Annotated in this window: 87 protein-coding genes (1 of these 87 only partly in view); 30 read left to right on the forward strand and 57 right to left on the reverse strand. The window is 64.9% G+C overall.

Annotated features, from left to right (window positions below):
- From AC3WRR_RS10845 to tssB, 13 genes are all read right to left on the reverse strand, one after another.
- A protein-coding gene (locus tag AC3WRR_RS10845; RefSeq protein ID WP_492296980.1) for a dicarboxylate/amino acid:cation symporter crosses the window boundary here: on the reverse strand, positions 1–905 show its 5' portion. Its footprint begins 376 nt before the window's first position; the window shows 905 of its 1,281 coding nt (coding positions 1–905); the start codon lies at positions 903–905; its stop codon lies off the left edge, out of view.
- Between the two features lie 50 nt (positions 906–955).
- On the reverse strand, positions 956–1,927 hold the full coding sequence (locus AC3WRR_RS10850; RefSeq protein ID WP_010810725.1) for a substrate-binding periplasmic protein: 972 nt from the start codon (positions 1,925–1,927) through the stop codon (positions 956–958).
- A gap of 20 nt (positions 1,928–1,947) precedes the next feature.
- Positions 1,948–2,208: a hypothetical protein gene (locus AC3WRR_RS10855; protein ID WP_011617860.1), complete on the reverse strand. Its 261-nt coding sequence runs from the start codon at positions 2,206–2,208 to the stop codon at positions 1,948–1,950.
- A 17-nt stretch (positions 2,209–2,225) separates the two neighbouring features.
- A complete protein-coding gene (locus AC3WRR_RS10860; protein WP_011617861.1) occupies positions 2,226–2,612 on the reverse strand; it encodes a DUF4280 domain-containing protein in 387 nt (128 codons plus the stop codon).
- 2 nt (positions 2,613–2,614) lie between these two features.
- Positions 2,615–3,277 (reverse strand): toxin-antitoxin system YwqK family antitoxin, encoded by a 663-nt coding sequence (locus tag AC3WRR_RS10865; RefSeq protein ID WP_011617862.1) that lies wholly within the window; start codon positions 3,275–3,277, stop codon positions 2,615–2,617.
- Between the two features lie 58 nt (positions 3,278–3,335).
- A complete protein-coding gene (gene tssI, locus AC3WRR_RS10870; protein ID WP_492296935.1) occupies positions 3,336–5,237 on the reverse strand; it encodes a type VI secretion system tip protein TssI/VgrG in 1,902 nt (633 codons plus the stop codon).
- A 3-nt stretch (positions 5,238–5,240) separates the two neighbouring features.
- On the reverse strand, positions 5,241–7,961 hold the full coding sequence (gene tssH, locus AC3WRR_RS10875; RefSeq protein WP_011617864.1) for a type VI secretion system ATPase TssH: 2,721 nt from the start codon (positions 7,959–7,961) through the stop codon (positions 5,241–5,243).
- An 11-nt stretch (positions 7,962–7,972) separates the two neighbouring features.
- Positions 7,973–9,019, reverse strand: coding sequence for a type VI secretion system baseplate subunit TssG (tssG, locus tag AC3WRR_RS10880; RefSeq protein ID WP_010810731.1), 1,047 nt, complete (start codon positions 9,017–9,019; stop codon positions 7,973–7,975).
- Positions 8,974–10,749, reverse strand: coding sequence for a type VI secretion system baseplate subunit TssF (tssF, locus tag AC3WRR_RS10885; RefSeq protein ID WP_492296938.1), 1,776 nt, complete (start codon positions 10,747–10,749; stop codon positions 8,974–8,976). Before tssF ends, tssG begins: the two co-directional genes overlap by 46 nt.
- Positions 10,742–11,197, reverse strand: a complete 456-nt coding sequence (gene tssE / locus AC3WRR_RS10890) for a type VI secretion system baseplate subunit TssE (protein ID WP_011617866.1) — start codon at positions 11,195–11,197, stop codon at positions 10,742–10,744. Before tssE ends, tssF begins: the two co-directional genes overlap by 8 nt.
- Positions 11,198–11,209: 12 nt before the next feature.
- Complete coding sequence (locus tag AC3WRR_RS10895) at positions 11,210–11,734, reverse strand: Hcp family type VI secretion system effector (RefSeq protein WP_010810734.1); 525 nt, start codon at positions 11,732–11,734, stop codon at positions 11,210–11,212.
- Positions 11,735–11,794: 60 nt separating this feature from the next.
- Positions 11,795–13,306, reverse strand: coding sequence for a type VI secretion system contractile sheath large subunit (gene tssC, locus AC3WRR_RS10900; RefSeq protein ID WP_010810735.1), 1,512 nt, complete (start codon positions 13,304–13,306; stop codon positions 11,795–11,797).
- Positions 13,307–13,369: 63 nt separating this feature from the next.
- Positions 13,370–13,906 carry a type VI secretion system contractile sheath small subunit gene (gene tssB, locus AC3WRR_RS10905; protein ID WP_492296941.1) on the reverse strand — a complete coding sequence of 179 codons (537 nt, stop codon included), beginning with the start codon at positions 13,904–13,906 and terminating at the stop codon, positions 13,370–13,372.
- Between the two features lie 844 nt (positions 13,907–14,750).
- On the opposite strand from tssB, the gene AC3WRR_RS10910 reads away from it, so the two are divergent.
- The 7 genes from AC3WRR_RS10910 to AC3WRR_RS10940 all read left to right on the forward strand — a co-directional run bounded on the left by AC3WRR_RS10910 (position 14,751) and on the right by AC3WRR_RS10940 (position 25,058).
- On the forward strand, positions 14,751–15,416 hold the full coding sequence (locus AC3WRR_RS10910) for a LuxR C-terminal-related transcriptional regulator (protein ID WP_231881469.1): 666 nt from the start codon (positions 14,751–14,753) through the stop codon (positions 15,414–15,416).
- A 285-nt stretch (positions 15,417–15,701) separates the two neighbouring features.
- Positions 15,702–16,058 (forward strand): hypothetical protein, encoded by a 357-nt coding sequence (locus AC3WRR_RS10915; RefSeq protein WP_492296943.1) that lies wholly within the window; start codon positions 15,702–15,704, stop codon positions 16,056–16,058.
- A 261-nt stretch (positions 16,059–16,319) separates the two neighbouring features.
- Positions 16,320–17,213 (forward strand): LysR family transcriptional regulator, encoded by an 894-nt coding sequence (locus AC3WRR_RS10920; RefSeq protein WP_439669440.1) that lies wholly within the window; start codon positions 16,320–16,322, stop codon positions 17,211–17,213.
- Positions 17,214–17,417: 204 nt separating this feature from the next.
- The gene (locus tag AC3WRR_RS10925; protein ID WP_439669442.1) at positions 17,418–18,650 is read left to right on the forward strand and encodes a CaiB/BaiF CoA transferase family protein; all 1,233 of its coding nucleotides are present in this window, start codon (positions 17,418–17,420) and stop codon (positions 18,648–18,650) included.
- A gap of 105 nt (positions 18,651–18,755) precedes the next feature.
- Positions 18,756–19,733 carry a Bug family tripartite tricarboxylate transporter substrate binding protein gene (locus tag AC3WRR_RS10930; RefSeq protein WP_492296945.1) on the forward strand — a complete coding sequence of 326 codons (978 nt, stop codon included), beginning with the start codon at positions 18,756–18,758 and terminating at the stop codon, positions 19,731–19,733.
- 421 nt (positions 19,734–20,154) lie between these two features.
- Complete coding sequence (locus tag AC3WRR_RS10935) at positions 20,155–23,883, forward strand: hydantoinase B/oxoprolinase family protein (protein ID WP_492296947.1); 3,729 nt, start codon at positions 20,155–20,157, stop codon at positions 23,881–23,883.
- A 197-nt stretch (positions 23,884–24,080) separates the two neighbouring features.
- Positions 24,081–25,058 carry a Bug family tripartite tricarboxylate transporter substrate binding protein gene (locus tag AC3WRR_RS10940; protein ID WP_136227889.1) on the forward strand — a complete coding sequence of 326 codons (978 nt, stop codon included), beginning with the start codon at positions 24,081–24,083 and terminating at the stop codon, positions 25,056–25,058.
- A 62-nt stretch (positions 25,059–25,120) separates the two neighbouring features.
- Here AC3WRR_RS10940 and AC3WRR_RS10945 read toward each other — a convergent pair whose 3' ends face one another.
- The 4 genes from AC3WRR_RS10945 to AC3WRR_RS10960 all read right to left on the reverse strand — a co-directional run bounded on the left by AC3WRR_RS10945 (position 25,121) and on the right by AC3WRR_RS10960 (position 29,609).
- Positions 25,121–25,846, reverse strand: a complete 726-nt coding sequence (locus tag AC3WRR_RS10945) for an aspartate/glutamate racemase family protein (protein ID WP_041688238.1) — start codon at positions 25,844–25,846, stop codon at positions 25,121–25,123.
- A gap of 2 nt (positions 25,847–25,848) precedes the next feature.
- Positions 25,849–26,868, reverse strand: a complete 1,020-nt coding sequence (locus AC3WRR_RS10950) for an ABC transporter substrate-binding protein (protein ID WP_058697387.1) — start codon at positions 26,866–26,868, stop codon at positions 25,849–25,851.
- 43 nt (positions 26,869–26,911) lie between these two features.
- On the reverse strand, positions 26,912–28,336 hold the full coding sequence (locus AC3WRR_RS10955; RefSeq protein WP_492296949.1) for an aldehyde dehydrogenase family protein: 1,425 nt from the start codon (positions 28,334–28,336) through the stop codon (positions 26,912–26,914).
- Between the two features lie 145 nt (positions 28,337–28,481).
- Positions 28,482–29,609, reverse strand: coding sequence for a helix-turn-helix domain-containing protein (locus tag AC3WRR_RS10960; protein WP_439669450.1), 1,128 nt, complete (start codon positions 29,607–29,609; stop codon positions 28,482–28,484).
- A gap of 291 nt (positions 29,610–29,900) precedes the next feature.
- Here AC3WRR_RS10960 and AC3WRR_RS10965 point away from each other — a divergent pair, with 291 nt between their 5' ends.
- Both AC3WRR_RS10965 and AC3WRR_RS10970 read left to right on the forward strand, forming a co-directional pair.
- The gene (locus AC3WRR_RS10965) at positions 29,901–31,226 is read left to right on the forward strand and encodes a UbiD family decarboxylase (RefSeq protein ID WP_492296950.1); all 1,326 of its coding nucleotides are present in this window, start codon (positions 29,901–29,903) and stop codon (positions 31,224–31,226) included.
- A gap of 1 nt (position 31,227) precedes the next feature.
- Positions 31,228–31,860: a UbiX family flavin prenyltransferase gene (locus tag AC3WRR_RS10970; RefSeq protein WP_439669453.1), complete on the forward strand. Its 633-nt coding sequence runs from the start codon at positions 31,228–31,230 to the stop codon at positions 31,858–31,860.
- A 270-nt stretch (positions 31,861–32,130) separates the two neighbouring features.
- Here AC3WRR_RS10970 and AC3WRR_RS10975 read toward each other — a convergent pair whose 3' ends face one another.
- The 3 genes from AC3WRR_RS10975 to AC3WRR_RS10985 are packed head-to-tail and all read right to left on the reverse strand — an operon-like array spanning position 32,131 to position 34,870.
- Positions 32,131–33,048, reverse strand: coding sequence for an ABC transporter permease (locus AC3WRR_RS10975; protein WP_492296951.1), 918 nt, complete (start codon positions 33,046–33,048; stop codon positions 32,131–32,133).
- A complete protein-coding gene (locus tag AC3WRR_RS10980) occupies positions 33,045–33,827 on the reverse strand; it encodes an ABC transporter ATP-binding protein (RefSeq protein WP_041688240.1) in 783 nt (260 codons plus the stop codon). Before AC3WRR_RS10980 ends, AC3WRR_RS10975 begins: the two co-directional genes overlap by 4 nt.
- Positions 33,828–33,880: 53 nt before the next feature.
- Positions 33,881–34,870 (reverse strand): ABC transporter substrate-binding protein, encoded by a 990-nt coding sequence (locus AC3WRR_RS10985; protein WP_041688242.1) that lies wholly within the window; start codon positions 34,868–34,870, stop codon positions 33,881–33,883.
- Between the two features lie 473 nt (positions 34,871–35,343).
- On the opposite strand from AC3WRR_RS10985, the gene AC3WRR_RS10990 reads away from it, so the two are divergent.
- The 3 genes from AC3WRR_RS10990 to AC3WRR_RS11000 all read left to right on the forward strand — a co-directional run bounded on the left by AC3WRR_RS10990 (position 35,344) and on the right by AC3WRR_RS11000 (position 39,530).
- Entirely contained in the window at positions 35,344–36,462 is a 1,119-nt protein-coding gene (locus AC3WRR_RS10990; protein WP_157886312.1) for a porin, read from the forward strand.
- 81 nt (positions 36,463–36,543) lie between these two features.
- Positions 36,544–38,208, forward strand: a complete 1,665-nt coding sequence (locus tag AC3WRR_RS10995; protein WP_041688245.1) for a thiamine pyrophosphate-dependent enzyme — start codon at positions 36,544–36,546, stop codon at positions 38,206–38,208.
- The gene (locus tag AC3WRR_RS11000) at positions 38,205–39,530 is read left to right on the forward strand and encodes a protoporphyrinogen/coproporphyrinogen oxidase (protein ID WP_011617886.1); all 1,326 of its coding nucleotides are present in this window, start codon (positions 38,205–38,207) and stop codon (positions 39,528–39,530) included. The genes AC3WRR_RS10995 and AC3WRR_RS11000 overlap by 4 nt, the downstream gene beginning before the upstream one ends.
- A gap of 209 nt (positions 39,531–39,739) precedes the next feature.
- On the opposite strand, the gene dctA is transcribed toward AC3WRR_RS11000, so the two are convergent.
- Together dctA and AC3WRR_RS11010 are read right to left on the reverse strand one after the other, a co-directional pair.
- On the reverse strand, positions 39,740–41,047 hold the full coding sequence (dctA, locus tag AC3WRR_RS11005; protein WP_011617887.1) for a C4-dicarboxylate transporter DctA: 1,308 nt from the start codon (positions 41,045–41,047) through the stop codon (positions 39,740–39,742).
- 62 nt (positions 41,048–41,109) lie between these two features.
- Entirely contained in the window at positions 41,110–41,658 is a 549-nt protein-coding gene (locus AC3WRR_RS11010) for an ureidoglycolate lyase (RefSeq protein WP_492293430.1), read from the reverse strand.
- Between the two features lie 142 nt (positions 41,659–41,800).
- Between AC3WRR_RS11010 and AC3WRR_RS11015 the strand changes: the two genes are divergently transcribed.
- On the forward strand, positions 41,801–42,580 hold the full coding sequence (locus tag AC3WRR_RS11015) for a FadR/GntR family transcriptional regulator (RefSeq protein ID WP_081050205.1): 780 nt from the start codon (positions 41,801–41,803) through the stop codon (positions 42,578–42,580).
- A 58-nt stretch (positions 42,581–42,638) separates the two neighbouring features.
- Here the strand turns inward: AC3WRR_RS11015 and allE are convergent, their stop codons facing one another.
- Positions 42,639–43,412: a (S)-ureidoglycine aminohydrolase gene (gene allE, locus AC3WRR_RS11020; protein ID WP_011617890.1), complete on the reverse strand. Its 774-nt coding sequence runs from the start codon at positions 43,410–43,412 to the stop codon at positions 42,639–42,641.
- Between the two features lie 53 nt (positions 43,413–43,465).
- Positions 43,466–44,593, reverse strand: a complete 1,128-nt coding sequence (locus AC3WRR_RS11025; protein ID WP_492296954.1) for a porin — start codon at positions 44,591–44,593, stop codon at positions 43,466–43,468.
- A 97-nt stretch (positions 44,594–44,690) separates the two neighbouring features.
- On the opposite strand from AC3WRR_RS11025, the gene AC3WRR_RS11030 reads away from it, so the two are divergent.
- Entirely contained in the window at positions 44,691–45,674 is a 984-nt protein-coding gene (locus AC3WRR_RS11030; RefSeq protein ID WP_011617892.1) for a formamidase, read from the forward strand.
- A 53-nt stretch (positions 45,675–45,727) separates the two neighbouring features.
- Here the strand turns inward: AC3WRR_RS11030 and alc are convergent, their stop codons facing one another.
- The 7 genes from alc to AC3WRR_RS11065 form a co-directional block, all read right to left on the reverse strand.
- Complete coding sequence (alc, locus tag AC3WRR_RS11035) at positions 45,728–46,753, reverse strand: allantoicase (protein WP_041688591.1); 1,026 nt, start codon at positions 46,751–46,753, stop codon at positions 45,728–45,730.
- A gap of 115 nt (positions 46,754–46,868) precedes the next feature.
- Complete coding sequence (locus AC3WRR_RS11040; protein WP_011617894.1) at positions 46,869–47,294, reverse strand: DUF3830 family protein; 426 nt, start codon at positions 47,292–47,294, stop codon at positions 46,869–46,871.
- A 63-nt stretch (positions 47,295–47,357) separates the two neighbouring features.
- On the reverse strand, positions 47,358–48,560 hold the full coding sequence (locus tag AC3WRR_RS11045; protein WP_011617895.1) for an MFS transporter: 1,203 nt from the start codon (positions 48,558–48,560) through the stop codon (positions 47,358–47,360).
- Positions 48,557–50,611 carry a dipeptide ABC transporter ATP-binding protein gene (locus AC3WRR_RS11050; RefSeq protein WP_492296956.1) on the reverse strand — a complete coding sequence of 685 codons (2,055 nt, stop codon included), beginning with the start codon at positions 50,609–50,611 and terminating at the stop codon, positions 48,557–48,559. Before AC3WRR_RS11050 ends, AC3WRR_RS11045 begins: the two co-directional genes overlap by 4 nt.
- Before the next feature lie 5 nt (positions 50,612–50,616).
- Complete coding sequence (locus AC3WRR_RS11055; RefSeq protein ID WP_492296958.1) at positions 50,617–51,519, reverse strand: ABC transporter permease; 903 nt, start codon at positions 51,517–51,519, stop codon at positions 50,617–50,619.
- 1 nt (position 51,520) lies between these two features.
- Positions 51,521–52,438, reverse strand: coding sequence for an ABC transporter permease (locus AC3WRR_RS11060; protein ID WP_011617898.1), 918 nt, complete (start codon positions 52,436–52,438; stop codon positions 51,521–51,523).
- 21 nt (positions 52,439–52,459) lie between these two features.
- On the reverse strand, positions 52,460–54,019 hold the full coding sequence (locus AC3WRR_RS11065; RefSeq protein WP_058697399.1) for an ABC transporter substrate-binding protein: 1,560 nt from the start codon (positions 54,017–54,019) through the stop codon (positions 52,460–52,462).
- Between the two features lie 193 nt (positions 54,020–54,212).
- Between AC3WRR_RS11065 and AC3WRR_RS11070 the strand changes: the two genes are divergently transcribed.
- Entirely contained in the window at positions 54,213–54,902 is a 690-nt protein-coding gene (locus AC3WRR_RS11070; RefSeq protein ID WP_011617900.1) for an ArsR/SmtB family transcription factor, read from the forward strand.
- Positions 54,903–54,933: 31 nt separating this feature from the next.
- Positions 54,934–55,440 carry a DUF6630 family protein gene (locus tag AC3WRR_RS11075; protein WP_010810742.1) on the forward strand — a complete coding sequence of 169 codons (507 nt, stop codon included), beginning with the start codon at positions 54,934–54,936 and terminating at the stop codon, positions 55,438–55,440.
- Positions 55,441–55,469: 29 nt separating this feature from the next.
- Here AC3WRR_RS11075 and AC3WRR_RS11080 read toward each other — a convergent pair whose 3' ends face one another.
- The 3 genes from AC3WRR_RS11080 to AC3WRR_RS11090 form a co-directional block, all read right to left on the reverse strand.
- Positions 55,470–56,402: a LysR family transcriptional regulator gene (locus AC3WRR_RS11080; RefSeq protein WP_011617901.1), complete on the reverse strand. Its 933-nt coding sequence runs from the start codon at positions 56,400–56,402 to the stop codon at positions 55,470–55,472.
- A 71-nt stretch (positions 56,403–56,473) separates the two neighbouring features.
- Complete coding sequence (locus AC3WRR_RS11085) at positions 56,474–57,559, reverse strand: Zn-dependent alcohol dehydrogenase (protein WP_010810744.1); 1,086 nt, start codon at positions 57,557–57,559, stop codon at positions 56,474–56,476.
- Between the two features lie 88 nt (positions 57,560–57,647).
- Complete coding sequence (locus AC3WRR_RS11090; protein WP_010810745.1) at positions 57,648–59,318, reverse strand: phospholipase D family protein; 1,671 nt, start codon at positions 59,316–59,318, stop codon at positions 57,648–57,650.
- 410 nt (positions 59,319–59,728) lie between these two features.
- Between AC3WRR_RS11090 and AC3WRR_RS11095 the strand changes: the two genes are divergently transcribed.
- Together AC3WRR_RS11095 and AC3WRR_RS11100 are read left to right on the forward strand one after the other, a co-directional pair.
- Positions 59,729–61,264: an amino acid permease gene (locus tag AC3WRR_RS11095; RefSeq protein WP_492296960.1), complete on the forward strand. Its 1,536-nt coding sequence runs from the start codon at positions 59,729–59,731 to the stop codon at positions 61,262–61,264.
- Between the two features lie 80 nt (positions 61,265–61,344).
- Positions 61,345–63,021 carry an amidohydrolase gene (locus AC3WRR_RS11100; RefSeq protein ID WP_492296962.1) on the forward strand — a complete coding sequence of 559 codons (1,677 nt, stop codon included), beginning with the start codon at positions 61,345–61,347 and terminating at the stop codon, positions 63,019–63,021.
- Positions 63,022–63,132: 111 nt separating this feature from the next.
- On the opposite strand, the gene AC3WRR_RS11105 is transcribed toward AC3WRR_RS11100, so the two are convergent.
- Both AC3WRR_RS11105 and AC3WRR_RS11110 read right to left on the reverse strand, forming a co-directional pair.
- Positions 63,133–63,423 (reverse strand): type II toxin-antitoxin system YafQ family toxin, encoded by a 291-nt coding sequence (locus AC3WRR_RS11105; protein ID WP_011617903.1) that lies wholly within the window; start codon positions 63,421–63,423, stop codon positions 63,133–63,135.
- Positions 63,410–63,676 (reverse strand): type II toxin-antitoxin system RelB/DinJ family antitoxin, encoded by a 267-nt coding sequence (locus AC3WRR_RS11110; protein WP_010810750.1) that lies wholly within the window; start codon positions 63,674–63,676, stop codon positions 63,410–63,412. The genes AC3WRR_RS11105 and AC3WRR_RS11110 overlap by 14 nt, the downstream gene beginning before the upstream one ends.
- 280 nt (positions 63,677–63,956) lie before the next feature.
- Here AC3WRR_RS11110 and AC3WRR_RS11115 point away from each other — a divergent pair, with 280 nt between their 5' ends.
- Positions 63,957–66,119 (forward strand): TonB-dependent siderophore receptor, encoded by a 2,163-nt coding sequence (locus AC3WRR_RS11115; protein ID WP_492296964.1) that lies wholly within the window; start codon positions 63,957–63,959, stop codon positions 66,117–66,119.
- Positions 66,120–66,175: 56 nt separating this feature from the next.
- On the opposite strand, the gene AC3WRR_RS11120 is transcribed toward AC3WRR_RS11115, so the two are convergent.
- The 4 genes from AC3WRR_RS11120 to AC3WRR_RS11135 form a co-directional block, all read right to left on the reverse strand.
- Complete coding sequence (locus tag AC3WRR_RS11120; RefSeq protein WP_010810752.1) at positions 66,176–67,153, reverse strand: Bug family tripartite tricarboxylate transporter substrate binding protein; 978 nt, start codon at positions 67,151–67,153, stop codon at positions 66,176–66,178.
- Positions 67,154–67,236: 83 nt separating this feature from the next.
- Positions 67,237–68,052 carry an enoyl-CoA hydratase gene (locus AC3WRR_RS11125; RefSeq protein WP_010810753.1) on the reverse strand — a complete coding sequence of 272 codons (816 nt, stop codon included), beginning with the start codon at positions 68,050–68,052 and terminating at the stop codon, positions 67,237–67,239.
- Complete coding sequence (locus tag AC3WRR_RS11130) at positions 68,049–68,792, reverse strand: FadR/GntR family transcriptional regulator (RefSeq protein ID WP_010810754.1); 744 nt, start codon at positions 68,790–68,792, stop codon at positions 68,049–68,051. Before AC3WRR_RS11130 ends, AC3WRR_RS11125 begins: the two co-directional genes overlap by 4 nt.
- Positions 68,793–68,857: 65 nt before the next feature.
- Positions 68,858–70,039, reverse strand: coding sequence for a CaiB/BaiF CoA transferase family protein (locus tag AC3WRR_RS11135; protein ID WP_010810755.1), 1,182 nt, complete (start codon positions 70,037–70,039; stop codon positions 68,858–68,860).
- 307 nt (positions 70,040–70,346) lie between these two features.
- On the opposite strand from AC3WRR_RS11135, the gene AC3WRR_RS11140 reads away from it, so the two are divergent.
- The 6 genes from AC3WRR_RS11140 (at position 70,347) to AC3WRR_RS11165 (ending at position 75,541) form a co-directional block, all read left to right on the forward strand.
- Positions 70,347–71,870 (forward strand): NCS1 family nucleobase:cation symporter-1, encoded by a 1,524-nt coding sequence (locus AC3WRR_RS11140; RefSeq protein ID WP_439669466.1) that lies wholly within the window; start codon positions 70,347–70,349, stop codon positions 71,868–71,870.
- 58 nt (positions 71,871–71,928) lie between these two features.
- On the forward strand, positions 71,929–72,663 hold the full coding sequence (locus tag AC3WRR_RS11145; RefSeq protein WP_010810757.1) for an aspartate/glutamate racemase family protein: 735 nt from the start codon (positions 71,929–71,931) through the stop codon (positions 72,661–72,663).
- A gap of 38 nt (positions 72,664–72,701) precedes the next feature.
- On the forward strand, positions 72,702–73,691 hold the full coding sequence (puuE, locus tag AC3WRR_RS11150) for an allantoinase PuuE (protein WP_051398616.1): 990 nt from the start codon (positions 72,702–72,704) through the stop codon (positions 73,689–73,691).
- Between the two features lie 90 nt (positions 73,692–73,781).
- The gene (locus AC3WRR_RS11155; RefSeq protein ID WP_010810760.1) at positions 73,782–74,600 is read left to right on the forward strand and encodes a GntR family transcriptional regulator; all 819 of its coding nucleotides are present in this window, start codon (positions 73,782–73,784) and stop codon (positions 74,598–74,600) included.
- 115 nt (positions 74,601–74,715) lie between these two features.
- Complete coding sequence (locus AC3WRR_RS11160) at positions 74,716–75,135, forward strand: cupin domain-containing protein (protein ID WP_010810761.1); 420 nt, start codon at positions 74,716–74,718, stop codon at positions 75,133–75,135.
- 55 nt (positions 75,136–75,190) lie between these two features.
- Positions 75,191–75,541 (forward strand): hypothetical protein, encoded by a 351-nt coding sequence (locus AC3WRR_RS11165; RefSeq protein ID WP_037024831.1) that lies wholly within the window; start codon positions 75,191–75,193, stop codon positions 75,539–75,541.
- Positions 75,542–75,553: 12 nt separating this feature from the next.
- On the opposite strand, the gene AC3WRR_RS11170 is transcribed toward AC3WRR_RS11165, so the two are convergent.
- The 8 genes from AC3WRR_RS11170 to AC3WRR_RS11205 all read right to left on the reverse strand — a co-directional run bounded on the left by AC3WRR_RS11170 (position 75,554) and on the right by AC3WRR_RS11205 (position 82,385).
- A complete protein-coding gene (locus AC3WRR_RS11170) occupies positions 75,554–76,069 on the reverse strand; it encodes a DUF2306 domain-containing protein (protein ID WP_010810763.1) in 516 nt (171 codons plus the stop codon).
- 171 nt (positions 76,070–76,240) lie between these two features.
- Positions 76,241–77,026 (reverse strand): amino acid ABC transporter permease, encoded by a 786-nt coding sequence (locus tag AC3WRR_RS11175; protein WP_136227892.1) that lies wholly within the window; start codon positions 77,024–77,026, stop codon positions 76,241–76,243.
- Positions 77,019–77,759 carry an ABC transporter permease subunit gene (locus tag AC3WRR_RS11180; protein WP_011617911.1) on the reverse strand — a complete coding sequence of 247 codons (741 nt, stop codon included), beginning with the start codon at positions 77,757–77,759 and terminating at the stop codon, positions 77,019–77,021. Before AC3WRR_RS11180 ends, AC3WRR_RS11175 begins: the two co-directional genes overlap by 8 nt.
- Positions 77,760–77,788: 29 nt before the next feature.
- Positions 77,789–78,613 (reverse strand): ABC transporter substrate-binding protein, encoded by an 825-nt coding sequence (locus AC3WRR_RS11185; RefSeq protein ID WP_010810766.1) that lies wholly within the window; start codon positions 78,611–78,613, stop codon positions 77,789–77,791.
- Between the two features lie 107 nt (positions 78,614–78,720).
- Positions 78,721–79,101, reverse strand: coding sequence for a DUF427 domain-containing protein (locus AC3WRR_RS11190; protein WP_011617912.1), 381 nt, complete (start codon positions 79,099–79,101; stop codon positions 78,721–78,723).
- Between the two features lie 101 nt (positions 79,102–79,202).
- On the reverse strand, positions 79,203–80,195 hold the full coding sequence (locus tag AC3WRR_RS11195) for a tripartite tricarboxylate transporter substrate binding protein (RefSeq protein WP_011617913.1): 993 nt from the start codon (positions 80,193–80,195) through the stop codon (positions 79,203–79,205).
- 76 nt (positions 80,196–80,271) lie between these two features.
- Positions 80,272–81,429 carry a CaiB/BaiF CoA transferase family protein gene (locus AC3WRR_RS11200; protein ID WP_492296968.1) on the reverse strand — a complete coding sequence of 386 codons (1,158 nt, stop codon included), beginning with the start codon at positions 81,427–81,429 and terminating at the stop codon, positions 80,272–80,274.
- Between the two features lie 8 nt (positions 81,430–81,437).
- On the reverse strand, positions 81,438–82,385 hold the full coding sequence (locus tag AC3WRR_RS11205; protein ID WP_011617915.1) for a hydroxymethylglutaryl-CoA lyase: 948 nt from the start codon (positions 82,383–82,385) through the stop codon (positions 81,438–81,440).
- A 217-nt stretch (positions 82,386–82,602) separates the two neighbouring features.
- On the opposite strand from AC3WRR_RS11205, the gene AC3WRR_RS11210 reads away from it, so the two are divergent.
- Both AC3WRR_RS11210 and AC3WRR_RS11215 read left to right on the forward strand, forming a co-directional pair.
- On the forward strand, positions 82,603–83,565 hold the full coding sequence (locus AC3WRR_RS11210; protein WP_010810771.1) for a LysR family transcriptional regulator: 963 nt from the start codon (positions 82,603–82,605) through the stop codon (positions 83,563–83,565).
- Between the two features lie 183 nt (positions 83,566–83,748).
- Positions 83,749–84,441, forward strand: coding sequence for an SDR family NAD(P)-dependent oxidoreductase (locus AC3WRR_RS11215; protein ID WP_011617917.1), 693 nt, complete (start codon positions 83,749–83,751; stop codon positions 84,439–84,441).
- Here the strand turns inward: AC3WRR_RS11215 and AC3WRR_RS11220 are convergent.
- A complete protein-coding gene (locus AC3WRR_RS11220) occupies positions 84,428–85,384 on the reverse strand; it encodes a LysR family transcriptional regulator (RefSeq protein WP_058698780.1) in 957 nt (318 codons plus the stop codon). The genes AC3WRR_RS11215 and AC3WRR_RS11220 overlap by 14 nt on opposite strands.
- A 119-nt stretch (positions 85,385–85,503) precedes the next feature.
- Between AC3WRR_RS11220 and AC3WRR_RS11225 the strand changes: the two genes are divergently transcribed.
- Positions 85,504–86,181, forward strand: a complete 678-nt coding sequence (locus tag AC3WRR_RS11225; protein ID WP_010810774.1) for a type 1 glutamine amidotransferase domain-containing protein — start codon at positions 85,504–85,506, stop codon at positions 86,179–86,181.
- A gap of 108 nt (positions 86,182–86,289) precedes the next feature.
- Here the strand turns inward: AC3WRR_RS11225 and AC3WRR_RS11230 are convergent, their stop codons facing one another.
- From AC3WRR_RS11230 to AC3WRR_RS11255, 6 genes are all read right to left on the reverse strand, one after another.
- Complete coding sequence (locus AC3WRR_RS11230) at positions 86,290–88,722, reverse strand: penicillin acylase family protein (RefSeq protein WP_492296971.1); 2,433 nt, start codon at positions 88,720–88,722, stop codon at positions 86,290–86,292.
- Between the two features lie 125 nt (positions 88,723–88,847).
- Positions 88,848–90,431, reverse strand: coding sequence for a sulfite reductase subunit alpha (locus AC3WRR_RS11235; protein WP_492296981.1), 1,584 nt, complete (start codon positions 90,429–90,431; stop codon positions 88,848–88,850).
- An 11-nt stretch (positions 90,432–90,442) separates the two neighbouring features.
- Positions 90,443–91,450 (reverse strand): FAD:protein FMN transferase, encoded by a 1,008-nt coding sequence (locus AC3WRR_RS11240; RefSeq protein WP_174549445.1) that lies wholly within the window; start codon positions 91,448–91,450, stop codon positions 90,443–90,445.
- 14 nt (positions 91,451–91,464) lie between these two features.
- A complete protein-coding gene (locus AC3WRR_RS11245) occupies positions 91,465–92,304 on the reverse strand; it encodes a DUF4198 domain-containing protein (RefSeq protein ID WP_037024746.1) in 840 nt (279 codons plus the stop codon).
- 18 nt (positions 92,305–92,322) lie between these two features.
- Entirely contained in the window at positions 92,323–92,847 is a 525-nt protein-coding gene (locus AC3WRR_RS11250; RefSeq protein ID WP_492296974.1) for a DUF2271 domain-containing protein, read from the reverse strand.
- 55 nt (positions 92,848–92,902) lie between these two features.
- Positions 92,903–93,559 (reverse strand): PepSY-associated TM helix domain-containing protein, encoded by a 657-nt coding sequence (locus tag AC3WRR_RS11255; protein ID WP_492296976.1) that lies wholly within the window; start codon positions 93,557–93,559, stop codon positions 92,903–92,905.
- A gap of 458 nt (positions 93,560–94,017) precedes the next feature.
- Between AC3WRR_RS11255 and AC3WRR_RS11260 the strand changes: the two genes are divergently transcribed.
- Complete coding sequence (locus tag AC3WRR_RS11260; protein ID WP_011617923.1) at positions 94,018–95,574, forward strand: methyl-accepting chemotaxis protein; 1,557 nt, start codon at positions 94,018–94,020, stop codon at positions 95,572–95,574.
- Positions 95,575–95,696: 122 nt separating this feature from the next.
- A complete protein-coding gene (locus AC3WRR_RS11265; RefSeq protein WP_011617924.1) occupies positions 95,697–95,948 on the forward strand; it encodes a GlsB/YeaQ/YmgE family stress response membrane protein in 252 nt (83 codons plus the stop codon).
- On the opposite strand, the gene AC3WRR_RS11270 is transcribed toward AC3WRR_RS11265, so the two are convergent.
- Both AC3WRR_RS11270 and AC3WRR_RS11275 read right to left on the reverse strand, forming a co-directional pair.
- Entirely contained in the window at positions 95,921–99,187 is a 3,267-nt protein-coding gene (locus AC3WRR_RS11270; protein ID WP_492296978.1) for a transglycosylase domain-containing protein, read from the reverse strand. The genes AC3WRR_RS11265 and AC3WRR_RS11270 overlap by 28 nt on opposite strands.
- A 223-nt stretch (positions 99,188–99,410) precedes the next feature.
- Positions 99,411–100,445 (reverse strand): aldo/keto reductase, encoded by a 1,035-nt coding sequence (locus AC3WRR_RS11275; protein WP_439669481.1) that lies wholly within the window; start codon positions 100,443–100,445, stop codon positions 99,411–99,413.
- Between the last annotated feature and the right edge of the window lie 21 nt (positions 100,446–100,466).

The following is a 100,466-nucleotide window of genomic DNA, read 5'->3' on the forward strand; positions in this document are numbered from 1 at the left end:
CGGTCGACCAGGCACTCGATCATGCTGGGCATGCAGGCCGCGCTGTTGCGCGTGGCCAGCGCCAGCGCAAATGGTGAGCGCAGCGCGTCCAGCGTGGCGCCCAGGCTCTGGCTGGAGCGCTTCCAGATGATCCCGACGGCCAGTGCCAGCAGCAGCACCGACGCGATAGAGAACGCCAGCACGAACTGCATCATCGCCTGCAGCGGCTCCAGTCCGGACTTGCCCAGCTGCGCCGCGCTCATGCAGAACAGGATCACGGGCAGCGGATAGCTGAGCCAGTGCATCAGCTTCTGGCAGGCGTGGTAGACCGTTTCCAGCGACAGGCTCAGCCCGATGGAAATGCGCTCGGGCACGCGCCCCACGGCCAGGCCGAACATCAGCGCGAACACCAGGGCCTTGAGGGCGTCGCCGTTGGCGAGCGCGGCAAAGATATTGGTCGGGATCAGGCTGGTCAGGACTTCGGACAGGCTCGGCGACTTCTCCTGGATATCCTCGCCGTAGAGGTTCATCACCGTATCGCTGGACGTGGCATCGCTGCCCACCATCGCGCCGAAGGTCTCCATGGTGGCGCTCGACAGGTTGCTGCCCGGGCGCATCACGATCAGCACCAGTGCCGACACCAGCGCCACCAACAGCGACGCGCCGACAAACACCGTCACCACGCGGATCATCAGCCGCGAGGCCCCACCATCGCGGAACAGCCGCTGCAGGCTGAAGATCACCGCCGACACCATGAACGGCAGCGTGGTCATCTTGAGCAGGTCCACGTAGACATCGCCCACCACGCCCAGGTGCCGGGCCAGCGCGGGCCAGAGCAGCCCGGTGGCGCCGCCCAGCGCCAGGCTGCCGATCACCACCCACGGATTGAGGGCAATGGCGTAGAGCTTGCCGGCATCCAGCTTCATGGACGCGGCGCGCTGTGCCTGGGCCGCGCCCGGCTTCATGGCGGGCGCGCTCATCGCGTGGCCGCCTGCAGCACGTCCGCCACCTCGAGCCGCTTGGGCCGCTCGGCGAGGAACTGGTTGACAAAGCCCAGCAGCGCCGGCGCCGACACGTTGACGGCGATGCCCAGCGTGTCCTCAAGATCCTGCAGCGTCACCACGCGCAGGCGCAGCGCAGCGGTCGGATCCGCCTTGAGCACGCGCTTGACCTCGAACTCGTCGCGGTACACCGCGGCGACGCGGCCGTCGTTCAGCGCCTTCAGGGCTTCATCCCAGGTTGGATAAGCCGTGACGTAGGCCTTGGGGAAATTGTTCACCACATACTCCGAGTACGACGAATTTCCGACCACGCCAATCGAGCTGTCATAGGCGCGGATCACCTCCGGCACCGGCCGGCCGCGTGCCATCTGAGCGAACTTGACGCGATTGAGCAGCAGCGCGCGGTTCAGCCGCAGGTAAGGTGTGCTGAAGCTGATGATCTGCATGCGCGGCAGCGTGCGCGACAGCTTGCTGATGGCCACGTCGGCCTGTCCCTGCGCCAGCAGCTTGACCACCCCGTCGAAGGTGGTGGCGTCGCGGTTGAAGCGCACCCGCACGTTGAGCTTGCGCGCAAGCTCGCGCGCGAGGTCGATATCGAGCCCGCTCAGCTCGCCGTTGCGCTCCTGGAAGAACGGGGGCTGGTCCACCTTCAGCACCGCGACCACCAGTTCGCCGCGGCTGGCGATGCGGGCGAACTCCGGCGCCATCAGGCGTCCGTCAGGCATCAACACCAGTCCGTTCGGTGTGGAGACTGGCGCAGGGGCGCCTTCCGGCAACCCGCCCTGCGCGGCAAACGATGCCGCCGGGTGGGCCGGTGCCGGCGTGTAGGTGGCCTGCGCATGGCCAGCGGCCGGCAGGGCAAGCGCGGCGCCCGCGAGGGCGCGCGCCAGCCAGCGCCACGCGCGTGTTGCCGCGCGGCGGGAATCAGGGACGGGAGTCAGCGACATGGCGTCAAACGGTTCATGTTTCAGGGAGTCGAGGGCGCGCCTGGAGCCGCGGCAAGGCCAACGGCAATGGCGGGCGCCTGGGTGGCGGCGGGCAGCGTGGCAGTGGCCGGGGCCGCGGGCGCCACGGCCATGGGTGCGGTGTCCGCACGCTGGAGTACGCCAGGCCGTCCCAGGCGGGCGCCGATCTCCACGCCCATCAGGAACAACAGCGCACACAGCAGCACCGCGCAGGTCACGGCGATTGTCACCATGCGCGAGCTCATCGAGAATACGTAGGTCATGCTTGCCTCGGCGGTCATCAGGGGGTCATCACGGTGGCCTGCGCCGGCGCGACGATCTGGATCACGCCGCCCCATGCGCACATCAGTTTCGAGCTGTCCTGCAGCGCCGGCGCGCCGCCGATCTGCACGGTCGGCGCGCCCGGCAGCCACGGCGCCGACGTCGCCGGCACGCAGGGCATCGGTGTCAGCACGCCCTGCGCCGCGGCGGTGGCCGCGGCCACCTGCGGGTTGCCCAGGCAGTTGCACATGCCGAAGGGCGGGATGTTCACCATCGGCAGGTGGTCCATCACGCTGGCCGCACCGGTGCCGGCCAGCACGCGGCCCAGCGGCAGCACGACCAGGCTGGACGGCGCCAGCCCGAAGCTGCACTGCATGGTCGCGCCCATGGTGACCTGCAAGGCCATGGCTAACCCCTCAGCCAGCGTTCGAGACGCTGTGCAAAGCCGGCGGGCACTGCCGCGCCCTCCTCGCCATCGGCGGGTGCGATCGCCTGCCAGTCGCCGCGGGGATTGCCGTCGGCGTAGCTGCGCACGGCGATGACCTCGCCTTCCGGGTCGAACCTGCGCGCCATGCCGTGCAGCAGGTCGTTGCGGTACGGCAGCGACTGCGCCAGCGTGCCGCCGGCGCCGTACTCACGGGTCTCGCCCTCGAGCCTGCCGGCGCGGTAGCGGCTGCGGCGCACCACCGCGCCCTCATGCGCATAGACGGCCTCGTCCTCGAGCCGGCCCTGCCGGTAGACGCAGCGCGCGGTCACCTCGCCGGACGGCGCGTAGCACACGCTCTCTCCCGCGAGCTGCCCGTCGGCGTACAGCTGGCGCGTCTCCAGCCGGCCGTTGCGGTAGGTGGCGCTGGTGCCGTGCAGGCGGCCGCCGGCATAATGCGCTTCGTATTCGAGGCTGCCATCGGCGGCATAGGCACGCAGCAGCCCCGCCAGTTCGCCATGTTCGTATTCGGCATCCAGGCGCAGCGAGCCATCCGGATGGAAGCACTCGAACCTGCCGTGGGGGCGCCCGCCGGCCAGCGGCACGCGCGACACCAGGCGGCCATCGCCGTCATAAGCTTCGGCCATGGCGGGTCCTGGATCGGGCGGCGTCGGGGCAGCTAAAGTCATGGCTCTGTTCCGCGGCTCAGTTCAGTTTCACCAGGGCGCCCTTGAGCTCGAGCATGCCGCCGCTTTCCACCGTCTGCGCGGCCGACGCATTCTGCCGGACCATCATGGCTTCGTTGCTCAGGGTGGTACCGGCCTTGCTGCTCAACGTGGTGCCGGCCTCGCACTGCAGCGAGGTTCCCGCCTTGAACGCGATCGATCCACCGACCTCGATCACCAGGTTGCCGGCCACCGTGAGCTTGTAGTTGCCGCCAACGTCGTGCGCAAACGCCGCGCCGCTGGTGTGGGTCTCGTCGCCGTCCGCCTTGACCTGGCGCGTGCCGCTCACCTTGTGTGTTTCATTGCCGGACCGCACTTCGAGCGCAAGGTCGCCGGCCTTGACCAGGTGCGATTCGCCGCCCGCCTCCACCATGGTGGACAAGGTGTCTGCCACCGAAACCGTCATGGCGCGCTGGGCGCGCAGGAACAGCTCCTCGGCACCAGCCTTGTCTTCCATGCGCAGCTCATTGCCGGCCGACCCGCCCTTCGATGCGCGCGAACGGATCACGCTCTGCGTCTGCATGGCGGGCAGCGGCACCGGTACGCCGGACTGGCCGTTGTAGACGCTGCCGGTCACCAGCGGCCGGTCCGGGTCGCCATCGACATAGCTGACCACCACCTCCTGCCCCATGCGCGGCAGGAACAGGTGGCCCCAGCCGGCGCCGGCCCAGGCCTGCGCCACGCGGACCCAGCATGAGCTGTCCTGGTTGGCGCCGGGCGCACGGTCCCAGTGGAACTTCAGCTTGATACGGCCATGCGCATCGGTCCAGATCTCTTCGCCCTGGGACCCGGCCACGGTCGCGGTGTGCGTGCCGGCGACCAGCGGCCGCGGCGTGCTGAGCGGCGCGCGGAATGGCACCGACAGCGGCAACACCGACACGGTATTGCCATAGGCATCACCGCTCCAGGCATGCTCCACCGCGCGCACCACGTAGGCGATATCGAGCGCGGGATCGACGTGGCCGTGCAGCGTGAAGCGGATGCCCGCGGCCAGGTGGTGGCACGCGCTCTCGCCCATGCCCGTCTGCGCCTGGGCCTGCTGCGCGCCGGCCCGGATCGCGGCCTTGCGGCTGGCGTCGGCGGCATCCTTGTGCCGGCCGGGAAACACGTACTGCTGCGCCACCGGCGCCGCGCCGGCCTGGGCGGTGCCCTGCGAGGTCCGGGCCTGCAGGTAGTCGTAGTCGGCCAGAACCTGCGTCGCGGCGCCAAGCTGGCGCGCCATGCCGAAGGCGAGCATCCGTGCCGCGCCGGCCTGCGGGCGCTCCATGTCGTGCATCGCCAGGTCGGCGCAGTGCGCGCCGGGCGGGTGGGCCGACGGGCTGTCGGCCAGCACCATGGTGTGCGCGCCGTCCGCGAACGTGAAGAAGTAGAAGATGCCTTCCTCCTCCATCAGCCGCGAGATGAAGTCGAACGGGCTTTCGTCGTACTGCACGCAGTACTCGCGCACCGGGTAGCGCGTTTCCGTGATGCGGGCCTCGAACGCCACGTCGAAGGACTGCAGCACGCGGCGGATGATCTGCGGCGCGGACAGGTTCTGGTAGATGGCGCGGTCGCGCCCGAGGGTCAGCAGCCACAGCCGCGGCGCCAGTTCCGCGGTGTAGAAGCCATGGTTGTGGTCGGCGCCGGCGTGGGCAAAGCGCGTGACGATGCCGTTCAGGTAGCGGGGCGCGCCGCCCGGGTGCTGCAGCGTGACGGTGAGGCGCTGGCCCACGATGCGGCCCGCGTCGAGCGCCTTGTCCGCCGAGCGCATGCGCAGGCTGAAGCGGAACAGCTCGGACAGCGCCTCGCGCCCGGCAAAGCCGTCGAGCAGCAGCACGTCGCCGCCAAACGGCGTGGCCAGGGTCGCGAAGCTGCCGGCCTGGGTGGCCTGTGTCGGGATCATGCGTCAGCACCCCGCTTGCGGCAGGAAGCGGAACGCCACCCCGCCGCCGGTGTCGAGCGAGAGATGCACGCCGCCGAACGGCTCCGAGATCGACAGCTGCTCCAGCACGCGCCGCGCCAGTTCCGGCAGCACCGACTGGGTCAGGATATGGTCGACATTGCGCGCGCCGCTGTCGACCTCGGTGCAGCGCTGCGTGATCGCCTGCGCCAGCGCCTCGTCCCAGCTCAGGCGCGCGTTGTGGTTGCGCGCAAAGCGCTGCGCCAGCCGCGCCAGCTTGAGGTCGACGATATTGCGGATCTGCGCATCGCCCAGGTGGTAGTACGGCACCAGCACCAGGCGCGCCAGGAACGCCGGGCTGAACTGCCTGAGCAGCGCCGGGCGCAGCTTCTCGACCAGTTCCTGCGGCGGCGGGCGCCGGCCGCCGCGCGAGGCCTCGGTGATCACGTCCTGCGCCGCGTTCGAGGTCAGCAGGATCACCGTGTTGCGGAAATCGATCGGCACGCCTTCGCCGTCTTCCATCACGCCCTTGTCGAAGACCTGGAAGAACAGCTCCAGCACGTCGGGATGCGCCTTCTCCATCTCGTCGAGCAGCACCACGCTGTACGGGCGGCGGCGCACCGCCTCGGTCAGCACGCCACCCCGGCCGTAACCGACATAGCCCGGCGGCGCGCCCTTCAGGCCCGACACGCTGTGGGCCTCCTGGAACTCCGACATGTTGACCGTGATCATGTTGCGTTCGCCGCCGTAGAGCAGGTCGGCCAGCGCATGCGCGGTCTCGGTCTTGCCGACGCCGCTCGGGCCGACCAGCAGGAACACGCCGACCGGCTTGCCCGGGTCATCGAGATCGGCGCGGAACGTGCGGATGCGGCGCGCGATCGCGTCGAGGGCCTCGTCCTGGCCCACCACGCGCTCGCCGAGCTTGTCCTGGAGGTACAGCACCGTGTGCAGTTCGTCGGCCAGCATGCGGCCGACCGGGACACCGGTCCATCCCGAAATGACCTCGGCCACTGCGGCCGAGTCCACGCATACCGGCACCATCGGCTCATCGTTCTGCACCGCCTCCAGGCCTTTTTCCAGGCGCGCGAGACTGGCGCCAAGCGACTCCGCGCTGTCGGCGTTGTCGTCGTCCTCATGCCTCGCCACACCGTCGGCACCGGCCTCGGCCTGGCTCTCCTTCTCGAGGAACGCCGCGATCCGGCGGCGCCAGGCCAGGATTTCCTCGACGGCCAGCTTCTCGGTGGCGAGCTTGTCGCTGAGCCGCGCGTGCTGCGCCCGGGCTTCGTCGCGCTGGCGCGTGACGGCAGCGATTTCGTCGGCGCGCCCGGTGCCGGTGGCCGCCTCATGGCGCAGGATGCGCAGCTGGTTCTCGGCGCTTTCGATCGAGCGCCCAAGCGCTTCGATCGCCTCGGGCACGCCGCTCTGCGCCGCCGCCACGCGGGCGCAGGCGGTGTCGAGCACGCTGATGGCCTTGTCGGGCAACTGCCGGCCCGAGACATAGCGGTGCGAAAGCTTGACCGCGTCGCGCACGGCGTCGTCGAGGATCTCCACGCCGTGGTGCGCTTCAAGCTTGCGCACCATGCCGCGCAGCATGTCCACGGCCGCGGCCTCGGCCGGCTCGTCCACCTTGACGATCTGGAAGCGGCGCGCGAGCGCTGGGTCGCGCTCGATGTACTTCTTGTACTCGGCCCAGGTGGTCGCGGCAATGGTGCGCAACTCGCCGCGCGCCAGCGCGGGCTTGAGCAGGTTGGCGGCATCGCCCTGCCCTTCGCTGCCGCCGGCGCCAATCAGCTGGTGCGCTTCGTCGATAAACAGGATCACCGGCACCGGCGAGGCCGCCACCTCGGCGATCACGGACTTGAGCCGGTTCTCGAACTCGCCCTTGACGCCGGCGCCGGCCTGCAGCAACGCCAGGTCCAGCGAGCGCACCGACACTTGGCGCAGCGCCGGCGGCACGTCGCCGGAGACGATGCGCTGGGCAAAGCCTTCGACCACCGCGGTCTTGCCCACGCCGGCCTCGCCGGTCAGGATCGGGTTGTTCTGGCGGCGGCGCAGCAGCACATCGATCAGTTGCCGGATTTCACTGTCGCGCCCGCGCACCGGATCGATCGCTCCCGCTCGCGCCAGCGCCGTCAGGTCGACAGTGAACTGCTCCAGCGCCGATGCCTGCCCGCTGCCGGGTCCGCGCTGCGGCATGCCGAACGCTGGCGTGGCCGCCGCTGCCGGGATTGCATCGGTTCCGGGCCCGCCGCCAACGGCGGATGCCCCCAGCAGCGCGGGCAGGGCCTCGCGCAGCGCCGCACGCGGAATCCGCAGCAGCGCCGGCGCCGATTCCAGCAGCATGCCGCGCAGGCTTTCCACCTCCAGCAGTGCCAGCAGCAGCGTGCCGGCGCGCACTTGCTGCTCGCCGAGCAGCATCGAACTGAGCAGCCAGGCCTCCTGGAACAGCGGCGAGAAGTTAGGCGACAGCGCCGGCGTGCGGCCGTTGCCGCGCTTGAAGCCGTCGATCGCCTTCTGCAGCTGCGACACCACCTGCGCGGGCGCCAGGTCGAAGTGCGCGAGGATCGCCTGCAGGTCCGTGGCGCCGCCTTCCAGCAATTGCAGCAGCAGGTGCTCGACGTCGACGCTGTAGTGCGTCTGCCGGACGCAAAGCTGGGCGGCCTGCTCCATCGCGTGCCGGCACTCGGGATTGAGGCGGCTGAGCAGCGTGCGGATATCGATGTCCATGTTTGTGCCGGTCAGGATGCGTGCGCTCGCAACGCCAGTTGCACCGGCGCGGGCCGTGCCTGGGCGCCGCCGGCCAGCCAGGCGGTCCAGCCCAGGCGCGCACCGAGCCCCAGCCCCGCGGGCTGGCGCGTGCCGAGATGGAGCGCGAGCCGCACATCGAGCGGTTGCGGCACATAGGCGCGCACCAGCGCCGCGACCAGCGCGTGGTCGCGCCCGCCGGGCAGCAAGGCCCGCAGGCGCTCGGCTCCGGGCACCTGCACATCAAGCCGGATGCCGGCGGCCTGGTCCCAGGTGCGCCGCCCCAGCACCGCACCGCCGCCGAGCGTGATACCCCCGGCTGCACCGCGTCCGCCGAGCCGCACGGCATCGCTGGCTTCAACCGGCAGCCAGCCGCCGAGACACTGCGTCCCGCTCACGCCCAGGCCGAGACGGTCCCCCAGCATGGCCAGCAACCCCGCCATCGAACGCGGCGCCGCGCCCAGCAGCCCGGCATGGCGCAGCCACGGTGCCGCGCCGGCGGGTGCATTGGCGGTTGAGGGCCCACGCTGCAAGCCGAGGTTGCTGAGCGCATCCAGGCACGCCGCCAGCGTGCCGCCGGTCGGGCGCTGGCCGCCCAGTGCGGGCGAGTGCTTGCGCCGGCCGCGATACAGGAAGGACAGGAAGCGGTGATTGAAGCTGTCGAGCAGGTCGCCCATCGCGGGGTCGCGCGCGGCGCGGCGTTCGAGCAGCATCTCGGTGTATGCGAGCGGCAGCGGCCCGCCTGCCCCCGCCAGCGACATCACGGGCGTCGTCAGCGTGAACGGGCGCCCGCCCCGGCCAGCGCCTTCAGCGGACGCGTGCACCGCGCCGATGTCGCGCGGCTGGAAGGCCAGCGAGACCAGTCCGCGCAGGCGCACCGCCTCCCCGGCGCCGTTGCCGCGGCCGACCGGCTGAGCCCCCGGCACCGCGCGTTCGATCAGGCTGATGGCCTGGAACAGGTCGAAGCCGGCCGGGTTGGACGCCAGGCGGTCGATCAAAGCAGCTGCTGGCTGCCCGTCATCGCGGGCCATTGCTTCCATATCTCGTCTCCGCGGCGCACGACCAGCCGCACGAAGGAATTGACTGAGGCATACAGCGCAAGGAAGCGCGCCAGCACCGCTCCCAGCAGCAGCGGCGAGCCGCCGACAAAGGCATCGGGATCGAACTCGATCGAGACCTCGGTGCCACGGCAGTAGCCGCGCCAGGCCTCGGTGCCCACGTGCGCGGCCGCGCCGCGCGCGCGCACGCTGCGGATGCCCCGCACCTGGTCCTGCTGGCGGTGGCCTTCGCCCGCGAACAGCCGCAGCATCTGCTGCACCTCATGGCGCCCGGTGCCACCGCCGGCCAGGGTGCCGTGGTGCAGCGTCAGCAGCGAGATCAGCGGCCACAAGGTCTCGCTGCCCATGGGCGGATTGCGCTGCACGGTCGGCTCATAGAGGCAGCGCACCTGCGCGTACTGCGACACATCCTCCAGCACCATGCGCGCGCCCACCGGCACCTGCTCCGCGAGCCGGCGATTGGTGCACAGCACGTTGGCGTACGCCACGGGTGCCGCCGGCAGGCGCTGCACGTTGCCCGCATCGATGAAGCTGAGATACATGTCGGTGCCGGACAGGTTGGCCCGCAAGGTCGGCTCGCGGCGCGCGTGCCAGAACAGCTCGCCTTCGGCCGGGTCGTCGGTGGCCGCCGCGAACGGCGGCACCGCCAGCGAGCGGTCGCTGGCCGGATCCGACAGCACCACCGACCGGATCGAATGGATCTCGGTCATCGCCTCGCGGCGCTGGTCTGCCACCAGCCGGTACTCATAGTGCCGGTGGTCAATCATGATGGGCTCGCTGGTCTGCGAGAACAGGTTGATCGCCGGCACGCAGCCAAGCCGGAACATGCCGGCATGCAGCCGGCCCAGCCCGGGTGCGCTGCGCTGCAGGCGCAGCACCACGTCGCAGCTGCGGCCCTTGCCGAGCCGGCCGGCGGGCAGGTCCAGGTCGAAGAAGTGAAACTTGCGCGCGAAGGCGAAGTACTCCTGCATCAGCCCGTAGGCCGGCTGCGCATGCGGCGGCTGCGGCAGCACGTTCTCGCCGGGGCCGTAGCCGGCCTCGCGCCACGCGCTGGCGGGCAGCCACGCCGGCGGGCCATCTGGCGGCTCGACGCTGACGCCGGCCACGCTGGTGACCAGCAGTTCATACAACGGCACGGTCACCATCCAGTCGCCGTGCAGATGGATGCGCAGCGTTCCCAGTTCGAGCTCGGAGAAATCGACGCCGTCGGCGCATTCAAGCGTCAGCCGCAGGCCGTTGTCATCGGTCATGCGCGCGTGCGTGACCGCCAGCGGCCACAGCGTCGTGTCCCACGCCGTGCGAAAGCGGCACATCTCGCCGCCCTCGGTGCATGCATGCAGGCCGGTGTGGCGCGGCACGGCGTAGCCGGCGGTCACCTTGCCCTGGGCCGCGTCGAGATCGAACTGCACCACCGTCATCGACGGCACCGGCTGCACCAGCGACGGGCACACGTTCTCCAGCAGCGCCGCGGCAACTTGCGGGAACATCTGGTCCAGGTCGCGATGCACGCGCGCCGCCAGGAAGGCGGTGGCTTCGATCAGGCGCTCGGTATGCGGGTCGAGCGATTCGGTGCCATGCAGCGCAATGCGCGCGGCCACGTTGGGATAGCGCTCGGCAAACGCGGCGCCTTCCGTGCGCAGGTAGGCAAGCTCGCGCTTGTAGTACGGCAGAATGCCGCCGTCGCCGGCACCGTCTGCGATGCCCTCAGCCATGATCGCCCCAGCGCGGGTCAGCGGCCTGGCCTGCCGCGGCGAGCTCGAATGCCACGCGCACCGGCGCGGCGCCCAGCGGCAACTCGCCGTCGATCACCAGGACCGGGCGCGGGGTGTCGCGCTCGGCAAAGCGTACGCGCGCCTGGCGCAGGCGCGGCTCGAACATCGCGATCGCATGCGCAACCAGCGCCGCAATCGCGTCGCAGTCCGGCACCGACTGGAACGAGCGGAAGGAGAAGTCCGGCACACCGTAGTCGAGCACGGTCCCGTCCGACTCCAGGAACTGCGCCGCCGTCAGCCGCGAGCGCGTATTGAGCAGCCGGGCAAGCTCGCGCGCCACCGACTGGCGCAGTGGCTCGCCCTGGAGCAACTGCGCCGAGGGGGCGTTCGCACCCGCCGACAGCCGCTCGAACAGCGGCATCGGCGACCCGGTGACGATGACGGACATGTGCAGCCCCGCTTACGCCGCCTTCTTCTGCGGCTCCGGCGGCGCGGACACCGCGCAGGCCATGTTCTCCACCAGGTCCCAGCCGAACGCCGCCGTGCCTTCCTTCTGCGCGTCGCCCTTCTGTTGCGTGAAGAACGCGGTGATGCGGGTGAAGTCGAGCGTGAACGTGTCGGAGGAATCGCCCATGCCGCCAGCGGTCTGGATGGACTCGACGATCGCGTCGCTCAGCGTGTAGGTCATCTCCGAGCGGAACGCACCGTCTTCGGTTCGTCCGATCTCGAGTTTCACATCGCCGAGCGACTTGCCGGCGGCGCACGCGGCGTACAGGCCGGGCGTGGCCTGGTCGGTCTTCTTTGACATCGTCATGCTCTGGAACTGCGCCTTGCCCGAGGTGCGCTTCGAGTTGGCCGGGTCATTGGTCACGGCCATCGCCACGCCGTGCGAGAACGAATAGATCTGGATGCGCTCGGCGGCACGGCCAGTCTGCTGCTTGTTGCTGCCCTTGATCTCGGGGATGTCGAGAATGATGGTGTCCATGGTGTCTGTGCTCTCTCAGTTCCGTTATGTCCGGGGATGCCGGGATGCGAGTCTGCCGGTCTACGCTGCCGCTGCCGGCAGGTCTGCAACCAGGCGGATCGATGCGGTCAGTTCTTCCATCTGGAAGTGCGGCTTCAGGAAACACGTGGCACGGTAGGCGCCGGGCTTGCCCGGCACCTCGGTCACGTCGACGCGCGCGGCGCTCAGCGGAAAGCGCGACTTGGCCTCCGGCGTCGCGGAGGGATTGAGCAGCACGTAGTCGGCGATCCAGTTGTTCAGGTAGCGCTCCACGTCCCCGCGCGTCTGGAAGCTGCCCACCTTGTCGCGCATGATCACCTTCAGGTAGTGCGCAAAGCGCGAAGCCGCCAGCACATACGGCAGTCGGGCAGACAACTGCGCGTTGGCGTTGGCCTGGTCCTTGTTGTAGACCTTGGGCTTGTTTGCCGTCTGGCTGCCAAAGAAGGTGGCGCTGTTCGAGCCCTTGGCGTTGACGATGGCGATGAAGCCCAGGTCGTTGAGCTCCTTCTCGCGGCGGTCGGTGATGGTGACCTCGGTCGGGCACTTGAGCGCGACGTCGCCTTCATCCGTCTTGTAGGTATGCGCAACCAGGCCGTCGACCTTGCCGCCGCCTTCAACGCCGCGGATGGCGGTCGACCAGTTGTACTTGGCATGCGCGTCGGTGATGCGCAGGCCCAGCTGGTAGGCCGAGTTGGCCCACAGGTACTTGCTGTGGTCGGTGCCGTCGACGTCTTCTTCGAAATTGAAGCTCTCGACCGGATTGGTCCTGGCGCCGTAAGGCAGGCGCGCCGCGTAGGACGGCAGCACCAGCGACACATAGCGCGAATCCTCGGTTTCGCGGAAGCCGCGCCACTGCGCCAGCTCCGCGCTCTCGAAGATCTTGGCCAGGTCGCGCGTCACGCCCAGCTCGGTGAAAGCGCGCAGGTCGAACAGGCTCGGCGCCGCGCTGGTGATGAACGGTGCATGGGCGGCGGCTGCCACCTTCGATATCCGCTCAAGCAGCGCCACGTCCTGCGGATGGCGGCCGAAGCTGTAGTCGCCGATCAGCAGCGTGTAGGGATGGCCGCCGAAGGTGCCGTACTCTTCTTCGTAGATCTTCTTGAACAGCACGCTCATGTCGTGGTCGACTGCGGTTTCAAGATCCTTCAGCAGCTCGGCCTTGGTCACGTTGAGCAGGCGCAGCTTCAGGCTGGTGCCGGTCTCGGTGCCGTAGACCATGTCGTGCAGGCCGGTCCACGCGCCTTCCAGCGCCTGGAACGCGGGGTCGTGCATGATCGCGTTGAGCTGGTCGCTCAGCAGGCGGTCGATCTCGGCCACGCGCTCGTTGATGGTTGCCACCAGGCTCTTGTCCGGGCTGGTGCGCATGCCCTCGTCAAGGATCTGCGAGGCCAGCTGGCCGATCAGCTTCCTGGCATAGCCGCTCTGCGACGGCTCCACCGCCATATTGCCTTCCTGCACGATACGGTCGAGCAGCGTCAGTTCACGCTCGGCTGCGGCCGTGGTGCTCCCCTTTGATTCGGCGCTCGCGTTGTCCGCTGCGGAGTTCTTTGCCATCTGGTTCACCCTTTGTGAATTCGTTGCGTCCTGCGGGCCTCGATGCCCGCGCCCGCCGCCGCGTCATGCCGGCGTGGCGTCTCCGGTTTCCGGCTGTGCCGCCGCGGCGCCGGAGTCGGCTTCGCTGCGCACCAGCTTGAGCTCATCGGCGTTGTTGACGATGCGCTCGAGCAGCACGTCGAGTTCGTCGTTGCCATCGAGCTTGCCGAGCAGGTCGCGCAGTTGCTGGCGTGCTTCCAGCAGCTTGGCCAGGCGCGGCACCTGCGCCACCAGGCTTTCGGGATGGAAGTCGCTGAACTTGTCGAAGCGCAGTTCGAGCTTGAGATTGGTGTCGCCCTTCATGGTGTCGGGCACGGACAACTCCAGGCGCGGCGCGATCTTGCCCATGATCCCGTCGAAGTTGTCGCGGTCGATCTCAATGAAGCGCCGTTCCTTGAGCTTGGGCGGCGGCACTGCCGGTTGCCCGGACAGGTCCGCCAGCAGGCCGACCACCATGGGCAGCTCGCGCTTCTCGACCGCGTCACCGACCTCTACGTCATATGAAATCTGGACCCGAGGCGGGCGATTTCGCCCTACCCACTTCTGCAGACTATTGGACATGGAACTCTCCGGAAGGACTCGAATGTGTCCGGTCAAATCATCGGTTTCGCACGGCAGCCCGTGCTGAAGGCAAAACCAGTCCCCCGGGCCGGCGCAACCGGTCCGAAAAAGGTCGAAGCGCATCGCGCCGCAGGGCCGGCATGGCGGCTGCGGAAGACGGATGCCCTCGCTGGCAAACCCACTTCTTGTTACCCGTTCCTACCTGGCGCAGTGCGCAGGCAGCAGGCTGCACGCGCTCGACCCCGCTGGTGGCTCTGCGCCAGCCGGCTCGCGCATGGCGTGCTGCGGCACGACGAAGGCACCTTGTCTTTGCGCGCCGTTCCATCGTTGACCCTTGCTGTGTTTCTAGTTGCGGCGCGCAAATTCAAGCGGAATTTAAGGTGACGGTGAGGTCGGGCACAATCCCTGAGAATTGGTATTTTGATCAGCAGGGCTACCGCCCGAGGTTGCGCCGCGCGGTATCGCAAACCTGCCTGGCTGGCCCCCAGCCTCATTCGGGGGAGATGGCTTGCCCCAACGCGGCAGCAGCCTCTGCCTGATTTCAGGTATAGGAAAAACCGCCTGATTGGGCTTTACTTCTACCCAAGGCCCAGCTGCATGCCATGTAATACCGTGGCATGCGCCGCTACCAAGGGTCAAACCAGAACGAGAAAGGGGTCAGCCATGTCAATCGCATACGACAGTTGCCGTATTGCATCACTGCGGGTCCGATGGTGAAATCAGCGCCGCTGATCATCTGAACTGCACCCGACCGGGCATGCAGCTCGCATCCCTGGTCGCACCAGCCCCCATGCCTTTCTCCATGCCAACGAACGCGACGCTCTCCGATAGCCGCCGAAACGTCATGCGTGGCCAACTGCTGCTGGTCGGGCACGAGAGCCCGATGCTGACGCGCCTTTGCGGGATCCTCACCGTGCTCGACTACGCGGCCGGCGCGCTCTCGTTCGCGGGCACCATCGCGCAGGCCTGCGCGCTGGTGGATCAGGGTCCGTTCGACATGGCGCTGGTCGACACCAGCCTGCCCGATGGCAGTGGCATCGAGCTGATCCGGTGCCTGCGCGAGCGTGCCCCGGATCTGCCCATCGTCGTGATTGCATCACCGGGCACGGACACGGAAATCGTCGGCGCGCTGATCGCCGGCGCCACCGGCTACCTGCTCAAGGAGCGCGACGACATCGAGCTGACGGTGTGCCTGCGGGGCGCGCTGCGCGGTGGCACGCCGATCGATCCGTCCATTGCCAAGCGGCTACTCACGACATTGGTACCCAAGGCCGCACCCGCCGAGACCAGGCTTTCACCGACGGGAAGCGTAAAGCCGCTGCTCAGCGCACGCGAGACCGAGATCCTCGTCTTCATCAACAAGGGGTCGACCAACCGCGAGATCGCCGACGCACTGTCACTGTCGCGGCTGACCATCGAGTCGCACGTCAAGAACATCTATAAGAAGCTGGCGGTCAAGACGCGCACGCAGGCTATCTTTGAAGCGCGTGCGTACGGCGTGCTGAACTGAGGCGCTAGCCCATCCCTGAGTTGGCGGCGCCGAAGCGGAGCGCCGTTCCTCGCTGCGCATGCTCGTGCCAACGGCATCTGGTTCGATCGCGCCATGCTATGACACATAATCTTGAATGTGCGCCAGCTAATGGCACAAATTGGATATTTGTGCCATGGCATGAGAAAATGACCACGGGGCCGTTTCCCTGGACAGGACAAGAGATCCGGCCTCGGATCTCACGAGGGTGCACATGAGCCGACAGTTGCGGTTATCAGCGCCGAGAACGCTGCGTTCTTCGAAGAGATGCGACGCAGCCTGGGCGCGTTCGAGGATAACTTCGAGACCTACCTCGAGGAATGCGTATGCTTCTCCGTGCGCTACCTCGACCGGCACAACGGTGGCTTCCACCACACCTATCTGGCGAAGGGCGCAACGTCGGAAGTCTTCACCTACATCCTCGAGAACATCGCGCCGATGTGGCGCGACTTGCTGGCAGAGCCGTATCAGCGCTATGCCGAGTGCCACGGCCCCTCCGTCGCTTCCCTGGACAGCGTCATCGCCCTGATCAGTCGGATCGGGCTTGCGTACTGCCTCGTCCCCACTGATGAGCGCGCGATTCGGGAGCAGTTGGCGACCCTCCGGCCAAACCATCGGCGATGACGGAAAGCGTCCGACGCCGCCGCGGCGGGCCCGGGGTGTTTCGTCGTTAGACGCGTCATCCGGCCTCGCACGCCGTCACTTCCCTGAACGCAGCTGCGCGAGGATCTTTCCTGCATGCCGACACGCTCTGATAGTCCGTTGTACCGGAGGGCCAACGCTACCGCCGCGCAAGATGTGCAATGATTCGCCAGACAGCCAGCGGCAAGCACATCCCTGAGGCTTCCGTTTTCTCATTCACCTGACGCTCAGGATTCTTCAATAATGTGGCAACCGGATCCCGTCACTCTTCGGCTCTTCATCGCGGTCTGTGAGGAAGGCAGCATCGCCCGTGCCAGCGAGCGAGAGGGCATGGCTGCGGCAGCAGTGAGCAAGCGTGTGGCCGATATTGAGCGCGCACTCGGCACGCAACTACTGATCCGCAGCTCACGTGGCGTGAACCCCACGCCGGCGGGAGACATCCTTCTTCGGCATGCCAGGCACCTGATGCAGGGTGTTGAACAAATGCAATCCGACCTGAGCGAGTTCTCCTCTGGAGTCCGGGGCCTGGTCCGGGTTCTTGCGAACATTTCCTCCATCGTTGAGTTTCTGCCTGAAGAGATCGCGTCCTTTCTGCAGACCCACGAGAACATTCACGTAGTTCTTGAGGAACGCGCAAGTTCGGAGATCGTCAGAGGCATTGCCGAGGGCAGCGCAGACATTGGCATCTGTCGTGACTTTGTGGCGGAACGGGAAGTAGAAATGCTGCCATTCCGCGCGGATCACTTCTGTGTCGTCGTGCATCGCAGCCACCCTCTGGCGAGCCGGAGCGAGGTATCTTTTGCGGACACGCTCGGCTACGAGCATATTGGCTTCGCACCCAACGTCGCCCTGCATGCGCTTACCCGCAGAGTTGCATATGAGAACAGGCGAACCATCAGGTATCGGGCCAATGTCACTACGTTCGACGCGGCGTGTCGGCTGATTCACCTAAATCTAGGCCTTGCCGTGCTGCCTGCAGAAGCGGTAGAAAAGTACCAGCCGCTCTACGATCTCTGCGTAATCAAGTTGATCGATGCGTGGGCGACACGAAAATTCGTCATTTGTGTTCGCCACGCCGACCAACTCTCTTCCGCTGCGAACCGATTTCTTGCGCATTTGACGCGAACACTGTCCTAGGGAAATCCCGGCAAGGTTACGGCAAGCGGGCCGCCGCCGGTTCGACCATCGCGTAGGACGATGGCTGCCATCGTCGGAATGGGATTGCTGCAGGCCCCCCGTGGAGGCAAGCTCTGACCCCTGAGCGTTTGTGGGAATTTGAGCTTGCCCCGGGCGGCGGCAGGGAGCAGTTCCCCAAAAGCTCGGCGCATTCGGAGCACATAAATGAGTAGCGCAAGCACTTCGGCAGCGCAACGTCTACCGCTGAGCGGAATTCGAGTCATTGAAATGACTCACATGGTCATGGGTCCGGCATGCGGACTGATCCTTGCTGATCTAGGGGCGGAGGTAATCAAGGTCGAACCACCCAAGGGTGACAGCACTCGCCGGTTACTGGGGGCAGGCGCAGGGTTCTTTCGGGCATTCAACCGAAACAAGAAGAGCATCGCAGTCGAGGTGAGCGAAAACAAGGACATGGAAGCCTTGCTGAAGCTGATTGACGGCGCCGACGTCTTTCTTGAGAACTTCAAGCCCGGGCGGATGAAGGCTCTCGGCCTGGACTATGAAACGCTTCGCAAGCGCAACCCGAAGCTGATCTATGTCTCGCACAAAGGCTTTCTTAGCGGACCATACGAGAAACGTCTCGCTCTCGACGAAGTTGTACAGATGATGGCGGGGCTAGCCTACATGACGGGCCCGGTCGGACGCCCTTTACGAGCTGGCAGTTCAGTCAATGACATTATGGGTGGCATGTTCGGCGCAATCGGCGTCCTGGCTGCCCTGTACGAACGCAACGCCACCGGCACAGGCAAGGAGGTTCAGTCCGGCCTGTTCGAGAACTGCGTCCTCCTGTCTGCGCAGCATATGCAGCAGTACGCCGTGACCGGACAACCTGCGGCCCCGATGCCGGCACGGATCAGTGCCTGGGCAGTCTACGATGTGTTCCAGCTGGCGGACGGTCACCAGATGTTTATTGCCGCCACGGGAGACGCCCAGTGGCGGACGCTTTGCCACATCATCGGCAGGAACGATCTCCTTGAGGACCAGCGCCTGCTTTCCAACAACGACAGGGTACTGGCAAGAGATTGGCTGTTGCCGACGCTTGGAGAAACGCTGAAGGCCTTCCGTGCCGAAATGCTGACGGCTGCTTTTGAAGCAGGCAACGTACCGTTTGCTGAGATCACCCGTCCCGAAGAGCTCTTCGACGACCCGCATCTCAAAGAGAGTGGCGGGCTGGCGAAGCTTCAGGTCGATGACGGCAGCACCACCGAAGTTCCCCTGCTGCCGTTCTCGCTGGATGGCGCACGGCTACAGCCTCGCATGCCAATCGCGCGCATTGGCGAGCACACCCGTGAGGTTCTGGAATCTGCCGGTTGTGCCGCAAGCGACGTGGATGCCATCGTGGCCAAGCACCGCGGGCCCGGGCTCGCCCAACCGGCAGCTGCCCATATGGATTGACCCTGCCGCCACGTGATACCCAGCGTGGTGACGCAATCCATTCGTGACCGTAGAAGTCTGGCGACGTTCAGGCTGGTTCAGAGATATCGAGAACAGGAGACAAGGATGAAGAAGGGAATGACTGCAGCGTTTCTGCTCATGTGTGGCGTGATGGCGGGAACTTCCGCGGCCCATGCAGAAACAACATGGCCAACCAAGCCAATCCGGTTGGTTATCCCTTTTCCGCCTGGTGGCGGCACGGACATCCTGTCTCGCATCGTCGCAAACGAGGTGTCTCAGAACACCAAGTGGACGTTCGTCCCAGACAACAAGCCTGGTGCCGGCGGGACAATCGGTATATCCGATGTGGTCAAGGCCGCCCCGACTGGATACGACATCGTGATGGGGCAGAAGGACAATGTCGTGGTCGCGCCATGGGTGAACAAAGCCGTGACCTACGACCCGCGCAAGGATCTCGTGGCGATCGCTCATGTCGCCTACGTCCCCCTGGTTATCGTCACGCCTAAGAATTCGCCTTACAAATCGTTCCAGGATCTGGTGACGGCCGCCCGGAAATCACCTGGCACGGTCACATACGCGTCGCCGGGCAACGGCACCACAGCCCATCTTGCCGCCGAGATCATTGGCCATGCCGCCGGCATCAAGCTCTTGCATGTCCCCTACAAAGGCTCCAACGCTGCGCTGGTCGACACCATGGCCGGGAATGTGAACATCATGATCTCGTCAGTCCCATCGGCCCTGGCGCAGATCAAGTCGGGCAAGGTGCGGGCCATGGCCGTCACCTCAGCGACGCGTAGTTCCGCCTTGCCCGAAGTACCCACCGTCGCCGAGAGCGGGTACAAGCAGGTTGACGTCAGTTCCTGGTATGGACTCTTCGCCCCTGCGAAGACACCGAAGGACGTTGTGGAACGCATTGGCGTGGAAGTGAACAAGGCAATGGCCAAGCCAGCCGTCATCCATAACATCAACGAACAGGGCGCGGAAGCGAAGTCCATGTCCGCAGCAGAATTCTCCCAGCTTGTGCAAAGCGACTATCTGAAGTGGAAGGACATCGTAAAGGCGTCCGGAGCCACTGTCGAATGAGCAGGATCGGCCAAGCCGTACGCATGCCATAGCAGATCTTCACGGGAAACCGGCACGGTCGAAAGAACTCGCGCGCTCCAGCCGCGCTGAGGGGCACCTGGTTGCGCGCAGCCCTCTGCAGCGAGCGATGAAAGACCGTCCAAGGGCTCACTTCCGCCTTTGGCATGGCTGGCCGGTACCCGGCCCTGAGCAGAGCAGCCATGATATGGCTCCACCGGGCAGACATGCTGGATACGGCACTCCCAGTACGTTAGTTCCGCAATCCTCAATGTTCCGCCGAATCAATACTCCTCCGGCAAACCTCGGTTCATACAATGATCGGCAATGCATTGTATTGATCAAGTAACGGTACGCCGAGGCTATATCTCCCGTCTCAATCGAGAAATACCTCCGTACGTCACGGCGAGGAGTATTTCAAGAAATGGCCAGGCTGGGTATAGACATTGGCGGTACGTTCACCGATTTCGCACTTGAGGTTTTTCACGATGGTGCCGTGCGTCACCACTTCCTCAAGGTACTTACAACGCCCCACGCACCAGAAGTTGCAGTTGTGGAAGGCACCCGCCAGATACTGGCTGCAGCGGGCCTTCAGCCGGCTGATGTCAAGACCCTCGTGCACGGCACCACATTGGCGACCAATGCGGTTATCGAGCGTCGTGGCGCACGCATCGCGTTCCTTACCACAGAGGGATTCCGCGACACCCTGGAAATGGGCAACGAAAGCCGGTACGACCATTATGACCTCTATGTGGAAAAGCCAGAGCCGCTCGTCCCACGTTGCCTGCGGCTGACGGTGCGGGAGCGCCTGGCGTCAGATGGCAAGATCCTGCTTCCCCTGGATGAGGAGGGCTTGCGAGAACTATTGCCGACGCTTGATGCAGCAAAGGTGGAAGCTGTCGCGATTGGGTTCATGCATAGCTTTGCCAATCCGGAACACGAACGTCGGGCCGCGGAACTACTGCGCGCATGGCGTCCCGGGATACGCGTTTCCCTCTCCTGCGAAGTCGCGCCTGAAATCCGCGAGTACGAACGCTTTGCCACGGTTTGCGCGAACGCCTACGTCCAGCCCGTCATGGCGGGATACCTGGAGCGCCTTGAGCGCGAAATGGAGACTCTTGGCATCGCCGCGCCATTGATGCTGATGCTCTCCAATGGCGGCTTGTGTGAAGCCGAAGTAGCGCGACGCTTTCCGGTGCGCTTGCTCGAATCAGGGCCGGCAGGCGGAGCCATTCTCGCCGCCCATGTTGCGCGAACGCTCAAGCTGGATCGTGCGCTGCTCGTCGACATTGGCGGGACGACAGCGAAGCTCTGCTTTATCGATAATGGCGTGCCCCAGACTGCGCGCTCAATGGAAGTCGCGCGTATCGCCCGTTTCAAGGCCGGAAGCGGCATTCCGCTGCGCTTCCCGGTCATCGAACTGGCTGAAATCGGCGCCGGTGGCGGCTCCATTGCACACCGGGACACGCTCGGTCGGCTGCAGGTGGGACCTGAAAGTGCCAGTTCGGTGCCAGGGCCGGCTTGCTATGGCCGAGGCGGCACAGCACCCACGGTCACGGACGCGCACCTGCTGCTGGGCAGAATCGACCCCGACGAATTCGGCGGCGGCAAGATGAAGCTCGATCGAGGCGCGGCCCAGCGTGCGTATGAACGGCTGGGCGACGCGCTCGGCATGTCGGCCCAGGATGCCGCCTGGAGCGTCTGTGAAATTGTCGATGAGAACATGGCGAGCGCAGTGCGCGAACACGCGGTGGAAGTCGGCAAAGGGCTGGATGGCCGAACGCTGATCGCTATTGGCGGCATGGCCCCGCTCCATGGGGCTCGACTCGCCGCCAAACTCGGGCTGGACCATGTGATCGTCCCTGTCGGGGCAGGTGTGGGCTCGGCCTTGGGCTTTCTCCGGGCGCCTGTCTCTTTCGAAGCCACCCGCAGCGTCCTTCTTTGCACGGCGCAGTTCGATCCCGATTCGGCCAATGCCATCGCCGATGCCCTCATCGCAGACCTGCGCCAGCTGGTTCGCCGAGCTGCCTCGACGCAACCCATGACAGAGCAGCGCATGGCCTGGATGCGCTACCATGGCCAGGGCCACGAGATTCGTGTCCAGTTGCCGTCCCGGCGGTTCCAGGCTGGTGACGGCGAATCCCTGAGGCAGGCCTTTGAGGCGGCCTACCACGCATCCTACGGCCGCACGGTCGAAGCGGGGCAGGTCGAGATCCTCGGCTGGACCATCCGCGTTGAAGCCTCGGAGGTCCAGGCGACCCCCGCTCCGATGCCTGGGCACCCACCCGCCGCCAGGTCGATGGGAGCGGCGTCTCCCGGATTCCGCGATGCCTTCGACCAGGGCGCGAGAACCTGGGAAAGCTACGCGGTTCATCGCATCGCGGAACTCGAGCGGACGGATCCCCTACCGGCGCCGGCTCTGCTTGCGACAAACGAAACAACGGTCGTGGTCCCGCTGGGCTTTACCTTTGCATTGGGGTCGACTGGCGAACTCCAGCTCCTGCGCAATCAGGATCTGGGTGCCCAGGGCACTACTGTCGCCTCGGCCGCAATGCCTGCCAGTATCCGCCTGCAAGTCCTGTGGGACCGACTCAATGCCCTGGTTGAAGAGCAGGCACGCACCATGATGCGGACCGCATTCTCGCCGACCGTACGGGAAGCCGGCGACCTGGCAGCCGGACTCTTCGATTTGCAGGGACGCCTTGTCGTTCAGGCGGTTACCGGAACACCAGGCCACGTGAACTCCCTTGCCGCATGCACGGTGCACTTCCTGAAGAAGTACCCGCTCGCGGAGATGAGCGAAGGCGACCATTTCATTACCAATGACCCGTGGCTTGCCTCGGGGCACCTGCACGACATTACTGTGTTGTCTCCGGTATTTCAGGCTGGCCGGCCCATCGGCTTCTTTGCCTGCACCTGCCATCAGGTCGACATCGGCGGCCTTGGCATGGGGCCGGATGCAAAATCGGTATATGAAGAAGGCCTTCAGATTCCAATGCTCAAGCTGGCGCGAAAAGGCCAGCTGAATGAAGACCTTCTGGAGATGGTGCGAGTCAATGTGCGTCAACCCGAGGCAGTGATTGGCGACATCCTTTCCTACGTCACCGCCAACGAGAGCAGCGGCAGGCGATTGGTGGCAACGCTGGATGAGCTGGGTGAAGCGGGACTGGAAAGGATAAGCGCCTTTGTTTGCGAGCGCTCCGCCGCCGGCATGCGCGCAGCGATAGAGAAACTGCCGCGTGGTACGTTTCACCACAGCATGGAGCTCGATGGCTACGATACTCCAGTGCATATCGAGTGCCAGGTCACAATTGCCGAGGATGGCGTTTCAGTGACCTTCGATGGCACTTCCGGCGCCAGTCAGCGTGGCATCAATCTGGTTCTGAATTACACGCGGGCCTATGCCTCCTTTGGGGTCCGGGCGGCGGTCGCGCCTTCCGTTCCCAACAATGCCGGTTCGCTTGCGCTGGTCGAGGTCAATGCCCCGGTGGGCTCGATTCTCAATGTGGAGCGCCCGGCCCCGGTCTGCGCACGACATATCATCGGGCAGTTCCTGCCGGAAGTCGTTCTGGGCGCGCTTGCCGCTGCGATGCCTGACCGCGTGCCGGCAGAGGGTGCGGCATGCAACTGGGGCCTCCAGTTGCGTGGGCAGGGTACCAGCGAGCAACCGCAGGGATTCGAAATCCTGTTCTTCAACTCCGGCGGATCAGGTGCGCGTCCGAACAGCGACGGGCTCTCCGCAACTTGCTTCCCAAGCGGCATCCGTTCCATCCCAGTGGAAATCTGCGAAAGCGTTGCTCCCATCGTCATATGGAAAAAGGAATTGCTGCCCGGATCGGGAGGCGCCGGCAAATGGCGAGGCGGCCTGGGTCAGCGCGTGGAAGTGTCCACCCGTGACGGCACTTCATTCCAGTTCTTCGGTCTCTTTGACCGTGTGCGCAACCCCGCGAGAGGCCGCAATGGCGGCATGGACGGGGCACCGGGATGGGTTGGCCTCACCACCGGCGAGACCCTCAAGTCGTTAGGCTTGCAGACGGTTCCCTCCGGCGAAGTGTTGCGCATCGACGTTCCCGGCGGGGCGGGCTTTGGCTGCGCCGAAGCGCGCGACAGCGACGCGCGCCACCGCGACTCGGAAATGGGGTACGTGGCATGAAAAGCGGCGCGGTGATAAGCACCCGAGGCGGCTGGCAAAGGCTTGCGCCGGCAACAGCGCCGCGCCCGACCAGCCCGTCCTTCAAGCGCCTTTTCGCAATCTGAACCCGTTTCCTCATGAAACGGGTTCCAAATCAACTTTGCCTCCATTGGAGGCAAAGTGCAGCCTGAGACTAATTCCTAACCACATCAACTCCCATGAAACCATTCATCGCTTCGTTGGCACGCTGTCTTGTGGTGTTACCCATGGCGCTCGCTGCACAGACCGGTATGGCGCAGGAGGGTCCTGTCAGGATCCTCGTCGGTTTCCCGCCGGGCGGCGTGACCGACGTCGTTGCTCGCCTGCTGGCCAAAGGCATGCAGGCAGAAATCGCGAGACCAGTCATTGTGGAAAATCGTCCAGGAGCCGGCGGTCAAATCGCGGCACAAGTCCTCAAATCCGCCCGCCCCGACGGCAATACACTGTTCCTGACCAACAGTCATACCACTGCCATGATTCCCTTTACGAATCTCCATCCGGGATTTGACCCCCAGAAGGACTTCGTTCCAGTTGGCCTGGTAGGGACGATGCCGAACTTCTTCGTCGTGAATCCGGAAATGGTAGGGCCCGAAGTCGACAGCCTGAAGGCCTTTTCTCAATGGGCAAGAGCAAAGGCCGGCCGGGGCAACGTCGGCGTTCCCGCACCGGCGAGCGCGCCGGAGTTTTCCATCTCGCTGCTGAACAAGGCCTTCGACGCGGACCTCAAGGCCGTTGCCTACAAGGGAGATGCGCCGATGGTGCAGGACCTGCTGGCAGGACAGATTCCCGCGGGGATCTGCGCAATGGCCGCCGCGCTGCCTCACGTCCGCGCCGGCAAGCTCAAGCTTCTGGCTGTCGATGGACCGGAACGGCTGCCTGGCTTTGACGTCCCCACCTACGCCGAGCGCGGGGTCAACGGCCTGAGCGATGCCATGACAATCGGCATCGTCGCGCCGGCCGGCATCGCGCCGGCGCTGGTGACAAAGTACAACACAGCCATCAACAAGGTCGTCGGATCGAGGGCCTTCCAGGATCGGGTTGCCGAATCCGGCATCATCGCCAGCACTGGCACTCCGGATGACATGGCGCGCGTTACGGAAGGCAGCAGGAAGGCCAATGCCCAGTTGGTGAAAGCGGCCGGATACCAGCCGCAGTAACGGCTCTGCGGCAGACTGTCAGTATCAGTCTGCCGCAGCATCGCCGGGGTCAGGACATGGCGTCAATCGTAGCAGGCAGGGCTCACGCTCGCGTGCAGCCAGTGGACCAGTGTTACCGCATCGAAAATCGGCAATCCGGTGGCCTCGCGGAGGGCCCTGGAATGTCGCGGGAAATTGGCACACTCGCAGACGATAGCGCCCACATCGGGGTGCCGCTGCAGCAGGCGCCGCGCTGCCGCAGCCACTTCCTGGCGATGAGCCGGTCCATCTACCCGCAGCCGGTTCTCGCGATGGTCGCGAAGCAATGTACTGCTTTCATCGAGCGCTTCGACTGGCAGGTCGGGCGGCACGCCGATCGCACGAAACAGTTCACCGGTGAGCCCCGCTCGTGTTGCCGCCAGGATCCCGACGCGGCGTCCTGCCGGCAGGAGTTGCTGCACCATCGGGATCTGCAGAAGGCTGGAGGTAGCGACCGGAACGGCACAGCTTGCCGCCAGTCGGGATTGCAGCGGCGCCAAAAAGCCGCAACTGGTGGCAATCGCATCAACCCCGGTAGCCACCAGCTCCCTTGCACCGGCCACCAGAGCTGCCAGCATCCCCTCGGTGTCGCCGCGGGCTGCCGCCGCCGCATCGGCGCCGCGCATGACCGCATACTGGACCGGAAATGGCCAGGTTGCGGCATGCCCGACGTCGCCGGGCAGCCGCTCGAACCCCGTGTCGAGCATCAGGATGCCAATCGAAACACCGTGTACGGTGCGTGACCGCCGTCCGGCGTCGTAGGCATCCATGGTCAATCAACGAAGCAATTGCATGACTCCATGCTCGCAGGAATCGGCCGTCCCAGCTGCGTGAGCTTCTTTCGGCTGATTAATGTCGTGTAGTCCTGGGGGCCCGGCTTGACGGGCGCCAGCTCAGAGGGCCGCTTGCCATCCAGGATCTTTGCTGCCAGTTGGGCTGCCTGCGCACCCTGCGCTGCATACGAGGCGGAGTAAGCGACTGCCACCACCCCGCTTTTCTTGATGAGTTCTGTCTCCGCGCTCAGGATAGGAATCTTGTAGCGGTCGGTAACGGAGGCCACGGCCGGCATGGACGACTGCACGAGATTAGAGCCGATGGCATAGACGAAATCGACGTCCGACAGCATCTGCGTCCGCTGCGGCACGTCCATCGAGGCATCGACACTAATACTACGCAGGGTCAAGCCTTGCCGCGCCGACGCCGCTTCGATCGCCTTGATTGCCACCACATCGTTTGCCTCCCCTGGGGAGTACAGCACGCCGAACCGCCTGGCGCCGGGGAACATGCGCTTTGCGAAGCTCAGCACGGCGTCATAGTCCATTGCACTGGCCGATCCGACGAAGCGCGCGCTACCCTGGCGCCAGTTGGGCACGAGACCAGCCGCCACCGGATCGCTGATCAGACAGAACACCATCGGCAGAGACTTGTCCGTGATACTCGACAGCGCTGCCTGGGAAACCGGGGTTGTGACTGTCAGGATCACCGCCGGCCTCTTCGCCTCGATCTGCCCGAGGATCTGGGGGATCATCGCGGGCGTGAAATTCGCGTCGCTGTAGACGTACGTGGTGTTCCTTCCTTCCACGTAGCCATGCTTGCGCATTTCCTCCTTGAAGCCGGAAACGCTCTGATCCAGCGCGGGATGCGGACCAAAGTTGGCGATGCCGATAACGGTATTGCCTTGGGGGCCGCCTTTCGCGGCCGTCTCGGCCGCGCCACTGGGCGCGGCCAGCGTGGCAGCCGCCAGCGCCAGGCCCGCCATGGCGACGCCCGCCGTCTTGAATCTTGTCAACATGATCGTTTTCTCCGGGGAAGGCGTGGTACAGGTTGCCCTGGGTTCAGAGGGATTCCGAGAGCTCGTCCAGTGGCTTGATACCGCCTTCGTTCGCGATGAGCGCACGTTTGCGGACGTAGCGCAGGATGCTCGTCGCACCGTAGCGCGAGCCACCCATGCCAGAGAACTTGAAGGCCGTCTTCTCCCCGTCGAACATCATGCCGCGTTGCAGTTCCGTGTCATTGATGCTGACACCACCGGCTTCCATCTTCGTCGCGAAATCGCCGGCGGTATGCGTATCCGGACCAAAGACTGCACCGCTGAGGCCATAGATGGAGTCATTCGCAAGGCGCACTGCCTCATCTTCGCTGGAGAAGCGCATGACCGGCACCACGGGGCCGAACGTCTCCTGCGTCATCAGGTCCATTGAGTGGTCCACATCGACCACGATGGTCGGGTCGAGCCACACCGCACCGCCGACATTCTCCACCGCACCGCCGGTAACGATGCGGGCACCCCTGACGACTGCGTCTTGCAACTGTGCCCGGACAATTTCCGCTTGGGCGGCATGAATGAAGGGCCCGTAGTGACCCCCGTCCGTGGCTGCCGAACTGCGGCGAAGCGTCTGAACCTGTCGGACCAGTTCCTGCACGAAAGCCTCATGGATGGACTCGTCCACGTAGACCCGCTCGATTGCGTAGCAAACCTGCCCGGTGTTATAGATGGCACTCCGGAGGATGCTGGTGGCGGCACGTTCGAGATCTGAGCCGGCCAGCACCACTGCCGCGTCCTTGCCGCCAAGCTCAAGGAATGCCGGGATGAACCGCTCCGCGGCGGCAACCGCGATCTTGCGTCCGGTCGCCACGCTTCCGGTAAAGACAATGGCGTCGACTTCCGCAAGCAAGGCCCGACCCGTTTCCGCTGCGCCCTGGAGCAGCGTGATCACGCCCTGCAACTCAGGCACGCCTTCAATCGACGCACGCAACGGCTCCACGAAGCGGGGCGTCACCTCGCTTGGCTTGATGACTACCGCGGCACCGGCGAGCAATGCGGGGATGGCATCGATGAAGGAAAGCACCAAAGGGAAGTTCCACGGACTGATGACGCCGACAACCGGATATGGGACCAGGGTCGTCTTGAACACGACATCGCTGTTATTGCGGAACTTGCGGAATGGCTGAGCGAGGACTTCCGGTGCAGCTTCGGAATACCCATGAATGAAATGGGTAACAGCACCGAGTTCTTCCCGGGAGATTCTGGCGCGAGCGGTATCAACTGTCAGAGCACCGGTGATGGCGTCCGCCTTGCTTTCCAAAGCCCTGGCCCAGGACGACAGCGCTTGAATACGGTATTCAAGCCCTTTTTCGTACCACTCCCGTTGCGCGTCCCTTGCCCGCGCTACCGCGTGGCTTACCGTACTTGCATCCGCAGGGATGAATTCGTAATCCAGTTCGCCGGTACGGGGGTTCCTTACTTTGATCACTGCCATGCGTTCCTCGTCGTCAATCGCACCCCGCTGTCGGGTATGGGGACGATCCTATGCGAGGAACACGGCGGGTCGTATCGGGCCCGACCAACGAATGCCGATCGACTAGAAAATGCTGCAGATTGCCAATCTCCGGCCGCGGCAGGGCTTACAGGTCTTCTCCTGCGGTAACGCCCGGCGCGGATGAGGAACGGGCCCGGACGTTGCGCAGGTCGGCCATCCGCCTGGCATCCTTGGGAGCGAAGCCGAAGTAATCGCGGAAAGACGCCGTGAAACTCGTCTGGTGCTGATAGCCCACTGCGAACGCCACCTCGTTGACACTCAGGCGTTGGTTCCCCAGCATCTCCAGTGCCCTGTCCATGCGCGCCCGATGGCCGCATTCAAACACTGTCATACCGTAGAGAAACTTGAAGCCGCGCTTGAGTTTGGATGTGTTGGTCCCCACGGCGCGCGCCAGCTCCGGGATCGTCATCATGTGCCGAAGGTCGCCGACAAGAAGATCTCGCGCCCTCTCAATCAGGCGCAGGTCGCGCGAAGAGAACACCTCGGCGGTATGGTGGCTTTCGAGATAGGCCTGCCACAGATCCAATGATGCGCACATCACCTCGTATGCCTTGGCCTGAGCGAAGAGCAGCCGCCGATAGCCTTCGTACGGATTCTCCAGCAGTTGCTTGACAGCGGTCAGCACCTCGGGATTGACCGGCATCTGGTGGCAAAACACTTGCTCATTTCGCAGCTTCTGCAATTGGTGCCAAAGGGGGCCATCAACACCCATGGAGGCCCGCAGAAAACTGTGGAAGTATTCACGGCTGATATAGAGGCCAACGGAGCGCCAGAGGCCCGGGCCGCACGACACCTGGTAATGCATGTCATCGCCCTGATGCACCACAGTGAGGTTCGGCGAAGTGACTTCGATCCTTCCGGCCTCGGAGAACTCAACGCTCACCGGACCGGCGACCATGAAATGGAATTCGATATAGCCCTCGGGCAGCACGCTCTCACTATGCTGCCGGGTAAGGTAGCCATCCGAGACCACCAGGAGGATCTCATCGCGGATGCTGATCAGCTCCCACTTCCCTTCTTCGGGGTCGTCAGAGACCGGAACGGATCCACCATACAGGCCGGCCTCTCCGTGCGGAGCGGAAGACAAAAACCCCAGCTGATCGCGAAGCGCACTGAATGCCTCGCTGGTACGAGCGTGATGGCCAGCCAGGCGCGTACGGAACAAGCCATCGTTTCCCGGCTCCGGCGACGTAAGATTCAAACTGGCCATCATGTCTTCCCCAAGCAATTTCTGGATTGCGCCGCTAGCGCTTGCGCGGGCGCGATTGACCGGGACGCGGCAACGCCGCGAACGCCAACGATGCCACCGCGGCCCCGGCAAGACGGCGCAATGTCGCCGCATCGCGGCTCATCGTAATGCCCGCCGCTGCCGCCCTGGTCACGCCAAAAGGAATTGAGTTCGGATTTCCTATGTTCCCAGCGCTACCGCACAGGCTCGACAGGTGCCCGTTAAGGTAACGTCAGCCTACCTTCCGAACTATCCGAGAAAACCATGAGGCACTACTTGAGCCGTCTGCAAGCACGCGGCGACCTGGCAATTGTGGAGCGCGAAGTCGATCCCCGTTTCGAAGCGGCCGCGGTCGCGCGGCAACTGCAACGTGTCTCGAACAAGGCCGTGCTCTTCAAGAACGTGCGTGGCTCCGCACTTCCGGTTGTCATGAACCTGTATAGCGACCATGAGCGGCTGCGCGAAATGATTCGTTGCGGTACGCGCACCTTCTGCGAGCGGCTGGACGAGGAAATTGAAGTCGCTGCCACGCTTCAAACCTATGCGGAAGAGGATACTCAGCCCGAGCGCCTCCGGAGCGGGAAGCTCAGCGACCTGCCGATCCTGACTTACCACGAACGGGACGGCGCCCCGTACATTACGTCCGGCGTGTTTCTCGCACGTGACCCTGACACAGGCGTGCCTAACCTGTCGTTCCATCGCTCAATGGTAATTTCCGATAATGAACTACGAATTCGGCTGGGAAGCTCACACGATCTCGCCCGCTATCAGGCAGCTGCCGAACGCCAGGGAAAGGCGCTGGAAGCCGCCATTCTGATCGGCGCCCCTCCCGAAGTCTTCATGTCGGCCTGCGTCTCGCTGCCGCCCCAGGCAAACGAGCTGGCACTGGCCGCCGCGATGCGAGGCGGCCCTTTGCGCACACGCCGGTGCCAGACCATCGATCTTTCAGTTCCCGCCGCGACCGACATCGTGATTGAAGGCCGGATCCTCCCAAACGTGCGCCGCCCGGAAGGTCCTTTCGGCGAATTCATGGGCTATTACGTCGATGTGGGTGACAACCACGTATTCGAAGTCACGCACGTCGCCTGGCGCACCGGAGCAATCTTCCAGGGCCTGATCTGCGGCTCTGACGAAGACCTGCGGCCGCTCGAGGCCGCCACCGCCGCGCGCATCTATCGCGCCATCAAGGGACAGGTACCGGGCATCATCGATGTGTCCTGCAAGCCCACGGTGATGAACACCGTCATCAAGCTCCGGAAGCAGTACGAGGGGCACGCACAGCATGCGCTGCTCGCGGCAATGGGCGCGCATCTTGACTACAACAAGCTTTGCATCGTGGTTGACGAAGATGTCGACATCTACAACCTGGATGAAGTGATCTGGGCTTTCGTGACGCGGGGGCGTGCAGACACCCGAACCATGGTGCTGAACAATGTCCCGGGCTTCTACCGCGATCCGCACAAAGATCACTGGGGCCGCCTTGCCATTGATGCGACTAAACCCTGGGGACGCGAAGCGGAGTTTGAACGAAAGCGCATTCCAGGCGAAGTGGAAATTGAACTTGGCAAGTATCTGCCCGCCTTTGCGTCGGAGGTGCGCTGACATGAGCAAGGACCGCACCCGCATAGTCGTTGGCATCAGCGGTGCCACCGGTGCCATCTACGGTGTCCGGCTGCTGGAAGCCTTGCGGCTGCTCGATGTCGAAACCCATCTGGTGGTGTCGGCGTCAGGCTGGCTGACCTTGCAGCAGGAATGCAGCATAGACAGGCACGCAGCACAATCGCTCGCCGATGTAGCCTACGACATCCGAGACATTGGTGCCGCCCTGGCAAGCGGATCCTTTCGGCACCAGGGCATGGTCGTGGCGCCTTGCTCCATGCGAACATTGGCCGCGGTCGCCCACGGGTTCAACGACAATCTGCTGACCCGCGCTGCCGACGTAACCCTGAAAGAGCGGCGGACATTGGTGCTCCTCGCACGGGAAACGCCACTGACTCTGGCTCATCTCCGAAACATGACTGCAGCAGCTGAGATGGGCGCCGTCATCATGCCCCCGGTGCCGGCCTTCTATGCCCTGCCCAAGACGCTCGATGAGCTGATTCGCTATACCGTATGGCGGGTACTGGACCAGTTAGGTCTCGCTTCGGAATCCGCCTACCAACGTTGGGAAGGTATGCGGACACATGTGCGATCGGTGCGCGCACAATCTGATGACCTCAGCGTGCTGCACGTCTAGCGGCAAATCCTGACTCTCCTTGTCCCAATGGGGCCGTAACCCCGGCCAGGACAACCAGAGCAAACCTGGGCAAATGGCACCTCTCCAAACCTAACGCGCCTGCCTGCGCACCAATGCCTACTCTGGCATGACCCGACCGATCGGCCGGGCATGCCGCTCCAAGGAAGCTCTGTTCCGCTATCCAACATAAAAAGAAGCCGTCCCGAGGGACGGCTTTCAAGTCGCGGATGGAGACACCGCATAAGGAACCAAAGAAGAAACCGTTTTGAGTCAGGCAGCCCGTGCAAGGCGCTCCTGCACCACCTTGCGTGACTTTCCTGGTTTGCGCTTGGCAAGGATAAGAAGTGTGATCAGCACAAAAACCGCAGTTACCATTTTCAGATCCGACGGCTGGAAGCCGAAGGCCAAGACGATCGAGATCAGTTGAAAATACACAACCGAGCCCAACACCGGCGCCGCCACCTGCCGCAGGATCGTCCGGTTCCCGATGATCGCCTCACCGAGCAGCAGCGATGCCAGCCCGTTGATCAGCGTGCCGAAGCCCATATTGACGTCGGCGAAACCCTGGTTCTGCGCCAGCAGACCGCCTCCGAGCGCTGCGATAAGGTTTGCCAACCCGAGCCCTACCAGCACATAGACCTTGATATTGATGCCCTGCGCCTTGGCCATCGCCACACTGGAGCCAAGCGACCGCATGGCCATCCCGTGCTGTGTCCCCAGGAACCAGAAGATCAATGCGATCAATGCGATATCCACTACGGCAAGCAATGCAATTCGGCTTGTCAGGGTTCCGTCGTCACCGGGCAGGTACTGGAAGAGATTTGGGAACGTGAACAAAGCGGTGTTCGGCTGGCCCATGACCCGGATGTCAATCGAATACAGCATGGACAACACCAGGATGCCGCACAAGAGCGTATTCACCTTCACCTTCTCATGAATATACGCAGTGGCGCTTCCCCCCAAGAAGCCTGCCGCGGCACCGATGAGTAGCGACGACACGGGTTCCAGTCCGACGCTCAGGCATTTCGCCGTCACGCATGCACCAAAGGCAAGGGTCCCTTCACCTGTCATATCTGCGAAATTCAGGATCCGGAACGGGATCATCACCGCAATGGCAATCAGGGCGTAGATGAGCCCTTGCATCATGCCCATTGGCACCAGGTTGAGGAATGTATCGAACAGGTTCATGCGCTCACCATGCGAAGGGAGGGGTTCTCGTCGTCGAAAGCGGCAATCAGCTTTTCAACTGTCATGCGCCGTTTCTGCTCCAGGGACAAGTCGGCAACAACAGCGCCATGCCGCATCATGATTAGCCGGTTTCCATACTGCAATGCATGGTGCATGTTGTGCGTGACCATCAGCGTAGTCAGCCCGGCCTGGTCAACCACTTGCGAAGTCACTCGCATCACGGCTTCGGCGGTCCGCGGGTCCAGCGCCGCGGTATGTTCATCCAGCAGCAGCAACTGAGGCTCACGGAGGACCGCCATCAGCAGCGAAAGCGCCTGGCGCTGTCCGCCTGAGAGCAGGCCTGCCTGTGCCTTCATCCGATTTTCCAGGCCCAGACCGAAGGTGCCGAGCCTCTGCTGAAACTCGCGAGCCTGCGCCGAGGTCAGGCCACGGCCGAAGGTCCTGCGCTGCCCGCGCAAGGCGGCAACAGCAAGGTTCTCTTCGATATTGAGCGCCGCGGCAGTACCGATCGACGGATCCTGAAAGACTCTGGCGATGTACTTTGCGCGCAGGTGCGTGCCGAGCGGGGTCACATTCACGCCGTTGACGCGGATGCTTCCCGAATCCGGCAGGACTTCACCGGCGAGCATGCTGAGCAGCGTCGATTTTCCTGCCCCATTCCCTCCTACCACCACTACGAAATCGCCCTGGTTCAGTTCGAGGGAAACGCCGTCGATCGCAACCCGTTCGTCAGCTGTGCCGGCATGGAAGGTCTTGTGCAAACATTCGACTTGCAACATGGTGGAAGCAGAATTTGGAGTTGACTGTGGCATGTTGCGGGCTCGCCGGGCAGCTAGTTGATAAAGCATTGGCATGACTCCATCGCGGGCGGAATGGTCAGCCCGAGTTGCTTGAACTTGGTGGTATTGATGGTGGAAACGTAGTCGTTGGGCGAGGGCGTCAGCACGGGAAGCGCGGCCGGCGCCGTACCCTTGAGCACGCGCGTTGCCAGGGTCGCGGCATTGACGCCAATGGAGCGAAGCGAAACGGCATAGTTCGCTGCCGCGATGCCGCTCTTCACAAACTCTGTTTCCGAGCTCAGGATCGGCACTTTCAGCCGGTTCGTCACAGAGGCCACCGCCGGCATTGCTGACTGCACAAGATTTGAGCCAGTCGCGTACATAAAATCGGTGCCGCGCAGCATCTCTGCTCGCTGAGGGATATCAGCGGTAGTATCGACACTGATCGCCTTGAATGTCAGCCCTGCCCGCCTGGATGCCTCCTCGAGCTTGCGGGTAGTGGTCACGTCATTCGCTTCGCCAGGGTTGTACAGGGTGCCGAATGACTTGGCGTTCGGAAACAGCTTCTTGGCGAAGACCAGGACCGCGTCAAAATCCTGGATATCCGAAGCCCCTACAAAGCGACTGCTGCCATGGTCCCATCCTTCAACCAATCCTGCGGCAACCGGGTCGGTCACCATGGCGAATACCATCGGAAGTTTTCGGTCGGCCACGGCAGATAGCGCCGTCTGCGAGACCGATGTAGTCAGCGTGAGAATAACGGCGGGCTTCCTCGACGCAATCTGCGTAAGCATCTGGGGCATCAAGGCTTGCGTGAAGTTTGCGTCCCCGTAGACATAAGTGGTGTTCTTACCTTCCACGTAGCCGCTGCGCGCCATTTCCTCCTTGAATCCGGCAATAGTTTGCGAGATGGATGGGTGTGGGCCAAGGTTGGCAATCCCGATCACGGTTTGCGCATGGACAGCGGGCACGAGACCCAGCACGGCACCAACAACGGAGACGCAGGATAAGGTATGCAGCAGGAATCTCTTGTGACGGGGCATGGGTATCCTAAGGCATGGAAAGGACATCGGAGCTGTATGAACAAGGCGTGCAACGCCGTGCCAACCAGGAACTTTTTAGCACCGATTCCGCCTGGTTTCCGCCGCCCCGGCGGACAACTTCCGATCAACTTAATGTTTCAGTCGTTTCGCCTCAATTTTCCTGGACCGAACGCCTGGGGTACTGGCCCGAGCAAGGGAAAATGCTGACCTCAACCTCGGCCACGCACGCTGTCAATGCTCCCAATTGTGGCAATCGAATACCGATTGCTAGGAATTCCGCTCTGAGCCGTCCGATCCGCTTGTCCCCCCTCTTGCCCTGGCCTAGGCTGCGCTAGCCTCGTGCTGCCCGTGTTGTCAAGCCCGGCTCCATTGCGCCGGCACCGGACCGCGACCTGGCACAAAAAAGGGGAGAGTCAATGCAGTCAAAGCGGGGAAAAAGCACTAGCAAAGTGCGTAAGGTATGGCAAGTCACGTTGGCGGCCACCATCCTGAGCGGATGCGCGGAAAGCGCGCTCGCCCAGAGCAGCGTCACGCTTTATGGCTTCCTCTATAGCGGGGTGCGATATGTCAACAACAGCGGTGGCCATCACGTGACGGGATTGGCAACCGGCCCATCGCGATGGGGCCTGAAAGGCCACGAAGACCTGGGGTCCGGATTGCGCGGCCTGTTTACGCTTGAGAGCGGCTTCGATATGAGCACGGGAAACTCACGGCAGGGTGGCAGGCTGTTTGGCCGCCAGGCGTATGTCGGGCTCTCTGACCGTTCGGCGGGTACCGTGACACTTGGGCGCCAGTACGACCTGGTAGCGGAGTGGATCGCGCCGTTCACCCCACCTGGCAAGTGGAATGGCTATATGGCGCACGTCGGCGACAATGACAATACGAACTGGCAGTTCCGCATCAACAATGCGGTCAAGTACGTGACGCCAAACTTCGGCGGCTTCCAGGCCGGCGCCATGTATGGTTTTGGCGAAGTTGCAGGCGACAGCCACCGCAATTCGACCATGAGCTTTGGCGTTACCTACGCCGGCGGCCGTTTTCGCGCCGCCGCCGCTTACTTGCACATCGATAATCCTGCAAGTGCAGTTCCGGAGGGCAACTGGAATACCATCCTTTTCCCGGCCGTTTCAGCCACGTCGCCACTGCAGCCGAATCGCATCGCCCCGTCGAGCATGTCGGTTGCCGCGCTTGCAGGCCAGTACGATCTCGACAAACTTAAGCTCGCCGTGTCATTTACCCAGAGCCGCTACAAGGACTTGGGCGATGCCGCGGACGGGCTTACCAACGGTGATGTGCGTTTCAACAATATCGACGTCAATGGCTCCTACAGCGTCGCGCCCGCCTGGCAGCTCGGCCTGGGGTACACGTACACAGCCGGGAAGGTGCAACCGACCGGATTCACGCCGAAATATCACCAGGTCAATGCGGTAAGCAATTATTTCCTCTCCAAGCGAACCATTCTCCAGGCCGCCGTTGCGTACCAACGCGCAGCGGGGGACGCACAGAACGCCTACTTGCTGTTCGGCAGCAGCGGCGCGTCCAGCACAAGCGGGCAGCTCATGTTGCTGGCGGGTATTTTCCACGTCTTCTAACCGGGCCCCAGGCATCGCGGCACGGCGGGGAGATGGCCCCCGCCTTGCCGCAGCCTCGCCCAACCTGTTGCACTACTTGTGATGAATCATGAATCCGTGCCGGCCCGCTCAGGGGCCGCTGTTCTTGCCGACCTGATCCGAGAGTATGGGCACCGGCATGTCTTCCAGATCCCTGGCGAGGGCATCCTCGAGCCACTGGATGCCCTCGCTACCCGCCATCCCGAAATCAGCCTCGTCACCTTCCGCCACGAGGCAGGCATGACCTACGCCGCGCAGGCCTACGCGCGGCTTGGCGACCGGCCTTCCATCTGCATGGCGGGTCGCGCTCCGGGCGCCCTGAACACAGCCCTGGCGCTGCATACCGCCGATACGGATAGTGCGGCGATGATTCTTGTCGTCGGGCAGCCGGCAGCCGCAGAGGCTGAGCGCGACCCGATGTCAGGATTTGATTTGCAGCAGGCGTTACGCCCGCTCGTCAAGGACGTCATCACTGTCACCACCGCCACGAGACTGCAGGAAGGGATGATGCGCGCATGGTGCAAGGCCAGCAGCGGCCGGCCCGGGCCGGTGGTCCTGGTTGTCACCGAAAATGTGTGGCGCGAGGATGCCACCTGCGCTCCGCTGCCTGCGCCCTCCATACCAGAGCCCGGTCCGGCGCCAGGGCAAGCCGGTGCGGTTGCGGGCCTGCTCCGCGAAGCCCGTCGCCCACTAGTGCTGGTAGGCGGCAGTGGCTGGAATGACGCAGCGCGACTACGCCTGCATGCCTTGGCACAAGCCCACAACTGGCCAGTCGCCGCTGGCTATCGACGAGCAGATCTGTTCGACAACGACGACCCACACTATGCGGGCGAACTCGGCATCGGTCTCAATCCGCTGCTGGCAGAGCGGATAGTGCAAGCCGACCTGATACTCGCCATCAACCTTCGCCTCGGCGAGATCAATACGTTCGGGACCGGTGGCTTCGGTGGATTCCGTCTGCTCGATGCCCCGCGGCCGGCCCAGCGCCTGGTTCATGTGCATTCCAGCGCCGACGAACTCAACCGCATTTATCGCGCCGACGTGGCGATCCAAGCTGCTCCAGCGCCCTTTCTTGAGGCGCTTTCAACTGCCCTTTCTGCGACTTCTTGGTCTTCCCCTGATTCCGACTGGCCCGAGGGCTTTCGCATCGCGCGCGCGGCGTTCGTCGGGAAGGGTGACTGTCCAGGAGCTGTCGACCTGCGAAAAGTCTTTATGACGCTGCGAGAGCGCCTCCCTGACAACACCGTCTTTACCGCTGGCGCGGGTGCCTACGCGATCTGGCTACATCGCTATCTTGCATTCCGCCAGCCCGGCACCATGCTTGGCGCCAAGAGCGGTGCCATGGGATACGGATTGCCGGCCGCCATTGGCGCAGCGATGGCGCGGCCGGATCGGCTGGTTGTGGCCGTGGCCGGCGATGGCTGCCTGCTCATGCATGGTGAAGAACTGGCGACGGCAGTCCAGCAAAATCTGCGCATCATCATTATCGTTATCAATAACCAGGGATATGGCGCCATCCGAAGTGCCCAGATCCGGCAGTTCGGGCGTGCTGTCGGCAGCGCCTTGCGAAACCCGGATTTCGTAGCCTATGCAAGAGCCTTCGGCGCCCTCGCGGAACGCGTTCAGACGACCGCGGAATTCCTGCCGGCGCTGAAGCGAGTACTGAATGGAACCGGGCCGGCGCTGATCGAGATTGCCGTACCCGACACCGTAGCGAAGCCCGAATGAACCAACCTATCTCCATCGTCGTCGTTGGTGCCGGTATTTCCGGACTCACCGCAGCTTACCGGCTCACGGCTGCCGGCTTCACCGTCCAGGTTCTGGAAAGCCAATCGGCCGTGGGCGGGCGAATGGCACAACGGCGCGAGGGTCCCATTTCATACAATACCGGTGCGCGCCTGATTTACCCGTTTGGCCAGGCGTTTCACTCCTTGCTCGCCGAACTGGATCTGACGCGTGCGCTTGTACCGCTACGCAAGCTCGGCGCAAACGCCGCAATCGGCGGCGATCGTTACCGTGTCGAGCTGATGCCTGGCCCGCGCACCCTCATGACGCCCGGGCTGGATTGGCGCAGCCGGATACGCATGGTCGCGGCGGGAGTAGGTCTCGCGCGCCTGCGCTCGCGTACCGATCCAGACGCTGCGGCCTCATACCTGGAAGGCGACACCGAAACCCTGGCGGATTACATCAGCCGAACCACCACACCCGCCGTACTGAAGCAACTCATCGAACCCATCTTCCGCGGAACGCGTAGCTGGAATCCGGAGGATATTTCGGCGGCATTCTACGTCAGTACCATGCCGCATCTGCTCGGCAAGGACACCGTCTACACCCTGGCAGAAGGCATGGGGCAGGTGACTCAGGAACTGGGCCGTCGGGTGCCAGTTCTTTGCGACGCAAGGGCCTATGCCATCGAACGACACGCCGAGGGCCAATGCATCGTACGCTATCGGCGCCTCGGACAAGAACATGAGCTGCGCGCGAATGTTGTCGTCTGCGCCACGGAGGGCGCCCAAGCCGGCAAGCTTATCGTCGATCCTCTCGACGCGGAGCGCTCGATGCTCGAAGCAGTGCGATATAACAAGCTGGGTGTCGTTCACTACGCGCTGGAAGGGGATATTCCTGCCGAGCTGGAGTTCTCAGGCCGTCAGTCAACGACTCGCATTGCGACCTGGCAACAGTTGCCGGCGGCACCGATCGCAGGACGTTCGCACGCGCAACTCTACTGTCAGCTGACACCCGAGGCAGCCGAAGAAGCGGATCGCCTCGGCCTGGCCGATTCGCTCGACACCCTTATCCGGTCGGAAGTCAGGCAGCGCATTCCCCGCTTCGATAGTCGAGTGCACACTATTGTCAACCAGTGGATTCCGTACAAGCTGCCGATCTTCTACCCTGGCTATTGCCGGAAGGTGGCCGACTTTCTCACCTGGCAGTCTGCCGCGAGACGATCCGTCTACTACTGCGGGGATTACCTGTCCCAAGCGCTCCTGACCGGAGCTTGTGCAAGCGGCGACTCAATCGCAAAAGCAATCCTGGCGCACCACGGTTAGCTCATGGTTCACCAAGGACTGGCTTGGCAAGCAGGATTCAGGCATATCCGGTGCCGCTGATGAGAAACCCCGGCCACGTTGTGATCCGGGGTATTTGGAAGAACTGCTCACGGCCCCGCGAACCTATTTGTTCGCGGAACGCGCAGAAGACCCGCTAGCGGTCACGAAATACCCTGAAATTTAGCGAGCCAGACTTTCAGCTGCAACGGTCAGGAGATGTTTCCCGCGACTCGCATCTCCTTGTTCTCCTCGCTTACGAATTCGTCATCACCTTGCAGTACCCGGCGAGCTTGCGTAAGGTCGAGGTGACCTTCCCACGCTGCGATTGCTACCGCACCTACACAGTTTCCGATCAGGTTGAGCGCCACCCGGAAGAAGCCCATCAGCTTGTCCACCGACAGGATAAGCGCCACACCCAAAACGGGAATTGCGGGGATGGCAGTCAACGTCGCTGCGAGCACGACAGTCGCCGACCCGGGGATGCCATGCGCGCCCTTGGAAGTCAGGAGAGAGACCAGGAGAATCAGGGCGAGGGTTCCACCTTCCAACGGCGTGTTGGTCGCCTGTGCAATGAAGATGACGGCGCACGTCAGCCAAATCGAGAAACCGTCGAGGTTGAACGAGTATCCCGTCGGAATAACAAGCCCCACCGTAGTCTCTTTCACACCAAGGTGGCGCAACTTTGCCATCACCAGCGGCATCACGGCATCCGATGAACTCGAGCCCAGGGCGATGAGCAGCTCGCTCTTCAGGTAGCCGATGAACTTGAACAGGCTAAGACCGGAAAGCCGCATCACCACACCCAGCACAAGGAACAGGAAGATTGCGCATGCGGCATAGTAGGCCAGGACCAGTTGGCCAAGCTGCTGGATGGTGGCAAAGCCAAACTTTCCGACGGTGAAGGCCATCGCCCCTGCAACGCCGAGCGGCGACAGACGAACAATGAAGCCAATGACACGAAAAAGGACTTCGGAAAGGCTGTCCATCAGCTGACCCACCATCTTTCCTTTTTCACCGGCGATTTGAAGCGCGCAGCCGAACAGGACTGCAATCAAAAGCACCTGCAAAATGTCGCCCTTCGCGAAAGCCGAAAGGAAAGTGGACGGAATGATGTTCAGCAAGAAGCTCTTTACGTCCGAAACGTGTGAGGCATTCTCGACGAAGGTTTGTATCGACTTCGGATCCAGCGTGGATACATCGATATTCATGCCTACGCCAGGCTTCAAGACGTACGTGACGAAGACCCCAATCAGTAGCGCAATTGTCGTGACAATTTCAAAGTAGATAATTGTCTTGAGCGCTACACGCCCCGCCGTCTTCAGATCCCCTGCATGCAGGATCCCAGTCACGACGAAACAGAAAACAATGGGCGCAAGCATCATCTTGATGAGCTTGATAAATGCTTCCGCCAGTGGCAGCAGTTGCACCCCAAAGGACGGGTACACGAAACCAATAAGCGCGCCAACTGCAAAGCCCAAGAGGACCTGGATATGTAACTTCTTCAGATACTTAAACACAATTTTTCTCCACCATCCGCCTTCGAAGCCATCGTTGATTCCGACGGGTTCTTCGCTGTTACTTACTTCTCTGCGGTGCCGCAACCGAGAATTGCATGTTCCATTTCCTGCCTGAACGCGGGAATCACCGGCCGCACCTCCTCTGGAAGCACAAACTTGTCGCAGTTCGGACCGGCGCCGATCCGGTCAACCACAACGAAGTCACAAGCTTCGGTGGGCAACAGCACGTGATGCCAAACACCTGGGGCGTAATTGATGCCTTGCCCTGGTTTGGCGATGAAGGCGCGGACCTTGGCCGCATCCACCGAAACTCCCCGGGGAGCGACCACTACGATAAAACTGGTCGGCTTCATGGGAATGAAGGCTTGGCTCGACAATGGGTGACGTTCGAGGAACACCACCTCCAACGGCAATACGTACGGCTTTGCGCGCATGATGCTGATGCCAGCCTTACCACCAAGAGCCAGAGCATCAACCACGGCGAGGTCATGGTAGCGCTCAACCATGCCTTCGTTGATGTGATGGAAGGCGCCCGGGGAAGCCTCAATGACCTCGCCGAACGGCGAAAAGGCCGCCTTGGTCAAGGGCTCCAATTTCAGGGTGATACGCATAGGTCTCCTTTTATGCTTATGACTTTGTCAGGTTCCGGCCATACTGGTCTGACCAGTAATAACTGTAGACTTGCCAGAAAGCTCGGTCAAGTGCTATATGTGATAATTATCAGACCAGTATGAAGTGTCACCTACACAGACTATGAAAGCGACTTCCGCTGCATTGGCACCCAAGGCGCCGCTGACTGCTCCCGCGCCACCAGGGCGTCGGCCACCTATCGCATTGCGCACGCCTGTCACGCAGCACGCCTTGGAGCGCATGCAGACATCCATCTACAGCGGCGAATGGGCGGCGGACAGCCAGATCCCCTCACAGCGTGAGTTGGCTGAGCTGCTCGGCGTAAGCCGCTCTTCCTTGCGCGAGGCAATTTCCTCGCTGGAGGGAATGGGGCTGGTGCGGGTAGAGCCCGGCAGAGGCGTGTTTGTAGCATCGCTCGAGCAGCAGGCTGCCGTCGGCAGAAACTCTGAAGTTCATCAGATCGACCATACACCGAGTGAACTTTATGAGGCACGCCTGTTGATGGAAGGTTGGGCCGCCGCCCTCGCATCCATCCATATCACCGATGACGACATCGCCGCCCTACGAAAACTGCTGGGGGAGATGGAAATCACGGTAAAGGACCACGATGTCACACGGCTGAACCAGCTGGATTTCGAGTTTCACTCGCTGATAGCTTCTTGCTGCGGCAATCGCCTGATTCGTGCACTACTTGCTCCGATTTTCTCGGAGGAAGAAATGAGCGCCCCGCGCCTTTCCGACACGGCATTCCTGAGCAGCCGCGTCAAAGAGCACAAGGAAATCGTGGAAGCCTTGGCAACGCGCAACCCTGGCCTCGCTCAAATGGCCATGCGTAACCATGTCCTGCGCAGCGCAAAGCGTGTCCAGGTAGAGCTGCCTGAGCACGTACATCAGCTGCCTTGATGCACCACAACTGCATGCCGTTGGCGGGACCGTCGCCTGCCAACGGCCGCAGCATGCGTCAGAAGGTGAAATCGCGATTCACGTTCTTGTAGAGCAGGTATGTCGCCTTGGACCAACCGGTGGCATAGAAGAACTGCGGACAGAACGGTGCCATGTAGATGAAGTCCTCCGCCCAGCACTCGTGCCAGTCATTTTGCAGTAGGTACATCCCCTGCCCTTCCAGCATATAGAGCCCATGTTCCATGACATGCGTTTCCACCATGGGAAAGTAATTGCCAGGCTCGAAGCTCAGGATGTTGATGGCAAAGTCGAACGCCGGATTTTCATCGGGCAACAGATGCTGCCAGGTTCGGCCCTTGGTGTGCTTGTTCACCTTCTCGACATTTTGCTCGTGTGAAACCAGGGCTGCCGGGGCTTCCACGCCTTCGAGGCGTTCATAAGGTTTCTTGATCCATACGACGCGCGCTTCGTCGGCGCCCGGGTTGTACACACGTACGCCAGTTCCCGCGGGCGCGTATGCGAAGCCCCCTGCCTTGAGCTCGTGTGTCTTGCCCTCCAGTTCGAGCGACACATTGCCTGAAACAACGTAAAAGAAGGCCTGCATACCGTCGTTTCGCAGGGTCGTCATTCCGCCGCCACCCTGGATCTGCAGCAGCAGCTGGGCAAACTTCGCGCCCAGACCTGGCGTAGCTTGAACGCTGATGGTGGTCTTCTCAATCCCCGGAATACGGCTTTCCAGAATGCCCTCAGGAGGCATCACCGCATAGTGAGTCGTTACGGCCGCACGATGATGAGCGAACACACCGGGGGGCTGAATTTGCCGCTTCGTCATTTTTTTGAACTCCTTGGGTAGGTGAGGGAAGCACCATGGCATGGTGCTTGAGGTTAGAAGCGATGGCGCAATCCGACAGAAGCGCCGAATGGGTCGGCGCCAGCGGCCGCTCCGGTGCGGCCGTTGGAAAAGTCATACTTGGCCGCCGCCTGATTGAGAATCTTCGATATCGTTGTGCGAATCATTGTTCGCTTACTCAGGTTGTAGTTGTAGCCGAGCGTCCACAACTGTGCGCCGGTCTGGCTGCTCGAACCACAGTTGACTCCGTTGCCTCCCGTGTCCCCTTGGCAACGAACATCATTCGCACGCCCGTACATGGCGTAGATTTCGTGGGCTCCCCAGTCATATTCGGTAACAAAAGCCCACGCATCCCGGCGCAAGCGGCCGTCACCATTGGAGAACTGGCCATCGCTGACCGAACGGTCATACAGACCGCCGATGAGCCACCGCTCTGTCACCTGGTACTTCACGCCGACGCGATGTTTTTGGTCGTGGCCATTGGTCTGTGCCAGGCCGGCCTTGTTCTTGTCGTGTCTGTCCTCGTACGCATAAGCGACGTAGAAGGGACCTCTTGCATAGGCAAGCCCGGCACCAATGACGTGGTCGTTGCGGCCGGTCCCGTCGGCGCGGGCCTCTCCAAATCCATACTGCGCGCCTACCTCGATCCCATAGAAGGACGCCGAACGGTAGCGCACCGAGTTTTGCAACCGTGAATCGTGGTCGGTCGAAATGCCGTTCATGCTCGAAACCAACGACTGCAACGCCCCGATGCCCGTATTTGCGCCTGGCGTAAGATCAAGGGCGTTGCCCAGTGCGCGCACGCTGGTAGTGTTCACACCCAGCGTGAGAGCCCCCACCGGCCGATGGCGCAGTCCTACGAACGTATCTCGATTAAAGAAGGGCGTGCTGGACGCACCAGAATCAATCGAAAAGTTGCCTTCCAGCTGGAAGAAGGCGTCCAGACCGCCGCCTAAATCTTCTGAACCCCGGATACCCCAGTACGACCCTTGCGAACTCAGTCGGGTAGTTCCCGGCTTGTCAGCCGCCGGGCCCGCAGTCGCGCCCTTGGCGCTTACATAGTCAATCGCAGCGTCAGCCACGCCATAGAGCGTCACGCTACCCTGCGCTGCGGCGCCGGCCGTGAGTGCCGATAGGACTCCGCCCACCAGTATACGTTTCACATCTCTCTCCCCGTTGTTATTATCATACTGGTCATACCAGTATGATACGATACTCACACGTGTTGGCAGAGTCAAGCACACTTTCGAGGAGAGGCTGATGAACGGCTTGGGTGGGTTAAATCAGACTGAAAACGGGGTCATCGTGGGGCTGCTGCAGCTTCGGAAAGCGGATATCGCAACGGCGGAGGACCTGCGCCTCTCTGCCGAGAGGCTCGCCTCGTTTGTGCACCAGGTAAAGGCGGGGCGCCCAAATGTCGACATCATTGTCTTTCCCGAGTATTCGCTCAATGGCGCCTCGAAGGCGTTGAGCGCTGATCTCCAGTGCACTGTGGATGGACCCCATGTTGGCGTGCTTCGTGACGCGTGTCGCCTGGCAAACGTATGGGCATGCTTCTCCTTCATGGAACTCAACCCGGGCGGCAACCCGTACAACTCAGCGATTCTGGTCAACAATGAAGGCCAAGTCTGCTTGCACTACCGCAAACTTCACCCGTGGGTTCCTGCAGAGCCGTGGGCGCCGGGGAACCTGGGCATACCGGTGTGTGAAGGACCCAAGGGTTCCAAGATTGCCGTCGTCATCTGCCATGACGGGATGTTTCCCGAGGTCGCTCGGGAGTGCGCTTACAAGGGCGCCGAGTTGATGATTCGCATCGCCGGCTACTCTTCGTCACTGCGTCATCAATGGCACCTGACCGCACAGGCCGATGCCTTTTGCAACCTGATGTACACAGCAAGCGTTTGCGGATGCTCAGCCTCTGGCCCATTTGGTGGAATGGGCGAGGCCATCGTCGTGGGTTTCGATGGAGTACCAATCCGCCACGGCAGCAACAAGGAAAATGAATTGATTACTGCCGAAATCCGACCGGACCTGGTACGCGAGGCACGCCGAACCTGGGGTGCTGAAAACAATATCTACCAGCTGGGCCACAGAGGCTTCGTGGCCGTCAGCGGCGGCGCGAACGACTGCCCGTATACGTACATGCAAGACCTGGTCGCTGGGCGGTACAGTCTGCCGTGGGAAGATGAAGTCCTCGTAAAGGATGGCACGATGGCCGGACACCCTCCCCCACGGCGAACGTGACGACCGGTGCCCACTTCGCCAGGTTGGCGAAGCGGGTTTCCAAATGGCTACGGTCAGCGCGCAATCAGTCCAGGCGCTCCCAGGAGCCGGAGTCTTGTCACTCCGCCGTCGGGGTAGATATTCAGTCTGACATGGGTGACGAGCGTATCCCGAAGCGCCGCGCTCAGCTCGACAGCATTCTGGCATCCGCCCTTCAGGTTACTGCGCCCTACCAGTTCCGGCCAGTACATCGCCTGGTTCAGAACCACCTCGTCGGTGGCACTTTCGAGGCATGCGCCTTGCAGCGAAAAGGCGGCAGGAAAGTTGCCCGTGTAGTAGGTCGTATCGACCAGGACGCGCTCCAGCGTCCCCGGTGCCGCCAAGGCAATCACGGCCCAGTCATGCCCCGGCTTCCTCAGACGCCTGGTTTCCCAGCCCTTGCCCCATTCCACTGAGGGACCTGGCGCAATCATGGCCCGTACCGCGCCGAAGTGCGTATCACTGCAACCTACAATGCGGGCACCGTTTTCCAGTGCCGCCAGATCGCACTGGCCAGCCGGACCGAGCGCCTCCGGCAGTTGGACCAGCCCAAAGACACGAAAGCGAGCCATCCCGCCGTCCGGAAAAATGTTCAGCCGGACATGTGTGAAGACCCCTCTTGCGTCGACTGAAACCAGTCGTTGGCTGTCCCCGGCAAGCTCGGTCGCGGGCACGAGCGCGGTCCATTCGACATCGGCGATATCGTCATCCGCCGAAATGGCGCAGGCTTGCACTGACGCGGCCAAAGGATAGTTGCCGGTGTAGAAGCTGGTGTCGAATCCTATCGCGGTGATCTGGCCTGGCCGGCCAAGCTTGATAACACACCATTCGTTGCCAGCCTTGCGTCGACGAGACGTCTCCCATCCATCTACCCAGCGCATCCCTTCGTCATCGTGATAGTAGTAGTTCGCCGCTTTCGGGTTGAGCATGCGCGATGCCGGCGCATACCACTCGTCGGACGCCGCTACGACTGTCGCGCCCAGACGCTCATCCGCCAGATCCACGTACGCCCGTTCACTGCGAAGGAACGCTTCCGAAGGTTCCGAACGCTGCCGAATCATGGTCCTGTCATTACTTCCGCCTGCCATCATCTGCCTCCCTAAATTGTCCGCAATGCAGACTGATTGAATCCGCCGCACCCCAGCCAGAGCTGACATGCGGCGATACCTGACGGCGTTAGCTCCAAGGCCTGGAACAGCGCCGATATGAAATGGAAAGGCCTCCCCGCTCATGAATGAGTGCGCCGAGATCGGCGAGCCGCTCTTGCCCTGTCGTCACCGTAAGCACGTGGTGGCCAGACAGTTCGCCGCTGGGGCAGGCAAAGCGCGTAGGCCCGTAAGGAATCAAGAGTTCTCCGCCTACATCGTCATTCCCTCCATAGAGCAGAATCTGGCCCACGGCTGGCCGCGATATGCCTCCATTGCCGATATGCTTTGCGGTTCCTCCCAGGCGAGCGAAAACCGCATGGCCGCTCCAGCGCCCTTGCAGGAACTCCCATTGAGCCGGCAACCTCTCCATCAACCAGTCACATGCTGCCGGCGAGAGGTCTTGCTCAAGTCTTGCCAGAAAGGAATAGGGACCCGCCTTCATCTCGATATCCATAATTTCTCCGATTCGCATATAGGCAATGCAGGGGCCTGGCCAAGCCAAGGCCATTGAACAACATCAACCGCGGAAACGCATGGCGGTTCCGATGGCACACGCGAACACGATGGATAGGCACGCAGCGATGGCTATCATGGCGTTCGCCAGGCCCATCAGCCCTGCCACATATCCAACGAGCAAGCCACCCACGGCAGCGCCGGCGCGAAACGTCATGACGTGGAGCGCGACTACCCTGCCCTTATGCGTCTCAACGGCTTGCATTTGAGCGAATGCACTTGAGCAGATGTTCACAGCGGCCTGACCGAGCGCAAAAATCCCGATGGCGAAATAACCGCCTAGTTCCGAGGACGATAGCGAAAGCATTGCGGTGCCTGAGGCGAGAAAGACAAGCGAAATCACCTGGACCTTCAGCAGCGTCCGAATGTGACTGACAAGCGAAAGCAAGAGGCCAGCCGCAATAGCAAGGACTCCAAACAATGCATTGATATTGCCGAGCACCCTTGCATCCTGTCGCAGGATGCTGTCGACGATTGCCGGCAGCATGTCGATAACGGGGCGACCCAGCATCGCATACGCAAGGTAGACCAGGAAGACCAGGCGCATGGATCGGTCGTCAAGGACTGCGGTGAATGCACCCTTCAGCGTTACGAGGAAGGATTCCCGCCTGGGCGGCCGTACTGGCTTGGTCTCACCGTCATTTCCGGAGAGAACTCGCACAAACATGGCATCTGCCAGTGCGGTGACGCCACTCAACGCGAACGCAAAAAACGAGAGATTGTTCGTTATCAAGTACGCCGCCCCAAGCGGGCCGACAGAACGTGCGATATTCATCGAGACAGAGTTCACCGACACAGCACTGGCGATTTCGGTCTTCTCGACCAGCTTGGTGAGCAATACCTGGCGGGCCGGCTGCGAAAAGCTTCCGCATATCCCGACGAGTAGCGCACACGCAAGCAACGCGAAAATCGTCAGGTTTCCGGTGACGGCAAGCGCCGCCAGGACTAAGGACGTCAGACCACAGGTCGCATCAGCGATGCGGACGACTTGCCTGACCTTGCCTCGGTCGACCAGTATCCCCGCGAGCGGGGATACGACGAAGGATGGTGCAAACTGGACGAAGATCAGAATGCCGAGCAGCAGTTCAGAATGAGTTTGCTCCCATGCGTACCATCCCACGACCACCTGCTGAACCCATGTCCCAATCTGGGCCGAGGTATGAATCAGGTAATAGGCAGCAACCCGCGGCTGGCGAAGAACTCTCATGCTCGCAAAGTCATGGACTCCACACCCATGTCATTGCGAGAATAAGTATCCTGCATCAAAGATGAATCGGCCTCGACCAGCGAGTTCGCGTAATGGCACCGGACAGCACGCCCGTCCCCATACTCGCTCAACGCCGGCCGTTCATTGCACACGTCCGACCGATACGGGCACCGCGGGGAGAAGCAGCAGCCTTCCGGCCTTTGCATTGGGTTCGCAACGCCCGCCAGGATTCGATTCGCTTCATCCTGTTCCCGCCGCACCAAGGTCGGCGTACTTGCGAGCAGCGCTTTGGTATAGGGATGGGCCGGATTTCCCAGAACCTGCTCGGCAGGTCCATATTCGACGACTTCACCCAGATACATCACGGCAATCTCATCTGCCATATGACCCACCACAGCGAGGTCATGGCTGATAAACACCAGCGTCAGCTGAAACTCCTTCCGAAGTTGCAGCAGAAGGTTCAGGATCTGAGCTTGAACCGAGACATCCAGCGCCGACGTCGGCTCGTCGCAGACCATCAATGCCGGGTTGGTTGCAAGGGCACGTGCAATTGCAACGCGTTGGCGCTGCCCACCGGAGAGCTGCCCGGGTGAAGCGTGGTGAAGCCGGGTTGGCAGACCGACCTTCCCGAGCAAGCTGGTCACGTGCGCGTCACGTTGTGCCGCGGGCATGGCCGCAGACAGGTCAAGCGGCCGCCGTACAATCTCGCTCACACTGCGACTCGGATTGAGCGATGAGTAGGGATCCTGAAATACGGTCTGCACAAGGGCTGCCCGCTGCGCGGGCTCATACGCTCCAATGGGACGTTCATCGAGCAGCACTTCTCCTGAAACTGGCTGCTCCAACCCGAGAAGCATCCGAGCAAGCGTGGACTTCCCGCATCCCGACTCACCCACGATGGCCAGTGTCCGGCCCTTCTGAAGACGCAAGGACACGTCAACCACAGCCTTGAGCGAGAGCCGTGGCTTGAACAGGCCGCCGCGGACCTGGTACGTCATGGAGATGTCCTTTGCTTCCAGCAGTACATCTCCCGCCGGCCTCCGCAACATAGCCATAGGTGTCTCGACTTCCTCCGGCTGCGGGGCGCTGGCAAGGTGACATGCACCAGAGTGCTTCTTGTCGTAGGCACGAAGCTTCGGCGCTTCGAGACCGCATCTGGCGAATGCGTACTTGCACCGACGCTCGAAGACGCAGCTGGCTGGCTGGGAATAGAAAGACTGGACGGTGCCCGGTAGTGTAGGAAGCAGAGTGCCGGCCTCATGCTTCCCAAGGTCCGGGATCGACCGTAGCAGGCCCTGCGTATAGGGATGCCGCGATGCGGCGAAGAGTGTGCTCGTCGGTGCGGCTTCTACGATTTCTCCGGCGTACATGACGGCAACGTTGTCGGCGACTGATGCTACGGCCCCCAAATTGTGGGAGATCAGCAGCAATCCCATGCCGAGCTCTCGACGCAGGTCATCCAACAAGTCCAGGATCTGCTTTTGGACCGTGACATCCAGGGCCGTAGTGGGCTCGTCGGCGATGAGCAGCTGCGGGCGATTCATGAGCGCCATGGCAATCATGATGCGCTGGCGTTGCCCACCGGAGAACTCATGCGGGAACGATGTCATACGCTTGGCCGGCGAGGCAATACCCACCCGCTCCAGCAGCTCAATCGCGCGTCTGCGGGCATGGTCGCCGGCCACCGCCTGGTGGCGCCGCATTGTCTCCGTCAACTGCCTGCCGATGCTGTAGACGGGGTTCAAGGCCGTCATTGGCTCCTGGAAGATGTATCCAACCTGAGTCCCTCGCACGGTGCTCGCCAGGTCGCGCTCAGACATGCTGGTCAGGTCCAGGCCATTTACGCGCAGCGTGTCAGCCGAGCACTGTGCGCGCCGTGGCAGCAATCGTGGAATCGAAAGCGCAGTTAGCGACTTGCCGGAACCTGACTCACCGACTACTCCGAGGCACTCTCCCTTGTCGATTTTGAGGCTGACGTTACGGACAGCATGCAATGTGCGCCTGTTCTCCAGCGGCAGCTTGATGCTGAGATTCTCTACTTCAAGAAGCATGGCGTTCAATCCCGAGTCTGTGGCTGGATGACATCGCGCAACCCATCGCCGAGCAGGTTCACGCCTATCACGAGAAGAAAGAGAGATGCGCCGGGCAGCAAGACAATCCATGGATTGAGGAACATCACCGCCTTGCCTTCCGAGATCATCAACCCCCAGGACGGGATGGGCGAAGGCACTCCGACGCCAAGGAACGACAGCGACGCTTCTGCCAGGATAGAAACCGCCACTTCCGCAGTGAATACGACCAATAGCGACCCAGCCAGGTTGGGCAGGATGTCCCAGACGATGATTTGGCGAGCACTGGCGCCAGCCAATTTCGATGCCTTGACATAGTCCAGTTCTCGAATCCGCTGCGTTGCGCTGCGCGTCACGACCAGATAGAGCGTCCAGTGCATCAGCCCGATAACGCAGACGACGGTCGTGAGCGACGGCTGAATGAAATAGATCAGAGTCATCGCCAGGAGCAAGCTCGGAAGCGCAAGCTTGCACGTAAGGCCGAACATGACAGCGTGGTCAACCAGGCGCCCGAAGTATCCGGCGATCGAACCCAACGTTATTCCGATGACGGCGCCGATAGACGCGGCGCAGAAGCCAATGGTGAGCGATACTCGCGCGCCCTCGAGCAGGCGCGCAAGAACGTCTCTACCCAGCGGGTCCGTGCCGAGCGGATGCTGGAGTGCGCCCCTGGCATCCCAAGCCGGCGGGCGCAGTCGCATCATCAGATCCTGCGCGTATGGGTCTGTCGTCCAAATCAGCGGCCCGAAAAGCGCAACCATGATGTAGGCAAGTACCACCCCACCACCAATGCGCACGCTTCGGTTGCGAAGGATTCGTTTTGGCAGACTGTCGCGCCTTTCAGCATTCGATGAGGCGCTTACTTCCGTAGTCAGAGCAATATCGGTCATCTCATGCAAGCCTAATTCGTGGGTCAAGCCAGGCGTTGAGGACGTCTGACACAAAAGTCATCAGCACAAACATCACCGCGAAGACAAGCACCAGCATCTGTAAGGTAGGGATGTCACCGGTAAGCACTGAATTCAGTGCCAACCGGCCCAATCCATTCATGGCAAAGACGACCTCGGTAACGACCGATCCTCCCAGCTTGTTCCCCAGTTCGATGGCGAGCACGCTCACCACCGGAAGAATCGCGTTACGCAAGGCGTGGCGACGCAGAAGGCTCCAGCCGAAGAACCCTTTTGCCCGGGCGGTCCGGATAAAGTCCGCCGAAAGTACTTCCATCAGCCCCGACCTGGTCAGCCGCATGACATTCGGGACCGCACCTTTGCCGAGAATCACCGCCGGCATGATGTAGCTCTGCCACGAGTCGTCTCCGGACACCGGAAGCAAGCCGAGGTGAACGGCGAAAAACAGGATGAACAACAGTCCTACCCAGAAATTCGGGGCGGCCTGTATGGCGGCTGCGACTGAGAGCGCGGTGCGGTCTATCCAGCTGCCTGGCCGCAGTGCGGCAGCGACACCAAGTGGCAGGCCGATCAGGATGGTGACCAGCATCCCGCTCAGCGCCAGTCGGATGGTGACCGGTGCATGCTCGAGGATAATTTCCATGACTGGCTGCTTCATGACATAGCTGACGCCCAGGTCACCTTTTAACAGCCCGCCCACCCATGTCACGTACCGCTCTGAAGCGGGTCTGTCCAACCCGAGGTCTGCGCGGACTTGCGCGATTACGGCCGGGTCATCGGTATCGCCAACGATAGCCGCGGCCGGGTCGACGGCAAAGTTGAGCAGCGCAAAGGTGACAATCGACGCCGTCAAGGCGACGGCGATTGCCAACAGGATCTTCTGCGTAACGAATCTAAGCACGATGTCGTTTCCCTAGTTCGTTCACTTCTTTGCCTTCCACGTGGCTAGATACAGCCGTGGCATGCCGTCAGCAGCCTGCGGAAAATTCAGATCCGGCGCCAGGACGAAGTTCTGGGTGAATTCAAACAGAGGTACCCAGTAGGCTTGGTCAAGAATGCGACTCACCGCCTCCCGCCCGAGCTCCTTACGTGCTGGGATGTCGGTTGTGGACAGGAACTGTTCGAGACTCGAATACAGTCGCTGGTCGTGATGGAAGTCACTGGGCGAGCCCTTGCCGAACAGATTGGGCAAGAGCGCGCCAGCATCCGCGACGCCCAGGGAGCCGTTGTTCTCGAAATATGCTGAGATCTGGTTTTCATCGCGCGCCTTGAGCACAGCGGGCGATTTGGCGACGCGCAGATTGGCGTTGATTCCGGCCTTTCGCCACATCGCGACGACAGCTTCCAGCGTTTCCTTTTCACGCGATGCCCACAGATCAAACTGAAGTCCGTTCGGATAACCCGCCTCAGTAAGAAGTTGCTTCGCCTTTGCGATGTTGTAGTTGTACTTGGTGACGTCCTGGGCGCAGCCGAACTGTATCGGCAAGCAGGGGGTATAGGCAGGAGCCGAACGTCCGCGAATGAGCTGCCTTGTCAGAGCCTCCCGGTCCACCGCGTAGTTGAGGGCCTGACGTACCTTCAGCTTGGTAAAAGGATTGTCCTTGCCGGTGCGCCCGGCCGCGTCCAGCACGATGAAGCCGATGCGCATGGACGGCGACGCCACAAAGACTGCTTGCTTGGTACTTCCAACCTCATCGGCAATGTCCGTTGGAATGTTGTATGTCCAATGAACGCCGCCGGAAAGAACCTCCGCTACCTGAGTTGCGTAGTCTGGAATCACCTTGATGCGAATGCGCGGGATTTCTGGCGTGCCTTTCGGGGATTCCTTGCGATAGCCGGCAAACTTTTCCAGCACGACTTCTCGTCCGGGCAGGAACGAGGTGACTTTATAGGGGCCAGTCCCCACCATTTTTCGCGACTGCGCCTCGACATCCAGGCCGCTGGGCGTCCCCGCTTTGTCGTACGTTCCGCTCTTGACAACCCGACCTGTCGTTGCCAGAAAATGCAGCGCCAGAGGATTCGCGCCCTTCATTCTGAACACCACGGTACCAGGCGCTTCCCCCTTCTCTACTTTCGCCAGCCATCGCTTGAACTGATCCCCCTTCTTGGCAGTGCTTTTGGGATTGATGATGGACTGGAATGTATAGATGACGTCGTCGGCTGTCACTTTGCTGCCGTCATGGAACTGGATGTCCTCACGCAGGGTGACTTCAAGAACGGTCGGTTCGAGATATCGGTAGCTCTTTGCCAGCAAGGGCGTCGGCTGCTGCGTCGCCGGGTCGATGTAGAAGAGAGAATCGTCAATCAGGAGACTGAGGATTTCGTTCTCGCGAGAGGTGGAGTTGAAATTGTCCAATACCAATATTTCTCTCGCGACCGCTGCGACAAGCGTGCCGTCTGCGGGCTTGGCGTCCGCGGCAATCGGTGAGAAACATCCCCATAGGATGGAGAGGCCTGCCAAGCTGCTGCGAACTCGTTTCATGCTCTGTAATCCCCCTGAACATACGATTTTTTGCCGTTCTGGTCATACTGGTATGACCAGTGTCGAGACACTATAGTCGGGGGGTTGAGCTACTGTCAAAAGAGGGTTTTCCCGCAGTGGCAGCGCCCGATTGCCAACTCGCTGGCGTGTGCCGCCTATACTCCGCATGCCACCTTTCATCCGGAGCCAAACCATGGATTACACCCCGGGCATCAGCCACCTCGCCGCCCTGCTCGCCGATCCCGGCCGCGCGGCCATGCTGTGGGCGCTGATGGACGGCAGCGCCCGGCCCGCCGGCGAGCTGGCGCTGATCGCCGGGCTGTCGGCCTCCTCCACCAGCGGCCACCTGGCCCGCTTGACCGAAGGCGGGCTGCTGGTGGCCGAGACGCGCGGGCGCAACCGCTACTACCGCCTGGCCGCGCCGGAGATCGGCGTGGCGATCGAGGCGCTGGCGTCGGCGTCGCTGGCCAGCCAGCCGCCGCGGCTGCGCGACGTGCCGGCATCGCGCACCGCGCCACCGGCGCTGCGCCAGGCGCGCACCTGCTATGACCACCTGGCGGGCGAGCTGGCCGTGGGCCTGTTCGAGCGGATGACGCATTCGGGCTGGCTGATGCTGGACGGACAGCGCGTAGACCTGAGCGGCGACGGCGCGCAGGCGCTGGCGGGGCTGGGTGTCGACGTGGAGGCGGCGCGGCGCAAGCGGCGCCAGTTTGCCTGCACCTGCCCGGACTGGAGCGAGCGCAAGCCGCACCTGGGCGGCGCGCTTGGCGCGGCGCTGTTGGGCAGCCTGCTGTCGCGCGGCTGGGTCGAGCCTACGCGCACCTCGCGCGCGTTGCGCGTGACACCGGCGGGCCAACGCGAGATCATTCGCATCGCGGCCTAGGAGACCGCAGCAAGCAACAGGAGAAAACAAGATGGCCACACCCCTGGACGACGACACGCAGGACGCGATTGCGCGTTTCTTCGCCCTGATCAACCTTGGCGACAGCGCGCAGACCTCGGCGCAGCTGTCGATGTTTGAAGATGCCCTGCTCGATGCCGAGGACGATGACACCGATGGCCAGGAACTGCTGTGGGTGATCCGTGAGGTCATCGACTGGCAGTCCGGGTTCTTTGTCGACTGGAAGGATGCCCAGTCCTTTATCGGCTGCCTGAACCAGTTGTGCGAACGGATCGACCTGGAAATCGACTGGGGCAGCGACGACCCCGAGGAAGAAGCCTTCCTGGAGACCACCAGCGTGCCGGAACTGATGGAGCTGGCGCACAACCAATTGCGCGTGGCCGGCTATACGCTGTGGAACTGGGATACCGGCGGCGACGCCTACGGCGGCTGGATCACGCGCAGCGAGGACGACGAGGAGATGCTGGATCTTGCCGAAGTGCTGCACTTTGACGTGCGGCCGGCCGAGCAGCCTTATTGACCGATGCCCACAAGCGGAGGCCGCGGCAGCTAAGCGTTCTCCCTCCGCTTGCCGTACGGGCGCCGCGCCTCCGGCACCCCCAGCGTCTGCTCCAGCATGTCCAGCAGCACCCGCACGCTGGCCGGCATCAGCTTGCGCGCCGGCATCAGCACGTAGACCTTCAGCGGCGATGAGGCATAGCCCGGCAGCACCCGCACCAGTTGCCCCTGACCGACCGCATCCTGCACGAAGCGCGGCGACAGCCGCGTCACGCCCAGCCCGTCGAGCGCCGCCTTGAGCCGCAGCTCGGCGTTATGGGTGCAGATGCGCGGCTCGACATCCTGGCGTGCAATCTCCACGCCGTCGCGCAGGAACTCCCAGTGGCGGTCGTCGGCATTGCCCAGCGTGGGCCACCCCTGCAGGTCCTGCGGCGTGCGCGGCAGCCCGCGCGTCTTGATCAGTGCCGGCGCGGCATAGAAGGCGCGCTCAACCAGCACCACGCGCTTGCTGGCGAACGAGGTGTCGTGCAGCGCGGTGTCGGTCATCACGAACGCGAGGTCGTAGCCGTGGCGGATCAGGTCGGGCTGGTCCCAGCTGACATCGACCTGCACGCGCAGGCCGGGGTGGGCGCGCAGCACGCGCGTCAGGCTTTCGGACAGATGCTGGGAGCCGACTTCATAGGGGGTGGAGATGCGCAGCAGGCCGCTGACTTCGGCGCTGTCCGAGGTGGCCTCGGCACTGATTTCATGGAGTTCGGCGAACAGCGGCGCCACGCGCTCATACAGGCGCTGGCCGCGTTCGGTCACGCGCACGCGGCGCGTGGTGCGCTCGAACAGGCGGATGCCTAGCTGGCCTTCCAGCCGTGCCACCGCGGCGCTGGCGGAAGATTTGGGTACCTCTGCCAGCTCGGCCCCCTGGGTGAAGCCGCCGCCTTCCACCACGCGGCAAAAAATCTCCCAGTCCTTCCATTCGATTGTCTTCATGCGGCGCCTCGTCATTGCGGTGCGCCGCGATTGTCCCACAGCGCGAACCATGGCGCTGTGGGCGGCGGCCCTTAATCGAACAGGATCACCGAGCGCGCCAGCTCGCCGCGGCGCAGTTGGTCGAAGGCATCGTTGATGCGCTCCAGCGGCAGGCGCTGCGCGATCAGTTCGTCCAGGTGCAGGCGGCCGGCCATATAGAAGTCCACCATGCGCGGCATGTCCACCGGGAAGCGGTTGGAGCCCATCAGCGAGCCCTGGATGCGCTTCTCGCCCAGGAAATCGCTGCCCTTCAGTTCAATCTTGACGCCCGGCGCGATCATGCCGATGACCGTGGCGGTGCCGCCCCGGCGCAGCATGGCAAAGGCCTGCTCGGTGGTCTGCTTCAGGCCGATGGCCTCGAAGGCATGGTGCACGCCGCCGCCGGTGAGGGTGCGCACGGCATCCAGCACATCGGCATTGCCGGCGTCGATCACGTCGGTCGCGCCGAACCTGCGCGCCAGCTCCAGCTTGGCCGGCACGCGGTCGATGGCGATGATGCGCCCGGCACCGGCGATGGCGGCGCTGTTGACCGTGGCCAGCCCGATGCCGCCGCAGCCGATCACGGCAACGGTCTCGCCCGGCTGCACCTTCGCGGTATGGATCACCGCGCCCATGCCGGTGGTGACCGCGCAGCCGATCAGCGCGGCGCGGTCCAGCGGCATGTCGCGCCGTATTGCCACCAGCGCGTGCTCATGGATCAGCATCTGCTCGGCGAACGCCGACAGGTTCAGGAACTGGTTCATGGGCCCGCCCTGGCGGGCCATCAGGCGCGGCTCTTCGCCTTCGCGGCGGCGGGTATCGGGCTCAATGCACAGCGACAGGCGGCCGGTCAGGCAGTGTTCGCAATGGCCGCAGTAGGCCGACAGGCAGGTGATCACGTGGTCACCGGGCTTGACCGTGCGCACTTCGGCGCCGACCTGCTCGACCACACCCGCGGCCTCGTGGCCCAGGATTGCCGGCATCGGGTACGGGTAGGCACCGTCCAGGAAATGCAGGTCCGAGTGGCACACGCCCACGGCGGCGGTGCGCACCAGCACCTCCCGCGGGCCGGGCTTGCCGATGGCAACGTCTTCGATAATCAGCGGGGTCTTGGGTTGATACAGGACAGCGGCCTTCATGAAGCTCCTTTGCGGCAGGCAACGAAGCGGAAAACCATACGCCCAAACCCGGGTTCAGGAAAGGCGCGGTGCAGCACCGCAGCCAGGCTTATAGCTCTTCCTTGATCGGGAGCACGCGCAGCACGCCGATGCCCAGATGCTGCAGCGGACCCATGCCGGGTTCGCTGTCATAGACCATGAGCTGCCCCTTCTCGCGCGTGGTCCAGGTCAGGCGCCGGTTGCCGCCGTCGCCATCGGTCTGCATGCCGACGCGATAGGCCATGTCGAGCAGCCCGTGCTCGGTGGACTTGATCATGCGCTCGGCCAGCGCCGGGCTGTCCAGCACGACGCCCATCTCGGTATTGAGCTTGGCCGAGCGCGGGTCCATGTTGAGCGAGCCGATGAATACCAGGTGCCGGTCGACGATGTAGTTCTTGGCATGCAGGCTGGCGCGGCTGGACGACAGCCATGAGCGCGAGCGCGAACCGCGCGCGGCCTTGCCGCTGCTTGCCAGTTCGGCGTAGGCGCTGGGCTTGAGCTCGTACAGCTCGACGCCCGCGGCCACCAGCGCCAGCCGGTGCGGGGCGTAGCCGGCATGCACCGGGCTGACATCGGTGGCGGCAAACGAGTTGGTCAGGATGCGCACGCGGATGCCGCGCTTTGCCAGGGCGATCAGCCAGGCCTCGCCGTCGTCGTCCGGCACGAAGTACGGCGAGATCAGCAGCACTTCCTTCTGCGCGCCGTTGATCATTTTCTCGAGCCGGGCGGTGGCGTGCCCGGGGTCGTCGTCGGTCTGGTGCGTAATCTTGGCGGCCTTGTCGGAGACCACGACAGCCTTGCCGCTGTAGGCAGGCATGCGGCCGCTCTCGATGCCCTTGGCCAGGCCGGACTCCAGCAATTCCTTCACGTAGGGGCTGGCGACGGCCTGGTCGCCGCGTGCTTCCAGGCCCTTGCGCAGGCTGCGCATCTCAACCGGCGCTTCCTTGCCTGCGGGGATCAGCGCCACCACCGGGTATGAGGACTGGTCGTTCCAGTATTCGTCGAACACCGCCGATACCTGCGGCACCGCCGGTCCGGCAATCAGCACATCGAGGTCGCTGAAGTCCATGTCGGCGCGCGCGGAGAAGTAGGCATCGCCGACATTGCGCCCGCCCAGCAGGGTCATCTGGTTGTCCACCGTCATCGACTTGTTGTGCATGCGCCGGTCCAGCCGCTTGAAGCCGGCCAGCATTTCCAGCCAGCGCACGCTGCGGTTGGCAAACGGATTGAACAGTCGCACCTCGATATTGGGATGCGAATCGATGGCCGACAGGATCTTGTCCATGCCACCGGTATGCAGGTCGTCGAGCAGCATGCGCACGCGCACGCCGCGGTCGGCCGCGTCGATGATGTCGCCCAGCACGGCGGCGCCGGTGCCGGTGGTCTCGAAGATATAGGTCTGCAGGTCCAGGCTGCGTTGCGCCGCACGCGCCATCGCCAGCCGCGCAGCGAGCGCGTCGGGCCCGGACTGCAGCGGATAGAACAGCGACTCGCCTGGGTGCTGCGCCAGGCGCGGCGCCAGCACCTTGCCCAGCGGGGTGTCGGCGGTACTGACCGGGGCGCTCGAGGGGGTGCGCTGCGCCGAGGCTGGCAGGCTGGCGCACCCTGCCAGCAACCCGGCCGCCAGCGCCGACCCGAGCATCGCCGCCGTCAGCCGGCGCAGGCCCCGGCTGGCGCCCGCGTGCCTCGCGGCACGGCTTGGCCGGGTATCGAACGGAACATGACAGAGCGTCTGGAACATCCGTGAGGTCTCCCTGCGGCGGGATGGGATGGGGCTGGCCCCGCGCGCCGGCCGGCATGCAGCGCCTGCTACCTCGCACGATATACCGCGCGCCGCTGCCGTGGCAGCGGTGCCATTCCTGTTCCGCGTCGGGTGTTTGTCCTACATCGCATGCACAGGCAATGCGGTCACGCGGCCAATGCGGCACACCGGGCGGCGCGCGGCTCGCGCAGCGGCTTTCCCTGCACAACGATTTCTCTTATGATGCCGCCCAATATACCGGCCGGTAGAACCGGGAGGAGGCACTGGCGGCGGGCCGCCGCGACCCGTGCGGCTGGCGCTTCGGCGCAGCTTGCCGCCTCTCGGCGATGCCGGCATAGTTGCGCGCCTTCGCGACCTTTTGTCCTGGCGCGCGCCCAGACCGGATCCTGATGTCAAGCCAACCTTCCCAGCCCACCTCTTCCGGCGCCCCCGCGCCGACGCTGCGCCGCACCCTGCGGGCACGCCATCTCACCATGATCGCCATCGGCGGCTCGATCGGCACGGGGCTGTTCGTGGCCTCGGGTGCCACCATCGCACAGGCCGGCCCCGGCGGCGCGCTGGCCGCCTATATCCTGATCGGGGCGATGGTCTATTTCCTGATGACCAGCCTGGGCGAGCTGGCGGCCTATATGCCGGTGTCGGGCTCGTTCGCCACCTATGGCGCGCGCTATGTCGATGAAGGCTTCGGCTTCGCGCTCGGCTGGAACTACTGGTACAACTGGGCGGTGACCGTCGCGGTGGAACTGGCCGCGGCCCAGCTGGTGATGCAGTACTGGTTCCCCGACACGCCGGGCGTGCTGTGGAGCGCGCTGTTCCTGGGCCTGATGTTCCTGCTCAACGCGATCTCGGTGCGCGGCTTCGGCGAGGCCGAGTACTGGTGCGCGCTGGTCAAGGTGGTGACGGTGATCGCCTTTATCGGCATCGGCACGCTGATGATCTTCGGCATCCTGCGCGGCGACGTGTCGGCCTCCCACGGACTGGCCAACCTGACCACCGGCGACGCGCCCTTCGTCGGCGGCCTGCCGGCGCTGATCGGCGTGGCCATGATCGCCGGCTTCTCGTTCCAGGGCACCGAGCTGATCGGCGTCGCCGCCGGCGAATCGGCCGATCCGGCCAAGAACATCCCGCGCGCGGTGCGCCAGGTGTTCTGGCGCATCCTGCTGTTCTATGTGCTGGCGATCCTGATCATCGGCATCCTGATCCCCTACACCGACCCGAACCTGCTCAAGAACGACGTGCAGACCGTGGGCGTCAGCCCGTTCACGCTGGTGTTCCGCCATGCGGGCCTGGCCTTTGCGGCAGGCGTGATGAACGCGGTGATCCTGACCGCGGTGCTGTCGGCCGGCAATTCTGGCATGTATGCCTCCACCCGCATGCTGTACAACCTGGCCACCGAAGGCCGCGCGCCGCGCATCTTTGCGCAGCTCACGCGCAACGGCGTGCCGCTGATGGCGCTGCTGGCCACTACCGCGGTGGGCGCGCTGTGCTTTCTCACCTCGTTGTTCGAAAGCAGGTCGGTCTACCTGTGGCTGCTGAACCTGTCCGGCATGACCGGATTTATCGCGTGGCTGGGCATTGCGGTCAGCCATTACCGCTTCCGCAAGGGCTTTGTCGCGCAAGGGCTGGACCTGGACCGGCTGCCTTACCGCTCGCCGTTCTTCCCCTACGGGCCGATCTTCGCCTTTGCGCTGTGCCTGATCGTGACGCTTGGGCAGAACTACCAGGCTTTCACCAGCGGCAAGATCGACTGGGTCAGCGTGGCCGCCACCTATATCGGCATCCCGATCTTCCTCCTGATCTGGCTGGGCTATCGCATTGCGCGCAAGACGCGCTTCGTGTCCTATGCCGAGATGCAATTCCCCGCCCTGCCGGCCAGACGCGATGCCGCCCCGGCGCGCGCCGCCGTGCCGGCAATCGGTGAATAAGCGCCATTCCCGCGCGCTTCACAACCAGCAGTACACAAGAGCAAGAAAGCACAAGCACAACAACAACAAGGAGCATCGCTTTGAAGAGAGCAATCCGCATGAGCATGCTGGCGCTTGGCGCCGGCATGGCACTGAGCCTGTCCGCGCACGCCGCGCCGACGCTGGTGGAATCGGTGCAGGGCTACACCCTGAAGCAGGACAAGATCACCAGCTTCACCGGCCTGGTGTTCGACCAGGGCAAGGTGCTGGCCACCGGCGACGCCGCCGCACTGCGCGCGCAGTACCCCGATGCCAAACGCATCGACGGCCAGGGCAAGACCCTGCTGCCGGGCCTGATCGACGCCCACGGCCACGTGTTCCGCCTGGGCTTCAAGACCACCGAGATCTCGCTGTCCGGCACCAGGACGCTGGCCGAGGCGCAAGGCATGATCCGCGCCTATGGCGACAAGAACCCGCAGCGCAAGTGGCTGCTGGGCTATGGCTGGAACCAGGTGAACTGGAAGCTGGGCCGCTTCCCGACCGCGGCCGAGCTGGACGCGGCGGTGTCGGACCGCCCGGTGCGGCTGGTGCGCGTGGACGGCCACGCCGCGTGGCTCAACACCAAGGCGCTGCAGGCCGCCGGCATCACGCGCGACACCAAGGACCCGGCCGGCGGACGCATCGAGCGCGATGCCAACGGCAACCCCACCGGCGTGCTGGTCGACAAGGCCATGGCGCTGGTCAACAGCGTGATCCCGCCGTACAGCGACGATGACCGCCGCGCCGCGCTGGCCGCCTCGCTGGCGCACATGAACGCGCTCGGCCTGACCGCAGCGGGCGACGCCGGCGTGACCGTTGCCGAGGACAAGATTTACCGCGAGTTCGCCGACCAGGGCAAGCTGACCACGCGCATCTACGGCATGATCCGCGACACCGGCGACGACTTCAAGGCGCTGTCGGCCAAGGGGCCGCTGGTGGGCTATGGCAACGACCGCTACTACCTGCGCGCGGTCAAGCTGTATGGCGACGGCGCACTGGGCAGCCGCGGCGCCGCGCTGATGGCACCGTACTCGGACGACCACGTGCATAGCGGCCTGCTCTTCATGAGCGATGCCGCCATGCAGACCGCGGTCAAGACCGCGATCAAGGCCGGCTACCAGGTCAACATCCACGCCATCGGCGATGCCACCAACCACCAGGTGCTGGATGCCATGGAAGCGGCCTACAAGGACGTGGGCGGGCGCCAGTTGCGTAACCGCGTCGAGCACGCGCAGGTGATCGCGCTGTCGGACATCCCGCGCTTCAAGACGCTGGACCTGATCGCCTCGATGCAGCCCACGCACGCCACCAGCGACATGAACATGGCCGAAGACCGTGTCGGCAAGGATCGCATCAAGGGCGCCTATGCCTGGCAGACGCTGCTCAAGCAAGGCACCGTGATCGCGGGCGGCTCGGACTTCCCGGTGGAATCGGCCAACCCGTTCTACGGCCTGCACGCCGCGGTCACCCGCACTGACCATGAAGGCCGCCCGATCCGCGGCTGGCATCCGGAAGAGGCCATGACCCTGCCGCAGGCATTCCGCGCCTTCACCCTGGACGCGGCCTATGCCGAGCACCAGGAGAAGACGCTGGGCTCGCTCGAAGCCGGCAAGTGGGCCGACTTCATCCTGGTCGACCAGGACCTGTTCAAGGCCAAGCCGGCAGACATCTGGAAGACCCAGGTGCTGGAGACCTGGGTGGCGGGTGAGCGGGTGTACGCGAAGGACGGCAAGCGTTAAGCCGCCATCCACGGCATGCCGCCATTCGCGGCGGCTTGCTGTCCTTGAAAAAAAGCGCGCGGCACTGATCGTGCCGCGCGCTTTTCATTTGCTGGCGGTCTGGACTGCGCGTTACATGGCCAGCTCGCTATGCGACCCAAGCCGGACAAGTTGCAGTGTCCAAGGGTCTGGCTTCCGATAGATCAGCAAAAGGTCTGGCCGAACATGGCAATCCCGGAAGTCCTTCCACTGGCCGCCAAGCGCATGGTCGCGAAATTTGTCCGGCAGCGACATGTCACTCGCCAAGGCAGTCAGGATTGCAAACCAGTCACCAGCCGGGCTTTGCAGCAGCGCCTTGAACGGCCCTTTGAGTTCGCGCTTGTAATCGCGCTTGAATTGGGTCGTCCGTTCAATCGTCCTCATCGTTGAGATCCGCCATCAGGTCGCTCACCGACCCGAACTTGCGGAGGCCACCGGCCCGCGCCTCTTTTAGCGACGCAATGGTTGCTGGATTGGGAGTCATCAGTTCCACAGGCAATGCCTTTTCACGTGCCACGCGCGTCAAAAGCATGCGCACGGCGTCTGAAACCGTCAGTCCCATCGCTTCCAGAACGATCGCGGCCTCTTCCTTGATTTCAACGTCGATACGGGCTCGGACAAAGGTCGAAGCGGACATGACAGGCTCCTGCGAACAATAGCGAAGTGGAGAACGGATAAGTGGACACTCGACCAGTTTGAGATTTGTCCACGCCAATTGTATTCACATTGTAGCTCATATGAGCTACGTCGCCCAGTTTGATGCCGCCCCGTTGTTTTCAACCACAAGGCTCATGTGGCGTCTTGACGCTCCATCCCAACGCTAGCATCATTCGGTCTTTTCATAAATGCGAATTATTCGCATTTGTATCTACATTTACATACAGTTTTGCCTGTCTCCTGCCCCTGCGGGTCCCCTCATGAATCGTCGAGTCATTCGCGCCGCGCGCCTGCGCGCACCCATGCCCCGCCATCTCGCCGTGCTGGCACAACTGGCTGTCGTGGTCGGCTTTCCGGCAACCGCCGCGCTGGCACAGCAAGCCGCGGCGCCGGCGGATGCGCAGTCGCTGCCCGCGGTGACCGTCAGCGCCTTGGCGGTCGACGATTCCGGCCTGCAGCTTGAGAAAAAGGCCAGCACCGGCGCGCTGGGCTCGCGCACGCAGCTCGACACCCCGTACTCCACCACCATCGTCACCGGCGAAGACCTTGCTGAGCGCCAGGTGGCCAAGCTGGGCGATGTGTTTGCGATGGATGCGTCGGTCAGCGACAACGGCAACGGCTACAACAGCTGGTCCAGCTACCTGAGCGTGCGCGGCCTGCAGATCGACTGGCAGAACGGCTTCAAGATCAACGGGCTGCCGTTCGTGGCCTACGGCATCACGCTGCCCTACGAGCACATGGAGCAAGTGGAACTGCTCAAGGGGCTGCCGGGCTTCATGTACGGCTTCGCCACCCCGGGCGGCATCGTCAACTACGTCACCAAGAAGCCGACCGACACCTTCTCCGCCTCGTTCGAACTGGGCTACCGCGCCGCCAATGTCTGGAGCGAGCACGTCGACCTGGGCGGGCGCGCCGGCCCGAACAATATGTTCGGCTACCGCCTGAACGTGACGCACGAGGAAGGCACGCCCTACAACGCGCGCAATATCAAGCGCGACAGCGCCTCGCTGGGCCTGGATGCGCGCCTGACCAGGGACCTGACCTGGACCTTCGACTCGATCTACCAGGACCGTCGCGCCACTGGCCAGATGCCGTCGTTCAGTCTGTGGAGCTACGGCGACACGGCCCTGCCGGCCGCGGTGTCCGGCCGCATCCGCAACTTCGCCGGTGCCGACCAGCACCTGAACACCAACCTGCAGCTGTACAGCACCGGCCTGCGCTACCAGATCAATCCGGACTGGGCGGTGAGCACAAACTACAGCTTCACCAAGGTCAACCGCAGCCGCAACGAAAGCACCTACAACCTGCTGAACCAGGCCGGCGACTACAGCGACCAGCGCTACGACACCGCGCAGAACCAGCAGGTGGGCCAATGGCAGGCGATGCTGGAAGGCAAGTTCCGCACCGGGCCGTTCGGGCACCAGCTGGTGGCGGGCCTGTCGTGGCAGAAGCAGATCGACCGCTATGACAACAACGGCTTCGGCGCCGTCATCGGCGCCGGCAATATCTTCGAGCCCAACACCAACACGTACTTCAGCTCGACCGCCTTCAACAAGGTGCGCAACAGCGACATCACGCAGAAGTCGGTGTTCGCCAGCGACACCGTCCAGCTGAGCGAGCGCTGGTCGGTGCTGGCCGGCCTGCGCGTGACCAACTTCGAGCAGAACGGCTACGTGCCGGTGAGCTCCAGCTACAGCAAGAACGGCGTGGTCACGCCCACGCTGGCGCTGATGTTCAAGCCCGTGCCCACGGCCACGGTCTACGCCAGCTACGTGGAAGCGCTGGAGCCCGGCTCGATCGTGCCGGATGGCTACACCAACGCTCGCCAGCTGCTCAGCCCGATCCGCAGCAAGCAGTATGAAGTCGGCGTCAAGGCCGACCAGGCCGCCTGGAGCGCCACCGCCGCCGCCTTCCGCATCGAGCGCGGCGCCGAGTACGACAGCATCAACGGCGGCGTGCCGACGCGCCAGCAGGACGGCACCTCGATCTACCAGGGGCTGGAACTGGCCGGCGTGTACCGGCTGGGCCCGCAGTGGGAATTCGGCGCGAGCGCGATGTACCTGGACTCGTACTACGACAAGGGCCTGGCCAACAACGGCAAGCGCGTCGCCGGTGCGCCTGACCTGGTGCTGGCCGGACGCATCAGCTACCGCGTGCCGTTCGTGCCCGGCCTGCGCCTTGGCGTCGATGGCAAGTACACCGGCAATACCAAGCTGAACGCGGGCAATACGCTGGAGGCCGGCGGCTACACGGTGTTCAATCTCGGCGCGAGCTACAACACCCGCGTCGCCGGCAAGGACCTGACGCTGCGCGCCGCGCTGAATAACGTGACCAACAAGCGCTACTGGGGCTTCCAGTACGAGAACTACATCCAGCCCGCGGATCCGCGCAGCGTGAGCCTGACGGCGAAGATTGCGTATTGAGATTGGCCGGACTGCAAGGCCGCCCGCAGAAGCCCCGCTTCTGCGGACGCCTGCCTTCAGTCGACCTTGACGTCCAGGTCTTTCACGACGCCAGCCCATTTGGCCAGCTCGGCGTTGACGAAGCGGCTGAGCTCGGCCGGGGTGCTGCTTGCCGGCGTCGCCCCCTCCCCGTTGAAGCGCTGAATAAGCTTCGGCGATGCCAGTGACCTGGCGACGGCCCGGTTCAGCGCATCGATCACCGGCTGGGGCGTATTTTTCGGTGCCAGCAATGCATTCCAGGTATTGATCTCGAAGCTGCCGAAGCCCGGCACTTCACGCATGGCGGGAACATCCGGCAGCTGCGGCGACCGCTCCCTGGTGGTCACGGCGATGGCGCGCAGCCTGCCGGCCTTCACCTGCGGCAGGGCGCCAGGCAGCGTGGCGAAGCTCAGTTGCGTCTCGCCGGCGATCACCGAAGTATTGGCAAGCGCTCCGCCCCGATACGGCACATGCACCAGCTTGGCATTGGCGCTCTGGGCAAACATCGCACCGGCCAGGTGGACCGGCGAACCGTTGCCGCTGGATGCGTAGTTCAGCTCTCCCGACTTCTTCCGGGCCAGCGTCACCAGGTCAGGCACGTTCCTGGCGGGCAGGTTCGGGGTCGTGATCAGCACGAGTGGGATCGAGGCGACCATGCTGACGGGCGCAAAGCCGCTGACCGGCTCGTAGCCCAGCGTTTTCTTGTACAAGGCTGGGTTGATGCCGTGGCTCGACACGGTTGCCATGAACAGCGTATAGCCATCCGGCGCCGACTGCTGTACATAGGCGGCGGCCGAGTTGCCGGCCGCGCCGGGCTTGTTCTCGATGATCACCGACTGCTTCAGCTCGCTGGCCAGTTGTTCGGCCAGCGCCCGCGCCAGGATGTCGGTGGTGCCCCCGGCCGCATAGCCCACCACGATACGGATGGGCTGTTGCGGATATTGGGCCGCCGCGTGCCCTGCCAGGCCCAGACCGGCCACGGCCATCGCGAGGACAAGCCTCTGCTTCGTGTTCATGCCATATCTCCTCTCTTTTGTATGTGTCCCCACGTCATGCGTGGCGGTATTGCCGATATTCCCGGATCGCCGGGATGTAACGCTTATTGGCCCTTGAAGACGGGGCTGCGCTTTTCGGCGAAGGCGCGCTTGCCCTCGCGGTAATCGTCGCTGGCGAAGCACTGCATGACGAGCTGCTGCATGCCCGCGATATCGACCTGCGGGCCCAGCTGCTGCAATTGACGAATCATGCGTTTGCCGGCGCGCAGCGTGAGGGGCGCATTGGCGGCAATCTGGTCCAGGCGTGTCTGCAGCGTCGTGTCGAGGTCGGCCGCATCGGTCACGTGGTGGACCAGGCCAAGGGCCTTGGCGTCCGCCGCCGCATAGCGGTTGGCGGTCAGGAAGATTTCGAGCGCATTGGCGGCGCCGACCGTGCTGACCAGATTCCGGATTGCGGTGAGCCGGTAGCCCAGGCCGAGCTTGCCGGCCGGAATGGCAAAGGTGCTGTCGGACGACGCGATCCGGATGTCACAGCACAGCGCGATATTCAGGCCGCCGCCGATGCAATAGCCCTTGATCCTGGCGAGGGTCGGCTTGGCGTGGTCGTAGAGAGCCAGCTGGGCGGCCTCTGCCACTTGCTCATAGGCCGCGACGGCCTCTTCGCCGGAGCGCAGGTTGTCGAACTGCGCGATGTTCGCCCCGCTCACGAAGGCGCGCTCTCCGGCGCCAGTCAGCACTACCGAGCGCACTTCGTCGTCCTGCTCGAACGCTGCGAGCGCCTGGGGCAGTGCCGCCCACATGTCGAACGAGACGGCGTTGTGGCGGCCAGGGTCGTTGAAGGTAATCCAGCCGGTGCGGCCGCGTTTTTCCACCAGCAGGGTATCGGTAATCTCGCCTTGCAGTATGCGTGTCGTGGTCATGTTGTCTTTCCAGGCGCTCGGGCCTTATGTCTTTCAATACCGTTGGTCAAGTGGTAGCGCATGGCGGCGCGCGCCTGGTCGGCGTTCCCCGCGGCAATGGCGTCGAAGATCGCGTGGTGCTCCTGCTCGACTTCCGCGATGCGCGTGGTCCCGGTCGAGGTGGAACGCAGCGTGCGCACGGAGTCGTGGAGCACATGGCTCAGATGGGCCATCAAGCGGATGAAGTACGGGTTGTTGGTCGCGTTGCCCACAGCGAGGTGAAAATCGAGCGCGGTGTCCGCGCCCTTTTCCCAGTCTGCGCCCGCTTCATCGACCTTCGCCAGCGCCAGTCGCAGCGCCTCCAGCTGCGCGGGCGTGCGGAACCGCGCCGCCAGCGCGGCCGCGCCCGATTCGATCTCGACGCGCAGCTGGAAGACATGCTCGAGCGCATCCTCATGCAGCAGCTCGTCGGTGACGATCTCGAAGTTGCGCTGCCCGATGCCCTGCGCCACGAACGTGCCGGTGCCGCGCCGGGTTTCAACGTAGCCGGCCAGCTTCAGGCGCGCGATGGCCTCGCGCACGACATTGCGGCTCACGTCGAACGCGGTGGCCAGCTCGTTCTCCGTGGGCAGCTGCTGCCCGTGGGCCAGGGTGCCGTCCAGGATGCGCTGGCGGATCTGGTGCGCGATCTCGTCGGGCAGGTTGTCCGGCCGGCGCAGGCTCGTGAATCCGCGAATCTCCATGCCAAGTTGGGCCTTCATCAGAATCTCCGTCATGTCCGTGGCCCCGGAAGCGGGGCAATCATGGCGGATATGGTAGCGCCCAATCAGATGACCCCCTGCGCTGCAAGCGCTTCGATCCGCGCGGAATCCAGGCCGAGCAGCGAGCGGTACACGTCGTGGTTGTGCTCACCGCTCTCCGGTGCCGGCGCCAGTTCGCCCAGCGAGGTCCGGCTCAGGATCACCGGCTGGCCGACGACGGAGATCGTGCCCAGCCTGGGGTGCTCGATGGGCTGGCTCATGCGCAGATGTTCGACCTGCGGATCGGCGAAGGCCTCGTTCATGCTGAGGATGGGGCCGCACGGCACCCCTTCGCGATTCATGCGGGCGATCCATTCCTCGGTGGTGCGGGTGCGCGTGCGCCCGGCGATCGCGGCGTTCAGCGCCGGCCGATTGCGGGCACGCAACGGCACCGTCAGGAAGCGCTCGTCCGCGATGAGTTCAGGCACCTCAAGCACCTTGCACAGCCGCGCGAAGATGTCGTTGCCCATGGCGGCAATATTCATGTAGCCATCCTGCGTCGGGAACACGCCGGTCGGGCTGCTGGTGGGATGATCGTTGCCGCTCTGGCCCGGCACCTCGCCATTCATCAGCCAGCGCATGGCCTGGAAGTCCATCATCCACAGCTGCGATTGCAGCAGGGAGGTCTGCACCCACTGGCCCTGGCCGGACACTTCGCGTTCCAGCAGCGCCACCATCAGGCCGATCGCGCAGAACAGACCGGCGGTCAGGTCCGCAACGGGAATCCCCGCGCGCATCGGTCCGCGCCCGGGTTCGCCCGTGACCGACATCATGCCGGAGATCCCTTGCGCGATCTGGTCCAGACCCGGGCGCTCGTGGTACGGACCATCCTGCCCGAACCCCGATACGCTGCCATAGACGATGCGCGGATTGACCTTGCGCAGCGACTCATAGTCGATGCCCAGCTTGAACTTCACGTTGGGCCGGTAGTTCTCCACCACCACATCGGCCTTGCGCACCAGCTCCAGGAACAGCGCGCGCCCCTCCGGATGCTTGAGGTTGAGCGTAATGCTCTGCTTGTTGCGATGGGTGTTCTGGTAGTCGGCAAACTGCGCCGAACCGCCCGGCTTGTCATCGGGCGCCTGGCCCGGCTCTTCGATCTTGATGACGGTCGCCCCCCAGTCGGCGAACTGGCGCACGGCGGCCGGACCGGAGCGCACGCGCGTGAGGTCGAGTACGGTGAATCGGGAAAGCGGACCATGCCCCACAGTTGTCTCCAATTTTGTCTCTTTGCCAGGCCATCTACAGATGGGATGTTGGACATCCTATATTCAGGATTCGCACGAATCAAGCCGGGGGTAAACCCCTGAGGACATTCCGGATTGGGCGAGAAGACTTCAGGGAAAGCGAATGTTGACAATCACGAATCCGTGATCTACAACATCGTCTACACACTAAATCAATTTTGTAGACAATTTTGTAGTCAATAAAAGCAGCTTTCCACCGGCGCACACCAAAGAGCCCAACGGCCGCATGTCGCCTATCGTCAAGACACACATCTGCCAGGAGACTCAGATGATGCAAACCACCGCAACCCCCGCCGACGCCCCGCAGGCGCAGGCCGGGCATGCCGCACACGGCAACGCCCTGATCAAGCCGGGGTATGACGAACGCCTGACCAATGAGGACCTGGCGCCGCTGCGCAAGCAGACCTGGGGCACCTACAACATCTTTGCCTTCTGGATGTCGGACGTGCACAGCGTGGGCGGCTATATCACCGCCGGCAGCCTGTTCGCGCTGGGGCTGACCAGCTGGCAGGTGCTGGTGTCGCTGCTGGTCGGCATCCTGATCGTGCAGTACTTCTGCAACCTGGTGGCCAAGCCCAGCCAGGTGACCGGCACGCCTTATCCGGTGATCTGCCGGGCCTCGTTCGGCGTGCTCGGCGCCAATATCCCGGCGGTGATCCGCGGGCTCATCGCAGTGGCGTGGTACGGCATCCAGACCTACCTGGCTTCCAGCGCCTTCCTGGTGCTGGCGCTGCACTTCTTCCCCGCGCTGGCGCCCTATGCCGACGTGAAGCTGCACGGCTTTGCCGGACTCTCCACGCTGGGCTGGGCCGCATTCATGGTGCTGTGGGTGTTGCAGGCGCTGGTGTTCTGGACCGGCATGGAGACCATCCGCAAGTTCATCGACTGGGCCGGCCCGGCGGTGTACGTGGTTATGATCGCGCTGGCGATCTGGCTGGTGAACAAGGCCGGCTGGGAGAACGTCAATTTCACGCTGAGCTTCGTCAAGTACACCGGCTGGGAAGCGGTGCCGGTGATGCTGAGCGCGATCGCGCTGGTGGTGTCGTATTTCTCCGGCCCGATGCTGAACTTCGGCGACTTCTCGCGCTATGCCAAGGACTTCAAGTCGGTCAAGCGCGGCAACTTCTGGGGCCTGCCGGTCAACTTCCTGGGCTTCTCGCTGCTGACCGTGATCACGACCTCGGCCACGCTGCCGGTGTTCGGCAAGCTGATCACCGACCCGGTGGAGACCGTCAGCCATATCGACAGCACCTTCGCCATGCTGCTGGGCGCTTTCACCTTCATGACCGCCACCATCGGCATCAATATCGTCGCCAACTTCGTTTCGCCGGCATTCGACTTCTCCAACGTCTCGCCCAAGCACATCAGCTGGCGCACCGGCGGCATGATCGCGGCCGTGGCTTCGATCTTCATCACGCCGTGGAACCTGTACAACAACCCGGCGGTGATCCACTACACGCTGGACGTGCTGGGCGCCTTCATCGGCCCGCTGTTCGGCATCCTGATTGCGGACTACTACCTGGTGCGGCGCCAGCATGTCGACGTCGACGACCTGTACACGCTGAACCCGCGCGGCCGCTACTGGTACCGCAACGGCTTCAACCCGGCGGCGGTGGCCACCATGATCCCGGCGGCCATCATCCCGATCCTGTGCGTGGTGGTGCCGGCCTGGCAGTCCGCGGCCAACTACAGCTGGTTTATCGGCATGGGCATTGCGCTGGTGCTGTACCGGCAACTGGCGCCGCGCATGATGCCCGGCCACTTCGGCAGCCGTGCCGCCAGCCAGGCCTGAGCCCCGGAACCATTCTTTCGACTGCACGATTTCGACCGCACTTAGCAGAGCCGCGTCTATGAAGCTGAAGATCATCAACCCCAATACCACCCAGAGCATGACCGACAAGATCGGGCAGTGCGCCGTCGCCGTGGCGGCACCGGGAACGCGCATCAGCGCGGTCAGCCCGCGCATGGGACCGGCTTCCATCGAAAGCCACTATGACGAAGCCCTGTCCGTGCCCGGCATCCTCGACGAGATCCTGGCCGGCGAGCAGGAGGGCGTGGACGGCTACGTGATCGCCTGCTTCGGCGACCCCGGCCTGTACGCCGCGCGCGAGGTGGCACGCGGGCCGGTGATCGGCATCGCCGAGGCCGCCATGCATATGGCCAGCGTGGTCGGCAGCAGCTTCAGCGTGGTGACCACGCTGGCGCGCACCTGCAATATCGCCTGGCACCTGGCCGAGCGCTACGGCATGAAGCGCTTCTGCAACAACGTGCGCGCCTGCGACCTGCCCGTGCTGGAACTGGAGCGCCCGGGCTCGGACGCGCGCCGCATCATCACCGAGGCCTGCCGCCAGGCGCTGGTTGAAGACCGCAGCGAATGCATCGTGCTGGGGTGCGCCGGCATGACCGACCTGTGCGACGAGATCGCCGACGCCATCGGCGCACCGGTGATCGACGGCGTGGTGTGCGCGGTCAAGATGGCCGAGGCGCTGGTCTCGGTGCGCCTGGGCACCAGCAAGCGCGGCGACTGGGCGCGGCCGCTGCCCAAGGCGTATGCGGGCATGCTGGCCCCTTATGCGTTGAACTGAACCGTATGACTTCCCGATCCAATTCCGACTCCACCACCATGCTCCAGTCCCGCTATCCACGCGATCTCATCGGTTACGGCGCCCGGCCGCCGCACGCCCGCTGGCCGGGCGGTGCGCGCGTTGCGCTGCAGTTCGTCCTCAACTACGAAGAAGGCGGCGAAAACTGCGTGCTGCACGGCGACGCCGCCTCCGAGCAGTTCCTCTCCGAGATCGTCGGCGCCGCGGCCTACCCCGACCGCCACATGAGCATGGAGGGCATCTACGAATACGGCTCGCGCGCCGGCGTCTGGCGCCTGCTGCGCGAGTTCGAGAAGCGCGGCCTGCCGCTGACCATCTTCGGCGTGTCGATGGCGCTGCAACGCCATCCTGAACTGACCCGCGCCTTTGTCGAACTGGGCCACGAGATCGCCTGCCACGGCTGGCGCTGGATCCACTACCAGGGCATCGACGAAGCCACCGAGCGCGAGCACATGCGCATCGGCATGCAGATCATCAAGGACCTGACCGGCGAACTGCCGCTGGGCTGGTACACCGGCCGCGACAGCCCCAACACGCGCCGCCTGGTGGTGGAGCACGGCGGCCTCCTGTACGACTCGGACTACTACGGCGACGACCTGCCCTTCTGGACCGAGGTGGAAGTCACCGGCGGCGAGAAGAAGCCGCACCTGGTGGTGCCGTACACGCTCGACTCCAACGACATGCGCTTTGCCACGCCGCAGGGCTTCAATACCGGCGAACAGTTCTTCCAGTACCTGAAGGATGCGTTCGACGTCTTGTATGAGGAAGGCGACCCGAGCGGCCAGGACAGCCCCAAGATGCTGTCGATCGGCATGCACTGCCGCCTGCTCGGCCGCCCGGGCCGCTTCCGCGCGCTGCAGCGCTTTCTCGACTATGTGCAGGGACACGACAAGGTGTGGATCTGCCGCCGTGTCGACATCGCCCGCCACTGGGCGCAGGTGCACCCGTTCCAAGCCGCGGGCGATGCCGCAGCCGTGGGCACGATGCCCGAGGAAGTTGCCCCGGCCTGACAAATGCCGTCCGTGTCGCCATATTTGTGTACGATATAGCCGTCTTTCGTCGCCAGTTCCGGCGACAGGCTGAAATGTCCGTCCCCTGATATGGCAACCACATCGAAGAAGGCGGCGCCCGGCGCGGCAGCAAAAACGCCGCGCCGGCCCGCATCCAAGGCAACCCTGAAAACAGCACCCAAGGCCGCCGCCAATGCCGCACCGGAGGAAAGCGCCGGCCCGGAGGCCGCCGCCAGCGAAGCTTCCGCCACCGAGGCCATCTACCTCAGCCTGCTGACCGCGATCATGGAGCATCGCCTGCTGGCCGGCACCAAGCTGGTCGAGGAACGGCTGTGCGAAGTAACCGGCGCCAGCCGGGCCCGCATCCGCCAGGTCTTCGCGCGCCTGGCGCATGAGAAGCTGGTCACGCTGGTGCCCAATCGCGGCGCCTTTGTCTCCAGCCCCACGGTGGACGAGGCGCGCGAGGTGTTCCAGGCGCGCCGCGTGGTCGAACCCGCGCTGGCGGCCGAACTGGCCCAGCGTGCCACGCCGGCCAAAGTCCGCAGCCTGCGCCGCCATGCCATGGAAGAAGACAACGCGCGCGCGCGCGGCGACCGCGCCGCGATGATCCGCCTGTCGGGGGAATTCCATATCCTGCTGGCGGAGATGGCCGGCAATGCCATCCTCGAAAAGCTGATCCGCGAGATGGTGTCACTGACCTGCCTGATCATCACGCTGTATGACCGCCCCGGCGCACCGGCCTGCGCCGAGCATGAGCACCGCCAGCTGATCGACGCCATCGAGCAGCGCGACGCCGCGCGCGCCAGCGCGTTGATGGCGGAACACCTGGAACACATCGAGGGTTCGCTCGACCTGAGCGTGCCCGACAGCGGCGCGCCGGACTTCTACAGCATCTTCAGCAAGGGTTGAAGCACGGTGCGGGGGCGCCAGCGCGCGCCTCATGGCCGGCATTGCACTCCGCGCCCGGCAACCTAGACTGGCTGCATAACAATGCCGCGCGCAATGCGCCGCAGGGAGGTGCGCCATGGCTGTCGCTGCAGAACCCGTCACAACCGCCCGTCCACCGCTGGCCTTCGAACGGCTTTACGCGGATGCCGCCGGCGAATCCCACTTCGGCCCCATTTCCGTTGCCATCACCGAGCGCCTGTTCGCGCCGCCCGCGCGCGCCTTCTGGGTGTCGCCGCTGGACGAAGCCGCGCGGCAGGGCTTCCTGCTGGTGCCGGCCGGCTGGGTGGGCGCACTGCACCCGTCGCCGCTGCGCATGTGGATTTTCGTGCTGGCTGGTGCGATGGAGTTCGAAGCCAGCGATGGCGAACGCCGGCCGCTGTCGGCGGGCAGTGCGCTATTGCTGGAAGACACCACGGGCAAGGGGCATGTCAGCAGGGTCGTCGGTACTGCCGATGCCACGCTGGCCGTGGTGCAGTTGCCGGAGAACCGAAGCTGAGCCCGCGGCGTGCCGGCAGGGCTGTGGCCACGCAACACGATCACGGAGCCCCATGATGATTGCTCCCGAGCCAGCGGCTCCGCCCAAGCCCGCGCCGCAACTGGTGCCCAACGGCTACCGCCAGGGCATCATCACCGCGATCACGGTGCTGCTCGGCTTCTCGCTGGCGTTCTGGCGGTTCTGGGGCTTCGAGAGTCCCGGCCACTGGAACCTGCGCGCGCTGTTCGCCGCGGTCTCGCTACTGGCCGCGGTGTCGCTGCAGATCGTGGCGCTCTACCGCGCGCTGCGCATCGAGGACGATGCAGTGGATGAATACCGCAAGACCGTGCGATGGTTCATCGCGTCGGCGCTTGCGCTGCTGGTCGGGCTGGCCGTGGCCATGATAGACGCGGCACTCGGCCCCTAGGCCGCCCGGCAGTCACGCTATCCGGCCCGGGAACGAACCTGCGCCTGCTCCTGGCTGGCGTCGCAGATAGCGCACCTGCAGCACCGCCCCCGCCAGGAATACCAGGAACAGCACGCCGACGATCCCCTTCAGTTCCGGCGCTTCCGCATTGGCAAAGACCGGATTGCCCACCGGCAGGCGCGTGCCGGTCTCGGTCAGGCCCGGGATGAAGTGGAAGAACACCGTCAGCGACAGCGACACCACCTCCACGTAGCGGCTCATGCGCCCGAATGCACCGCGTGCCGCGCAGACCGCGACCGCCAGCACCAGCAGCGTGACGATGCCCAGCACATGGGGCTTGCCGAATCCGCCGTGCTGGAAGATGCCAAACCCGGTCAGGCAACTCAGCACGGTGCCGATGACATAGGCCAGTCCGAGCCGGGTATGCAGGCGCACCATGCCGGTGCTCGAGAGCGCCACCAGGCCGCAGGCCAGTCCCGCCAGACTGATCAGGGTATGGATGATGCCAAGCTGCGTGAGTCCGAGCATGATGGTGCCTCCAGCCGGGTGGGTGCCGCAATGGATCTGGACAGGCGTGGCGGCGCGCAAGACAAGGCGAGTTGCGTGGGGGCGGGCCGCAACAGCAAGCCTTCATGTAAGGCGAAGCTTGCGGGGATTGCAAGGATGGCGGCAGCCGCGGGGCACCCGCCTTTGCCGATGTCAGAGCATCGGGGCACCGGCCCTTGCAGACTGCGCCATGGCCTGGCGCGCCACCGCGACCTCGGCCCTGCCGCGCCGGTGCGATCCCTGCAGGCGGCGCAGCGCCGCAGCGGCACCCGCCTCGATCATCACGCACAGCACGAAGTAGAGCAGCGCAACCGCTGCGAACACTTCCGCCGCATAGCTCATGCTGCGGCCATTGACCTGCGTGGCCAGTGTCGACAGCTCACTGACGCCGACGATATAAGCCAGCGACGTATCCTTGGTCAGCGCCACCCAGGTGTTGGCCAGGGACGGCAGCATGGCGCGCAGCGCCTGCGGCAGCACCACATGCCAGAGTGCCTGCGTGCGCGACATGCCCAGCGCCAGCGCCGCCTGGCGCTGGCCCGCGCCGATCGCGGCAATTCCCGCGTGCAGGCTCTGCGCGATAAACGCGGCGCCCACCAGTGCCAGCGCCAGCACCACGGTCAGCACTTCGCTGACCTGCACGCCGGCCAGCATCGGCAGCAAGAAGTAAGTCCAGAAGATCAGCATCAGCACCGGCACCGCGCGCAGCAACGCCAGCACGGCGCGCAGCACGCGCGTGACGCTGGATGGCGCAAGCTCCAGCAGCAGCGCCAGCGCAATGCCCAGCACCGTGGCGCCGGCGCAGGCGAGCGCCGCTATCCACAGCGTCAGCGCCGCGCCGGCCAGCGGGCCCTCGGGGAAAGCGCCTTTGAGCAAGTAGGGCAGCTGGCCCCATACCAGCGCCAGGCCCGCCGGCAGGCTTGCCATCCCATCAGGCATGACGTGCTCCGGTCCAGCCGAGGCGCCTGAGCAAGGCCGGCGCCACCGCCTGCAGCGACAGGATCAACGCCGCATAGAGCAGCGTGGCAATGCCGAAAGCCTGGAAGGCCATCAGCGTATCGGTCTCGACCTGGCGCGCGGTGTAAGAGAGTTCGGCAAAGCCGATCGCCATGGCCAGCGAGGTGTTCTTGATGGTCTGGCAAAACTGCCCCACCATCGGCCGCGCCGCAATCCGCAGCGCCTGCGGCAGCACGATGCGCCACCACGCGGCACGCGGCGCGAAGCCCAGCGCCAGCGCCGCGGCGAACTGCCCGCGCGGCACCGCGGCGATTCCGGCTTCGAGTTCCTGCGCATAGAAGGCGCTGGCATACAGGGCGATGCCGAATACGCTGGCCAGCGCTTCCAGCGACGGCGCGGGAATGGCCACGGCACACATCTGGAGGCCGCGCCAGTCCGAGATCGCGCCGATGGCCGCATCGCCCAGCAATTGCGCGGCACCGAAGTACCAGAAGAACAGCTGCACCAGCAGCGGCGTCTTGCGCAGCAGCCCGATCACCGCATTGGCCGCGATGGCCACGGGGCGCCACGGCACCCTGCGCAGCGCCAGCCAGGCTGCGGCCAGCGCGCAGCCGAGCAGGAACACCGCCAGCGACAGCGCCACCGTCATGGCAAAGCCGCCGAGCAGCCAGTGCAGGTATTTGGCCGGCAACGACTGCCAGAGAATGGAAACCATGGGTCAGGGGCGATCAGGCTGTGGCGTGCTTACTTGACCGTGCTGCCGATGGTGAAGTCGCGCGCCAGCGGCGCCTGGCTCTTCGGCCCGAAGTACTTGTCGTAGATGCGCGCCGCCGTGCCGCTCTTCTCCAGCTCCAGCAGGATCTGGTCGATGGCGGCCTGCAGGCGCTCCTCGCCCTTGGGCACGCCCACGCCCATGTATTCGCGCGTCAGCGTGAAGGGCGAGATCTCGAACTGGTCGCGGTTGGGCAGCGTGGCCAGCAGCGCGCCGAGCTTGGCGCCGTCCTGCGCAAAGGCCTGGATCGCGCCGGTGCGCAGCGCCTGCAGCGCCAGCGGCGAATCGTCATAGGCGATCACGCGCGCGTCGGGGTAGCGCTGGCGCAGCGTGGTTTCCTGCGTGGTGCCCTTGTCCACGCCCAGGCGCCAGGCCTTCAGTTCATCGGGCTGGCGCAGCGCCCCCTTCCTTGCGATGAACTGCAGCCCGCTGGCAAAGTAAGGCGTGGAGAAGCCGATCTGCTGGCGGCGTTCATCGGTGATGGTGAAGTTGGCCGCGACGATATCCACCTTCTGCGAGGCCAGCAGCGGAATGCGGTTGGCGGGGTTGGTGGCGCGGAACTCCGCCTTGACGCCAAGGCGGCTGGCAATCTCGTTGGCATAGTCGACATCCAGGCCCGCTGGCGCATGCGTCTTCGGATCGACAAAGCCGAACGGCGGGTTGGCATCGAACACGCCCACGTGCAGCACGCCGGCCTTGCGGATATCGTCGAGGCGATCCGCCAGCGCGGTACCGGAGGCCATGACGGCAACGCCGGCGACGATGGCGCCGCGCAGCAGGAAGGAACGGAAGGACATGGAAGGCACTCACTGAAGTCTGGATGGGCAGACGATAGCGGTGCGCGCCCCGATCAGGAACGAATGGTTTCGCAGATGGATATGCCGCCATGCCGGGCGGCGCGCGCTCAGGCGCCGAGAATCTCGATGCTGTCGACGCGGTCCGGGTAGAAGGCCAGGTGCGAGGCGATCGCCGCCACCGCGGGGTAAGGCGTCTCGTAGCTCCACACCGCATTGCGCGCGCGCTCGCCGCCGGCGGGGATGGAGAAGTAGCTGCAATCGCCCTTGTATGGGCAGTACGTCGTGTGCGCGGTACGCTCCAGCTGCGCCAAGTCGACATGCTCGCGCGGGATGTACTGCACCGGCGGGTAGGTCGCCTCTTGCAGGGTCAGCGCCGCGTCGCTGTCCGCAATGGCAATGCCCGCCACCCTGACCACCACCCTGCCGGCCGTCGGCGTGATGGTGATCGGGTGGTCGGGGCCGGGGATCCTGACTGGCTTGTCGGTCATGGCGCGTCCTCCTGCAGGGCATCGTCACGGGGGCGATGCTGCATTCTAGGCGTTCGCCGCGCGGCCTGCAGGCCGCGCCCGATGGTTCAGCCCAGCCGCCGCTATTCGACCTTGACGTTGGCCTTCTTCACCAGTGCGGCGTAGCGCGTGGCCTCGCTGCGGAAGAAGCTGGCGGCCGCCTCGGGTGTGCCGGGCTCGATCACGGTGGCCTGCTTCTTCATGGCCTCCAGCACTTCGGGCGAGGTGAAGGCCCTGGCAAATGCGTCATGCACGCGCTTTACCTCTGCCGGCGGCATGCCGGCGGGGCCGACCACGGCAAACCAGCCGGCGACGTTGTAGTGGGGCAAGCCTTGTTCGGCGATGGTGGGGATCTCCGGCGCGGCGGACGAGCGCTTGTCGCCGCACACGCCGATCGCGCGCAGTGTGCCGGCCTTCAGGTGCGGCGCCACCGCGTTGAGCGCAACCACGCCCAGTTCCACCTGTCCGGCGATCAGGTCGTTCATCATCGGGCCCGTGCCCTTGTACGGAACGTGGCGCGCACTCACGCCGGCCTCGTCCAGGAACATCTCCCCGGCCAGGTGGATGATGGTGCCGTTGCCGGACGAGCCGTAGTTGTAGCCGTCGGGCCTGGCCTTGAGCAGCGCCACCAGTTCCTTCACGTTCCTTGCCGGCACCTTGGGATTCACGACAAGCACCAGCGGCGTGGTGCCGATCACGCTGATCGGGGTGATGTCCTTGATGGCATCGAACGGCATGGTGCGGAACACGCTCGGGTTGATGACATGGTTGTTCGAGACCAGCCCGAGCGTGCTGCCATCCGGCTGCGCCTTGACCACGGCCGCGGCCCCGGTGATACCGCCGGCGCCGGGCAGGTTCTCGATCACCACCGGCTGGCCAAAGGCCTTGCCCAGGGCCGGACCGGCCGCGCGCGCGATGGTGTCCACGCCGGAACCGGCGCTGATCGGCAGGATCAGGCGCACCGGTTTGCCGGTATTGCCCTGCGCGAGCGCGCCGATGCCGGGCGCGGCCAGCGCGGCGGCCACGGTGGCGGCCAGCGCCAGCGCTGACTTGAGAAGGATGCGACGGGGGTGCATGAGGTTGTCTCCGTATCGTTATCGTAGGATCTTTGCGGGCTGCCGCTGTGCCGCGGCATGCCCGTCGTGGTACCGGTCAGCCGGCGCGGCCCTGGCCGAGCTGCAACAGGATCTCTTCGTTGTGCTCGCCGGCCCTGGGCAGCGGCCGGCGCACGCCCGGGCGGCGCCCGCCCATCAGCAGCGGCAGCAGCACCGTGGGCGTGGTCGAGCTGTCGTCGGCCTGCATCGGCACCAGCCCGCCGCTGGCAAGCAGGTGCGGATCGTCGAGCAGCTGGTCCGGGCGCACGATCGGCGCATAGGGGATGCCGGCGGCTTCGAGCCTGGGCGCCAGTTCTGCGCTGCGGTGGTGGCGCAGGATCGCGCCCAGCTCATCGAGCAGTTGCGGACGCACCGCCACGCGCGAGGCATTGCTGGCGTACTCGGGCTTGCCGAGAAGCTCCGGATGCTCCAGCACCTGGCACAGCGTCGCGAACTGCTTGTCGCTGACCGCGCCGATAAACAGCTGCTCGTCGCCGGCCAGCGTAAAGACGTCATACACGCTCCACGCCGACACGCGCGACGGCATCGGCGGCGGCGCCTCGCCGGTCATCGCAAACTGCTGCATATGCTGCGAAGCCAGGAATACGCAGTTCTCGAACAGCGCGCTCTGGATCTCCTGGCCGCGCCCGGTGCGGTCGCGCTCGCGCAGCGCGGCCAGCACGCCGATGGCGCCGAACATGCCGCCCATGATGTCGTTGACCGAGGTGCCCGCGCGCAGCGGCCGCCCGCTTGGGCCGGTCATGTAGGACAGCCCGCCCATCATCTGCACCACCTCGTCGAGCGCCAGCCGGTTCTCGTACGGGCCGGGCAGGAAGCCCTTGTGCGAGACGTAGATCAGGTGCGGGTAGTCGCGCGACAGTGTGGCGTAGTCCAGCCCCAGCTTCTGCATCAGGCCGGGCCGGAAGTTCTCCAGCAGCACGTCGCTCTGGCCCGCCAGCTCGGCCGCGGTGGCACGCCCTTCCTCGGTGGTGATGTCCAGCACCACGCTCTTCTTGTTGCGGTTGAAGGCGCGGAAGAAGCCGATGCCCAGGCCCGGCAGGTTGCGCGTCTTGTCGCCGCCGGGCGGCTCTACCTTGATCACCTCGGCGCCCAGGTCGGCCAGGATCATGCCGCAGGTGGGGCCCATCACCATATGCGTGAATTCGACCACGCGGATGCCGGCCAGCGGCAGGGAGTTGCTGTTGTCTTGGGTCATCTTGCGTCTCAGGCAGCGGCGCCAGCAGGCTGGGCCGGGAAGGTCTTGGGCAGGCCGGCGCGCCACAGCGTGCCGTGCAGGGTTTCGTCCTTGAGCCAGCCAGCCACGTCTTCACGCAGCGCCAGCAAGCGGCCGATATCGATGCCGGTGTCGATGCCCATGCTGCCGAGCATGTAGGCCAGGTCTTCGGTCGTGACATTGCCGCTGGCGCCGGGCGCGTGCGGGCAGCCGCCGATGCCGGCCAGGCAGGCGTCAAAGCGGGTCACGCCGGTTTCCAGCGCCGCGTGGACGTTGGCCAGGCCAAGCCCGCGGGTATCGTGGAAATGGCCGCACCAGAACCGATCGCCGGCGATATCGACGGCGCGCGCAAACAGCTCGCGCACCATGTGCGGGTCGGCATAGCCGACGGTATCCGCCAGGCTGACGCGGTCGGCGCCGGCATCGAGCAGCGCCTGCATCAGGCGCAGCACTTCATCGGGATCGACATGGCCCTGCAGCGTGCAGCCGAACGCGGTGCCGACACCGCCTTCGATCAGCGTCTTCGCGCCGCTGGCATCGCGCGCGGCGCGGATGCGCGCCACTTCAGCCACCACTTCATCCGGCGTCTTGCGCAGGTTGGCCAGGCTGTGCGCATGGCTGGCCGACAGCGGCACGAGCATCAGGTCCGCGCCGCTGGCCAGCGCATCCTGCGCGCCGCGCAGGTTCGGCACCAGCACCGAGACGAACAAACCCGGCAGCGTGCGCGCGAACGCGACCAGCTGCGCGGTATCGGCCAGTTGCGGCAGCAGGTGCGCGGGCACGAACGAGCCCACCTCCAGCTCGCGCAGACCGGCCGCGTACGCGCCGCGGATCCACGCTTCCTTGCTGGCCGTGGGCAGGATGGTGCGGATGCTCTGCAGGCCATCGCGCAATCCGACTTCGCGGATAACGGCGTGGCGGGGAAAGGGAACAGACATGATTCAGGGGCTTCCGGTTTGCGCCCCGCAGTGGGGGCGACGGAAGAACTCTATGAGTTTCTGCCCAAGAGCTGAAGCGGTGATTCGCGCACGATAACATTCCGAACCGGAATGTCTGCCGGGCGCCGCACAACTACATCCAGAAATTCCCGGATGAATGACTACCGGCAACCAAAGGGGCTTAACATTCCATTCCGGAAACACGCAGCCCCTTACCATGCGAGACCTCGACCTCACCACCCTGCGCCTGTTCGTCGCCGTCTGCGAAACCCGCAACATGGCGCGTGCGGGCGAGCAGGAGCACATCGTGGCATCGGCCATCAGCAAGCGGCTGGCGCAACTGGAAGGGACGGTTGGCGCAACCCTGCTGGAGCGGCGCCGCCGCGGCGTGATCCCGACGCCCGCGGGCGAAATGGTGCTGGCGCATGCGCGCGCCATGCTGGCGGCGGCGGACCGCGTCGCGCGCGACATGGCCGACTACGGCGCAGGCATACGCGGGCAGGTGCGGCTGCTGGCGACGGTGTCCTCAATGGCGGAATCGCTGCCGGACGATATTGCCGCCTTCCTGCAGCAGCCGGCCAACCGCGATGTGCGCGTGACCATCGAGGAAAGCCTGAGCAGTGACGTGGTGCGAGCGCTGCGCGAGGGCTCGGCGCCGCTGGGCATCTGCTGGGACGCGGCCGACCTGGAAGGCTTCCAGACCCGGCCCTACCGCACCGACCAGCTCGCGGCAGTGGTCCACGCCTCGCATCCGCTGGCGCAGGCCGAGGACTGCCGCTTCGAGGACACGCTGGACTACGACCATATCGGCATGCCCGCCCAGACCGCGGTGCAGACCATGCTGACGCGCTATGCGGCCATCCTCGGGCGCGGCATTGGCTACCGCGCGGTGGTCTCGACCTTCGACGCTGCGCTGCGCTGTGTGCGTGCCGACCTGGGCATCACCATCATCCCGGCCGAGATCGCCGCGCCGATCGCGCCTACCTTCGGCCTGCGCGTGATCCCGCTGCGCAACGACTGGGCGCGGCGGCGCTTTGCGATCTGCTTCCGCGACCTGGAACTGCTGTCGCCGGCGGCGCGGCTGCTGGTGGCCTTCCTTGAACAGACCGCGGCGGCGGAAGCGGCGGCCGCCCCCGCGGACACCACGCCAGCGCGCAAGCCACGGCGCAATCGGCAATGACGCGGCGTGGCGCGCAACTTCCTGTGCCGTTCAAGGGTTAGCCCGAGGCAATTTCGCAAGCAAATGTTGGGGAGCGGTGCGTAGACTGGCTTGCGTTTTTCGCCCCGGCCCACGATGGTAAAAGCCGGCCCCCGGGCGATGCTGACCCGACCATGCGCGCCACGACGGCGCAGGAGCACGCAAATGAACTTCAACGGCAAGAACGTATTGATCACCGGCGCACGCGGCAACCTGGGCCGCGCCGTGGCACAGGCCTTCGCGCAGGCAGGCGCGCGCGTGGTGCTGCTGGACCGGCATGCAGCGCCGCTGCCCGAAGCGGGCACCGGCCACCTCACGCTGCAGGCGGACCTGCTGGATGCCGCCAAGCTGAGCGAGGCCGTCGCGCAAGCGGTTCAGTCATGCGGCCGCATCGACGTGGTGTGCAACCTGGCCGGCGGCTTCGCCATGGGCCCAAGCGTGCATGAAACCAGCGCCGAGGCCTGGAACCACGTGTTCGACATGAACGTGGGCACGGTGCTGAACATGGCGCGCGCGGTGGTGCCGCACATGCTGGCCGCCGGCGGCGGCGCCATCGTCAACGTGGGTGCCAACTCGGCGGCGCGCGGGCTGGCGCAGATGAGCGCTTATTGCGCCTCGAAGGACGCGCTGGCGCGTGTGACCGAATCGATGTCGGCAGAGCTGCGCGACCAGGGCATCCGCGTCAACGCGGTGCTGCCCAGCGTGCTGGATACGCCCGAGAACCGCCAGGCCATGCCGGATGCCGATGCCGCGCGCTGGGTCAGCCTGGATGCGCTGGCCGACGTGATCCTGTTCCTGGCCTCGGATGCGGCGCGCGCGGTGCAGGGCGCGCTGCTGCCGGTGGTCAACCGCGCCTGACGCGGGGCTTGCGCGCGGCCGGCTCGGCCGCGCTGATGGCGCTGGCCGCCTCCTGGATCTGCTGGCGCAGCCAGCGCCGCAGCCGGTCGGCATCGGTGCGCGCGTGCCAGATCTGCATCATGTCGACGTGGGGCAGCGCGAACGGCACCGGCAGCAGCACCAGATCAGGGTCGCGCGCCACGGCCTCTTCCGCGACCGAGCGCAGGCAGGTCAGCAGCAGTTCCGTGCCGCGCACCAGCCGGCTCGGCGCAAGGAAGCTCGACAATCCCGCCACCACCCTGCGCTTGTGCCCCTGCCGGGCAAGCGCACGGTCAACCACGCCGTTGAGGTCGCCGGTCAGCGTGGTCAGCAGGTGTTCGCACGCCAGGAAGGCGTCGAGATCCAGGCCATCGGCGATGCGCGGATTGGCGCGCGAGGCCAGCACCACGAAGTCCTCGCTGCACAGCCGCTGCTGGTGGAAGGTATCGGGCAGGTTCTCATAGAAACCCGCGATCGCCAGGTCGCAGGTGCCCTTCTCCAGTTCCTCGCGCGGCAGCTCGCCGCGCGTGTTGTGCGTGACCAGCACCACGCCCGGCGCCTGGCTGCGCAGCCGCGGCAGCAGGGCGGGCAGCAGCAGCTGCTCCATGTAGTCGGTGGTGTAGATGTGCAGGTGCTCGCTGCGCGCCAGGTAGTCGTGGCCGGCACAGGCATCATAGAACGCGTCGAGATCCCCGATCAGCCGCTGCACCTGTGGCGCCAGCGCGTGCGCACGCGGCGTCGGCGTCAGGCCGCGCGGCGCACGCACGAACAGCGGATCGCCGAGCTCGTCGCGCAGGCGGTTGAGCTTGTGGCTCAGCGCCGGCTGGCTCAGCGCCATGCGCGCGGCCGCGCGCGAGGCATTGCCCTCCTGATACAGCACGTGGAACACGTACAGCAGGTTCAGGTCCTTGCTGCCGATATTCATTTTTTGGATAGCAGAGATCGAATAATAGAAGTTTTCGAATCATAGTCCGCTGCCTAGGATGTTGCCAGTGCCGAGGCATTTCTCGCCCGGCTGCCTGTGAACCGACATGGAGCGGAACAATGAAAATCCTGATGGTGCTGACATCGCACGACCAGCTGGGCAATACCGGCAAGAAGACCGGCTTCTGGCTGGAGGAATTCGCAGCGCCCTACTACGTCTTCAAGGACGCCGGCGCCGACATCACGCTGGCCTCGCCCAAGGGCGGCCAACCGCCGATCGACCCGAAAAGCGACGATCCGGGCGCCCAGACCGACGCCACCCGGCGCTTCCAGGGTGACCCGGCCGCCAGGGCCGCACTGGCCAGCACGCTGACGCTGGACCAGGTGAAGGCGGAAGACTTCGACGCCATCTTCTACCCGGGCGGCCACGGCCCGCTGTGGGACCTGGCCGAAGACAAGCGCTCCGCCGCGCTGATCGAGCAGTTCGACCGCGCCGGCAAGCCGGTGGGAGCGGTATGCCACGCACCGGCGGTGTTCCGCCATACCAGGGGCGCGGACGGGGAACCCTTGGTCAAGGGCAAGGAAGTGACCGGCTTCACCAACAGCGAGGAAGAAGCCGTGCAGCTGACCAAGGTGGTCCCGTTCCTGGTGGAGGATATGCTCAAGGCCAATGGCGGGCGCTTCACGCGTGGCGAGGATTGGGCCAGCCATGTCGTGATCGCGGGGCGGCTGGTGACGGGGCAAAATCCGGCATCGTCTGATGCTGCGGCGCAGGCGCTGTTGAAGATGTTGAAGTAAGGGAAGGCGGCAAACGCGCCGCCGCCGGTTTGCACCCCTCGCCCGCTTGCGGGAGAGGGGTGCGTACGCCGAGCTTGATGGCTACTTCAAACGCATGGGTTGTCCCACTTACTGCGGCACCAACTCCAACCGCTCCCGGCTGGCCTTCTCCACCGCCTTGCGCGTATACACCAGCGGGAAATACTCCCCCTTGGCCCACAACGGCGCCAGGTCGCGGTAATGCGGGCTGGCGGGATTGCCCGATTGCCCCGGCGTGTTGATCACGCGCGAGGCATCCCAGTTGCCCACATCCAGCACCATGCGGAACGACGCGCCCGCGGTCAGCCGGAAGTCGGTATTGCGGTAGCTGGTGTTCATCGGCGTGAAGGCCGAGCCGCCGATCGGACCGGCGTTGACATTGAACTGCTGGCGTTCCGCGTCGCTCAGGATCGGGTCCATCGGATGCGTGAACACGGCAGTGTGAAGCTTGCCCCATTGCCATGCGCGCGGGTCGGGGCCGAGCTTGCCTTCCGCTTCCGCCATGGCGGCCTTCAGCGATTCGAGCATCACCGCATTGCGGCGCTCCACCGGCATCCACGGACCGGGCTGCTCCAGCACCGCCACCACGCGCGCGGCATCGCCGGCACCGACCAGGCGTGCGGCTTCGGGCGTCAGCGCGGCGCGCACCACGGCCTGGCGCAGGTGTTTGCTGAACCAGACTTCGAACAATGCCGCTGCGGCGCTGTCGGCACGCTCGTTGCCGTCCCAGCCGCGCAGCAGGTCCAGGCCGCGGGCCAGTTGCGGGTCGTCGCTGCGCACGTCCCTCAGCAGCGCCACCACGCGCTGGGCCGGCAGCGAAACGGTGTCGTTCTGCCACGCCATCGAGTCCTGCGCCGAGCTGCGCGCATTGGCGCCCACCACGGCCTTGAGCCGGCGCGCGCGCGAGCTGTCGCTCCATTCATAGCCCACGCCAAGTTTCGCGGCCGGGTGCTCGGGCGGGATGTTGTTCTCGTTGGCGGTGACGATGTAGCCTGGCGCGGGGTTGTAGGCCCACGGCAGCTCGTCCATGTTGCGGTAGCCGGCCCACTCGTAGCGGCCATCGCCCGCCACCGGCGTGAGGCCGTCCCAGTTGGGCCGCTTGACGGTCAGCCCGCCCGGGATCCAGCCGATATTGCCGCTGCTATCGGCATAGACCTGGTTCTCGCCGGGCGCGCCCCAGCGGTTCATGGCGGCGCGGAACTGGTCCCAGTTGCGCGCGCGCATATAGTCCATCGAACCGAAGTACGGCGCCATGCCGTAGTCGAGCCACGCGGCGCGCAGCGCCCACGCCTGCGCGCGGCCGGCATCGGCAACCAGCACCGGGCCGTGGCGCGTGAAGTCGATGGTGACCTTGCGCGGCGCGGACTCGCCCTTGACCACGATCTCTTCGGTGATGCTCTCCATCGGTTCCCAGCGGCCCTTGTACTTGTACTCATGCGGGTTGGCCGGATTGAGCTCGTAGCCGTACAGGTCTTCCTGGTCCATGTAGAAGCGCGTCAGGCCAAAGGCAATGGTGCCGTTGTGCCCGATCGAGATGCCGGGCAGGAACGGCTCGCCCGCGCCGATCACCGACATCCCCGGCGCGTTCAGGTGGCTGATATAGCGCAGGCTGGGCGCGCCGTGCGAGCGGTGCGGGTCGTTGGCCAGGATCGGGCGGCCGGTGGTGGTGCGCTTGCCGCCGATGACCCAGTTGTTCGATCCGAGGCTGCGGCCGGCGTCGCTGTTGGGGTCCACCAGTGCGTAGAGCTGGTCGAGCGGGATGCTGGCGGCCTGCGCATTGCCCCACGCCTCTTTCGGGAAGCGCGCTGCGGCGGTGGCCAGTTCGTAGGCGCGGCGCAGCTCGGCGGCGGGAACCGTGCAGGGGTCGATGCCGGGGCTGAGCCTGGGCTCGATCTGCGGGTCGAGTTCGCGGCGCAGCCAGTCGGCACGCGGGGCGTCCTGTTTGGCCTGGCAATAGAGCTGGGCGCGTTCGACTTCGCCGGTGAAGTTGAGCGTCAGGCCGTGGTGACGGATGCGCACGATATCGTCGGCGCGCCAGCGCGCAGGCTTGTAGTTGAGCTTGCGAAATTCCGGCGGCAGCAGCTCGGGCTTCTGCTCGGTCAGCGCCACATAGGCGTTCACCCCGGCCACGAAGGCCTCGGCCACGCGCTTGGCGTCGGAGCCATAGGCCAGCCATTCGCGGTACATGTCGCCGCGGAACAGCACCGCGCGCGCCATGCGGTCGCCATCGGCATAGGCCGGGCCGAAGTCCCTGGCCATTTCGCCGAGTCCGCGCTTGCGCCACAGGTCGATCTGCCACAGGCGGTCGCGCGCGGCCATGAAGCCCTGCACGAAAAAGGCGTCGTAGAGCGTGCCGGCATAGATATGCGGCACGCCCCAGCGGTCGACCAGCACGCTGGCGGGCTTTTCCAGGCCGGGCACGGCCAGCACGTTGTTGCGGACGGGGGCTTCGGCCATGGCGGCCGGGATGGTGGTGGCGAGCAGGGCCAGCGCAGCGGCCAGGCGGCGGGGGGTGCGTAACATCAGGTCTCCTCGGTGTTGTGATTGGCTGCAGATGTCTTGCAGTTCACACCGAAGATAGTGCATCGCCGGCCAGCGCGCGAGCCGCGCGGCCGATCTCCGCACGGCGTGTGCCGCTGCGGGTTCGCTCAGTAGACGTCGCGCCGGTAGCGGCCGTCGTCGGCAAGCCGGCGCAGCGCGTCTGCGCCGAGGATCCCGGCCAGTGCGTCATGGACGCCGCCGGCCATGCCCTGCAGGCTGCCGCAGACATAGATGGCGGCGCCGTCCGCCACCCATTGGCGCACCGTATCGCCCTGCGCGCGCAAGGCGTCCTGCACGTAGCGCGGCGCGCCGCCGTCACGCGACCAGGCATGGTCCACGCGCTGCAGCGTGCCATCGGCCTGCCATGCGGCCAGGTCCCCGGCAAAGAACGCATCATGCTGCGCCGAGCGCTCGCCGAACAGCAGCCAGTTGCGGCGCCGCCCGGCCGCGGCGCGGGCCTTGAGCTGGGCGCGCAGCCCGGCCAGCCCGGTGCCGTTGCCGACCAGGATCAGGGGCCGGTCATCGGCCGGCGGGTGGAAGCTGCGGTTGGTGCGGATGCGCAGCGCGATGCGGGTGCCCACGGCCGCGTGTTCGGTCAGCCAGCCGGAGGCCAGGCCCAGGCGGCCGTCGTCGTAGCGGGTCTGCCGCACCAGCAGTTCGAGTTGCCCGTCCCGCGGCAGCGAGGCGATCGAATATTCGCGGTGCGGCAGCGGCGGCAGCGTGTCCACCAGTTGCTGCGGCGGCAGGCCCTGCATCGCCGCGAAGTGCGCCTCAGGCAGCGGCATGCGTGTGCCCAGCGCATCGGCGAGCGTGGCGTCGCGGCCGTCGCAGCGCACCGGTGTGGCGCCGTCGAGGCCAAGCCGCGCCAGCAGCCGTTCAACCTCGGCCGGTGCGTGGCACGGGCCGATCTCGGCGATGTCGCCGGCTTGCCAGTCCATTGCCGCATCGCCCTGCGGCGCCAGCGACAGGTGGAATGCCGGCGCACCCTGGCTGCCGGGGTTCAGATGGTGGCGTTGCGCGAGCCGCCAGCTGTCATAGCGCGGGCGTTCCCAGTCGGCAATCTCCGCGCCGCCGCTCAGGGCCGACAGGTGGTTCTGCCAGTAGCGCAGCGCGCCGGCATCGCCGTTGTCGACTTCGACCAGGTCAAACAGCGGCTGCGCATGGTGGCGCTGCAGCCAGCCGTCGAGCGCGTGGCCGAAGGCGCAGAAGCGCGCGTAGCTGCTGTCGCCGAGCGCGAGGATGCCGTAGCGCAAGGACTGCAGGCCATCCGCGCCGGCCAGCAAGCGGCGCGCAAAACCGTACGCGCTGTCGGGGGCGTCGCCCTCGCCGGTGGTGCTGACCAGAAACAGCGCCTGGCGGCATGCCTGCAGGCGCCGCGCATCGACATCGGCCAGCGACAGCAGTTGCACCGGCACCCCCGCACCGTGCAGCGCGTTGGCGGTCTGCAACGCCAGTTGTTCGGCAAACCCGGTCTGCGAGGCGTAGGCAACCAGCGTCGCGCCCTCTTCCGTGCCAGCCGGTGCCACCACGCGCACGCGCCGCTGGCGATGGTGGGCAAGCACCGCGCTGCAGAAGCCCGCGTAGGCGGCCACCACGCCGGCCGCCATGGCCATGCGCGACGGCCCCAGCACGGACAGCGCGACACCGCCGGCAACGGCAAGCCAGCTTGCGCCGGCGATGGCGGCCGGCATGGCCTTCGCGCTCATGCCAGCATCGCGGCAAAGGCCGGGGAAAGCTGTTCGTCGAAGCCGCCCGGCGTGCGCACCAGGAAGCGCGCGGCAATGCCGTGGCGGCGCGCGTGCGCCATGCCTGCCTGCGGGCCCAGCACGGTCAGCGCGGTGGACAGCGCATCGGCCAGCATGCACTGCGCGTGGATGACCGTGACCGAGGCCAGCGCGTGGCTGGCCGGATAGCCGGTGCGCGGATCGATGGTATGGGCGTAGCGGCGACCGTCACTGTCGAAATAGCGGCGATAGTCGCCGGAAGTGGCGACGGACAGGCCGTGCAGTGCCACCAGCGTCTGCCCCGCGGCATCGCTGCCCAGCCCCGGCGGGGCCTCCAGCGCGACCCACCACGGCATGCCGTCGGGCTTGACGCCATGGCCGCGCAGTTCGCCGCCGATCTCCGTCAAGTGGTGGTCAAGGCCCTGCTCACACAGGTAGCCTGCCACCGCGTCGACGGCAAAGCCCTTGGCGATGGCGCAGAAGTCCAGCGACACGCCGCCCGGCTGCCAGGCGCGCCGGCCCGTGGCATCGACTTCGATGCGGGCCCAGCCGCAGCGGCCGCGCGTGGCCTGCACCGCGTCTGGCGACGGCGGCGCGGTGCGCGCCGGTGCTGGGCCGAAGCCCCACAGGTCGACCAGCGGACCGGCGCTCGGGTCATAGGCGCCACCGCTGTCGCGCGCCACCAGCAGCGCGCATTGCAGCACCATGAAGCAGTCTTCAGGCAGCGCGTGCCAGCTGCCGGGTGCCGCGCCGTTGAAACGGCTCAGATCGGAATCCGCTTCCCAGTTGCTCATCTGCGCGATCACGCCATCTAGAACGGCCTGGATGCCGGCGGCGATGGCGTCCGCATCCGTGGCCGGCGGCAGCAGTGCCGCCACCGACCAGGTCGTGCCCATGGTCGCGCCGCCCCAGCGCTGCAGCCGCATATCGGCTGCGGGCGGCTGTGGGGGCGCGGTCAGCGCAACAGGTACCAGGACGCGGTTCAAACCCGGCAACCGGCTTATTGCGGCAGCACCTCGACCGTCACCGCATAGACGGCACGGCGCGATTTGGCCTGCTTGAAGGTGGTCTTGTCATCCTTCACCTCGGCTTCCATCCAGTACATGCCTGGGGCCGGCCACTTGACGCTGAACTTGCCGTCGGCGTCGGTGGTGGCGCTGAACTCCTGCAGCTGGTCGCGGTAGCGGATGCCGCCCGGCACCACCGAGACCTTCAGGTTGCTGGCGGGCTTGCCGTCGAGCAGCATGCGGAAGCTGGCGGTGTCGCCCGCGACCAGGTCGTTCGGGTGCGTGATCGGGGCCAGTTCCAGGCCGCGGCCGGCGGTGCGCAGGCCCTTGTCGCTGGGCTTGCCGGCGGTGATGAAGGATTCGATGCGGCCTTCGGCCTGGGTGACCTGCAGGTCCTGCGCATTGGCCGGGACTTCCTTGGCGAAGTTCTCGGCCGAACCCCGCCAGCGCTTGGCCTGGCCGTCGACCTTGTAGCTGGCGAACAGGCCGTTGTTGACCACCGCCACGCGGTACGTGCCGGGCTGGGTCAGGTGCAGGTCGAAGGTGCTGCGGTACTTGCCGGTGGCAGCGTTCTCGGCCTTGACGGCGCTGCCATCGGGCGCGGTCACCTGCAGGTTGTCGAGCCGCATCGGCACGTGCTCGAAATAGAACAGGTCGTTGGAGACAGCGGCGTCCACGGTCACCCACGGATCGCTGCCTGACAGCACGGTAGCCGACGGCAGCAGCCACTGGCGGTGAGCGTGCGCGGCCAGCGGCGCCAGGGCGGCCAGGGCGAGCACGGCCACGCGGGTGGCGATGCGGGTAGATGCGGCGGACATAAGGGAAGGTTTCATCGTCTGGCTCCGGAAGGATTACGGCTTCAGTTCGACGGTCACGCCGCCGAGTTCGTGTTCGCCCTTGGCGCGGGCGGTCTGTGCGGCTTGCGGCGGCCACGTGAACGGCACGCGCAGCAGCTCGCGCCCGCCCACTTCACGCGCGGCTTCCACCACCAGCTGGTAGTTGCCGGCGGGCAGCTTGCCCAGCGGCGCCTTGTCGTCGCTGAAGCTCACGCCGTGCTCGCCCGGCGCGCGCGTGGCGCCGGAGATGCCGTCGGCCGGCATGTGCAGGTCGCGGCCGGCCTTGCGCCACCACTGGCGCATGTCCTTGAGCCACTTGGTGCCTTCGCCGTCCCTGAGCTTGCCGTCGTACCAGACCGCCAGGGTCTGCACCGGGCTCTGGTCGGCGCGCTCGACCCACATCGCCACATAGGGGCGGTGGTACTCGGCCACGGTCAGGCGCGGGATTTCGACCTTGATGTTCAGGTCCGCGGCCAGCGCGGGGCCGGCCAGGGGAACCGCGGCCATGCCGGTCAGGGTGACGGTGAGCAGTCGGCGCATATCGGAGAAACCTCGTCAGTGGGATGCAGGAAGGAAAACGGTTGGAACGGTTGACTCAATGGATAAACAGGAGCGCCAGCAGCACCGGGACCACCAGCCCCAGCCCCACCAGCGGCCAGGTCCCCACGCGCCCGGCCGCATGCAGCTTGAGCAGGAACAGGCCGGTCACGCTGAAGACCAGGCATGCCAGCGCGAACACATCCAGGAACAGGCTCCACGCGGCGCCGGTGTTGCGGCCCTTGTGCAGGTCGTTCAGGTAGGAGATGGCGCCGCGCGTGGTTTTCTCGTACTGGGCTTCGCCGCTGTCGAGTTCCAGGCTGACCCAGGCGTCGCCGCCCGGACGCGGCAGCGCCACGTAGATCTCGTCGGCGGACCATTCGGCCTCGCGCCCGCTGGCGTCGATGTCCAGCGCCTGCGCCAGCCAGTCGGCCAGCACCGGCGGCACCGGCGCCTTCTTTTCACGCCCCTGGGCATCGCCCGCCGGCGCTTCGGCCCGCACCTTGTCGAGCACGCGCGTGGGCATGGTGGCGTGGCGCGTCTCGACCGCGGGCCTGGCCTCGATCTGTGCGGCGTGGTTGAGCGTGAAGCCGGTAACGGCAAACATCAGCATCCCGATCAGGCAGATCGCGGAACTGATCCAGTGCCACTGGTGGAGATGCTTGAGCCAGAAGGAACGGCGCTGTTGGCCGGAGGCCGGCTGGGTTTCGGTCATTGCGGTTGGTCGGCGGGCGCGGCCCAAGTGGCGGCCCGGTCTTGCCTGTGTACGGATAGCTGGAGCGTCCCTTGCGCGCATCACACGGGCTCAGGCGTGCCATTGTCTGCACAATGGTTGGCGCAAGAGAGAAGGATAATCGTTCGCATTTGAAATCGCAAACGGTCCGGGACGGCGCTGGATTACAGCGCATTACAACGTGAAGCAGCGGGACGGATCACTTGTCCGCGGCGCTCTGGTTCGCTGGAAGAGATGTGCAACGCACAAGCAAGACGGCACATGTAAGCCAATCAACCATATCACCCGAAGGGGTGAAATTACCCAGTCAAGTTAGTTGCCTCCTGCGCCGTTAAGGCGATGACTCACACGCATGCGACAGGCGCCACCGATGCATGACGCCGCCGGCGTGTCGCCGACAAGAAAACGCGCAGAGCGCGGAATATGGAGGAGTGGAAGCAATGCTGCACAACCTGAGCCTGAAGAAGAAGCTGTTATTGCCGCTGGTGCTGAGCTGGATCTGCCTGCTCGGCATCACGCTGTGGAACGCGTGGCAGATCCGCTCGCTACGCATGGAAGAGCGGCGCCTGGACCTGGCCCACGTCACCGACACCGCATTCTCGGTGGTGGCCGAGTACGAGGCGCTGGCCAAGGCCGGCAAGCTGACGCAGGACGAGGCCAGGAATCAGGCCATCGAGCGCGTGCGCGCGATGCGCTTCGGCAGCGATGGCTATTTCACGCTGATGCGCTCGGACACCGTGGTATTGATGCACCCGTTCAAGCCGGAAATGAACGGCAAGGCCATGGAAGGCACCAAGGACCCCAACGGCGTCTACCTCTTCCGCGAAATCGCCGGGATCGGCAAAGGGCCTGGCAAGGGCTTCGTCGAGTACCTGTGGCCCAAGCCCGGCGCGGATGCGCCGCAGCCCAAGCTGAGCTACGTGGCCAACTTCCGCCCGTGGGACTGGAACTTCATCGCGGGCCTGTACCTGGACGACATCGAGGCGGCGTTCCGCGCCGAACTGATGAAGGCGTTCGGCATCCTGCTGGGGGTTGGCTTGCTGATGTCGCTGGTGATGGTGCGCGTGGCGGCCAGCCTGCAGCGCCAGCTGGGCGGCGAACCTGCCACCACGGCGCACATCGCCGGGCGCATTGCCGAAGGCGACCTCGGCAGCCAGGTAGAGGTGCGCCCCGGCGACGAGCACAGCGTCCTCTATGCGATGCATCGCATGCAGGCGCGCCTGACCGGCGCAATCGGCAGCATCCGCGGCTCGGCCGATTCGATCGCGGGCGCGGCCAAGCAGATCGCCGCGGGCAACGCCGACCTGTCGCGCCGCAGCGAAGAACAGGCCGCGTCGCTGCAGGAAACCGCCGCCAGCATGGAGCAGCTCACCAGCACCGTGCGCCAGAGCGCCGAGAACGCGCGCCAGGCCAGCCACCTGGCCGAAGGCGCATCGGACATCGCGGTGCGCGGCGGCACCATCGTCAGCCAGGTGGTGGACACCATGGGCGAGATCAAGAATGCCTCGGGCAAGGTGGTCGACATCATCGGCGTGATCGAGGGCATTGCCTTCCAGACCAACATCCTCGCGCTCAATGCGGCCGTGGAAGCGGCACGTGCCGGCGACCAGGGCCGCGGCTTCGCGGTGGTGGCCGGCGAGGTGCGCACGCTGGCGCAGCGCAGCGCCACCGCTGCAAAGGAGATCAAGGCGCTGATCGGCAACTCGGCGCAGCGCGTGGACGACGGCGCGGTGCTGGTTGAAAGCGCGGGCAAGGCGATGGACGAGATCGTCGGCGCGGTCAAGCGCGTGACCGACCTGATGGCCGAGATGCGCGCGGCTACCGAGGAGCAGACCGGCGGCATCGAGCAGGTCAACCAGGCGGTGTCGCAGATGGACCAGATGGCGCAGCAGAACGCCGCGCTGGTGGAAGAAGCCGCGGCCGCCGCCGCCTCGCTGGAAGACCAGGCCGATGCGCTGCATCACGCGGTCGGCCAGTTCCGGCTGGCGCAGGCCTGACGGCAGCGCCTGCGCTTGTCACTTGAGCGTCATACGCACCAGACTGCTGCGTGTATCATGAAGCGCAACCGGCCGCCCCTTGCGGCCGGCATGGACTCAGACCACTACCGGGAGAGCGCATCATGATGGCATTCATTGGCACCGTGTTCGTTGGCCTTATCGTCGGCCTGATCGCCAGGGCGGTCAAACCCGGCGACGACAAGATGGGCTGGATCATGACCATCGTCCTGGGCGTGCTGGGCTCGCTGGCTGCAGGCTACGTCGGCCGCGCCATGGGCTGGTACCTGCCGGGCCAGCCGGCCGGCTGGATTGCGTCGGTGATTGGCGCGATCGTGCTGCTGGTGATCTACGGCATGGTCCGGCGCAAGGGCTGACTGGCGCGACGCACGCCGGCGGCGTCCTGCGCGTCGGCCAGGGCGGGTACCTCGGGCGCGGCAGGCGCCTGCGGTACCGCGGCAGTATTGGGCGTGCCGCTGCGCGCCGGCCCCTGGAGGCCCTGGGCCAGCGTGGCGCCAGGCACGGCGTCGGCCGGCGTGGCCATGGCGGGCACGCGCGGCGTACGCAGGCCGGGCGCGGCATCATGGCAACGCAGCAGCGGGCGGTCGCCACCCGGCGCCATCGCCGACACCTGCGGCGCGACCGCCCGCAGAACCCGCACCGCCAGCGCGCTGGTAAAGCTGTAGCGCGCCGCATAGGGTTCTCTCACATTGACCACTACGGTGCCGAAGAAGCGCTCGCCCAGCGTGAACACAAAGGTGGCCGAGCGGTTCACCGAGCGCGACGAAATCAGCCGCCCGCCCGGCCCATAGACCTGGTAGCGCTGGTCGCCGGTGCCGGTCTTGCCCGCCACCGCCAGCGTGGCGCCGTCGCGCCCGGGCACCGTGAAGGCGCCGCGGATCGACCTGGCGGTGCCGCGCTCCACCACATCCAGCATCGAGCGCCGCGCCAGTTCGGCCACTTCGGCCGGCAATACCCGCTTGCCCGGACCCGGCTGCAGCACGTAGCGCGTGGCGTACGGCGTGCCGTCGGCAAACGCCAGGCTGCGCACCGCCGTGTTCTGCGTGACTACGCCGCCCGCCAGCAGGATGCCGGCCAGCTCCGCCAGCGCGGCCGGCCGGTCGCCCGCGGCACCGATGGCGCTGCCGTACGACGGCGTCAGGGAATCGAACGGATAGCCCAGCCGCTGCCAGCGCCGCGCAATCCGCGTGAAGGCGTCTTGCTCCAGCAGCGTGCGGATGCGGTTGTCCTGGCCGGCCTTGCTGCGCGTGCGGAACAGCCATTTGTACACTTCCTGGCGCTCGGCGGTGCTGGCCTTCAGGATCTCTGCCAGCGTCGCGTCGGGGTGCTGGTCGAGGTACTCCACCATCCACAGTTCCAGCGGATGCACCCGTGACAGGTAGCCCCGGTCGTTCAGGTTGAACTTGTCCTTGCCGTACTTGCGGTACAGCGCGCTCAGGTCTTCGCCGGCCAGCTGCTTGTCGCCCAGGCGGGCGCGCATGATGCGGATGTAGCTGTCCTCGTCCAGGTGCGGCCGCGCGCTCAGCAGCGCCACCGACATGCGCACCGCATTCAGGTGCGGCGTAGTCATGCGCACGCGGCCCAGCAGCGTGGCCAGGCGCAGCTCAGAACTCTTGCCGCGGTAGCGCTGGTAGAAGTTCGTCATGTAGGCGCTGCCCTCCTGGTCGGCAAAGCGCTCCAGGTAGGCGCGCCGGCCGGGCGCGTCGCGGTCATCGAAGAGCTCGCCAATGTCCGGGCTGGCGTGGAAGGTCTCGTAGCGCACGATGTCGCGCATCATGCGGATGAAGACCAGGTTGACCGAGTGCTGGAATGCGGTCCGCACCGTCAGGTTGCGCATGCCCGATTCACGCTCGAAATTGCTGAAGCTCTGCAGGCCGCCGCCGGTGTAGAAGGCTTCGCCGGCGCCGCCGGAGTACTTGCGCTCCATGGCGGCATCGAGCATGGCCATCAGCTCGCGCTCCGCGGGCTTGCGCGCCTTAAGCAAGTAATCGACCGCCCAGTGGCTGAGCGCGTCCTGGCGTGCCAGCGGCACCGCGGCCAGCTGTGCGCTGGTCATGCCGGCATAGCGCGCGTGCAGCTCGCTGATGATCTCCAGGTAGGTCACCAGCGTGCGCAGCTTGGCCGTGGAACCCAGGTTCAGGCGCGCGCCGCTGTTGATATCAAAGGGCTGGTCGATATTGTCGGCCTGGATCCGCACCACGCTGGCATTGCCCACGCGCTCATACAGCGTGAAGCTCGTCATCAGTTTCGACGGGTCGTCGTGGTCGCGCAGCAGGTTGTGGCCGTACAGGCCCATGGCGCGCGCATCGGCCTTGTTGTTCACGCGCTGCAGCGTTTCGGTGACGATGCGCTGCGCCTCGCGGTTGACGGTGCTGTCCACGGTCAGGTCGAGCCGGTCCATGTCGTAGCGGCTCTCCACCCCGGTGAGCCGGGTGATATCGGCACGCACCCGGTTGACGGCCTTGCGCGTGACAAAGGGCTCCTGCGGCGGGCTCTGGGGTGGCGCGGCCTTGTCCAGCGGCTGCGCCAGCGCTACGTCGCGCAGCTCGGCGGTGATGACGTTGTTGGCCGCCAGCAGGCGCAGGTAGCTGCCGGTCAGCGCATCCAGGTTGGTGTCGTCGCGGCGCAGGTGGTAGGACGGGCGGCGCTGCGAGATGATCAGCGACAGTGCGCGCTTGAAGGCCTGCGCCTGGCGCGGCTCGGGCGCGTGCTGGTCCAGTTCCTTGAGCAGCCGGTTGACCTCGCCGAAGTCCTCGCCATACCAGACCCAGAGCCCATCGCCGATGCCGTTGATCTCGCCGAAGCCGGCGCGCGCCGACAGCGGCACCGTGTTCAGGTAGTCGACCACGATGCGCTCGCGCGCGCGCTGGGTGTCGGGGCCGTCCAGGTAGGCACGCAGCGACGCCGACGCCATCTGGCGGAATTTCTCCGGGATCGATGCGGTGCGCCCTTCGGGCGAGTGCCGGTATTTCTCGATCTGCGTGGCCAGCGTGCTGCCGCCGGGCGCGTCATGCGACTTGTCGGCAAGCCGGATCACCTGGTCGAGCACCGCGCGCGACAGCCGGCGCCAGTCCAGCGCCGGGTTCATATTGGGGTATTCCGGGTTGAGCAGGCCCTGGTTCTCGACATAGAGCAAGGCGCTCACCAGCAGCGGCGGCACCGTGCCGAAGTCCGGGTACTGGCGCTGCGGATAACGCTCGAACGCCAGCGTCAGCCCGTTGCAGTCGCGCAGCAGCAGGCCCGCCTGGTTCTTCTCGCGGTAGGGCGTGAACAGGCCTTCGTCGATCAGCCGCACCATCTCGGGCGACATGCGCGCCTGTTCGGCGGGAACGTAGCCGCGCTGCTCCAGCCGCTGCGCGAACAGCGGCACCTGGCCGTAGCCCATGCGGGCGTCATAGGGCCCGGAATGCGGGAAACGGATGCTGTCGCTGGCGCCCGGCAGGATCTCGAATGTCAGCCGCTGCCCCAGGCTGCCGATCAGCCGCGCCTGCAAGTGCGAGTTGTGCACTTCGCTTGCGACAAAGCTGTACACAACATAGGCGCCCCCACCAAGGGCGACCGCCAAGCCAGCGAAGATCCAGCCACGACGCGACACGTTTGGGCTTCCCTGTTGGGCCGATGCAGCGCGCAGGGGCTGTCATGCACCGGCTCGAAGCGCAATGTTCTCGCGGCGCGCGCACGCCGCGCGCCGCCTGTCTTGATATTAGTAGGAGTAAAGGCAGCCTGCAGCAAGCGCACGCGCGGGCATTGTGCCGTTGCATACAGGCATCACTCCAGGCAGCGCCTGAGCCACATTGCGCCCCTGTCCGAAACGGTCATCAGGCTGCCTGCGCGCGTGCCACGGGCCGCCCCCCGAACGGATAGCCCGGGTCGTTGTAGCCGTGCGTCGAGGCATGGCCCGGCGACACCAGCGCATCGACCATCGATTCTTCCTCGGGCGTGATGACGGCAGCGGGCGCGCCCAGGTAGTCCTCGAATTGCGCGAGCGTGCGCGGACCGGCAATGACCGACGAGATAATCGGGTTGGCCAGCACCCACGCCGTGGCGAACTGGCCCGGGGTCAGCCCGCGCCCTTCGGCATGGGCCTTGAGCTGCTGTGCAATCAGCAGCGACTCTTCACGGAACTCGGTTTCCATCATGCGGCGGTCTGCGCGGCCGGCGCGCGTACCCTCGCCCGGTGCCTGCCCGGGCGCGTACTTGCCGGTCAGCACGCCGCGCGCCACCGGGCTGTAGGGCACCACGCCCAGCCCGTAGTGCTCGCATGCCGGCAGGATCTCCACCTCCGGCATCCGGTTCAGCAGGTTGTAATAGGGCTGGCATGCCACCGGGCGCGGCACGCCCAGCTCGCCGCACAGCCGTGCGATCTCCGCGATGCGCCAGCCGCGGAAGTTCGACACCGCCCAGTAGCGAATCTTGCCGCTGCGCACCAGGTCGCCCATCGCCCGCACCGCCTCTTCCAGGTTCGCGCCGGGATAATCGCGGTGCAGGTAGAGAATGTCGATGTAGTCCGTCGCCAGCCGGTGCAGGCTGTCCTCCACCGCGCGCAGGATCCAGGTCCGCGAATAGTGCCCGTGATTGGGCGCCGCCTGCATCGCGTTGCCCAGCTTGGTGGCAAGCACCCAGTCGTGGCGGCTGGCGGTCAGCAGGCGCCCGACCATCTGCTCCGACGCGCCCTTGGTATACACGTCGGCGGTGTCGATGAAGTTCACGCCGTGGTCGCGCGCGCTGGCGACGATGCGGGCGGCTTCGGCCTCATCGGTCTGGTCGGCGAACATCATGGTGCCCAGGCAAAGTGCCGAAACGCGCAGGTTGCTGGCGCCGAGGCGGCGGTAGGGCATGGTGGTGGCGGGCATGGTGGCTCCTTAGGTGGGGGT

This window comes from Cupriavidus sp. FW305-3-2-15-C-LB2, assembly GCF_058787575.1.

What these genes read in the sequence shown, in the direction of transcription:
- AC3WRR_RS10850 (WP_010810725.1), bottom strand. Translation starts at nt 1,927, where the DNA reads ATGTCGCTGACTCCCGTCCCTGATTCCCGCCGCGCGGCAACACGCGCG.
- AC3WRR_RS10855 (WP_011617860.1), bottom strand. Translation starts at nt 2,208, where the DNA reads ATGACCTACGTATTCTCGATGAGCTCGCGCATGGTGACAATCGCCGTG.
- AC3WRR_RS10860 (WP_011617861.1), bottom strand. Translation starts at nt 2,612, where the DNA reads ATGGCCTTGCAGGTCACCATGGGCGCGACCATGCAGTGCAGCTTCGGG.
- AC3WRR_RS10865 (WP_011617862.1), bottom strand. Translation starts at nt 3,277, where the DNA reads ATGGCCGAAGCTTATGACGGCGATGGCCGCCTGGTGTCGCGCGTGCCG.
- tssI (WP_492296935.1), bottom strand. Translation starts at nt 5,237, where the DNA reads ATGATCCCGACACAGGCCACCCAGGCCGGCAGCTTCGCGACCCTGGCC.
- tssH (WP_011617864.1), bottom strand. Translation starts at nt 7,961, where the DNA reads ATGGACATCGATATCCGCACGCTGCTCAGCCGCCTCAATCCCGAGTGC.
- tssG (WP_010810731.1), bottom strand. Translation starts at nt 9,019, where the DNA reads ATGGAAGCAATGGCCCGCGATGACGGGCAGCCAGCAGCTGCTTTGATC.
- tssF (WP_492296938.1), bottom strand. Translation starts at nt 10,749, where the DNA reads ATGGCTGAGGGCATCGCAGACGGTGCCGGCGACGGCGGCATTCTGCCG.
- tssE (WP_011617866.1), bottom strand. Translation starts at nt 11,197, where the DNA reads ATGTCCGTCATCGTCACCGGGTCGCCGATGCCGCTGTTCGAGCGGCTG.
- AC3WRR_RS10895 (WP_010810734.1), bottom strand. Translation starts at nt 11,734, where the DNA reads ATGGACACCATCATTCTCGACATCCCCGAGATCAAGGGCAGCAACAAG.
- tssC (WP_010810735.1), bottom strand. Translation starts at nt 13,306, where the DNA reads ATGGCAAAGAACTCCGCAGCGGACAACGCGAGCGCCGAATCAAAGGGG.
- tssB (WP_492296941.1), bottom strand. Translation starts at nt 13,906, where the DNA reads ATGTCCAATAGTCTGCAGAAGTGGGTAGGGCGAAATCGCCCGCCTCGG.
- AC3WRR_RS10910 (WP_231881469.1), top strand. Translation starts at nt 14,751, where the DNA reads ATGCGTGGCCAACTGCTGCTGGTCGGGCACGAGAGCCCGATGCTGACG.
- AC3WRR_RS10915 (WP_492296943.1), top strand. Translation starts at nt 15,702, where the DNA reads ATGCGACGCAGCCTGGGCGCGTTCGAGGATAACTTCGAGACCTACCTC.
- AC3WRR_RS10920 (WP_439669440.1), top strand. Translation starts at nt 16,320, where the DNA reads ATGTGGCAACCGGATCCCGTCACTCTTCGGCTCTTCATCGCGGTCTGT.
- AC3WRR_RS10925 (WP_439669442.1), top strand. Translation starts at nt 17,418, where the DNA reads ATGAGTAGCGCAAGCACTTCGGCAGCGCAACGTCTACCGCTGAGCGGA.
- AC3WRR_RS10930 (WP_492296945.1), top strand. Translation starts at nt 18,756, where the DNA reads ATGAAGAAGGGAATGACTGCAGCGTTTCTGCTCATGTGTGGCGTGATG.
- AC3WRR_RS10935 (WP_492296947.1), top strand. Translation starts at nt 20,155, where the DNA reads ATGGCCAGGCTGGGTATAGACATTGGCGGTACGTTCACCGATTTCGCA.
- AC3WRR_RS10940 (WP_136227889.1), top strand. Translation starts at nt 24,081, where the DNA reads ATGAAACCATTCATCGCTTCGTTGGCACGCTGTCTTGTGGTGTTACCC.
- AC3WRR_RS10945 (WP_041688238.1), bottom strand. Translation starts at nt 25,846, where the DNA reads ATGGATGCCTACGACGCCGGACGGCGGTCACGCACCGTACACGGTGTT.
- AC3WRR_RS10950 (WP_058697387.1), bottom strand. Translation starts at nt 26,868, where the DNA reads ATGTTGACAAGATTCAAGACGGCGGGCGTCGCCATGGCGGGCCTGGCG.
- AC3WRR_RS10955 (WP_492296949.1), bottom strand. Translation starts at nt 28,336, where the DNA reads ATGGCAGTGATCAAAGTAAGGAACCCCCGTACCGGCGAACTGGATTAC.
- AC3WRR_RS10960 (WP_439669450.1), bottom strand. Translation starts at nt 29,609, where the DNA reads ATGATGGCCAGTTTGAATCTTACGTCGCCGGAGCCGGGAAACGATGGC.
- AC3WRR_RS10970 (WP_439669453.1), top strand. Translation starts at nt 31,228, where the DNA reads ATGAGCAAGGACCGCACCCGCATAGTCGTTGGCATCAGCGGTGCCACC.
- AC3WRR_RS10975 (WP_492296951.1), bottom strand. Translation starts at nt 33,048, where the DNA reads ATGAACCTGTTCGATACATTCCTCAACCTGGTGCCAATGGGCATGATG.
- AC3WRR_RS10980 (WP_041688240.1), bottom strand. Translation starts at nt 33,827, where the DNA reads ATGTTGCAAGTCGAATGTTTGCACAAGACCTTCCATGCCGGCACAGCT.
- AC3WRR_RS10985 (WP_041688242.1), bottom strand. Translation starts at nt 34,870, where the DNA reads ATGCCCCGTCACAAGAGATTCCTGCTGCATACCTTATCCTGCGTCTCC.
- AC3WRR_RS10995 (WP_041688245.1), top strand. Translation starts at nt 36,544, where the DNA reads ATGAATCATGAATCCGTGCCGGCCCGCTCAGGGGCCGCTGTTCTTGCC.
- AC3WRR_RS11000 (WP_011617886.1), top strand. Translation starts at nt 38,205, where the DNA reads ATGAACCAACCTATCTCCATCGTCGTCGTTGGTGCCGGTATTTCCGGA.
- AC3WRR_RS11010 (WP_492293430.1), bottom strand. Translation starts at nt 41,658, where the DNA reads ATGCGTATCACCCTGAAATTGGAGCCCTTGACCAAGGCGGCCTTTTCG.
- AC3WRR_RS11015 (WP_081050205.1), top strand. Translation starts at nt 41,801, where the DNA reads ATGAAAGCGACTTCCGCTGCATTGGCACCCAAGGCGCCGCTGACTGCT.
- allE (WP_011617890.1), bottom strand. Translation starts at nt 43,412, where the DNA reads ATGACGAAGCGGCAAATTCAGCCCCCCGGTGTGTTCGCTCATCATCGT.
- AC3WRR_RS11030 (WP_011617892.1), top strand. Translation starts at nt 44,691, where the DNA reads ATGAACGGCTTGGGTGGGTTAAATCAGACTGAAAACGGGGTCATCGTG.
- alc (WP_041688591.1), bottom strand. Translation starts at nt 46,753, where the DNA reads ATGATTCGGCAGCGTTCGGAACCTTCGGAAGCGTTCCTTCGCAGTGAA.
- AC3WRR_RS11040 (WP_011617894.1), bottom strand. Translation starts at nt 47,294, where the DNA reads ATGGATATCGAGATGAAGGCGGGTCCCTATTCCTTTCTGGCAAGACTT.
- AC3WRR_RS11045 (WP_011617895.1), bottom strand. Translation starts at nt 48,560, where the DNA reads ATGAGAGTTCTTCGCCAGCCGCGGGTTGCTGCCTATTACCTGATTCAT.
- AC3WRR_RS11050 (WP_492296956.1), bottom strand. Translation starts at nt 50,611, where the DNA reads ATGCTTCTTGAAGTAGAGAATCTCAGCATCAAGCTGCCGCTGGAGAAC.
- AC3WRR_RS11055 (WP_492296958.1), bottom strand. Translation starts at nt 51,519, where the DNA reads ATGACCGATATTGCTCTGACTACGGAAGTAAGCGCCTCATCGAATGCT.
- AC3WRR_RS11065 (WP_058697399.1), bottom strand. Translation starts at nt 54,019, where the DNA reads ATGAAACGAGTTCGCAGCAGCTTGGCAGGCCTCTCCATCCTATGGGGA.
- AC3WRR_RS11070 (WP_011617900.1), top strand. Translation starts at nt 54,213, where the DNA reads ATGGATTACACCCCGGGCATCAGCCACCTCGCCGCCCTGCTCGCCGAT.
- AC3WRR_RS11075 (WP_010810742.1), top strand. Translation starts at nt 54,934, where the DNA reads ATGGCCACACCCCTGGACGACGACACGCAGGACGCGATTGCGCGTTTC.
- AC3WRR_RS11080 (WP_011617901.1), bottom strand. Translation starts at nt 56,402, where the DNA reads ATGAAGACAATCGAATGGAAGGACTGGGAGATTTTTTGCCGCGTGGTG.
- AC3WRR_RS11085 (WP_010810744.1), bottom strand. Translation starts at nt 57,559, where the DNA reads ATGAAGGCCGCTGTCCTGTATCAACCCAAGACCCCGCTGATTATCGAA.
- AC3WRR_RS11090 (WP_010810745.1), bottom strand. Translation starts at nt 59,318, where the DNA reads ATGTTCCAGACGCTCTGTCATGTTCCGTTCGATACCCGGCCAAGCCGT.
- AC3WRR_RS11095 (WP_492296960.1), top strand. Translation starts at nt 59,729, where the DNA reads ATGTCAAGCCAACCTTCCCAGCCCACCTCTTCCGGCGCCCCCGCGCCG.
- AC3WRR_RS11105 (WP_011617903.1), bottom strand. Translation starts at nt 63,423, where the DNA reads ATGAGGACGATTGAACGGACGACCCAATTCAAGCGCGATTACAAGCGC.
- AC3WRR_RS11110 (WP_010810750.1), bottom strand. Translation starts at nt 63,676, where the DNA reads ATGTCCGCTTCGACCTTTGTCCGAGCCCGTATCGACGTTGAAATCAAG.
- AC3WRR_RS11115 (WP_492296964.1), top strand. Translation starts at nt 63,957, where the DNA reads ATGAATCGTCGAGTCATTCGCGCCGCGCGCCTGCGCGCACCCATGCCC.
- AC3WRR_RS11120 (WP_010810752.1), bottom strand. Translation starts at nt 67,153, where the DNA reads ATGAACACGAAGCAGAGGCTTGTCCTCGCGATGGCCGTGGCCGGTCTG.
- AC3WRR_RS11125 (WP_010810753.1), bottom strand. Translation starts at nt 68,052, where the DNA reads ATGACCACGACACGCATACTGCAAGGCGAGATTACCGATACCCTGCTG.
- AC3WRR_RS11130 (WP_010810754.1), bottom strand. Translation starts at nt 68,792, where the DNA reads ATGAAGGCCCAACTTGGCATGGAGATTCGCGGATTCACGAGCCTGCGC.
- AC3WRR_RS11140 (WP_439669466.1), top strand. Translation starts at nt 70,347, where the DNA reads ATGATGCAAACCACCGCAACCCCCGCCGACGCCCCGCAGGCGCAGGCC.
- AC3WRR_RS11145 (WP_010810757.1), top strand. Translation starts at nt 71,929, where the DNA reads ATGAAGCTGAAGATCATCAACCCCAATACCACCCAGAGCATGACCGAC.
- puuE (WP_051398616.1), top strand. Translation starts at nt 72,702, where the DNA reads ATGCTCCAGTCCCGCTATCCACGCGATCTCATCGGTTACGGCGCCCGG.
- AC3WRR_RS11155 (WP_010810760.1), top strand. Translation starts at nt 73,782, where the DNA reads ATGGCAACCACATCGAAGAAGGCGGCGCCCGGCGCGGCAGCAAAAACG.
- AC3WRR_RS11160 (WP_010810761.1), top strand. Translation starts at nt 74,716, where the DNA reads ATGGCTGTCGCTGCAGAACCCGTCACAACCGCCCGTCCACCGCTGGCC.
- AC3WRR_RS11165 (WP_037024831.1), top strand. Translation starts at nt 75,191, where the DNA reads ATGATTGCTCCCGAGCCAGCGGCTCCGCCCAAGCCCGCGCCGCAACTG.
- AC3WRR_RS11170 (WP_010810763.1), bottom strand. Translation starts at nt 76,069, where the DNA reads ATGCTCGGACTCACGCAGCTTGGCATCATCCATACCCTGATCAGTCTG.
- AC3WRR_RS11175 (WP_136227892.1), bottom strand. Translation starts at nt 77,026, where the DNA reads ATGCCTGATGGGATGGCAAGCCTGCCGGCGGGCCTGGCGCTGGTATGG.
- AC3WRR_RS11180 (WP_011617911.1), bottom strand. Translation starts at nt 77,759, where the DNA reads ATGGTTTCCATTCTCTGGCAGTCGTTGCCGGCCAAATACCTGCACTGG.
- AC3WRR_RS11185 (WP_010810766.1), bottom strand. Translation starts at nt 78,613, where the DNA reads ATGTCCTTCCGTTCCTTCCTGCTGCGCGGCGCCATCGTCGCCGGCGTT.
- AC3WRR_RS11190 (WP_011617912.1), bottom strand. Translation starts at nt 79,101, where the DNA reads ATGACCGACAAGCCAGTCAGGATCCCCGGCCCCGACCACCCGATCACC.
- AC3WRR_RS11195 (WP_011617913.1), bottom strand. Translation starts at nt 80,195, where the DNA reads ATGCACCCCCGTCGCATCCTTCTCAAGTCAGCGCTGGCGCTGGCCGCC.
- AC3WRR_RS11200 (WP_492296968.1), bottom strand. Translation starts at nt 81,429, where the DNA reads ATGACCCAAGACAACAGCAACTCCCTGCCGCTGGCCGGCATCCGCGTG.
- AC3WRR_RS11205 (WP_011617915.1), bottom strand. Translation starts at nt 82,385, where the DNA reads ATGTCTGTTCCCTTTCCCCGCCACGCCGTTATCCGCGAAGTCGGATTG.
- AC3WRR_RS11210 (WP_010810771.1), top strand. Translation starts at nt 82,603, where the DNA reads ATGCGAGACCTCGACCTCACCACCCTGCGCCTGTTCGTCGCCGTCTGC.
- AC3WRR_RS11215 (WP_011617917.1), top strand. Translation starts at nt 83,749, where the DNA reads ATGAACTTCAACGGCAAGAACGTATTGATCACCGGCGCACGCGGCAAC.
- AC3WRR_RS11220 (WP_058698780.1), bottom strand. Translation starts at nt 85,384, where the DNA reads ATGAATATCGGCAGCAAGGACCTGAACCTGCTGTACGTGTTCCACGTG.
- AC3WRR_RS11225 (WP_010810774.1), top strand. Translation starts at nt 85,504, where the DNA reads ATGAAAATCCTGATGGTGCTGACATCGCACGACCAGCTGGGCAATACC.
- AC3WRR_RS11230 (WP_492296971.1), bottom strand. Translation starts at nt 88,722, where the DNA reads ATGTTACGCACCCCCCGCCGCCTGGCCGCTGCGCTGGCCCTGCTCGCC.
- AC3WRR_RS11235 (WP_492296981.1), bottom strand. Translation starts at nt 90,431, where the DNA reads ATGCCGGCCGCCATCGCCGGCGCAAGCTGGCTTGCCGTTGCCGGCGGT.
- AC3WRR_RS11245 (WP_037024746.1), bottom strand. Translation starts at nt 92,304, where the DNA reads ATGAAACCTTCCCTTATGTCCGCCGCATCTACCCGCATCGCCACCCGC.
- AC3WRR_RS11250 (WP_492296974.1), bottom strand. Translation starts at nt 92,847, where the DNA reads ATGCGCCGACTGCTCACCGTCACCCTGACCGGCATGGCCGCGGTTCCC.
- AC3WRR_RS11255 (WP_492296976.1), bottom strand. Translation starts at nt 93,559, where the DNA reads ATGACCGAAACCCAGCCGGCCTCCGGCCAACAGCGCCGTTCCTTCTGG.
- AC3WRR_RS11260 (WP_011617923.1), top strand. Translation starts at nt 94,018, where the DNA reads ATGCTGCACAACCTGAGCCTGAAGAAGAAGCTGTTATTGCCGCTGGTG.
- AC3WRR_RS11265 (WP_011617924.1), top strand. Translation starts at nt 95,697, where the DNA reads ATGATGGCATTCATTGGCACCGTGTTCGTTGGCCTTATCGTCGGCCTG.
- AC3WRR_RS11275 (WP_439669481.1), bottom strand. Translation starts at nt 100,445, where the DNA reads ATGCCCGCCACCACCATGCCCTACCGCCGCCTCGGCGCCAGCAACCTG.